118 protein-coding genes and 1 tRNA gene (1 of these 119 only partly in view) are annotated in these 110,215 nt (G+C 53.4%); 50 read left to right on the top strand and 69 right to left on the bottom strand.

The features are described 5' to 3' along the window. Positions 1 to 126: 126 nt before the first annotated feature. Together WNY38_RS06830 and WNY38_RS06825 are read left to right on the top strand one after the other, a co-directional pair. On the top strand, positions 127 to 336 hold the full coding sequence (locus tag WNY38_RS06830) for a hypothetical protein (protein WP_342856582.1): 210 nt from the start codon (positions 127 to 129) through the stop codon (positions 334 to 336). Positions 337 to 521: 185 nt separating this feature from the next. Further along, complete coding sequence (locus WNY38_RS06825) at positions 522 to 1,964, top strand: hypothetical protein (RefSeq protein WP_342856581.1); 1,443 nt, start codon at positions 522 to 524, stop codon at positions 1,962 to 1,964. A 410-nt stretch (positions 1,965 to 2,374) separates the two neighbouring features. Here the strand turns inward: WNY38_RS06825 and WNY38_RS06820 are convergent, their stop codons facing one another. Both WNY38_RS06820 and WNY38_RS06815 read right to left on the bottom strand, forming a co-directional pair. Continuing rightward, a complete protein-coding gene (locus WNY38_RS06820; protein ID WP_342856580.1) occupies positions 2,375 to 4,276 on the bottom strand; it encodes a UvrD-helicase domain-containing protein in 1,902 nt (633 codons plus the stop codon). Then, on the bottom strand, positions 4,269 to 6,545 hold the full coding sequence (locus WNY38_RS06815; RefSeq protein ID WP_342856579.1) for an AAA family ATPase: 2,277 nt from the start codon (positions 6,543 to 6,545) through the stop codon (positions 4,269 to 4,271). Before WNY38_RS06815 ends, WNY38_RS06820 begins: the two co-directional genes overlap by 8 nt. Positions 6,546 to 6,948: 403 nt before the next feature. Between WNY38_RS06815 and WNY38_RS06810 the strand changes: the two genes are divergently transcribed. Continuing rightward, the gene (locus WNY38_RS06810) at positions 6,949 to 7,407 is read left to right on the top strand and encodes a hypothetical protein (RefSeq protein ID WP_342856578.1); all 459 of its coding nucleotides are present in this window, start codon (positions 6,949 to 6,951) and stop codon (positions 7,405 to 7,407) included. On the opposite strand, the gene WNY38_RS06805 is transcribed toward WNY38_RS06810, so the two are convergent. After that, positions 7,408 to 8,043 (bottom strand): hypothetical protein, encoded by a 636-nt coding sequence (locus WNY38_RS06805; RefSeq protein WP_342856577.1) that lies wholly within the window; start codon positions 8,041 to 8,043, stop codon positions 7,408 to 7,410. A gap of 159 nt (positions 8,044 to 8,202) precedes the next feature. Here WNY38_RS06805 and WNY38_RS06800 point away from each other — a divergent pair, with 159 nt between their 5' ends. The 9 genes from WNY38_RS06800 to WNY38_RS06760 all read left to right on the top strand — a co-directional run bounded on the left by WNY38_RS06800 (position 8,203) and on the right by WNY38_RS06760 (position 13,853). Next, entirely contained in the window at positions 8,203 to 8,535 is a 333-nt protein-coding gene (locus WNY38_RS06800; protein WP_342856576.1) for a hypothetical protein, read from the top strand. A gap of 18 nt (positions 8,536 to 8,553) precedes the next feature. After that, positions 8,554 to 8,835: a hypothetical protein gene (locus WNY38_RS06795; RefSeq protein WP_342856575.1), complete on the top strand. Its 282-nt coding sequence runs from the start codon at positions 8,554 to 8,556 to the stop codon at positions 8,833 to 8,835. Between the two features lie 178 nt (positions 8,836 to 9,013). Continuing rightward, positions 9,014 to 9,217 (top strand): hypothetical protein, encoded by a 204-nt coding sequence (locus WNY38_RS06790; RefSeq protein WP_342856574.1) that lies wholly within the window; start codon positions 9,014 to 9,016, stop codon positions 9,215 to 9,217. Positions 9,218 to 9,230: 13 nt separating this feature from the next. After that, complete coding sequence (locus tag WNY38_RS06785; RefSeq protein ID WP_342856573.1) at positions 9,231 to 9,416, top strand: hypothetical protein; 186 nt, start codon at positions 9,231 to 9,233, stop codon at positions 9,414 to 9,416. A 77-nt stretch (positions 9,417 to 9,493) separates the two neighbouring features. After that, the gene (locus tag WNY38_RS06780; RefSeq protein ID WP_342856572.1) at positions 9,494 to 11,125 is read left to right on the top strand and encodes a type IV secretory system conjugative DNA transfer family protein; all 1,632 of its coding nucleotides are present in this window, start codon (positions 9,494 to 9,496) and stop codon (positions 11,123 to 11,125) included. Then, on the top strand, positions 11,122 to 11,463 hold the full coding sequence (locus WNY38_RS06775) for a hypothetical protein (RefSeq protein ID WP_342856571.1): 342 nt from the start codon (positions 11,122 to 11,124) through the stop codon (positions 11,461 to 11,463). Before WNY38_RS06780 ends, WNY38_RS06775 begins: the two co-directional genes overlap by 4 nt. A gap of 17 nt (positions 11,464 to 11,480) precedes the next feature. Further along, complete coding sequence (locus WNY38_RS06770; protein ID WP_342856570.1) at positions 11,481 to 11,795, top strand: hypothetical protein; 315 nt, start codon at positions 11,481 to 11,483, stop codon at positions 11,793 to 11,795. A gap of 166 nt (positions 11,796 to 11,961) precedes the next feature. Continuing rightward, positions 11,962 to 12,300 (top strand): hypothetical protein, encoded by a 339-nt coding sequence (locus tag WNY38_RS06765; protein WP_342856569.1) that lies wholly within the window; start codon positions 11,962 to 11,964, stop codon positions 12,298 to 12,300. Continuing rightward, positions 12,276 to 13,853 (top strand): recombinase family protein, encoded by a 1,578-nt coding sequence (locus tag WNY38_RS06760; protein WP_342856586.1) that lies wholly within the window; start codon positions 12,276 to 12,278, stop codon positions 13,851 to 13,853. The genes WNY38_RS06765 and WNY38_RS06760 overlap by 25 nt, the downstream gene beginning before the upstream one ends. On the opposite strand, the gene WNY38_RS06755 is transcribed toward WNY38_RS06760, so the two are convergent. From WNY38_RS06755 to WNY38_RS06745, 3 genes are all read right to left on the bottom strand, one after another. Next, positions 13,816 to 13,891, bottom strand: a tRNA-Thr gene (locus WNY38_RS06755). The two genes, WNY38_RS06760 and WNY38_RS06755, sit on opposite strands and share 38 nt — an antisense overlap. A 13-nt stretch (positions 13,892 to 13,904) precedes the next feature. Continuing rightward, the gene (locus WNY38_RS06750) at positions 13,905 to 14,456 is read right to left on the bottom strand and encodes a gluconokinase (RefSeq protein WP_342856568.1); all 552 of its coding nucleotides are present in this window, start codon (positions 14,454 to 14,456) and stop codon (positions 13,905 to 13,907) included. Between the two features lie 13 nt (positions 14,457 to 14,469). After that, a complete protein-coding gene (locus tag WNY38_RS06745) occupies positions 14,470 to 16,173 on the bottom strand; it encodes an iron ABC transporter permease (RefSeq protein WP_342856567.1) in 1,704 nt (567 codons plus the stop codon). A 111-nt stretch (positions 16,174 to 16,284) separates the two neighbouring features. Here WNY38_RS06745 and WNY38_RS06740 point away from each other — a divergent pair, with 111 nt between their 5' ends. Beyond that, a complete protein-coding gene (locus WNY38_RS06740; RefSeq protein WP_342856566.1) occupies positions 16,285 to 17,154 on the top strand; it encodes a hypothetical protein in 870 nt (289 codons plus the stop codon). Between the two features lie 38 nt (positions 17,155 to 17,192). On the opposite strand, the gene WNY38_RS06735 is transcribed toward WNY38_RS06740, so the two are convergent. From WNY38_RS06735 to WNY38_RS06725, 3 genes are all read right to left on the bottom strand, one after another. Continuing rightward, positions 17,193 to 17,492 (bottom strand): hypothetical protein, encoded by a 300-nt coding sequence (locus WNY38_RS06735; RefSeq protein ID WP_342856565.1) that lies wholly within the window; start codon positions 17,490 to 17,492, stop codon positions 17,193 to 17,195. Beyond that, entirely contained in the window at positions 17,465 to 17,920 is a 456-nt protein-coding gene (locus WNY38_RS06730; protein WP_342856564.1) for a hypothetical protein, read from the bottom strand. The genes WNY38_RS06735 and WNY38_RS06730 overlap by 28 nt, the downstream gene beginning before the upstream one ends. A gap of 64 nt (positions 17,921 to 17,984) precedes the next feature. Beyond that, complete coding sequence (locus tag WNY38_RS06725) at positions 17,985 to 18,263, bottom strand: DUF2312 domain-containing protein (protein WP_342856563.1); 279 nt, start codon at positions 18,261 to 18,263, stop codon at positions 17,985 to 17,987. Positions 18,264 to 18,496: 233 nt separating this feature from the next. On the opposite strand from WNY38_RS06725, the gene WNY38_RS06720 reads away from it, so the two are divergent. After that, positions 18,497 to 18,712, top strand: coding sequence for a hypothetical protein (locus WNY38_RS06720; RefSeq protein WP_215990705.1), 216 nt, complete (start codon positions 18,497 to 18,499; stop codon positions 18,710 to 18,712). A gap of 326 nt (positions 18,713 to 19,038) precedes the next feature. Further along, a complete protein-coding gene (locus WNY38_RS06715) occupies positions 19,039 to 20,031 on the top strand; it encodes a phosphoadenosine phosphosulfate reductase (RefSeq protein ID WP_342856562.1) in 993 nt (330 codons plus the stop codon). Between the two features lie 4 nt (positions 20,032 to 20,035). Here WNY38_RS06715 and ureG read toward each other — a convergent pair whose 3' ends face one another. From ureG to WNY38_RS06700, 3 genes are read right to left on the bottom strand one after another with little or no spacing between them, the layout of a single operon-like run. Then, on the bottom strand, positions 20,036 to 20,653 hold the full coding sequence (ureG, locus tag WNY38_RS06710) for an urease accessory protein UreG (RefSeq protein WP_342856561.1): 618 nt from the start codon (positions 20,651 to 20,653) through the stop codon (positions 20,036 to 20,038). Positions 20,654 to 20,692: 39 nt separating this feature from the next. Beyond that, positions 20,693 to 21,361 carry an urease accessory UreF family protein gene (locus WNY38_RS06705; protein ID WP_342856560.1) on the bottom strand — a complete coding sequence of 223 codons (669 nt, stop codon included), beginning with the start codon at positions 21,359 to 21,361 and terminating at the stop codon, positions 20,693 to 20,695. Beyond that, positions 21,354 to 21,911: an urease accessory protein UreE gene (locus WNY38_RS06700; protein ID WP_342856559.1), complete on the bottom strand. Its 558-nt coding sequence runs from the start codon at positions 21,909 to 21,911 to the stop codon at positions 21,354 to 21,356. Before WNY38_RS06700 ends, WNY38_RS06705 begins: the two co-directional genes overlap by 8 nt. A gap of 89 nt (positions 21,912 to 22,000) precedes the next feature. Here WNY38_RS06700 and WNY38_RS06695 point away from each other — a divergent pair, with 89 nt between their 5' ends. Further along, complete coding sequence (locus tag WNY38_RS06695; RefSeq protein ID WP_342856558.1) at positions 22,001 to 23,086, top strand: hypothetical protein; 1,086 nt, start codon at positions 22,001 to 22,003, stop codon at positions 23,084 to 23,086. A 69-nt stretch (positions 23,087 to 23,155) separates the two neighbouring features. Continuing rightward, complete coding sequence (locus WNY38_RS06690) at positions 23,156 to 23,491, top strand: hypothetical protein (protein WP_342856557.1); 336 nt, start codon at positions 23,156 to 23,158, stop codon at positions 23,489 to 23,491. A gap of 113 nt (positions 23,492 to 23,604) precedes the next feature. Here WNY38_RS06690 and WNY38_RS06685 read toward each other — a convergent pair whose 3' ends face one another. The 6 genes from WNY38_RS06685 to WNY38_RS06660 are packed head-to-tail and all read right to left on the bottom strand — an operon-like array spanning position 23,605 to position 27,508. Continuing rightward, positions 23,605 to 23,868, bottom strand: coding sequence for a hypothetical protein (locus tag WNY38_RS06685; RefSeq protein ID WP_342856556.1), 264 nt, complete (start codon positions 23,866 to 23,868; stop codon positions 23,605 to 23,607). Between the two features lie 53 nt (positions 23,869 to 23,921). After that, positions 23,922 to 25,634, bottom strand: a complete 1,713-nt coding sequence (ureC, locus tag WNY38_RS06680) for an urease subunit alpha (RefSeq protein ID WP_342856555.1) — start codon at positions 25,632 to 25,634, stop codon at positions 23,922 to 23,924. 15 nt (positions 25,635 to 25,649) lie between these two features. Beyond that, on the bottom strand, positions 25,650 to 26,036 hold the full coding sequence (locus WNY38_RS06675; protein ID WP_342856554.1) for a lysozyme inhibitor LprI family protein: 387 nt from the start codon (positions 26,034 to 26,036) through the stop codon (positions 25,650 to 25,652). Continuing rightward, positions 26,033 to 26,338 (bottom strand): urease subunit beta, encoded by a 306-nt coding sequence (locus tag WNY38_RS06670; protein ID WP_342856553.1) that lies wholly within the window; start codon positions 26,336 to 26,338, stop codon positions 26,033 to 26,035. Before WNY38_RS06670 ends, WNY38_RS06675 begins: the two co-directional genes overlap by 4 nt. A gap of 9 nt (positions 26,339 to 26,347) precedes the next feature. Then, positions 26,348 to 26,650, bottom strand: coding sequence for an urease subunit gamma (locus WNY38_RS06665; protein ID WP_342856552.1), 303 nt, complete (start codon positions 26,648 to 26,650; stop codon positions 26,348 to 26,350). A gap of 9 nt (positions 26,651 to 26,659) precedes the next feature. Then, entirely contained in the window at positions 26,660 to 27,508 is an 849-nt protein-coding gene (locus WNY38_RS06660) for an urease accessory protein UreD (RefSeq protein ID WP_342856551.1), read from the bottom strand. Between the two features lie 171 nt (positions 27,509 to 27,679). Here WNY38_RS06660 and pyrC point away from each other — a divergent pair, with 171 nt between their 5' ends. The 14 genes from pyrC (at position 27,680) to WNY38_RS06590 (ending at position 41,220) form a co-directional block, all read left to right on the top strand. Continuing rightward, entirely contained in the window at positions 27,680 to 28,720 is a 1,041-nt protein-coding gene (gene pyrC, locus WNY38_RS06655; protein WP_342856550.1) for a dihydroorotase, read from the top strand. 43 nt (positions 28,721 to 28,763) lie between these two features. Then, on the top strand, positions 28,764 to 29,444 hold the full coding sequence (locus WNY38_RS06650; RefSeq protein ID WP_342856549.1) for an orotate phosphoribosyltransferase: 681 nt from the start codon (positions 28,764 to 28,766) through the stop codon (positions 29,442 to 29,444). A 256-nt stretch (positions 29,445 to 29,700) separates the two neighbouring features. Then, positions 29,701 to 31,299, top strand: a complete 1,599-nt coding sequence (locus WNY38_RS06645) for a replicative DNA helicase (RefSeq protein WP_342856548.1) — start codon at positions 29,701 to 29,703, stop codon at positions 31,297 to 31,299. Positions 31,300 to 31,377: 78 nt separating this feature from the next. Beyond that, a complete protein-coding gene (gene alr / locus WNY38_RS06640) occupies positions 31,378 to 32,418 on the top strand; it encodes an alanine racemase (RefSeq protein WP_342856547.1) in 1,041 nt (346 codons plus the stop codon). Next, complete coding sequence (locus WNY38_RS06635; protein WP_342856546.1) at positions 32,415 to 33,206, top strand: ABC transporter permease; 792 nt, start codon at positions 32,415 to 32,417, stop codon at positions 33,204 to 33,206. The genes alr and WNY38_RS06635 overlap by 4 nt, the downstream gene beginning before the upstream one ends. Continuing rightward, positions 33,203 to 33,952: an ATP-binding cassette domain-containing protein gene (locus WNY38_RS06630; RefSeq protein ID WP_342856545.1), complete on the top strand. Its 750-nt coding sequence runs from the start codon at positions 33,203 to 33,205 to the stop codon at positions 33,950 to 33,952. The genes WNY38_RS06635 and WNY38_RS06630 overlap by 4 nt, the downstream gene beginning before the upstream one ends. Before the next feature lie 161 nt (positions 33,953 to 34,113). Continuing rightward, the gene (locus WNY38_RS06625) at positions 34,114 to 34,992 is read left to right on the top strand and encodes a DNA repair protein (protein ID WP_342856544.1); all 879 of its coding nucleotides are present in this window, start codon (positions 34,114 to 34,116) and stop codon (positions 34,990 to 34,992) included. A 42-nt stretch (positions 34,993 to 35,034) separates the two neighbouring features. Then, on the top strand, positions 35,035 to 35,493 hold the full coding sequence (locus WNY38_RS06620; protein WP_342856543.1) for a paraquat-inducible protein A: 459 nt from the start codon (positions 35,035 to 35,037) through the stop codon (positions 35,491 to 35,493). 76 nt (positions 35,494 to 35,569) lie between these two features. Beyond that, on the top strand, positions 35,570 to 36,940 hold the full coding sequence (radA, locus tag WNY38_RS06615) for a DNA repair protein RadA (RefSeq protein WP_342856542.1): 1,371 nt from the start codon (positions 35,570 to 35,572) through the stop codon (positions 36,938 to 36,940). 61 nt (positions 36,941 to 37,001) lie between these two features. Continuing rightward, complete coding sequence (locus WNY38_RS06610; protein ID WP_342856541.1) at positions 37,002 to 37,556, top strand: CvpA family protein; 555 nt, start codon at positions 37,002 to 37,004, stop codon at positions 37,554 to 37,556. A gap of 112 nt (positions 37,557 to 37,668) precedes the next feature. Beyond that, the gene (locus tag WNY38_RS06605; protein WP_342856540.1) at positions 37,669 to 38,301 is read left to right on the top strand and encodes a methyltransferase domain-containing protein; all 633 of its coding nucleotides are present in this window, start codon (positions 37,669 to 37,671) and stop codon (positions 38,299 to 38,301) included. A 112-nt stretch (positions 38,302 to 38,413) separates the two neighbouring features. Further along, positions 38,414 to 39,883: an amidophosphoribosyltransferase gene (purF, locus tag WNY38_RS06600; RefSeq protein WP_342856539.1), complete on the top strand. Its 1,470-nt coding sequence runs from the start codon at positions 38,414 to 38,416 to the stop codon at positions 39,881 to 39,883. A 99-nt stretch (positions 39,884 to 39,982) separates the two neighbouring features. Then, positions 39,983 to 40,492 (top strand): DUF2199 domain-containing protein, encoded by a 510-nt coding sequence (locus WNY38_RS06595; protein WP_342856538.1) that lies wholly within the window; start codon positions 39,983 to 39,985, stop codon positions 40,490 to 40,492. 47 nt (positions 40,493 to 40,539) lie between these two features. Continuing rightward, positions 40,540 to 41,220 (top strand): SDR family oxidoreductase, encoded by a 681-nt coding sequence (locus tag WNY38_RS06590; RefSeq protein WP_342856537.1) that lies wholly within the window; start codon positions 40,540 to 40,542, stop codon positions 41,218 to 41,220. A gap of 40 nt (positions 41,221 to 41,260) precedes the next feature. Here the strand turns inward: WNY38_RS06590 and WNY38_RS06585 are convergent, their stop codons facing one another. Beyond that, the gene (locus WNY38_RS06585) at positions 41,261 to 41,650 is read right to left on the bottom strand and encodes a VOC family protein (protein ID WP_342856536.1); all 390 of its coding nucleotides are present in this window, start codon (positions 41,648 to 41,650) and stop codon (positions 41,261 to 41,263) included. Between the two features lie 121 nt (positions 41,651 to 41,771). On the opposite strand from WNY38_RS06585, the gene surE reads away from it, so the two are divergent. The 3 genes from surE to WNY38_RS06570 all read left to right on the top strand — a co-directional run bounded on the left by surE (position 41,772) and on the right by WNY38_RS06570 (position 44,469). Next, complete coding sequence (gene surE, locus WNY38_RS06580) at positions 41,772 to 42,554, top strand: 5'/3'-nucleotidase SurE (RefSeq protein WP_342856535.1); 783 nt, start codon at positions 41,772 to 41,774, stop codon at positions 42,552 to 42,554. Further along, positions 42,551 to 43,192 carry a protein-L-isoaspartate(D-aspartate) O-methyltransferase gene (locus WNY38_RS06575; protein ID WP_342856534.1) on the top strand — a complete coding sequence of 214 codons (642 nt, stop codon included), beginning with the start codon at positions 42,551 to 42,553 and terminating at the stop codon, positions 43,190 to 43,192. The genes surE and WNY38_RS06575 overlap by 4 nt, the downstream gene beginning before the upstream one ends. Before the next feature lie 71 nt (positions 43,193 to 43,263). Beyond that, positions 43,264 to 44,469, top strand: coding sequence for a LysM peptidoglycan-binding domain-containing protein (locus WNY38_RS06570; RefSeq protein ID WP_342856533.1), 1,206 nt, complete (start codon positions 43,264 to 43,266; stop codon positions 44,467 to 44,469). A gap of 89 nt (positions 44,470 to 44,558) precedes the next feature. On the opposite strand, the gene WNY38_RS06565 is transcribed toward WNY38_RS06570, so the two are convergent. The 4 genes from WNY38_RS06565 to WNY38_RS06550 all read right to left on the bottom strand — a co-directional run bounded on the left by WNY38_RS06565 (position 44,559) and on the right by WNY38_RS06550 (position 47,303). Further along, on the bottom strand, positions 44,559 to 45,401 hold the full coding sequence (locus tag WNY38_RS06565; protein ID WP_342856532.1) for an ATP-binding protein: 843 nt from the start codon (positions 45,399 to 45,401) through the stop codon (positions 44,559 to 44,561). Between the two features lie 9 nt (positions 45,402 to 45,410). Beyond that, positions 45,411 to 46,316: a twin-arginine translocase subunit TatC gene (gene tatC, locus WNY38_RS06560; RefSeq protein WP_342856531.1), complete on the bottom strand. Its 906-nt coding sequence runs from the start codon at positions 46,314 to 46,316 to the stop codon at positions 45,411 to 45,413. Then, the gene (gene tatB / locus WNY38_RS06555) at positions 46,313 to 47,005 is read right to left on the bottom strand and encodes a Sec-independent protein translocase protein TatB (protein WP_342856530.1); all 693 of its coding nucleotides are present in this window, start codon (positions 47,003 to 47,005) and stop codon (positions 46,313 to 46,315) included. The genes tatC and tatB overlap by 4 nt, the downstream gene beginning before the upstream one ends. An 82-nt stretch (positions 47,006 to 47,087) precedes the next feature. After that, positions 47,088 to 47,303, bottom strand: coding sequence for a twin-arginine translocase TatA/TatE family subunit (locus tag WNY38_RS06550; protein ID WP_342856529.1), 216 nt, complete (start codon positions 47,301 to 47,303; stop codon positions 47,088 to 47,090). Between the two features lie 215 nt (positions 47,304 to 47,518). Between WNY38_RS06550 and WNY38_RS06545 the strand changes: the two genes are divergently transcribed. Both WNY38_RS06545 and WNY38_RS06540 read left to right on the top strand, forming a co-directional pair. Next, positions 47,519 to 47,755, top strand: a complete 237-nt coding sequence (locus WNY38_RS06545) for a hypothetical protein (RefSeq protein ID WP_342856528.1) — start codon at positions 47,519 to 47,521, stop codon at positions 47,753 to 47,755. Positions 47,756 to 47,758: 3 nt separating this feature from the next. After that, on the top strand, positions 47,759 to 48,496 hold the full coding sequence (locus WNY38_RS06540) for a YafY family protein (protein WP_342856527.1): 738 nt from the start codon (positions 47,759 to 47,761) through the stop codon (positions 48,494 to 48,496). Between the two features lie 10 nt (positions 48,497 to 48,506). Here WNY38_RS06540 and WNY38_RS06535 read toward each other — a convergent pair whose 3' ends face one another. The 3 genes from WNY38_RS06535 to WNY38_RS06525 all read right to left on the bottom strand — a co-directional run bounded on the left by WNY38_RS06535 (position 48,507) and on the right by WNY38_RS06525 (position 51,648). Further along, a complete protein-coding gene (locus WNY38_RS06535) occupies positions 48,507 to 49,613 on the bottom strand; it encodes an ABC transporter ATP-binding protein (protein ID WP_342856526.1) in 1,107 nt (368 codons plus the stop codon). Positions 49,614 to 49,687: 74 nt separating this feature from the next. Beyond that, positions 49,688 to 50,728 carry a methyltransferase domain-containing protein gene (locus WNY38_RS06530; protein ID WP_342856525.1) on the bottom strand — a complete coding sequence of 347 codons (1,041 nt, stop codon included), beginning with the start codon at positions 50,726 to 50,728 and terminating at the stop codon, positions 49,688 to 49,690. Between the two features lie 140 nt (positions 50,729 to 50,868). Beyond that, a complete protein-coding gene (locus WNY38_RS06525) occupies positions 50,869 to 51,648 on the bottom strand; it encodes an SDR family oxidoreductase (RefSeq protein WP_342856524.1) in 780 nt (259 codons plus the stop codon). 485 nt (positions 51,649 to 52,133) lie between these two features. On the opposite strand from WNY38_RS06525, the gene WNY38_RS06520 reads away from it, so the two are divergent. From WNY38_RS06520 to WNY38_RS06505, 4 genes are all read left to right on the top strand, one after another. After that, positions 52,134 to 53,171 carry a Hint domain-containing protein gene (locus tag WNY38_RS06520; protein ID WP_342856523.1) on the top strand — a complete coding sequence of 346 codons (1,038 nt, stop codon included), beginning with the start codon at positions 52,134 to 52,136 and terminating at the stop codon, positions 53,169 to 53,171. 137 nt (positions 53,172 to 53,308) lie between these two features. Beyond that, positions 53,309 to 54,916 carry a peptide chain release factor 3 gene (locus tag WNY38_RS06515; RefSeq protein WP_342856522.1) on the top strand — a complete coding sequence of 536 codons (1,608 nt, stop codon included), beginning with the start codon at positions 53,309 to 53,311 and terminating at the stop codon, positions 54,914 to 54,916. Between the two features lie 153 nt (positions 54,917 to 55,069). Beyond that, positions 55,070 to 55,516 (top strand): hypothetical protein, encoded by a 447-nt coding sequence (locus WNY38_RS06510; protein ID WP_342856521.1) that lies wholly within the window; start codon positions 55,070 to 55,072, stop codon positions 55,514 to 55,516. Between the two features lie 301 nt (positions 55,517 to 55,817). Next, positions 55,818 to 57,527, top strand: a complete 1,710-nt coding sequence (locus tag WNY38_RS06505; RefSeq protein ID WP_342856520.1) for a DEAD/DEAH box helicase — start codon at positions 55,818 to 55,820, stop codon at positions 57,525 to 57,527. A 172-nt stretch (positions 57,528 to 57,699) separates the two neighbouring features. Here the strand turns inward: WNY38_RS06505 and WNY38_RS06500 are convergent, their stop codons facing one another. The 27 genes from WNY38_RS06500 to WNY38_RS06370 all read right to left on the bottom strand — a co-directional run bounded on the left by WNY38_RS06500 (position 57,700) and on the right by WNY38_RS06370 (position 82,156). After that, positions 57,700 to 59,367, bottom strand: a complete 1,668-nt coding sequence (locus WNY38_RS06500) for a ribonuclease J (protein ID WP_342856519.1) — start codon at positions 59,365 to 59,367, stop codon at positions 57,700 to 57,702. Then, positions 59,364 to 60,143 (bottom strand): type III pantothenate kinase, encoded by a 780-nt coding sequence (locus WNY38_RS06495; RefSeq protein ID WP_342856518.1) that lies wholly within the window; start codon positions 60,141 to 60,143, stop codon positions 59,364 to 59,366. Before WNY38_RS06495 ends, WNY38_RS06500 begins: the two co-directional genes overlap by 4 nt. Further along, positions 60,143 to 60,877: a biotin--[acetyl-CoA-carboxylase] ligase gene (locus WNY38_RS06490; RefSeq protein ID WP_342856585.1), complete on the bottom strand. Its 735-nt coding sequence runs from the start codon at positions 60,875 to 60,877 to the stop codon at positions 60,143 to 60,145. The genes WNY38_RS06495 and WNY38_RS06490 overlap by 1 nt, the downstream gene beginning before the upstream one ends. Position 60,878: 1 nt before the next feature. Continuing rightward, positions 60,879 to 62,315 (bottom strand): NADH-quinone oxidoreductase subunit NuoN, encoded by a 1,437-nt coding sequence (gene nuoN / locus WNY38_RS06485; RefSeq protein ID WP_342856517.1) that lies wholly within the window; start codon positions 62,313 to 62,315, stop codon positions 60,879 to 60,881. Positions 62,316 to 62,327: 12 nt separating this feature from the next. Then, a complete protein-coding gene (locus tag WNY38_RS06480) occupies positions 62,328 to 63,866 on the bottom strand; it encodes an NADH-quinone oxidoreductase subunit M (protein WP_342856516.1) in 1,539 nt (512 codons plus the stop codon). After that, positions 63,866 to 66,037: an NADH-quinone oxidoreductase subunit L gene (gene nuoL / locus WNY38_RS06475; protein ID WP_342856515.1), complete on the bottom strand. Its 2,172-nt coding sequence runs from the start codon at positions 66,035 to 66,037 to the stop codon at positions 63,866 to 63,868. The genes WNY38_RS06480 and nuoL overlap by 1 nt, the downstream gene beginning before the upstream one ends. Positions 66,038 to 66,043: 6 nt before the next feature. Further along, on the bottom strand, positions 66,044 to 66,349 hold the full coding sequence (gene nuoK / locus WNY38_RS06470; protein WP_215945089.1) for an NADH-quinone oxidoreductase subunit NuoK: 306 nt from the start codon (positions 66,347 to 66,349) through the stop codon (positions 66,044 to 66,046). Between the two features lie 93 nt (positions 66,350 to 66,442). Further along, positions 66,443 to 67,057, bottom strand: coding sequence for an NADH-quinone oxidoreductase subunit J (locus WNY38_RS06465; RefSeq protein WP_342856514.1), 615 nt, complete (start codon positions 67,055 to 67,057; stop codon positions 66,443 to 66,445). Then, positions 67,054 to 67,461, bottom strand: coding sequence for a carboxymuconolactone decarboxylase family protein (locus tag WNY38_RS06460; protein WP_342856513.1), 408 nt, complete (start codon positions 67,459 to 67,461; stop codon positions 67,054 to 67,056). The genes WNY38_RS06465 and WNY38_RS06460 overlap by 4 nt, the downstream gene beginning before the upstream one ends. Further along, a complete protein-coding gene (locus tag WNY38_RS06455) occupies positions 67,458 to 67,856 on the bottom strand; it encodes a carboxymuconolactone decarboxylase family protein (protein ID WP_342856512.1) in 399 nt (132 codons plus the stop codon). Before WNY38_RS06455 ends, WNY38_RS06460 begins: the two co-directional genes overlap by 4 nt. Further along, positions 67,853 to 68,359 (bottom strand): NADH-quinone oxidoreductase subunit NuoI, encoded by a 507-nt coding sequence (gene nuoI, locus WNY38_RS06450; protein WP_342856511.1) that lies wholly within the window; start codon positions 68,357 to 68,359, stop codon positions 67,853 to 67,855. The genes WNY38_RS06455 and nuoI overlap by 4 nt, the downstream gene beginning before the upstream one ends. A gap of 3 nt (positions 68,360 to 68,362) precedes the next feature. Continuing rightward, on the bottom strand, positions 68,363 to 69,403 hold the full coding sequence (nuoH, locus tag WNY38_RS06445) for an NADH-quinone oxidoreductase subunit NuoH (protein ID WP_342856510.1): 1,041 nt from the start codon (positions 69,401 to 69,403) through the stop codon (positions 68,363 to 68,365). Positions 69,404 to 69,414: 11 nt separating this feature from the next. Then, entirely contained in the window at positions 69,415 to 69,768 is a 354-nt protein-coding gene (locus WNY38_RS06440; protein WP_342856584.1) for a hypothetical protein, read from the bottom strand. 83 nt (positions 69,769 to 69,851) lie between these two features. Further along, positions 69,852 to 71,876 (bottom strand): NADH-quinone oxidoreductase subunit NuoG, encoded by a 2,025-nt coding sequence (gene nuoG / locus WNY38_RS06435; protein ID WP_342856509.1) that lies wholly within the window; start codon positions 71,874 to 71,876, stop codon positions 69,852 to 69,854. A 141-nt stretch (positions 71,877 to 72,017) separates the two neighbouring features. After that, positions 72,018 to 72,425 (bottom strand): DUF5333 domain-containing protein, encoded by a 408-nt coding sequence (locus tag WNY38_RS06430; RefSeq protein WP_342856508.1) that lies wholly within the window; start codon positions 72,423 to 72,425, stop codon positions 72,018 to 72,020. After that, positions 72,412 to 72,930 (bottom strand): DUF3291 domain-containing protein, encoded by a 519-nt coding sequence (locus WNY38_RS06425; protein ID WP_342856507.1) that lies wholly within the window; start codon positions 72,928 to 72,930, stop codon positions 72,412 to 72,414. The genes WNY38_RS06430 and WNY38_RS06425 overlap by 14 nt, the downstream gene beginning before the upstream one ends. Before the next feature lie 9 nt (positions 72,931 to 72,939). Further along, positions 72,940 to 74,238 (bottom strand): NADH-quinone oxidoreductase subunit NuoF, encoded by a 1,299-nt coding sequence (nuoF, locus tag WNY38_RS06420; RefSeq protein ID WP_342856506.1) that lies wholly within the window; start codon positions 74,236 to 74,238, stop codon positions 72,940 to 72,942. 12 nt (positions 74,239 to 74,250) lie between these two features. Then, positions 74,251 to 74,469: a DUF5337 domain-containing protein gene (locus tag WNY38_RS06415; RefSeq protein WP_342856505.1), complete on the bottom strand. Its 219-nt coding sequence runs from the start codon at positions 74,467 to 74,469 to the stop codon at positions 74,251 to 74,253. A 22-nt stretch (positions 74,470 to 74,491) separates the two neighbouring features. Beyond that, a complete protein-coding gene (locus WNY38_RS06410) occupies positions 74,492 to 75,235 on the bottom strand; it encodes an NADH:quinone oxidoreductase (protein ID WP_342856504.1) in 744 nt (247 codons plus the stop codon). A 78-nt stretch (positions 75,236 to 75,313) separates the two neighbouring features. After that, on the bottom strand, positions 75,314 to 76,477 hold the full coding sequence (locus tag WNY38_RS06405) for an NADH-quinone oxidoreductase subunit E (protein ID WP_342856503.1): 1,164 nt from the start codon (positions 76,475 to 76,477) through the stop codon (positions 75,314 to 75,316). After that, a complete protein-coding gene (locus WNY38_RS06400; RefSeq protein ID WP_342856502.1) occupies positions 76,477 to 77,691 on the bottom strand; it encodes an NADH-quinone oxidoreductase subunit D in 1,215 nt (404 codons plus the stop codon). The genes WNY38_RS06405 and WNY38_RS06400 overlap by 1 nt, the downstream gene beginning before the upstream one ends. Next, positions 77,692 to 78,588 carry a sulfotransferase gene (locus WNY38_RS06395; protein WP_342856501.1) on the bottom strand — a complete coding sequence of 299 codons (897 nt, stop codon included), beginning with the start codon at positions 78,586 to 78,588 and terminating at the stop codon, positions 77,692 to 77,694. It abuts the gene before it with no gap. Positions 78,589 to 78,591: 3 nt separating this feature from the next. After that, on the bottom strand, positions 78,592 to 79,194 hold the full coding sequence (locus WNY38_RS06390) for an NADH-quinone oxidoreductase subunit C (protein ID WP_342856500.1): 603 nt from the start codon (positions 79,192 to 79,194) through the stop codon (positions 78,592 to 78,594). 12 nt (positions 79,195 to 79,206) lie between these two features. Next, the gene (locus tag WNY38_RS06385) at positions 79,207 to 79,740 is read right to left on the bottom strand and encodes an NADH-quinone oxidoreductase subunit B (RefSeq protein ID WP_085849297.1); all 534 of its coding nucleotides are present in this window, start codon (positions 79,738 to 79,740) and stop codon (positions 79,207 to 79,209) included. Further along, the gene (locus tag WNY38_RS06380) at positions 79,731 to 80,096 is read right to left on the bottom strand and encodes an NADH-quinone oxidoreductase subunit A (RefSeq protein WP_342856499.1); all 366 of its coding nucleotides are present in this window, start codon (positions 80,094 to 80,096) and stop codon (positions 79,731 to 79,733) included. The genes WNY38_RS06385 and WNY38_RS06380 overlap by 10 nt, the downstream gene beginning before the upstream one ends. Positions 80,097 to 80,306: 210 nt before the next feature. Continuing rightward, a complete protein-coding gene (locus WNY38_RS06375; RefSeq protein ID WP_342856498.1) occupies positions 80,307 to 81,494 on the bottom strand; it encodes a DegT/DnrJ/EryC1/StrS family aminotransferase in 1,188 nt (395 codons plus the stop codon). After that, positions 81,491 to 82,156: an HAD-IA family hydrolase gene (locus WNY38_RS06370; protein ID WP_342856497.1), complete on the bottom strand. Its 666-nt coding sequence runs from the start codon at positions 82,154 to 82,156 to the stop codon at positions 81,491 to 81,493. The genes WNY38_RS06375 and WNY38_RS06370 overlap by 4 nt, the downstream gene beginning before the upstream one ends. A 169-nt stretch (positions 82,157 to 82,325) precedes the next feature. On the opposite strand from WNY38_RS06370, the gene glmU reads away from it, so the two are divergent. Genes glmU through WNY38_RS06350 form a run of 4 tightly spaced genes read left to right on the top strand, consistent with a single transcriptional unit; the run spans position 82,326 to position 86,774 of the window. Next, the gene (gene glmU, locus WNY38_RS06365; RefSeq protein ID WP_342856496.1) at positions 82,326 to 83,681 is read left to right on the top strand and encodes a bifunctional UDP-N-acetylglucosamine diphosphorylase/glucosamine-1-phosphate N-acetyltransferase GlmU; all 1,356 of its coding nucleotides are present in this window, start codon (positions 82,326 to 82,328) and stop codon (positions 83,679 to 83,681) included. A 1-nt stretch (position 83,682) separates the two neighbouring features. Continuing rightward, the gene (gene glmS / locus WNY38_RS06360; protein ID WP_342856495.1) at positions 83,683 to 85,506 is read left to right on the top strand and encodes a glutamine--fructose-6-phosphate transaminase (isomerizing); all 1,824 of its coding nucleotides are present in this window, start codon (positions 83,683 to 83,685) and stop codon (positions 85,504 to 85,506) included. Positions 85,507 to 85,518: 12 nt separating this feature from the next. Next, the gene (locus tag WNY38_RS06355) at positions 85,519 to 86,097 is read left to right on the top strand and encodes a GNAT family protein (RefSeq protein WP_342856494.1); all 579 of its coding nucleotides are present in this window, start codon (positions 85,519 to 85,521) and stop codon (positions 86,095 to 86,097) included. Further along, the gene (locus WNY38_RS06350) at positions 86,094 to 86,774 is read left to right on the top strand and encodes a DNA alkylation repair protein (RefSeq protein ID WP_342856493.1); all 681 of its coding nucleotides are present in this window, start codon (positions 86,094 to 86,096) and stop codon (positions 86,772 to 86,774) included. The genes WNY38_RS06355 and WNY38_RS06350 overlap by 4 nt, the downstream gene beginning before the upstream one ends. Positions 86,775 to 86,810: 36 nt before the next feature. Here the strand turns inward: WNY38_RS06350 and WNY38_RS06345 are convergent, their stop codons facing one another. Next, on the bottom strand, positions 86,811 to 87,992 hold the full coding sequence (locus WNY38_RS06345; RefSeq protein WP_342856492.1) for a benzoate/H(+) symporter BenE family transporter: 1,182 nt from the start codon (positions 87,990 to 87,992) through the stop codon (positions 86,811 to 86,813). A 217-nt stretch (positions 87,993 to 88,209) separates the two neighbouring features. On the opposite strand from WNY38_RS06345, the gene moaA reads away from it, so the two are divergent. Further along, positions 88,210 to 89,244, top strand: a complete 1,035-nt coding sequence (gene moaA / locus WNY38_RS06340) for a GTP 3',8-cyclase MoaA (RefSeq protein WP_342856491.1) — start codon at positions 88,210 to 88,212, stop codon at positions 89,242 to 89,244. Between the two features lie 79 nt (positions 89,245 to 89,323). Next, on the top strand, positions 89,324 to 89,602 hold the full coding sequence (locus WNY38_RS06335) for a hypothetical protein (RefSeq protein WP_342856490.1): 279 nt from the start codon (positions 89,324 to 89,326) through the stop codon (positions 89,600 to 89,602). A gap of 28 nt (positions 89,603 to 89,630) precedes the next feature. On the opposite strand, the gene WNY38_RS06330 is transcribed toward WNY38_RS06335, so the two are convergent. Next, a complete protein-coding gene (locus WNY38_RS06330; RefSeq protein WP_342856489.1) occupies positions 89,631 to 89,984 on the bottom strand; it encodes a DUF1304 domain-containing protein in 354 nt (117 codons plus the stop codon). Positions 89,985 to 90,025: 41 nt separating this feature from the next. Continuing rightward, positions 90,026 to 91,189, bottom strand: coding sequence for a M20 aminoacylase family protein (locus WNY38_RS06325; RefSeq protein WP_342856488.1), 1,164 nt, complete (start codon positions 91,187 to 91,189; stop codon positions 90,026 to 90,028). A 323-nt stretch (positions 91,190 to 91,512) separates the two neighbouring features. Between WNY38_RS06325 and WNY38_RS06320 the strand changes: the two genes are divergently transcribed. Next, entirely contained in the window at positions 91,513 to 92,577 is a 1,065-nt protein-coding gene (locus WNY38_RS06320) for a YeeE/YedE family protein (protein ID WP_342856487.1), read from the top strand. Positions 92,578 to 92,767: 190 nt separating this feature from the next. Here the strand turns inward: WNY38_RS06320 and WNY38_RS06315 are convergent, their stop codons facing one another. From WNY38_RS06315 to WNY38_RS06295, 5 genes are all read right to left on the bottom strand, one after another. After that, a complete protein-coding gene (locus WNY38_RS06315; protein ID WP_342856486.1) occupies positions 92,768 to 93,184 on the bottom strand; it encodes a thioredoxin family protein in 417 nt (138 codons plus the stop codon). Positions 93,185 to 93,202: 18 nt separating this feature from the next. Then, positions 93,203 to 93,916 carry a cytochrome c biogenesis CcdA family protein gene (locus WNY38_RS06310; RefSeq protein WP_342856485.1) on the bottom strand — a complete coding sequence of 238 codons (714 nt, stop codon included), beginning with the start codon at positions 93,914 to 93,916 and terminating at the stop codon, positions 93,203 to 93,205. A 143-nt stretch (positions 93,917 to 94,059) separates the two neighbouring features. Beyond that, on the bottom strand, positions 94,060 to 95,091 hold the full coding sequence (locus WNY38_RS06305; RefSeq protein ID WP_342856484.1) for a YHYH protein: 1,032 nt from the start codon (positions 95,089 to 95,091) through the stop codon (positions 94,060 to 94,062). Positions 95,092 to 95,287: 196 nt separating this feature from the next. After that, entirely contained in the window at positions 95,288 to 96,721 is a 1,434-nt protein-coding gene (locus WNY38_RS06300) for an NAD(P)(+) transhydrogenase (Re/Si-specific) subunit beta (RefSeq protein ID WP_342856483.1), read from the bottom strand. Positions 96,722 to 96,734: 13 nt separating this feature from the next. Further along, a complete protein-coding gene (locus WNY38_RS06295) occupies positions 96,735 to 98,306 on the bottom strand; it encodes a Re/Si-specific NAD(P)(+) transhydrogenase subunit alpha (RefSeq protein ID WP_342856482.1) in 1,572 nt (523 codons plus the stop codon). 437 nt (positions 98,307 to 98,743) lie between these two features. Here WNY38_RS06295 and WNY38_RS06290 point away from each other — a divergent pair, with 437 nt between their 5' ends. Next, entirely contained in the window at positions 98,744 to 99,160 is a 417-nt protein-coding gene (locus WNY38_RS06290; RefSeq protein ID WP_342856481.1) for a GNAT family N-acetyltransferase, read from the top strand. Here the strand turns inward: WNY38_RS06290 and WNY38_RS06285 are convergent. From WNY38_RS06285 to WNY38_RS06275, 3 genes are all read right to left on the bottom strand, one after another. Next, entirely contained in the window at positions 99,157 to 99,930 is a 774-nt protein-coding gene (locus WNY38_RS06285; RefSeq protein WP_342856480.1) for a gamma-glutamyl-gamma-aminobutyrate hydrolase family protein, read from the bottom strand. The two genes, WNY38_RS06290 and WNY38_RS06285, sit on opposite strands and share 4 nt — an antisense overlap. A 156-nt stretch (positions 99,931 to 100,086) precedes the next feature. Beyond that, entirely contained in the window at positions 100,087 to 100,515 is a 429-nt protein-coding gene (locus tag WNY38_RS06280; RefSeq protein WP_342856479.1) for a heme-binding protein, read from the bottom strand. A 14-nt stretch (positions 100,516 to 100,529) separates the two neighbouring features. Continuing rightward, complete coding sequence (locus WNY38_RS06275; protein WP_342856478.1) at positions 100,530 to 102,671, bottom strand: malate synthase G; 2,142 nt, start codon at positions 102,669 to 102,671, stop codon at positions 100,530 to 100,532. 245 nt (positions 102,672 to 102,916) lie between these two features. Here WNY38_RS06275 and pepN point away from each other — a divergent pair, with 245 nt between their 5' ends. Beyond that, a complete protein-coding gene (gene pepN, locus WNY38_RS06270) occupies positions 102,917 to 105,472 on the top strand; it encodes an aminopeptidase N (protein ID WP_342856477.1) in 2,556 nt (851 codons plus the stop codon). Between the two features lie 132 nt (positions 105,473 to 105,604). On the opposite strand, the gene WNY38_RS06265 is transcribed toward pepN, so the two are convergent. Then, positions 105,605 to 106,063: an Lrp/AsnC family transcriptional regulator gene (locus WNY38_RS06265; RefSeq protein WP_342856476.1), complete on the bottom strand. Its 459-nt coding sequence runs from the start codon at positions 106,061 to 106,063 to the stop codon at positions 105,605 to 105,607. Next, complete coding sequence (locus tag WNY38_RS06260; RefSeq protein ID WP_342856475.1) at positions 106,060 to 106,518, bottom strand: Lrp/AsnC family transcriptional regulator; 459 nt, start codon at positions 106,516 to 106,518, stop codon at positions 106,060 to 106,062. Before WNY38_RS06260 ends, WNY38_RS06265 begins: the two co-directional genes overlap by 4 nt. A gap of 147 nt (positions 106,519 to 106,665) precedes the next feature. On the opposite strand from WNY38_RS06260, the gene ilvC reads away from it, so the two are divergent. Beyond that, on the top strand, positions 106,666 to 107,688 hold the full coding sequence (gene ilvC / locus WNY38_RS06255; protein WP_342856474.1) for a ketol-acid reductoisomerase: 1,023 nt from the start codon (positions 106,666 to 106,668) through the stop codon (positions 107,686 to 107,688). A gap of 157 nt (positions 107,689 to 107,845) precedes the next feature. On the opposite strand, the gene WNY38_RS06250 is transcribed toward ilvC, so the two are convergent. The 3 genes from WNY38_RS06250 to WNY38_RS06240 all read right to left on the bottom strand — a co-directional run. Next, the gene (locus tag WNY38_RS06250) at positions 107,846 to 108,577 is read right to left on the bottom strand and encodes a glycerophosphodiester phosphodiesterase family protein (protein ID WP_342856473.1); all 732 of its coding nucleotides are present in this window, start codon (positions 108,575 to 108,577) and stop codon (positions 107,846 to 107,848) included. A gap of 85 nt (positions 108,578 to 108,662) precedes the next feature. After that, positions 108,663 to 109,757 carry an extracellular solute-binding protein gene (locus tag WNY38_RS06245; protein WP_342856472.1) on the bottom strand — a complete coding sequence of 365 codons (1,095 nt, stop codon included), beginning with the start codon at positions 109,755 to 109,757 and terminating at the stop codon, positions 108,663 to 108,665. A gap of 33 nt (positions 109,758 to 109,790) precedes the next feature. Then, positions 109,791 to 110,215, bottom strand: partial view of an ABC transporter permease subunit gene (locus tag WNY38_RS06240; RefSeq protein WP_342856471.1) — the 3' portion only. It continues 406 nt past the right edge of the window; 425 of the gene's 831 nt are visible here — the last part of the coding sequence; the start codon falls outside the window, past its right edge; its stop codon occupies positions 109,791 to 109,793.

The raw sequence follows: 110,215 nt of genomic DNA, 5'->3' as shown, positions 1-110,215 counted from the left end.
CGTTTCGTTCCCATAGTTCGTCTCCTTTGCTGCAATAAATGCTATCAAAGGAGCGGCATCAAACCGTGACAGGTCCATTCACGCAGACTAGACCAACTTAGGGAAGTTCCTAAGAAACTTGAAAATATGTTCAAGATTGCGCAAGAAGATGACTTGGCTGAGCGAGTTTTGGATCGGGCCAAAGCCTGCCAAGAGAAGCTCGAAAAGAATTTCTCAGTGAAAATTGAGTTCGATAGTGAAACGGTTGCAACTTTGAAAGAGATTTCAGGCCTCTATAACGCGGGTCCAATAGAGGTCACGCCCGAACTAATTTCACGCACTGCCCATAAGCGATAATTTTTGGAATGAGCGTTTTCGTTCGATACCCTTCAAGAGCATGTTTGTCCTATTTCATCATTCAAGGCAGCTTGGCATATGCTCGGGTTACCGCCGCCCACCGAGCCACGGAACCGTCTGGTCGAATTCTCTTAAAATTTATGTATACTGGACAGCTAACATGTGACTAGCGAGGAGTTTTCGGCATGATAATTACGGTTTCTTTTGACGTGAATAACTATGTCGAGGTTATGGAGGGTTGGCCACTCAAGCATGATAATATGACCTTCTTTTTGGAGAGGGAAGGCAATATTCTGAAGAGAGTGTGCCTATCATTTTCCGGTGTTGGTATTGAGCATGCGCCAAGCTTCACGCAGCCGCACGAAGCAGGCGGAAGCGCGAATTTAAAGGTAAGTAGCGGCGGCTACGCTGCTTTGGCTAGAAAGAGGATCATGAACTGGCAAGCGGTTGTCAGCGGAATACAAATCGTTGACTTGGACTACGATAGTTTTGATTTGCAGTTTCACGCTGAAAACGTCGAGGAAGAGTCCCGTATCCACTTAAAGTCCTTCAAGTCCAGCTATGATAAAGCCCTCAATTCTGCCTGCGATTTTGAGCAGATCGGTAGGGCTTTTTGTGCTAGTTCGATCCCATATGATCGAATAGAATCGACATCTCACTATCGTGAAGGTCGGCTCGCGTTTGAAGCTGGGCGGTATGTAGATGCATATAACAACATGTTCTTGTTTTTAGAAACGCGATACTGCGACGGAAAGACTAAGACGGCGCAGCAGGTTGAACTTTTATCAAAATACCCTGCTCTGTGCTTGAGCATTGAAGAAGCTGCTACAGAACTTATAAAATCGAACCAGGCTAACAACAATGAGAAGTTTGATTTGTTCGGTTCTTGCACTGGTATTACTGATAAAATTAAGGCCCTCGTCCTTCTTCGAGGAAATCTCCGGCATCATTCTCTCAAGAGTCCTTATCGTTGGGACCCTAATCAGCAAGATAAATACAAAGGCGAGGCGCGATTTTTGATTGCCGTTGTGCATGCTATCGTCATCAAGGAATCTCTGGAAGATATTTATGCCCCTGCTTCGTTGGATAATTTCAGAAAGCAATCGGTTAGCAGTGGAAATGAAATTAAGGTCAAACTCACAACCCACCGCGCTAAAAACGAACGCGCACTTCAACTTGACATGAGCTACCCGACAACCGTTGTCTCTAGTTTGCTGTGTCTCAACACGGTTCGGCATGCAATTGAGGCATGTGAAAAGGACGGCCAGCTTGCTGACACGGTTAAGTTTGAGGCTGTTCACAGTGGGCGAGGTTTAGAGCTTTTTTCCATCGATTTTGATGTTTGGGCATATACAACAACAAGAGAAATCGAGACAAAGCAACCAATTGAATTCATTCGATGCAGTTTTGAACATTTTCGCTCTGATTTGATAAGAAGGCATGAATTCTCAATTCCTTATCAGGGAAATAGGCTCACTGTTTTGGACGTGTGGAAGTTGTTGCAACGTAGCTACGATCATATTGAGCACAGAGACCCAACAACACGAATAATGAGCCTAAAGATCTTCATTAACGATGGCAAAAAAGCGATTGTTTCGTATCGGCTCGGGGCACTAGCTAGGTTTTGACCGTTCCCTAATATGGGCCGGAAGCGGCACTCGATACGAAGAGCAGGAATGCGGGCTGCGACCGCAGCATTGTGATCAGCTGTTGGATGTCTCCTTTGAGCCGATCATGTCGGTCGAGACCAACCAGCGGAAACCGAACATTCGCTGCGCGTGCGAAAATCTTATGTCAGAGATAAATGAGCCGCCATTCGTCGCCCATACCTAGGCCTTCCTTGCGACGCAGAGCAACCTGACGTCCGTAAGGCCTGTGTTGGCATCGATGATAGGGGGTGTCTGTTTTAGTTGCCGAACCATGATCCAAGTCGGTGCGCAAGTATGTCGGTTTGTCTGTTCACCAGCACGTCATTGGCTAATGCCACCTTGTTGAAAATTAATTTACCGCTCAGATGGCATTAGTCATTCTAGGTTTGTCAAATCGCAATTTCAACTTCATGATCGTGAAACCAGCCTTTTCCTAACACACTATCCTTAAGCGCTTTTGGATCATCAGAATAAGCAACCAGAGCGAGGCTCTGTTCGGCTCGCGTACAAGTGACGTAGAACAATCGACGTGTTCGATCTATCCCAGTTTCTGCACCCTTTGATTGATTTTCCAAATCGCCCTTTGTAAGTGGTTTTACATCAAATAGCTTTTCATACGAAAATAGGAAGCCACCAGCAGCACCGTCATCCATTGCAACCAGAACTCGATCAAATTCAAGACCTTTGACCCCCTGATGTGTATCAAACGGACCTAAGCCAGACATATATACATCGTAAGCAGAAATTTGATTAAAAGGGGTCTCTAGAAATGCTTGTAGGGCGTCTAAGGTAGTTACTTTTTCACTTGTTTCATCGGGCGCTTCGGTCGCAGAATCGTCCTCTACCACAACGGCTTTCTCTATGAAGGGTGCAAGACTCTGAGGGATAGAAAACAGACTATGCTCAGCTACACACCTCAAAACCTCCAAAAAACTAACGGATGAATTAGACTCAATTAGCGCTTGGATATCTTGTATTGCGACCTTCAATTTATTTAAGTTTTTTTCGCCGTCAGCTGCCGATCTGAGGGCTTTTTTATCAAGAAGCGGAGATTTAGTCCTGCGGAGATGGTTCATAACTGCGGTACCAGAACTTGATTTTTGAAGCTGGTAAAGCGGCAGGACCTGTTTTGAAAACAGTCTTACGGCGGGGATATCCCCGCTTCTTAACGCAGTGGTTAGTCTCTTGGATGATGACAGCGCAGTGAACATGTCCGAGAAACCCATTCTGGAGGCTGCCATCATGTGCTCAAGCATAAGATGCTTCACTGAAGCTCTATCCTGCCAAAGTAGGTCGCCAGTTAGTTCAAACATTTTTTCCCGAACCGCATCTTCAAAAGCTGGCTTATCAAGCTTGTTGGATGGTGCAATAAACATTCGAACCAAGCCATCTGGCTTTCCCTCTAAAACTTTCTGCTGTTGTCCGTCTGTCTCTGATCTAATATCGTTCGCGAGCGCGATAATTCTACTCGGGCTGCGCCGGTTCATCAGCTTGACCGGTTTGGCCCAGCGTTCAGGTAGCCCTTGACCCAGATCGTTTTTACCATCTCCGTAGATGCGTTGCATCATATCGCCAATGAGGCCGAGAGAAAAAGTGCTATGGTGCGCTTCTTCTAGTTTGAAAAACGCCTCAATAAGCCCTTTGTTTGTGTCCTGACTTTCATCAATGAGGATAAATGGATATCGATTTATGACGATTTGTTGAAATGATGGTTTTGTTCCCACAAAGTCACCGCATATCTTCAAAACCTCCGCATGGGAAAGAGACGCTTTACCAATATTATCGCCATTTGGACTGTAGGTGAACTCACGCTTCTGTTTCAACCAATCTAGACGTTCTTGCTTGCTGACAATACTCCGTTGCCTAGTGATTGATGCTTGCGTTCCCGCCTTGCCTTTTTCTTCGAGACGCTGGAGTTCGGCGATTTCGTCAGGGAGGGACTCACTTAGCCATGCGCGAATATCATCATGAAATGACTGTATCTGAAGCCAGCAAAAACTATGAATTGTGCTGATATGGAAGAGTGGATCACCCTTCACACGTTCAACAATTTCGTCACAAGCCGCGTTAGTATAAGTGATTACTGCAATTTTTCTTCGTGATTTTCGAAATTTGGCACCATGTGAGACCTCAAACGCCTCAAGTGCTTTAACCAAGGAATATGTTTTTCCTGAACCTGCTCCTGCGTATAAGAAAAAGCTTTTTGGTGCTTCTGGAACTAGGCATTGGCTGATAGTTGCATCCACTGAATCGTCAGTGTTTGAATTTGCATAGACAGGTTCACTAACCATTTGCCGGAACCTCCAAATTAAGAGCGCCTAAATCCACATCACTTAACTGACTTTGAAGCCATTCAAGTCCGCTACGTATATATGGGGGGGGAACAAGAGCTGCTCCGTCCTCTATATCCACGAGGCATTCTACGGCAAACACCGCCTTTTCAGCTCGATCAACAATCTCGAATAACGCTGTTTCAAGATCTTCTCCTGAGATGTCGCTCTGAATTAATTCAGAAATTTTGTTAGTGGTGGATGACCCAGACAAATCCGCTAAAACTTCAAAATTCGCGTAAACTAATGCATCTTCAAAGGTACGAGCAATTAATTGCGAACCGTCAGTCTTTGTTGGGTCAGGTACAGATTTTTGATAGGCTACATATAAGTCATATTCACCATCGATACACACTGCATGCTTATCATCGCCTAATGCGACCAATTCATCAATTTTGCTGAGTTCAGGATGCCATTTTGCTAAGGTGGGATTGGTGGTGATCTGACCTGCACCGAGAGCAGCCTTAGCCTTTTTGTTTCGTGTTGTTTTAACGCCTTTTTTGGTCTCAATTTCTGTCGGTATTGCAGCATCCAAGTCAGTTATGATTAAGGAGGTGAGTCCCAACGCCTTAACCAATGGCTTGAAACGAGGTGCATTTGATCCACCAAGATCAATCAGACTTATATATCGACGCCACAGCTCATCGAAGTGATGACGAATAAAGTGCGGCACAAGTATTCTTTCAGCTTGTCCCTCGATAAATATGGCCGCGTCAGCGAAAAACAGATCACAATCAGTCGCCTTAATGTATCGTGTTACAAATCGAAGCGTTTTGTCATCCTCGCCGAAAATATTAGATAAATTTACTACCGATGATGTCGGGGGGTGTCCTTTCCCTTCTGCTGGAAGACGGCGGAAATATCTTAGGTTGGCAAAATCTACCTCATGAGCCACATGGCTTGAATGTGTGCTAACAAATAACTGAGTGTTGAAGCTACTATCAGGCCCAGCGAGGTCTGGGTGGTTTCGTAAAATATCATAAGCTTTCTTTATAAATACCTGCTGGATTTGTGCATGAAGGTGTGCTTCTGGTTCCTCAATTAAGATGAGTTGAAGGGGAGCCACGCTTGTATCTTCAGTTCCATTGGACTTTGGTGCGATCCAGTCCTGTCGGAATCGCATGAGCAAAAAGACCATCGCGATAAGGTTTTGATATCCTAATCCGGCATAAGATTCAGGCAGGAAACGTTCTTCTTGTCCCGCTTCAGGCTCCGATACCTTGTACTGCACAGCTGAGTCATGGTTGAGACCATCTATGGATTTGAAACGCGTGTTGATGGAAATGCTTGGATTATTGACACCGGGAATACCCAAGTGTTTCAATTCATCAAAGACCATAGAAAAGCCAGTTTTCAGTCGTTTGTCGAAGGCCTTCTCCGCGCTTTGCATCGCTCCAAATGCTTTTATATCATCTTCATTGAAATCGTCGGCCTGATCGACATGACTATCGTAGTAGCTGCGCACGTGATCTGAAAGGGTTCGTACTACGCGATCCGATTTTGAATTTCGATCATCTTCTACTGAAGGTGACGAGCTGCCAGTCGAAAAATCTCGCATCGCGGGAATTTCACGAATGAAGATTAACTCTTGAAATGGGTTGCTATCGAGTTCGAGTATATCGTCATCCAAGGACTGTGGGGAAGCGGTTCCTTGACCATTTGGATTAGCCCGTTTGTCAGGGTCGAGGGAAAAAGATCTTAAAACCAAATACTTGGATAAGTTCTTTTCTAGAAATTCGACTAAATTTCGAGGGGTGATGGACAATGGCTGGCCCGCAGGAGCCTGTGCTTCAATCTTTTTAGCTTCCAACCGCTCATCTAAGTAGGAGCTTTTTAAACTATCCAGACCTTCAATGTCGAACTGCAATCGAACCCCTATAATCCCACCAGCCCAATCTACGTCTGGTAGAATATGCACGACATGATGGATTTGCGATAATGGAACGTCTAACCAAACATCTAATGTTGGGAGTAAGTCTCTCAACTTCGCCTCTGGCTCGGTTTGGTCTTCCCAACATTGCCCGATTTGGTCCATCGCGGCCCAATTTCCGATGGATATATCCCTCAAATTCAAGCTTTTTGGAGAGATTAGAAATTTCCTCAGGGCGATCATTGCAGTAGTCTTACCGCTATTGTTCGCACCAACTAACAGGGTCTTTTTTTCGTCAAAATCAATTTGGCAACATTTTAGCTTACGAAAGTTTGTGATTTCTACCAAGTCGATCTTCATAATTTTATATTCCCAAACTCTACAAACGCGCACTGGCTTTGCAACTATAAAGAGAATATCTAGATGGAAGGCTAAATTATCAAGCGGTATTCCCAGTTACCCACAGTGATAAATCGTCAGGTTGTCATTTCGTTGGGAAGTAATCTCGAAATAAGCATCGTGTGACGCCATTTTGCTGCGAGCCTGACCGGAAATTTTAAGCTGCAGCGCAGCGGTAAACTATACGGAGAATGCTGCGGGATGTACGAATGCCCGCAATGCGGGCTGCGGCCGCAGTATCTTTAAGAGACGGTCAATGTCGGCAATAGGCCGTGTGTAACGTTCGCGCAATTGTGCTTGTGTTTCGTTGCGGTTGCATGATGTAAACCTGTGTCTGTCTTGGTTTTACGGGAATAATTTGACGATGGCCAAACCAGGCAGTCTTGCGAACAAGGCAAAGTTCATCCTTGAGCGAACGTCACTATCTATCGATGATGTTCAGCCGATTCCTATATTGGAGATGGCCAATGAACATCTGACAGGTCTTGCCGAGTTTTTCTCGGTAACACTGCCGCGTGACCGCCTTGAGAACGAGACTTGCACCTATCTTGATCGCCTTGCGTCGGCCGCCAGCTATCTGGCCAAAGAGCTGTCTCAAGACCCGCACAGAATGATACCGGTTGAGGACCGCGCCCTCAACAAAGAGCAGAACATGCCAGTCTACCTTGTTGTGGCAGGATTTTTCGACGACATGGCACAGGTCCTGCGCGACCTAGAGCTGTATCCTGAGTGGAATGATTATTATGACGACATGGCCCGCAAGCTGACTGAATACGCGGTGGCGCTGCGCCGTGGAACGGACACTGTGATCCGGTACAACTAATCAAAGCGGCTCTTTTTCGAAGCAGGCCACGATATAGTCCAGATTATACCCTTCGGGGAGCTGGAATTTGTCGTTTTTGATCGACCATGCAGCACGTAACATAATCTCAAAGAAATGCGGTTTGAAATTGTCGCGCGGCACGCCGCCGACGCGTAAATCGTGTTTGCCCCAAACTTCGCGCACCTGCACATCAAACTCAAAATCCAATAAAACGGGGCATGATCTGCATTTTGTGCCGTGTTTGCTGCGCGTAAAACGCGCGACGCGCTGCCTATGGTCCGCGTTCGGGTCGATGTTCCTGAACTCCGTCACATAGTGCGGTGACGTGTAGATTTTATCAGGGATGTATGCCTCGCAGTGGAACATGCAATGATGCAGGGCTGGCCAAACTGGGTCATCGGTGTCGGGCAAATCTGATGCCCTGCAAAACCATCCTGTCAGCTTTTCATCCTCCATGAATCGTCGCCGAAAGCGGCCAAAGAGTGTGCGAATCGACCGCTCTGAGCGCTCCATATCGCGTGCAACCGCTGCTGCGCCAACCCCGCCAGTGAATCCGCTTAAGGCTGTCAGAAACTCCTGTTCTGACAGTTTGGTATTTCGGCAATAACGGTTCTTTGGCGTGTACGTCCGGGGCATTGGCTCTGGGGGGTAATATTCTTCCTGAGGTTGCCGCAATGTTGGTGGTTTAGATCGCGCAATGCAAGGCTGCGTACAGGGAAGACGAGAATGAAGATTAATTTTCCCAATAAAATCAAAATCTAAAGCGAATTAAAATCAAATGTGGAGACCCTCAAAATGAACTCTATCACTCTCGCATACCTACTATCTTCCAGCGCAGGCTTCTCTGTCGGGACAGTGTTCTTGAAGAAATTCGCCGACACGGGGGCATTCACGGCACTGGGAACGGCCTTTGGAATATTTGCAGTGAGCAACTTGATCTACGCAAAACTCCTGCAAGTCGGCCTTGGTCAAGGCGTTGTCTTGTCGAGCATGGCGCAATTGATCCTGATGTCTACCGTCGGAATCGTGCTGTTCGGCGAGCGCATGACGCCTTTCAATCTCACAGGTTTGGTTCTAGCGCTGATGGCTGTTTGGGCCTTTGCGCTGCACAGCCAAGCTTTGGCTTGATCGGTGAGGCGTTGAACCATGCGCAATACCGCACATCAAAAAGGCGCAAAGGGGCCGCTGTCCAGCTTCACAGGATTATTTGCACTTGGTGCTACGGTCTTTGTCGGCCCGCTTGTCTGGCCCCTAATATCCACCCCTGTCACCGCTATCTTGCGTGACCTCTACAGCTATTCGACCGCGCAATATCTGGCGTGGTCAATGGAGATGGCAAGCTACCCAATAACCTACTTCGCCATTCGCGCAGGCGTTGAGACCGTCGTGACGTATCTCAATGTCCTCGTGATCAAACGGCTCATCTGAGCCACACCACCAGCAGAAAGGAAAAGACAATGGCACGCTATAAACATGTCGGAAACGTCTACCGCAAAGAACCAAACCCTTGGCCGGGGATCATCGCCGCCGTGGTCATTCTGATCGTCATTGGCGCGGCCATCGGCTGATCCCTTCCCTCACTGATCACCCTTAGAAAGGAGACACTATGAGTATTCGTGTGAATTGGAAACTAAGCCTGAAAGAACGGGCACAGGCGGCATTTAGCTGTGCCGTGTGCGCCATCATCGGTCTTGTTGGTCTGGCGCATGCCCAGACCGAAACAGGACAGGGCTTTGCCGCAATGTCGCTGGTTTTGGCTTGCGGCTTTGCATTGGTCGCCGTTTGGGGCGCGCAAACCCGCCGTTACTGAGAAAGGACGCAATATGTCTGTTCGTTTTAAGCACCGCCGCAAGGATTACCTGATCGGCACGATCTTTACTGGGCTGACGGGCTGGTTTGGACTTCATGTCCTGTCGGTCACGCCAACGGGAGAAGCCTCGCTCTGGGGCTGGCTGTCGCTCTGCATGGCAGGGCTTAGCCTGTGGAGCCTGCTGCGCGGCTGGTCCTGATCCAAAACTGTTCCGCCCGTGTAAACGCATGGGCGGAACAGACCCGAATTTTTCCAATACAAATTATGAGGCCAGACATGGTTGATCTACAACGGTCCCCTCATGGGAGCGCCGGGTTTGCTAACGCATTGATGCGCAAATCCGCTGGACTGATGAAACGGCACGGTGCCTATATCGGCACCGATGAAGCCGGAAGACACCATTATTCATCGCAACAATCGGCCATTCTTGTCTGCGGCGGAGCACGTTCACTCAAGGGCAGCGTTCTAATCCCGTGGCTGATTGATGGTTGCCTCAACGGAGCCTTTGGCCCGATGAACATCGTATCACTGGATTTTAAGTTCCAGAACGGGCGCATCGCGGCGCTACAGGCGCGGCAAGGTCGCCACGTTGTGAACATCACACCGCGCGAGACGACATCAAGCAGCATCGATGTGCTGTCCTATATCGATCCTAAATCTCCGGAATTAATCCCCTTGGCCAAGCTGTTTGCAGCCAATTGGATTCCGTTCAGTGGCGGCGGCAACGCGGCTTTCTTTGAGGGTTCGGCGCAACGCCTTTTGGAAGGTGTGATTGTTGTTCTGGCACGCAAAAACAATGGCGTTACATTGCCCGAACTTGCCGACGTGATGGCGGGGTTTGGCGATGCGACGGATGACTGGCTGGATTTTGAGTACGATCTGTCCATCGCGCCGGAAGCTGAATATCGCAAGATCGCACAAGAACTGACCCGCCTTCGGGATCAGGGATCAGACTCTGGTGGTTACAGCGGCATCAAAAACGAAATCGCCCGCAGTTTTTCTGTGATGAGCGATCCTCAGTGGCGAAAGGTTTTATCGCCGCCATTTGACTTTTGCCCCTCACAACTGACCAAACCGGATGCTGCCCCTTATTTTGTCACCATCGCCGAAAACAAAGATTATTCAGAAACCGCCGCACCCGTTTTGCGGGCGATATTCACCGCTTTTTTGGTCTATAAACGCCGCGTGCCTGCCGCCGCCTCACGGGAACAATTTTGGCTGCTTGATGAGATTGGCAATGTCGGAAAATGGCCCATGGCGGTTGAGCTGGCGACTTATGGCCCCGGATACGGCATCCGTCCGGCCTATATTGTGCAATCCACTGCACAGCTTGATAACCTCGCTCCACGTGCGTCAACCATTTTGCCCAACTCCTGCGGCACGCAGATTTACACAGGAACGCGGTCGGTCGAGCAAGCCGCACTGATCAACCGCCAGCTTGGGCGGGTCACGCTTGACTATGTCGATCCCCAAAATCTTGAACGTGCGCAGGTGGCCAAGGCCAAAGCGCTGGCCCGCTACGGTGCTGGTCAAGCTGATGCTGCCGTTGTTGCGGCGGAACTTGCTGAACAAGAGCATATGGCACGTCAATATCGCCCTATGGCCCGCGATCTGCGCAATGTGGATGAGATCATCAACGAAGCCAACGGCAAGGCTTTTGTGTTTTTGCCCGGTGTGCTGGAAAAGCCCGCCTACCTGACCATTCGGCCCTATTGGGAGCGGCGCGATCTGGCCGGGGCGGCGATGCCTGACCCCTTCCATGCAAAAGACCTCTCGCAAATCAACGTTCCAACACGATTTGGGATGCGTCGGCGACCCATCGTGACCGAGCGGGTCCGCCCTGAATATGCGCATCTTTATCAATACCAATCCGGCTACTGGTCGTACGTGAAAGGCTATCGCCCATGACACACAAACCCAATAATTTCCCGCGCGAAGGCATGCATCAACCTGTCACCAAAACGGCCCTGCAACAACTTGAACAGAACCGCCCTCAGCATAATGCCGAGCTACATTACACGATTGGCGGCACCATTGAGGCTGAGGTGCATTCCAATCTCAACGCCGAACGCGAAGCCGCGATGATCAACGGGCATCGACGGCTTGCCCAATCGTCAAAAACCCTCAAGCAGACCTTCAAAACCACAAAGCCAAGCCCCCGCACCGAATACATCCGCATGCAACGCGAGGCCGCACGCAACGTACCCTCCAAAACGCAAACCCGAATTCTATCTAAGTCCCGTTAACCTAAAAGGATAACCCCATGACTGACACTCAAAACACACCCAAACGCCCCATCGACAAGCACCGCGACGGAGCACTCGAAGTCGCTATCTGGAAGCAGGAGAGTGACAAAGGCCCATTTTACACATCTGAGCGCACGCGCGCCTATCAGGACAATAATGGCGATTGGCAAAAGAGCCATTCCATCCCCGAACGCGACCTGCTGCGCGCCGCCCGCCTTGACCAGAAAGCCTATGAATCCATCCAAAAAATGCGGGATCAAGATCGGGCGCAGTATATCGAGCATCAGAAACAGCCCAACACACAGCCCCGCGACCAAGACCGCAACCGTTGAGTGCTGTTCGATTGCAGCCTGCTCCTGCGACGGCACATGCAGAAAGCGCGCATTACTCTGGAATATATGAATATATTCCTTGATGGAATTCAAACTATATGAGATGTTCTTTCTTCGTTCTCGTCAAATATTGAAAGGAAGAACACACGAAAGGAAGCCCCACAATATGCCCCAAATCCCATTTGATCCCCCGAAAAACAACCTATCGCGCCGTACATTGACGCTGGATGTCGACCATTACCAACACATGCTGGACGCCCCTGATCTAGAAGAAGAGACACAGCGCGAAATGATCGAAGCCCTTTGGGTTTTGGTCGTCAGTTTTATCGATCTTGGTTACACAGTTGATGCAAAAAAATCCTGTGGAAAAGCTGCGATTGCAGTTTCTGACGCGCCAAGCCCCGCTTCAACTGTGCTACACTCAAGCCATCCCAATGCGACACCCAGCTTTACACGCAGCGCCACCACACTGGCTGTGCCATGTCAGAAAAAGGAGCCTCTATGAAACCAGATACAAAGATCACAAAAGCAGTCATTTATGCACGTGTTTCCGGTGCCAAGCAGGTACGCGAAGGGGACGGCCTTGCCAGTCAAGAAAACCGTTGCCGTGAATACGCGACCTACAAGGATTACGATGTCGTCGAAGTCTTCCAAGACGATATGTCTGGCAAGTTTGAACGTCGTCCTGCCATGGACCGAATGCTGGCATTTTTGCGCCTGCATCCCAAAGATTCGGTTGCTGTTATTATCGACGATATCAGCCGCTTTGCGCGTAACGTACAGGCACATATCGCCTTGCGTGAAACGCTGTCTAATGCGGGCGGCATTCTCGAAAGCCCGTCGATTGAATTTGGTGAAGACAGCGATTCACGTCTCGTTGAACATATGCTCGCTTCCGTTGCACAGCACCAGCGCGAGAAGAACGCAGAACAAACGTCCAACCGCATGAAAGGACGCATGATGAACGGGTACGCTGTTTTTACGGCACCTATTGGTTACACTTATAGAAAGACCGGATCACATGGCAAATTGCTGACCCGCAATGAACCTGTCGCATCCATTCTGCAAGAAGGCTTGGAAGGATATGCCTCAGGTCGGATCACATCCCAAGCCGAACTCAAGCGGTTCTTTGAAGCCCAAGGCGCCTTCCCAAAATGCTTGCCCAATGGTCAAATCCGCCAGCAAAGGGTCTCAGACATTTTGAGCCGCGTGATCTATGCCGGATACATCCAACATGAACCATGGGGCATAAGCCGCCGCAAAGGACATCATGAACCTATAATCTCACTCGAAACCTTTGAGAAGATTCAGGCCCGCAGAAATACACGCGCCGTTGCTCCACGCCGCACGGATATCAGCGAGGATTTTCCGCTGCGCGGTGCTGTTATGTGCGCCTGTTGTGAACAGGCCATGACTTCATGCTGGTCAAAAAGCGGAACGGGTAAGCGCTATCCTTATTTCTTTTGTCAAAACCAAAAGTGCGAAAATCACCGCAAAAACATTCGTGCAGAAAAAATTGACAGCGGCTTCGAGGCCATCTTGCGCGGTATAACGCCAAGCACCCAGTTGTTGACCATTGCCATTGCTATGCTCAAGGATGCTTGGGCGCAGCGCATGAAACACGTCGCACACAACAAAGCCGCGCTCACAAAGCAGCTTGCAAAGTTGGAAAAACAGCAAGACGGGTTGATTGAACGCTTGGTGGAGGCCAACAACCCAAAAGTTGGCGCTGCATTGGAGCGCAAAATCGCCAAGCTGGAAGATGAAAAGCTGTTGGTGCGCGAAAGGCAGACCCCAAATGATCCCCCGCATGAAATCACACCCGAACTTATCGAACTTTTAGAGAAATTCTTATCAAACCCTTGGAAAATATACGAAAAAGGAACGCTCGCCATGAAGAAAACGATCCTCAACATGGCCTTTAGAGCCCCTTTGGCATATGACCACAAAACCGGATATCGAACTCCACAACCATCTGTAATATTTGATTTTTTTGGAAATTTTACATTAAAATGTAAAATGGTGCCCCCACACGGACTCGAACCGCGGACCTATTGATTACAAATCAATTGCTCTACCAGCTGAGCTATAGGGGCATTGAGGGATCGTTTAATGATCTTGGCGGGGGGGTGCAAGAGGATTTTTGAGAGTTTTTTGCACTAATTGAAAAACTTTTTCTGGGGTGCTCTCAGCGAGGACTGGGAACACCTTTTTTTCTTGGGGTTCGGGCATTTCGAGCGTCGCGAGTTGGCTGTCGAGTAAAGTGGTCGGCATGTAATGATTTTCGCGCGCGGCCATGCGGGTGAGAATCGCGTCACGCGATCCATGCAGCAAAATGATTCTCGCGCCGCCTGATTCCAACTGCAAAAGATCGCGGTAACTGCGTTTAAGGGCGGAGCAGCTGACCACAACGCCACCGTGCTGAGCTGCGCCATCCCGCGCGGCATGGGCCAAGGTCGTCAACCAAGGCATACGCATATCATCGGTCAAAGGGTGCCCTGCGGACATATGGGCGACGTTTTCTGGCGGATGATACTCATCGCCCTCAAAAAACGGATAGCCGGCCTCCTTGGCCAGTGCAGCAGCAATCGTGGATTTGCCGCAGCCAGAGACGCCACCAACAATAATGATGTCTAGAGTTTGAGAATAAGTATCAGACACGATATGCGCCCCCCTATGTGAGATCAGACGCGTTTTCAGACCGCGCCATAAGCAAAACGGCCACAAGACCCACAGCGATCACCAAAAGCGCTGCAGGCGAAGCCTGTTCCAATTGTTCGAGAGAGGCCTTTTCGTGGACCCGCGTGGCCAAGGTGTTGTAATTGAACGGGCGCAGCAACAGCGTGGCGGGCAGTTCTTTGACGCAGTCGACGAAGACGAGCAACAAAGCGGTGCCAACAGAGCCACGGATCAATGGAATATAGACGCGACGCAGGGTGCCACCAAGGGTTTGCCCCAAAGAGCGCGCAGCCATCGGCAAAGATGGCGCCACACGCCCCATCGCTGCATCAGCAGCACCTTGGGCGATGGCAAAGAAGCGCACGCAATAGGCAAAGATGATCGCGAAAGCAGAGCCTGTGAACAAAAGCCCGATTTCATGCCCTGTGATCTTTAGGATCAGATCGGCCAGAGCGTTATCAAAAGCGGCGAGTGGGAACAAAATGCCGATCCCCAAGACAGCGCCGGGGGCAGCATAGCCAAGCGTTGTCAAAGGCAAGACCATACGCGGCAAGGACCGCCCCGTCAGGCGCACGCCGTAAACCATGAACAAAGCGGCTGTGACTGTTACAATCGCGGCAAGCCCAGCCACGGTGAGAGTGTTTTTGAAGGCTGAGATCAATCCAGGGGCCAGCCACTGATCAGGCTCGCCCAGCGCATGGCTTGAGATCACATAGACAGGCAGCACGAAGCCGATCACAAAGGGCACGGCGCATAGGCCCAGCGCCACCCAAGCTTGCCAACCTGTGAGGCGGATCGCAGAAATGGGGCGCGGGTGGCGTGCGCCGCTGTGATAACGGGCCTTGCCGCGCGAAGATTTCTCGAACGCGAGCATCAACAATACAACAAGAAGCACCACAGAGGCAATTTGCGCCGCCCCGCCTGCGTTGCCCGCCTGAAGCCATGTCGAGAAAATGCCAGTGGTCAGGGTTTGCACTGCGAAATAGGACACTGTGCCAAAATCTGACACGGTTTCCATCATCACGATGGCAGTGCCAGCTGCGATAGCTGGACGCGCCATGGGCAGGCCCACGCGCCAAAAGCGTGCAAAAGGCCCTGCCCCCAAAGCACGGGAGACTTCGTAGATCGAGCCTGAGTGTTCGCGAAAGGCCGAGCGCGCCATCAAGAAAATGTAAGGGGTCAAAGCGGCTGACAGCACGATGATCGCGGAACCAAGCGAACGGATTTCAGGAAAGGCGTAATCGCGTGCAGAGCTCCAGCCAAACAAGGATCTGAGCGCAGTTTGCACGGGGCCAGCGTATTCAAGGAAATCGACCAAAGCATAGGCACCAACATAGGCAGGAATCGCCAGAGGCAGCAAAAGCAGCCATTCAAGCGATTTCGACAAGGGAAACCTATACATCGTGACCAGCCAAGCCGCACCAGTGCCCACACAGGCAGACAGAAGCGCCACCCCAAAGGTCAAAAGCCCAGTGGTGATGGCGTAACGGGGCAAAGTGGTGGCCATAAGATGCGGCCAGATGTTTTCTGTGGGATGCAAGGCGATCCAAAGCACGCTGAGGATCGGCATCAACACCAAAACAGCAATCACCACAGAGCCGACGGACCACAGACTGGCACGTTTGACAGATCGCAACCCAGCAGAGGGGCGGCGTTTTTGGACCAGTTCGGTCTGTGGTTGAGTGATTTCGTGGGTCATTATGGGGACCGCATACGCGAAACCGGTTTCGCTGTCCAGAAAAGCGCATATACTAACGACAACACATTCTAAATCGCCGCACAAATGCGCAACACAGGGCCCCAACCTTTTATGAACATCTCCTTCCATATCGGCGCGCATTGTACTTACGGCTCTAAGCTTATGCGCGGACTGCTGAAAAACAGGCCTATATTGGAACATCATGGTGTGATCGTGCCGCCCCCCTCAAGGTATCGCGAGGTTTTGCCGCAGGTGATGAAACGGGTCAAAACCAGCCGCGCCACCCCTGAGGCGGAACAGATGGTGCTGGACGAGATTGTCGACACCCAAGACTGCGACCGCATTGTGATGAGCTATGAGGATGTGATTTGCCAACCTCAGGCGATTTTCCATGGTGATCGTCTGTATGGCAAAGCTGAATTCAAACTGCGCTGGCTGCGCAACGTGTTTCCCCATAGCCCCATGGAATTTCACATCGGCGTGCGCAATCCTGCGACGTTTATTCCTGAGGCCTGTCCCGATCCGCGCAACTATGCGGCTTTTATCGGCAAAACGGATTTGGACGCGATACGCTGGTCTGATTTCATCAACTCGATCCGCAAAGCCTGCCCTGATGTGCCGATCACTGTGTTCGCCTATGAGGATACGCCGCTGACATGGTCGCAGATCATGCGCGAAATTTCTGGACTTAATCCTATGGTGCCCATTGAGGGTGGTTTGGATATCTTGGCGCAGATCATGCAACGCGAGGGTATGAAGCGCCTGCGCACCTATTTACACACCCACAAGCCGCAAAACGAAATCCAGCGTCGCCGTATTTTGTCAGCCTTTTTGGATAAATATGTGGATGAGGATGCGAACGAGGAAGAAATCGATTTACCGGGCTGGGATGACGCCTTGGTGGATCGCCTGTCTGAGCGGTATGAAGACGATCTGCACGAAATAGAGCGTATCCCTGGCGTGTCGTTCATACAGCCCTAGTCTGTCACCCGCTTTGCACGCCTTCTCTATGTGCGCACCTATTGGGCTTGGTACGCCTCTATCAAGTCAGTCACCCCTGAAACAGGATGCGCCTTAAGCCACTTGGCAACTTTACAACCTGCGGATCCATAATACAGATCACTGTATTTGCCCGCCTCAACCCCAGCAAAGCGTCGCCAATCTTTTGCTTTGACGGGCAGATCAACTTGCGCTGAATCACAGGTTTCTGGATCAAGGTCAAACCGCCCATCGCGTGACACATAGGTGGCCAGACCTTCATCCACCCATGCTGGAAACTGGCTTTGCCCCCTCAGCCCGAGCCGCGCATGCAAGACCACATGGGCCAGCTCATGCGCGATGATGGCGGTGTCGTGACCGTAAGGCCAAGATAGAACAGCTTATCCCCGTAAGTGAGCGCCAACGTTTGATGCCCGCCCATCAGGGCATTACAGGTATCAGTGAAACACACCAGGACGCGCGGGTGCGCTTCAATCGAACCAAAGGCCGTTTCCACGCGGTCTGAGGCAATCTCATAGCGGCGCAAAATGTCACTGCCATCAGCGCCTGCACCCGGTTCAATATAAATATTATCCGCCACCTTGGAAAAGCCAAAGCAACTGGGGCAAAGCCCTGCCAAAACTGGCGTCAGCCCCAAAACAACCAAACCGATGCCAAACCCAAGCCCGAGCGCCAAAACAGACAACACGACGCGGCGCCAAATGCGCGCGCGCCGTGTTGCCATTTCGGTGAGATCGATACGCGACATACCGTGTCACCTCGTAATGCGAACAGGCTTAGGCTTAGGCTTAGGCTTAGGCTTAGGCTTAGGCTTAGGCCATGCCCAGCGCTTCTTTGTACATTTCCAGTACGGCTTCTTCTTCGGCGATTTCATCGGTGGACTTCTTGCGCAGCGCGATCACTTTGCGCAAAACTTTGGTGTCGTAGCCGCGACCTTTGGCTTCGGCCATCACTTCTTTTTGCTGATCCGCAATGTCTTTCTTTTCCATCTCGAGGCGCTCAAAGCGCTCTACGAATTGACGCAGCTCATCTGCAGTCACACGGTAGGTTGCATCTGGACCTGAGGGTGTGTTGTCGTCGATATCGATCATGATAGGGCCTTTTGTTTGTATGCGTTGGGCGAGATCGCATGACCTCTGTTTGATCTGATCCCTAGCGTCCCAGCCCCCCTATGGCAAGAGACCGCACATCCATGGGCGCAGGCTTTGGCGGGATGTTGCACCTGCGCTCATCGTCTGTGTGCGACGTCTCAGCCTTGCGTAAAACTTGCACCCTTTGATCAGACGCAGTAAGCGACCCGCAACCTATAGAAAAAGGACATACCATGGATATGCTCATCTACTTTGGCGTCGCCTTGACGTTGGCTGGCGTTGCTTTGCTGGTGTACTGCATTGTTCAAGCGCTCAAAGCGAAAAAGCTTGGCGGATCAGACGACGAGGTCCGCGCGCGTTTGCAAAAAGTGGTCACGCTGAACTTGGTGGCTTTGATGATTTCCGCCATAGGTCTGGGCGCTGTCACTATCGGTGCCATTCTGTCTTAAGCACCGCCCAAAGTGTTTAAATATTCATGCGAATCTATGTGTGGTCCCTGTTCAGAACAGGGGCCGGTGCGCCTCTTACTTCTGCCATAGTTCCTATCAAGCTGTGCTCAAAAGTCCCAAAAACGCGTTACAGTTTCCGCATAAGAAACAGTTAACCAAGTAGGCGCAGAAAACCTTTTTATCCTCGTCAAAACGCCCTAATCAATTGGCACATCGTTAACTAAGTTCGTGACAACCTAAAAGCGTGGGAAAAACTTTCCAACGCTCCGTGGCAGTGTCACAATTGCCTTGAGTGCTAAGACACGAATAGATTGGACACCACCGTAATGGATCACACGCCCGACACAAATGGACCACGCCCTCCATTCGGCGACATTTCGGACCTCCCACGTCATGAGTGGCTTGAGGCCATCGAAGACATCGGCGAAGAAGCCGGTTATTTCGAACCTTTAGGCGCAGATCATTGCGTTATATTCTTAGACGACTCCCCGCGCTTGCTGGTGACCTTCGAATCTTATGAAAGCATTACAGAACGCAGCGATGATGGCCTACCACTGGGCCTAAGTTTCGCCCAAAAAAACGGCTGGTCCCATTTGGCCATCATCGCCCATGCCAGCGATCCCGCATCCCATTGGTTCCGCGCCCCCAATATCTACGGCTATTTTGATCGCCTTGTGGATGACGGTTTTTTTGAGGACTTCGACCAAGTGACCTTTTACGGGGCCGGCGCTAGCGGATACGCGGCCTGCGCCTATTCCGTGGCCGCCCCAAGTGCCACCGTGATCGCCATCGCCCCCCAAGCCACATTAGACGCGCGCCTTGCCTCTTGGGACACCCGCTTTGCCAACACCCGCCGCATGGATTTCTCTACGCGCTATGGCTTTGCCCCTGACATGGTGGATGCCGCCGATACTGCGCTTGTGCTCTATGACCCCCATATCGACGTTGATGCCATGCACGCGGCCCTGTTCAACCGGACCCACACCCGCTTGCGCCCCCTGCGCAACTTCGGTGCGGACCCCGAATTTGAGATGCTCGAAATGAACGCGATCGAGCCAATTCTGGTCGCAGCGATGGATGGTGCGTTGACCGAACAGGCCATAACGCGGGCTTTGCGCAAACGCCGCGACCATGCGGGTCATCAGCGCCGTCTTTTGGCAGAGGTTACCGCCAAAGATCGCCCCGTTTTGACAGCCCGTTTGTGTGAATATGTTCTGCGCACCCGCGACGGTTGGCGGTTCAAGAAAGCGCTCAAAGCTGCTCAAACCGCGATAGCAAGCCGTCAAGCTGACAAGGAACCCGAAAACTCTGCAGGCTAAGTCTCTAACCGGCCAAGCCACCGTCTTCTTCTACAAAAGCACAAATTTGGTCCACACCCTGCCCTGCACGCAAAGATGCCATCACATAAGGCAACGCCCTGCGCGCGGCCTGCGTGTCTTGTTCCAACTGCGCCAGATCAACACCAACATAGGGCGCCAAATCAACCTTATTAACCACCAGTAAATCCGAGCGCGTCAGACCAGGGCCTTTCTTACGCGGAATATCTTGCCCAGCGGCCGTGTCGATCACATAGATCGTCAAATCCGCAAGCTCTGGCGAAAAGGTCGCAGCTAGATTGTCGCCACCGCTTTCGATCAAAATCACATCAAGATCAGGAATTTTATCGTTCAAATCTGCAATCGCGGCCAAATTGATCGAAGCATCTTCGCGGATCGCCGTATGCGGACATCCCCCTGTTTCCACACCACGAATTCGCTCAAGCGGCAAGATTTGTTGCCGCATCAGGGCTTCGGCATCCTCGCGGGTGAAAATGTCATTGGTGATCACAGCCACGGAATAGCGTTTGGACAGCTCCTTGGCCAAAGCCCCCGTCAAAGTGGTTTTCCCCGCCCCAACCGGTCCGCCGATGCCGACCCGTAGAGGTCCATTTTTTGACGCCATTTTCTTGTCCTTCAACTCTGTAATTCGTTTTTAAATGCTTCAGCTTTTGAACAGCCGCACATCCATATCTTCATGCTGGGCAGCGCCAAGATCGGCTGCAAAAGCGCTTGATGCCAGGCCTTCGATTGTCGCATCCAAAGCGGCCCGCGCTTGTGTCGCGATCTGATCATGCAGCCCAGCCAAAACGCTTTGCCCCGCACTTTGCCCTAAGGGCACAAACCTTACAGCGGCACTGACAAGGTTCGCTGTAAAGCTATGTAAATACAGCGCAATCACAGTTTCAGCATCAACATTCAAAACCCGCGCCGCTTGCCCCACAGCCACAGGCAAAGCGCAAGGCGCAATCTTAGGCCCACCCATCTGCGCCACAGTACGCACAAATGCTGTGCCCTGATCTGAGGTCTCCATCCAGCGTTCGCGGGTGGCAGCCAACGCCTCGGCCAAATCCGCCAAAGCACGCGGATCGCCGCCCGTCAAAGTCATCGCCAAAAGCCAAGCATCCACTTTGCCACCGCCATAAGTCAAAGTGTCAGACAGCCAAGATTTCAAAGTCTCGGCGTCCGTCACCTTTCCCTCAGACATCGCCAATTCCAGCGCGTGCGAATAGGCGAAGGCCCCTAAAGGAAAAGAGGGCGACAACCATTGCGTCAAGCTGAGCAGCCCCAGATTGGCGTCAAGTGTTGTGGGGGGGGGATTTATATCAGTCATGTGAATGCCCGTGAGGAGCATGGCTTTGATCTAACCTGTGGTCCTTGTCGTAATTATGATCGTGCCCGTCGTGATTATGGTCGTGGCTATGATCATGACTGTGAGCTGGCCCATGATCATGCCCCATGGTGCGCCCATGCCCGTAGGCCCCGCCCTCAGGCGTGAATGCCGTGCATATGTCACGCACCTCTGCGCCCAATTGCGTCAACATCGCTTTGATCACCGGATCGCGCTGGATCACCAGCTGATCCGCTGCCAATTCGCACGGCGAATGGCGATTGCCGATGTGCCATGCATAACGCAGCATATCAGGCCCCGTGATCGCCAATAGATCCTCATCAGCGGCCTCAATGCGCACAACGCGACCATCCTCCAACAAGAACCCTTGCCCCGCCATCACCGAAATCGTCTGGGGCAGATCGACGTAAAACGCCTCGCCGCTGACCATCGTCAATTTCTTGCGCCGCAGCAGCCGTTGATCATAGCTCAAGGCCACGCTTTCGCCGCGTTGCGCATGTTGCACGACCTCAAATGATTTCTGTAGGCTCATGCCACTCTCCTTTGTTGAAAATTGACCTGTTGAAATTTGGGTTTTCTTAACCGACTCGCCCCCAAATAGAGATCAAGGAGAAACCACCCATGTCCCAACCAATGTTGCCCGCTGTAGACGAACTGGCAGACCTGCGCCGCACCCTTGCTGGCTTGCGTCAACGCGAACTTGAATTGTGCGACGAAATTCGCGCCAACGCGACTGAAATCGGCGCGACGCGGATCGATGGCACCACAGGCATGGCTATGATCGAGACGCGCCAGCCGATGCGATTGGATATGTCCAAACTGCCCAGCGAGATTTTGAACAATCCAGATATGTTTAGTGCAGTTCCCCAAACCCATGTGTTGCTTTGGCCAAAGGCTGGCGCAGCAATCCGCAACACAGCGCAAGAGACCTCGTTTAAGGACACTGCCCTCCCTGAATCCATGGATGAGCTGCAACAGATGAACACGACTTACATCGACAGCTCTGGTGAAGATCAGCTCATGGTTGCCACTGCACATGCCAGTGTTAAAAGTGACGCGCTGACTTTGTCTGACACTAAAATGACAGATCTTAACCTGTCGATGGACATGAATGCAGACACCAGTGAGCCGGTTCACGATGTCAGTTTTGATGATAGGGATAGCACCGAAGAAAGCGAAGAAAGTATTGAGCCAAGCGACGGCCTGATACCTGATATGGCAGAATCTAATGGCGCGCAGGAGCCCCCAATGTCTGTCGACACGGACCTGTGCTTGAACATCTCTAGCGCGACCTTGATCCATGAAAAATTTGAAACGGGCAACGAAATAAAGGGAACTGAGACTGCCGAAATCACACTCCCTATCTTTGACACAGCAAGCACGGATGCGCGTCTTCCATCGCTGAATATGCCGCCGCTGGACGCCCATGATATTGCCAATGCCGCCGAAGAAGTCGCCCCACCTGCCGATCTGCTGGCCACGCGGCACACGGACCTGCAGCCCTTGGGTGACTTGACTGAAGAAGACCTTGACGCCGCGATTTATGCCGCCGAGCAGGACTTGCCATCTGTCGTTGATCCCGATGCTGTACTCGGGACTGAAGTCCTGCAAGCGGAGTTCGACACGCGGGTCGAAAACCTTGACACCATCAATACCGATGAGCCCGCACCGTTCGTGACTCGCCGCATCATTGGCATGCCGAGCTAAGAGCGCTGCAACCTTACAACGTCCAAACATAAAAGCACTGACAAACGTAGATCCAGAAGGAAACACAGAATGTATCAGACCAATTCCCCCGTCGACGAGCTTGTAACTCTGCGCGCGAAAATCGCTGAACTGCGCGCCCGTGAAACCACGCTTGAAACTCGGTTCATAGAACTGAGGAACCAAGGTCCCTTCACTGGGTTTTCGGGCAGGGTCATGGTGAGCCACGCCGCCCATAAAGTCTTTGATATTTCCAAACTGCCGGAGGCTATTTTGAACGACCCCGCATTTTATGCGCTGCGCCATGTCACCTCGGTGCGTATCGAGCCCCATGAGGATATCAATCAACAGGTTTGGCTTTCTGGGGGGGGCGCAGCTTGCGCGCCCAATTTGATCGAACATAGATAACGCGCGATTGCAATTTGCTGGCCGCAGATGACCAGAATTCAAAAATCGGTCTGTGGGGGCCGCATTTTCATGCTCAGCCCCCTGCATAGCGTTCACAGCGTAAGAGCGTAACATCAAAAAACAAGCCGCTGTCGCGGAGCCACCCCACGATAGGCCGCGCCTATATAATCGGCCAAAAGGGCGGTATCGATTTTGTTCAAATCCACTTGAGACCAGTCGTCTTGTTGCGCCTCAACAACTCCAGCGCGGCAAAACTCCAACAACGCTGCATGTTGCGGTACACCGAGTTTTAGCAGACCAATGCCTTTGCCTCGCAGAATGGCAAAGGCATTGTCCTCATGCGCAAAAGTTTGAACGCCCTCGGCATTAGATTGCATGACGTCTTTATGGGACGCTGCTAAGGCTACAAATATTTTGTCTGGAACGCCCATTAAAACATAAAGTATCGTTGCGCCATCGGAAGTTCAGAGGCAGGTTCACAGGTCAACAGTTCCCCATTGGCGCGCACTTCATAAGTCTCTGGATTGACCTCGATATGCGGTTTTGCGGTGTTCATCACCATGTCGGATTTGCCAATATTGCGGGTATTTTTCACCGCCAATGTCGATTTGGCCAAGCCGTATTTGGACGCAACGTCAGCGGCTTGCGCAGATTCTGAGACAAAAATCACAGCAGAACGTTCCACCGCCCGCCCCATCGCGCCAAACATCGGACGGGTATAGACAGGTTGCGGCGTCGGGATCGAGGCATTCGGATCGCCCATCTGCGCGACAGCAATGGAACCGCCCAGCAAGACCATATCCGGCTTCACCCCAAAGAATGCGGGCGTCCACATCACCAAATCGGCGCGTTTGCCAACGGCGATTGATCCGATTTCAGCGCTCATACCGTGGGCAATGGCGGGGTTGATGGTGTATTTCGAAATATAGCGTTTGACCCGAACGTTATCGTTCTCGCCGGTCTCATCCGACAAACGCCCGCGCTGTTTCTTCATCTTATCAGCGGTTTGCCATGTGCGGATCAGCACTTCGCCAACGCGCCCCATAGCTTGACTGTCCGAGGCAATGATTGAGAACGCGCCCATGTCGTGCAAGATGTCTTCGGCGGCAATCGTTTCCTTGCGGATACGGCTTTCGGCAAAAGCCACGTCTTCGGGTATAGATTTGTCGAGATGGTGACAGACCATCAACATATCGAGATGTTCTTCGAGCGTGTTCACCGTATAGGGCCGCGTCGGGTTTGTGGAGCTTGGGATCACATGCTCTTCGCCCACGACTTTAATGATGTCTGGCGCGTGTCCGCCGCCTGCGCCCTCGGTGTGAAAGGCGTGGATGGTGCGGCCTTTCATAGCCGCCACTGTGTTTTCCACGAAACCGGATTCGTTCAAAGTGTCGGTGTGGATCATCACTTGGACGTCCATATCGTCGGCCACCGACAGGCAGCAATCAATCGCGCCCGGCGTTGTCCCCCAATCCTCGTGCAGTTTCATCGCACAAGCGCCCGCGTCGATCATCTCGACCAAAGCTTGCGGTTGCGACGCGTTGCCTTTGCCCGCCAAACCGATGTTCATCGGCACGCCGTCCAGCGCTTGCATCATGCGCTCGATATGCCACGGACCCGGCGTACAAGTGGTCGCCAAGGTGCCATGGGCAGGACCAGTGCCGCCGCCGAGCATGGTGGTGACGCCAGAATGCAATGCATCGTCAATCTGTTGCGGGCAGATAAAATGGATGTGACTGTCAAAGCCGCCAGCAGTGATGATGCACCCTTCACCTGCCAAAATTTCAGTCCCTGGCCCGATGATGATGTCAACATTGGGCTGGGTGTCGGGGTTTCCGGCTTTGCCGATCCCTGCGATGTGCCCGCCTTTGAGACCGATGTCGGCTTTATAAATACCGGTGGAATCCACGATCAAAGCATTGGTGATCACGGTATCAACGGCACCTTGTGCGCGCGACAATTGCGATTGCCCCATGCCATCGCGGATCACTTTGCCGCCGCCAAACTTGACCTCTTCGCCATAAGGCCCTGTGAGATCGCGCTCGACTTCGATGATCAGATCGGTGTCAGCAAGCCGCAATTTGTCGCCCGTGGTGGGACCAAACATATCGGCGTAAGTGGCGCGGGAAATTTTTGCAGGCATGTGAGAAGTCCCTCTTTAATATTCTTGGTAGGCGAGGCGCATATCTTGGGTGCGTCGCTCGGTGAGCGTGGCCATGCACGCATATTCAATCAACGGACGGATTGAGCCGCCATTATAAAGCTGGCCTTCAGCGATGCAGGCGGCATCACGGTAAGGTATCCACGCACGCTGGGCATCGCGAAGGGCCACATCTGCGCCATTTTCATAATTCTTGGCACGCGCCATAGCCACAGCATAGGCTTCGTTTAAAACCAAATCTGCGGCCTGAAAATCATAATAGGCGCAAGCATTCATATCGAGTTGCGTCATCGCATTGTCGCAATCAAGATCGGTATCTTGTGCGGCAGCGGCACTGACCCACAACAGACCACCAAGCAGCGTTATGGACCAAAGGCCCTTCAAAGCGCGCCTGAAATTTTGGAATTGAATCCGTAAACTTCGCGTTTGCCCGACAGAGGCACAAGGCTCACTTCGCGGGTTTGACCGGGTTCAAATCGCACAGCTGTGCCTGCGGCGATATCCAAACGCTGGCCACGGGCGACCTCGCGATCAAACGACAAAGCCGCGTTGGTTTCAAAGAAATGGTAATGCGAGCCAACTTGGACAGGGCGATCGCCTGTGTTTGACACTTCGAGCGTTGTGACGGGCGCGCCTGCGTTCAGCTCGATCTCGCCTTCTGCGATGAAATATTCTCCGGGGATCATAGCGCGCTCCTATCGAATGGGATGATGGACGGTGACCAATTTGGTGCCGTCTGGGAAAGTGGCTTCGACTTGGACGTCGTGGATCATCTCAGAGATGCCCTCCATGCACATGTCTTTGGTGACGACATGCGCTGCGGTTTCCATCAATTCGGACACCATTTTGCCGTCGCGCGCGCCTTCGACCACGAAATCAGTTATCAAAGCGATGGCTTCGGGGTGGTTGAGTTTAACACCACGTTCCAGCCGTCCGCGCGCCACCATAGCAGCGACTGAAATCAGCAGTTTGTCTTTTTCCCGAGGCGTTAAATTCATGGTCGGTCCTTATACTTGCCACACCCGCGGCAGCGTTGTGCCACGGATTTTTGTCAAAACTTGCGCCACATAGCGACGCAGCGGATAGCCATCTTGGGCCATCGCACGAATGATGAGTTTGCCGTTCCAGCCAGAGACACCTGCGCTCACACCCTGTTGCGACAGTGGTTTTATAACATCGGCCAAAGCTTCGGCACCTTGGTCGAACAGTCCGATGGTCGCAAAAGCGCGCATACCGCCAAGTGTCACGGCACTGTCGCGCCCCGCCAGAATATCCGCATTAATTTCAAAAGGGTCAAGGAATTCAAGACGCCCTGCACGGGTGATTTTGCGCGTGTCTTTTAGGTGCAGCGTTTGAATGGTCTCGCCCATAGCGGCACGGCCCAACACTAAGGATTCCACAAATAGGAACCGCGCGTCACTGGCAATGGTGGCATGGGTCGTGCGCGCCAGACGGGATTTTTCAAACAGGATCGTTTCTTGCGGCAACCATTCCAATGAGGCGCCCTGCCCTGCAATCAGATCGACTTTAACCTCGGCGGCTTTGGACGTCGCAGTTGACGCATAGGCGCGCTCAGCGGTTTGCGAGGTGCCAATCAATGTGGTGTGGTCAAGAGCTTCAAGATGATAATCAAGCCGATCACCGCCAGTGAGCCCGCCAGAAGTGTTCAAAAAGACAACCTCAGGCGTGCCAGTGTGAATTTTCGGCATCATCGCTTTGGCAGAGCCCGATTGATGTAAATCGCGCAAGCCTTGCGGGCCAAAGATCACACGCCCACGCCCACGCACACGCTGCATCACAGGAGCCATTTGTGTCAGCTCTGGTGTGGGCATTTTTTGGGCGGGCGCATCAAGCATCAAAGTCTCCGTTCTGTGCGACGGTAACGCTGTGCGGGGGTCTGCTTCAATGCTTGGCGTGGTGGAATGGCGACACAACGCATCATTTTATGACCATCCGCTCAAAAAATAGGCGGCCTATGTGCGCAGCCGCCACTAGCGCTTTTGCAGGATAAGCGTTATGCGATTTGCATGACCGATACACTCACACTCCGCCGCCCCGATGATTGGCATTTGCACCTGCGCGATGGCGCGATGATGCAAGCCGTCTTGCCCGAAACCGCACGCCACTTTGCGCGCGCCATCATTATGCCGAACCTGATGCCCCCTGTTGTGCGGGGTGCCGATGCTGTCGCTTACCGTGATCGCATCTTGGCCGCCTTACCAGAAGGATCAGATTTCGAGCCGCTGATGACGCTGTATCTGACCGAAGATACAGACGCGGAGGATGTGGCAGCAGCTTATGCCAGCGGATTGGTGAAATCGGTAAAGTTGTACCCTGCGGGAGCGACAACCAATTCCAATTCTGGTGTGCGCAATTTTGACAATGTGCGCCCTGTGCTTGAAAAGATGGCCGAAATTGGCCTGCCGTTGTGTTTGCACGGCGAAGTGACCACGGCCGATGTCGATATTTTTGACCGCGAAGCTGTGTTCATCGACACGGTGCTTGACCCCATTCGGCGCAGCAATCCCGGTCTGAAAGTTGTAATGGAACATATCACCACCAAAGATGGTGTGGATTACGCGCGTTCTGCTGACACAGGGCTGGCCGCGACCATCACCACGCATCACTTGGTGATCAACCGCAACCATATTTTGGTCGGCGGGATCAAACCCCATTACTACTGTCTGCCTGTGGCCAAACGCGAAGAACATCGCCTTGCGCTGGTCGAGGCTGCGACCTCTGGCGATGCGCAATTCTTTCTTGGGACTGATTCCGCGCCGCATCTGGACCACCTCAAAGAAAACGCCTGCGGCTGTGCGGGCTGTTTCACTGCCACCAACACGCTGTCGATTTTGGCCGAAGTGTTTGAGGCAGAGGGCAAGCTGGACAACCTTGAAGGTTTTACCTCGCTCAATGGTCCACGCCACTACGGGCTGCCGGTGAATGAGGGGACGATTACGCTGCGCAAAGGCGCTGCAGTTGAGTACCCCAAACACATTGCCACGCCGGAAGGCCCAGTCACCGTATTTGACCCATTGATGCCGCTGCATTGGTCGGTTGAGGCCTAACAGTTCAAGGCCCACTCGTTTTTAAGATACAAAGGACACTGCCATGATCCCTTCTTCCTTTCCTGACTCGACAGAAATCGCCCGCCTGACGGCCCGCATGTTACTTGAAATCAAAGCAGTCGATTTCAATGCGGCGGAGCCCTTCACATTAGCTTCAGGCCTGCCAAGCCCGACATATGTGGATTGCCGCAAGCTGATTTCATACCCGCGCATTCGCTCGACTTTGATGGATTTTCTATCTGTCACAGTGATGCGGGATGCGGGATTTGAAGCTTTTGACAACATTGCGGGCGGCGAAACTGCGGGCATTCCTTTTGCGGCGATGGTGGCAGAACGTCTTGCTTTGCCAATGACTTACGTGCGCAAAAAACCAAAAGGTTACGGCCGCAATGCACGCATTGAAGGCAAAATGACCGAAGGCGAGCGGGTGTTGTTAGTCGAAGATTTGACCACGGATGGCGGATCGAAACTGTCCTTTGTCGACGCGATCCGCGAAACTGGCGCCACCTGTGGCCACACGGCGGTGATTTTCTACTACGGTATTTTCTCAGAGACAGAAAAAACCTTGGGCGATCACGGCATCCAGTTGCATTCTTTGTGCACATGGTGGGATGTTTTGGCCGAAGCCAAATTGCAAAAATCCTTTGACGCAGAGACCTTGGCCGAGGTTGAGAAATTCCTCAATGCGCCACGCGAATGGCAAGAGGCCAATAAGAAGGCCTAAGGCCCGCGGCTTTTGCAAGCAGACCCAAGTACGATAATTTTTAAACGCTGCCTCAAATCGGGGCGGCGTTTATTTTTTATTGAGCATTAGATCAAGATATAGCGCGAAATGAACGCCGCCCCCTACATTCTGTGGCACGCAAAGTTATCCACAAAACATACCATTTGAACCTGCCCCCCAAGTCTCGTTACAACAGGTGAACCAAGCCCAAATGGGCAGGCCCATGACATAGGGCAAATGACAGGAAGATCACCGGATGAACGACGACATCGCAACGCTCAACGACACGCAAGGCTCTGATGATCCGGGCTATACAGATATGCCTGAAACAGTTGACGCCTTGCCGAGTGTGCCTGAAACAGGCACCGCCGTGGCCGCGCAATCCGGTGCTGTGATTTCATCGTACGACGGCGCACAACCGCACAATACTGAGGCCGAACAGCAATTGCTGGGCGCACTTTTGACCAACAATGATGTCTACGACAAAATCGCCTCGATCATCGCGCCAGAGCATTTTTACGATCCCGTCCACCGCGACATTTACGAGAAAGCCGCCGAACGAATCGCAAAAAATATGCTGGCCTCACCTGTGACGCTTAAAGCCTACATGGAAGACCACAAAGGTCTGCAAGAACTGGGCGGGCCTGCCTATTTGGCGCGTTTGGCGGCTTCTGCGATTTCGACCTACGCTGTGCGCGACTATGCGCAGCTGATCTATGATCTGTTCATTCGTCGCCAGTTGATCGAGCTTGGCAACGAGATCGCAGGATCGGCGGCCAGCGGGCTGGATAGTCGCGAACCGACAGAGCAAATCGTCTCAGCCGAGCAAAAGCTTTATTCCTTGTCCGAACAAGGCAAAGTGGATTCTGGATTTAAATCATTCCTATCCGCCGTGACCCAAGCGGTTCTCAACGCCAACGCAGCCTATGAGCGCGGGGGCGGCATGGCGGGAATTTCGTCAGGTTTGATAGATCTCGACAAAAAGATGGGCGGCTTGCACAAATCCGACCTTATCATTCTGGCGGGACGTCCTTCGATGGGCAAAACCTCACTGGCAACCAACATCGCCTATAACGTGGCCAAAGCCTATAAAAAGGGCATCATGCCCGACGGCAAAGAGGGCGCGATTGAAGGCGGCGTTGTTGGGTTTTACTCGCTCGAGATGAGCGCCGAACAGTTGGCGGCACGTATTTTGGCCGAAGCGGCTGAGATTTCATCGCATAAAATTCGCCAAGGTGACATGGACGAGGACGAGTTTCGCCGCCTGATCGAAGCTGCGAAAACACTTGAGACCTGTCCTTTGTATATCGATGACACGCCAGCCCTGCCAATCTCGCAATTGGCGGCGCGTGCGCGACGTTTGAAACGGACACATGGCTTGGACGTGTTAATCGTCGACTATTTGCAGCTGGTGCGCGGCACGCCGAGCACTCAAGGCAACCGTGTGCAAGAGATAGGCGAGATTTCGATGGGCTTGAAGGCCATCGCCAAGGAACTCAATGTTCCCGTGATCGCCCTGTCCCAGCTGTCGCGGACAGTGGAAAGCCGTGATGACAAACGCCCACAGCTGTCGGATTTGCGCGAATCTGGATCGATCGAGCAAGACGCCGACGTGGTGATGTTTGTGTACCGCGGCGAATATTACAAAGAGCGCGAGAAACCAGACGACCACAACCACGAGGCCATCGCAGCTTGGCAAGAGGAAATGGAACGCCTGCATGCAAAAGCCGAAGTGATTTTGGGCAAACAGCGTCACGGTCCTATCGGGACGATTACGCTGTCATTTACCGCAGAATTCACCCGTTTTGGCAATCTGGCCTATGAGCATCATCTGCCTGGCGCAGAAGAGTACTAAGTTAATCTTGTTTAAGGAGCATTGATCAGCGGTGTTTTTGGGCTTGCGCCCCCCGCCTGAGCTGGTCAAAACACGTTTATGGGCACGTCTACACTACATATCGATCTTGGCGCTTTGGCACGCAACTGGCGGGCATTGGACGCAAAATCTGCAAAAACCGTTGAAACGGCTGCAGTTGTCAAAGCTGACGGCTATGGCATTGGGGCTGGCAAAGCGGCACGTGCTTTGGCCAAAGCGGGTGTGAAAACCTTTTTCGTGGCCGCAACTGAGGAAGGCGTGATCTTGCGCGAAGCCTTGGGGCCGACCCCGCGCATCTGCGTTTTTGGCGGGCACATGTCTGGCGACACGGATATGATTTTGGACATGCAATTGACGCCGATGCTCAATTCTTTGGATCAAATCACACGCCATTTTGAAGCCCTGCCCGATCATGCCTTTGGTGTGCAACTGGACACAGGCATGAACCGTTTGGGCATGGAAGCCAATGAATGGGACGCGGTGCGTGATTTGGTGATGGCCGCCGGTCCGATGTTGATTATGTCGCATTTGGCCTGTGCGGACGCACCAGATCATCCGATGAACGCGCAGCAATTGGCGGAATTTCACAAGATGACCGACGGCTTGAATGCCCCGCGGGCCCTGTCGGCCACGGGCGGTATTTTGCTGGGGCCGGAATATCATTTTGACCTGACCCGTCCGGGCATTGGTCTGTACGGCGGCTTGCCGTTTGAAGACGCAGAACCTGTGGTGCGGGTCGAATGTCCGATCATTCAAATTCGCGATGTCGCCGCGGGCGAAACCGTGGGCTATAGCAATGCGTGGACTGCCGAAGTGCCATCACGGGTGGCGACTGTGTCTGCGGGCTATGCCGATGGGATAACCCGACATATTTCAGGCAAATCCGTGCTGTTTGACGGCGACACCCCCTGCCCGCTTTTGGGGCGTGTGTCGATGGATTTGATCACGGTAGATGTCACCCATTTGGATCACACGCCACGGTCGCTTGATATATTGTGCGCCCATCAAACGGTGGATGATTTGGCTCAGATCGGCGGGACGATTGGCTATGAAGTGCTGACCTCTTTGGGGCGGCGATATAACAGGCGGTATCGCGGATGAGTTTTGGCGTAATCACACGGCCACTCGCTGCCCTTGGGCGCGCAAGCCTTGGGGCTTTGGCGGGACTTGGGCGACTGGTGATCTTTGCGCTGGCCACGTTGCGCCATATGGTAACGCCGCCGTTTTATTCCCGCGAATTCATGTCGGCGCTGTTGAACGTCGGCTATTTGTCTTTGCCCGTCGTAGGCCTGACGGCGTTTTTTACAGGCGGCGCTTTGGCCTTGCAGATTTATTCCGGTGGCGCGCGATTCTCGGCCGAAGCCGTGGTGCCGCAGATCGTGGCCATCGGCATGGTACGCGAGCTTGGGCCTGTTTTGGTGGGATTGATGATCGCGGCGCGCGTGACCGCTTCTGTCGCGGCCGAGATCGCCACGATGAAAGTCACTGAACAGATTGATGCGCTGGTCACCCTGTCGACGCATCCGATGAAATACCTCACCGTGCCACGCGTTTTGGCGGGGCTTTTAACCGTGCCGCTTTTGGTTGGCATTGGCGACATTGTTGGCATATACGGCGGTTGGTTGGTTTCAACCCAATCGCTTGGGTTTAATCCCGCGACCTATATGCAAAACACTGTCAACTTTTTGCAGCCTATTGATGTGGTGTCCTCACTGGCGAAGGGCGCTGTCTTTGGCTTTATCGCAACGCTCATGGGCTGTTATTACGGCATGCAATCGGGCCGCGGCGCGCAAGGCGTTGGTGCTGCGACCAAGTCGTCTGTTGTGGCGGCAGCGGTGTTGATCTTGGCGGCAAACTTCCTTCTGACACAGGCGTTTTTCTCGATATGATAGAGCTTTCAAACGTCCATAAAGCCTTTGGCTCCAAACAGATCCTGCGCGGTGTTGACCTCAAAGTGGCACGCGGCGAAAGCCTTGTGATCATTGGCGGCTCTGGCACCGGTAAATCCGTGACGCTTAAATGCGTATTGGGTCTGATTGTGCCCGATCAAGGTGTGATAAAAGTCGACGGCGAAGACGTGGCACAGACGGGCGACCGTGACGCGTTTTTGTCCAAGTTTGGTATGTTGTTTCAAGGCGGTGCGCTGTTTGATTCCATTCCTGTGTGGCAAAACGTGGCCTTTCGGCTGTTGCGCGGCGCGCTCAAGCGCCCCCGTGCTGAGGCGCGCGAGATCGCGATTGAAAAGCTACGCCGTGTGGGACTGTCCCCTGATGTGGCGGATCAATTCCCAGCAGAACTGTCCGGCGGCATGCAAAAACGTGTAGGGCTTGCCCGCGCGATTGCGGCTGATCCCGAAATTATTTTCTTTGACGAACCAACCACGGGCCTTGATCCGATTATGGCTGGCGTTATCAATGATTTGATCCGTGAAATCGTTGTTGAAATGGGGGCCACTGCTATGACGATCACCCATGATATGACCTCTGTACGCGCGATTTCGGACACTGTGGCGATGCTGCACGGCGGAAAGATTCGCTGGAGCGGGCCTGTGGCCGAAATGGATTCGGGCGATGATCCCTATTTGCAGCAATTTATCACCGGATCGGCACATGGCCCGATTGAGACTTTGCGGTAATCTGGCAACGTTATTTTCAAATGCCGTTTGCACCTTGGGCATTAACGTGACGAACGGGTTAATTTTGCTTCCTGTGGGGACACAATACCCTGATTTCCCCGTAAAATATTGATTTTTGTCGTTATATTGCTTCATCAGTCGGCAACGCATGTGGGGTAACGATGATGACACAAGATCAAACAGCACCAGCTTGGACTGCTGGGCGCAATTTGCGCAACATAGTTCAACTGGCAACTCAGAGCCTTTTGATCGCCCTCACGATGGCGGCCGTCATCGCGACGGCTTTGTCAGTTCTAGAAGTCATCCCATGGCTATCATTGAACTTGATTTCCGCCTCCGGTGCGAGCCTTCATGTTGGGGTATGGGTCCAATCTTTGGGAACGGCTTTTCTGGTCGGACTTTGTGCCTTTTTACCAGGCGTGCATCACATGCAGCGACTGGAACGCTCTCATCGCGATTTCAAACTGTCGATGGATGATGTGGCCAAAGCCTATCAAATCTCGCATGCCGCAGATCGCACTGGCACATTTGCGCTGTCCTCCGAGTTTGAAGACATGCGGGACCGTTTGGACAGAATGCGTCGTCACCCTGACTTGGGCCATTTGGAACCTGAAATTTTGGAATTGGCTGCGCAGATGTCGCACATGACGCGCGACTTGGCCTTGGTCTATTCCGAAACCAAAGTCTCTCGCGCCAAAGAATTCTTACGCCATCGCCAAGAAGAGTTGGACATTTTCAACGAAACCCTTGGCCTTGCATTGACTGTCACGCAGGAATTGCAGCGCTGGCAAAGTGATGTTGAGGCCTCCGAACTTGAGGCCAATCGTCAAATGGATCGTCTTGAGAAAGATCTCAAAGAAATCTTGCCGCAGCTTGGCTATGAGATGGACGAGGATCGCAATGACGAGACTGATCTCGGTGAGGTCAAGTCGGACGACGGAAAAGTAGTGCCCTTATCATCGAGTAGCGCGTCTAAGGCGGCCTCTGCGGCGCTCATTGGGCCTGAAATGCAAAGCAACGGGTTAGAGCGTCCGAACTGAAGCACGCTTGACACAGACGAGCGGCTCCCCCACCTCTAGGCCATGACAATCTTACGCCTTTTGAACCTCTCATTGCTAATTTTATTCCCCATCGCGTGGCTCGCCCCTTTGCTGCGCGCTGGGATTTTACCAATCTTTAGCATGAAAGAAATCTCGGTCCTTTCAGGCATTCAAAGCCTTTGGAGCAGCGACATATTTCTCGCTCTCATTGTCGTGGTTTTTGCCCTGATTGCCCCCATCGCCAAGGTCATAGCGCTTGAGGGGCTATTGTCAGACTGGCTGCCTGCAGGGCTCAAACCCTATTTGTTTCATCTGGCACGCTTGGCCATGGCGGATATTTTCCTGATCGCCATCTATATCACCCTCGCCAAAGGCCTTGGCATCGGACGTGTGGATGTTGGCTGGGGGCTGTATCTGTTCACGGGTTGTGTTTTCGCCTCGCTGGGCTTGAGTCTTTTCGCCCATAGAAAACAAAGCCGCTTGATCGCGGGCGCTGATTAACGCTACAACGGGAAAAAGAGAACATATAGCGAACAAGTCGCGCAATCGACCCGAGCGGAGCATCTAGGAGCATCCAATGGCCAAAGCCCAAACCAATTTCACCTGCAGTGCCTGTGCGGCGGTCACAACCAAATGGTCGGGGCGCTGCGACAACTGCGGCGATTGGAACACGATTGTCGAAGAAAAGCCTTTGTCCAAATCAGGCCCATCCAAGAAAACACTCGGCGGGATGCGCGGCAAAAAAGTGCTTTTGAGCGATCTATCCACCAAAGAAGCGCCCCCCCCGCGCACCCAATGCGGCATGGTCGAATTGGACCGCGTTTTGGGCGGCGGGCTTGTGCCCGCATCAGCGATTTTGGTGGGCGGTGATCCAGGCATCGGCAAGTCCACTTTGATGCTACAAGCCGCAGCCAAATTTGCGCAAGCGGGTCTGAAGACGATTTATGTCTCGGGCGAGGAATCCTCGGCCCAAGTGCGGATGCGTGCCCAAAGGCTTGGTCTTGGCGACGCGCCGGTGAAACTGGCCGCTGAAACCAATCTGCGCGATATTTTGACCACTCTGGAAGCCGAAGAACCTGACTTGGTGGTCATCGATTCCATTCAAACCATGTGGGCGGATAACGTCGAAAGCGCGCCTGGGTCGGTGTCGCAAGTCCGCGCCGCGGCCCATGAAATCGTGACCTTCGCGAAATCGCGCAACGTGGCGGTGATCATCGTTGGCCATGTCACTAAAGACGGGCAGCTCGCAGGCCCGCGCGTCGTCGAACACATGGTCGATACGGTGCTGTATTTTGAAGGCGAGCGCGGTCATCATTTCCGCCTCTTGCGCGCGGTGAAAAACCGCTTTGGGCCTGCGCAAGAAATTGGCGTGTTTGAAATGACCGGCGATGGGTTGTGCGAAGTGACCAATCCGTCGGCGCTGTTTTTGTCAGAGCGCGACAAGCCCACGGCAGGATCTGTGGTCTTTGCAGGCATCGAAGGCACGCGTCCGGTTTTGGTGGAATTTCAAGCGCTGGTCGCGCCCTCGCCCAATGCCCAAGCACGACGGACGGTTGTGGGCTGGGATGGCGGGCGGTTGTCAATGATTTTGGCGGTGCTCGAATCGCGCTGCGGCATTCCTTTTGCGGGGCTTGATGTCTATCTCAATGTGGCAGGTGGCATGAAAGTCACCGAACCCGCCGCAGACTTGGCCGTGGCCGCCGCGTTATTGTCCGCACGCGAAGACACGGCGATTCCCAAAGACTGTGTGGTTTTCGGGGAACTGTCTCTGTCTGGAGGACTACGTCCCGTCAATCAAACAGAAAACAGGTTGAAAGAAGCGCAAAAACTTGGTTTTTCATCGGCAATCGCACCGTCCCGTTCGAAAGCAGGGGATGGAACTGGCATGCAGATTCGTTATATGGACGATCTTGTCGGCTTTGTTGGCGACGTTTTTGGTGCGGGCTAATCAGCGCGTGAGAGATCAACGGGTGATGTACACACCCGACATTTAGAAAGGCAAAGCATCCATGGAAGGCTTCACCATAGTCGACGCAATTGTGGCCCTCGTGATCATCGTATCTGCGCTTTTGGCCTATTCGCGCGGGTTTGTCCGCGAAGGCATGGCCATCGCAGGTTGGGTCGCCGCCGCGATTTTAGGCTATATCTTTGCGCCACAGGCCATGCCATTGGTCAAAGAAATCCCAGTATTGGGTGGCTATATTTCTGACAGCTGCGAACTGGGCGTCATCGGCGGTTTTTTTGCGGTATTCGCACTGGCTTTAATCGTCGTTTCGGTTTTTACCCCGCTTTTGTCTTCGGCCGTACAGCGCTCGGCGCTTGGCGGTATAGATCAGGGCCTTGGCTTTTTCTTTGGCGTCATTCGCGGCATTCTTTTGGTCGCAATCGCTTTGGTGATCGTGGATCGGGTGTCGACTGGGGATCGCATCGCGGTTTTGGAAGATTCGCGCACCGTCAAAGTGTTCGACCGCTCACAAGCGCGCATTGATGAAAGCATCCCAGAGAACGCGCCAAGCTGGATCACGCAGCGCTATGAGGGCTTGGTTGGCGTCTGCACAGAATAATCAACGGCTTTTACCACGTTAAAAGACGTTTAAAGGCGGCTCTTGCTTGTAAAGCGGAGCCGCCTTTCCCATTTCAAAGGTAAGCCTTGATCTTGACCTCAGAAAGCGCAGCATGACACATTCCGCGAAGCCATCAGCCACCTTTTGGAATCTCATCGCCAAAAAATACATTGCTGGAAATGTTGCGGATCAAGCCACGTATGCGCGCAAATTGGCGCAGACCCAAAGCCTGCTCAAATCCGATTGGTCTATTCTAGAGGTTGGCTGCGGTTCTGGAAACACCGCCATGACCCATGCCCCTTTTGTGGCGCAGGTCACGGGGATCGATTTTGCACACAAAATGATCGAGCATGCGCAAGCGGAATCTAAGAAACGCGGCATTGAAAATGTGATATTCGAGCACAAAGGCTTGGACGACCTCAGTGCAGATCAGAGCTTTAACGCTGTGTTGATGTTGTCTGTCTTGCACCTGCAACCCGATTGGAAACGCGCCATTCGCAAGGCTTACGCGCTGACATCTGCGGGCGGCGTTTTCATTTCATCGACGGCTTGCATCAAAGACATGTCGCCTGTGATCGCCAAATTGGCACCGCTGATATCAGCTCTTCCGATTTTACCAAGCTTGGTCAGTTTCACGCAAGACGATTTGTTGACTGAAATGCGATCCGCTGGGTTTGAAATCGAAGATAATTGGCGTGCAAGCCCCAAGGATGCGACCTTTGTTGTGGCCCGCAAGCCTGCTTGACGTCGACTTTGACCAAATGATCTGAAATCTTTTATGATCCTTTCGTGACATGGGCTGCGTTAGCGACTAAACGAAAGACGAAATGCAGCCCTTGGATTCGGAGCCTGATGCCATGCGCCAGATGCCCCCTGCTCACCCGTTTGACGACGACAAACTCAAAGAAGAATGCGGCGTCTTTGGCGTTGTTGGTGTTGCCGACGCAGCCAACTTTATCGCACTCGGATTACACGCGCTTCAGCACCGCGGACAAGAAGCAGGCGGGATTGTAACACATGACGCCGATGCCGGCTTCCAATCGGCGCGTCGCTTTGGATACGTCCGCGACACCTTCACCAGCCAAAAAGTTATGGAAACGCTGCCAGGTCCCATCGGGATTGGCCATGTGCGTTACTCCACAGCTGGCTCGAAAGGCTCCACCGCGATCCGCGATGTGCAGCCTTTCTTTGGTGAGTTCTCAATGGGTGGCGCTGCTATCGCCCATAACGGCAACATCACCAACGCCGATGCGCTCAAGCGTGAGTTGATCGATCGCGGGTCTATTTTCCAATCCTCATCAGATTCAGAATGCATCATTCACTTGATGGCGCGCTCACTGCAGCGCAACATTCCAGAGCGGATGAAAGACGCGTTGCGCCGTGTCGAAGGCGCGTTTTCCGTGGTCGCCATGACCCGCACCAAATTGATCGGTGTACGTGACCCGCGCGGCGTACGTCCGTTGGTTTTGGGCAAAGTCGGCGATGGTGGCTATGCTTTGTCATCTGAGACCTGTGCGCTGGACATCATCGGTGCCGATTTTGTGCGCGAAATTGAACCTGGCGAAATGGTTGTCATCTCAGAAGGCAAAGTGGAAAGCTTCCACCCGTTTGAGCGCACGGCCTCACGTTTTTGTATTTTCGAACATGTCTACTTTTCACGCCCTGACAGCATTTTGGAAGGCCGCTCAGTTTACGAGACGCGCCGTCAAATCGGTGTTGAACTGGCCCGTGAAGCGCCAGTGGACGCAGATCTTGTATGCCCTGTACCAGATTCGGGCACCCCTGCTGCGATTGGGTTTGCTCATGAAAGTGGCATTCCCTACGGCATGGGCATCATCCGCAACCAGTACATGGGTCGCACGTTTATCGAGCCGTCAGAGCAGATTCGCAACATGGGTGTGCGTCTGAAGCTCAATGTGAACCGCGCGCTGATCAAAAACAAACGTATCATCTTGGTCGACGACTCTGTTGTGCGCGGCACCACATCGCAAAAGATCAAAGACATGTTGCTGGATGCGGGTGCTGCCGAAGTGCACTTCCGCATCGCCTCACCGCCCACCATGTGGCCCTGTTTCTACGGTGTGGACACGCCAGATCGTGACAAGCTTTTGGCGGCAAACATGACCGTGGACGAAATGTGCAAGCATTTGGACGTGGACAGTTTGCAGTTCATCTCCATCGATGGCTTATACCGTGCCGCAGGCGTGGCCTCAGGTCGCGACGCCGCCGCACCACGGTATTGCGATGCCTGTTTCACGGGCGATTACCCTGTGAAACCGACAGACATGATCGCCAAAGGATTTGAGCTAAAAACAGTGGCTGAATAAGCGCAGCCTGACATGATCGTTAACGCCGCCGCGCCATTGATTTGGGGCGGCGGTTTCTTTATGAAAACAAACATAATCCCCGTTTTTAAGGCGCTTGCAATGACCTCTATCCTAGACCTCGATCCGCGTTGGCGTGCTTTGCAAGATATGGGCGGAGTTATGGATATTGGCTTTGATCACCCTGCCGCTTGGACCCATGGCCCCAGAGGTGATGCGCCTTTCGTCAAAGAGGGCGATGATCAATTGGCCTCAGAGCTGTGCCGTTTCGGTGATCAGCGCTTCATTTGCGCCACGCTGACCTTGCCCATTCGTGGATCAGACGATCATGTGGTGTTCGCGCTTTGGGTCAAAGTGGCAGACGCAAGCTTTTACGCCTACATTGAAACCTTTGATGGTGCGGCCTTACCTGCGCCCTGTGATGGTCAGCTGTCGTCAGACCTTGGACCAGTTGCCGCCTTGGGCAGTGCTGTGTCACTGAGCTTTTTAGATGCCGATGCGCGCCCGACTGCAACACTGAATGACGGCGCCAAAGACATATCGCTGGACCAGCTGATCGACTTGTACGAGGCCACAGGGACATTAAGCCGCGACGATTTATCAAAGTCCTAAGGCTTTGCCCTCTTGACCACGGGGCGATTTGATCGCACATCTTGCCCATGACAGATCAACCAAAAATTGCACCGAAAATTGCTTTGGTCACCGGCGCCTCACGCGGCCTTGGTTTCCATTTGGCCGAAAGCTTGGCCCCAGAGTATCACGTCGTTGCTGTGGCCAAGACCACCGGCGCGCTTGAAGAGCTTGACGATCGCATCAAAGCCAAAGGCGGCGACGCGACATTGGCACCGATGGATATCACCAATCCCGACGCCATGGCGCACTTGTGTCGCGGCATTTACGACCGTTGGGGCTATTTGGATTTTTGGGCGCATACCGCGATCTATGCGCAGCTGTTGTCCCCTGTCGATCACTTGGACCCCAAAGATTTGGACCGCACCATCGGCACCAATATAACTGCCACAGGCAAACTGATCCCCATGGTCGGTCCCTTGTTGAACATGGGACCACGGCGTTCTGACGTGATGTTCTTTGACGATCCGCACGCGGGTGAGAAATTCTATGGCGGTTACGGCGCATCAAAGGCAGCCCAAATCGCGATGGCGAAAAGCTGGCAGGTCGAGACGCAGAATTCTGACAAAGCGCCCCGCATTCATATCGTTCAGCCAAAGCCGATGCCAACGGGCACGCGCGCACGGTTCCATCCAGGCGAAGGCAAAGACGCGCTGGTGCATCCACGCGACGAGGCCCCGCGTTTGCTGGCCCTTGCCGGTCTGCTGTAATAAGCCGACGTCGCAGAAAATCTTCACCTATCGTGGGATTTTAGAGCGGCGCAAACAGATCGATACGATACCCATCAGCATCGGCCACGGTCGCATAGCGCTGCCCCCAAAAGGCGTCCCAAGGCGCGGTCAGAACCGCAAAACCTGCGGCTTTGATCTGCGCCACGCAAGTATCGACCTCAGCGGGGCTATCGCAAAGCATGGCAAAAATCGAATGGTTCGGCGCGCGCGGGGCCTCGCCGTTGAGCTTTTCCATCAAAGCGGCACTGTCGATCATCAAGCGCGGCTCGCCTGCACGCCGCTTTGGCTCAACATGGTCGTCACTGACGAACCCGCCTTCAAATTCAAACCCAAGCAAGGCGTAAAAAGCTTTGGCGCGTGCCAGATCTGTGGCGCTCACAGCAACGGCATCTAAGATCGGTTTTGGCATAAAAAACTCCATTATTTGCCTAAGAGTGCCCACAAACGCCCAAAGGCTGCAACCCTGCCTTGCCGTGATTCGCGACCTGCTTTATGGAAGAAGGAACAGACGGGCAAAAGGCAGCGAATTTATGCGCATTCTCATCACCAATGACGACGGCATCAATGCGCCGGGACTTGTGACTTTGGAACGCATCGCAGCCGAGCTTGCAGGACCTGACGGCGAAGTTTGGGTCGTGGCCCCTGCGTTTGAGCAATCCGGCGTTGGCCACTGCATTTCTTACGCCCATCCCACAATGATTTCAGAACTTTCCCCACGCCGCTGGGCCGCGGAAGGTTCCCCCGCCGATTGCGTTTTGGCCGCATTGCATGACGTGATGCCCGAGCGCCCTGATTTGGTCTTGTCCGGCGTAAACCGCGGCAACAACGCGGGCGAAAATGTCATGTATTCCGGCACCATCGGTGGCGCGATGGAGGCGGTTTTGCAAGGCGTCAAAGCCATCGCCATGAGCCAGTTTTTTGGCGCCGGCAACAAAGATCTAGATGATCCCTTTGAGAGTGCGGCCATTCATGGTGCCGCCGTTGTGCGCCGCCTTTTGGATAAGGCCCCATGGGGGGGCACGGATTACAATCTGTTTTACAACGTCAATTTCCCGCCTGTCTGTGCTGCGGAAACTGGCAATATCGCGGTCACCCGCCAAGGACGGCGTCAGGGATCGGGTTTTGCCGTTGAGGCGCAGATTTCGCCCTCTGGACGGCGGTTTTTATGGGTCACTGGGTCTACACAAAACGTGGAAACAGGGGCAGGCACGGATGTCTCAGCCAATTTGGCGGGTGAAATTTCTGTCACGCCTATGCGCGCGGATTTGACCGCCCATGATGCCCTTGCTGATATCGAGGCCGCGCTGCAATGACGCCGGCTGATGAACGTAAAATGCAATTTCTCTACACCCTGCGCTCAAAGGGCGTCACAGACAGCCGAACTTTATCTGCGATGGAAAAAATTGATCGCGGCGGTTTCGTGCGTGGGCTGTTTGCTGAACGTGCCTATGAAGACATGCCCTTGCCAATTGCTTGCGGCCAAACCATTTCGCAGCCCTCTGTTGTGGGGTTGATGACGCAGGCTTTGAATGTGCAACCACGTGACAAAGTTTTAGAGGTTGGCACTGGGTCGGGTTATCAAGCCGCCGTGCTCAGCCAGCTCGCGCGGCGTGTCTATACGGTGGATCGATTTTCGCGTTTGGTACGCGAAGCCCAAGAGGTGTTCGACGCGCTTGGCATCGTCAATATCACGGCGTTTTCTGCCGACGGCAGCCATGGATTGCCCGAACAAGCCCCCTTTGATCGCATTATCGTGACCGCAGCAGCCGAAGACCCGCCAGGGCCACTCTTGGCTCAACTGCGTGTTGGGGGTATCATGGTGGTGCCTGTGGGCCAGTCTGATACTGTGCAAAGCCTGATCAAGGTGACACGCCTTGAAAAAGGCTTTGATTACGAAGAACTGCGTGCCGTGCGTTTTGTGCCCTTGCTTGAGGGAATGGGTCAAGAGTAACCGCCCGTGTTGGGCCAATTTTCGGGGCAACACCCCCGCGGGCAACGACCCGAAAATTTGAGGATCGAGCTATGACATTTATCCAATTGGCACCTTCCCGCCCACGCAAACTTCGCCGTTTGGCGCTGTGTGGTTGCGCGGCTTTGGCCCTGAGCGCCTGTGACAAACCGCTAGATTTCGATCTGCGCGGCTTGACCAATGGGTTTTCAACAGCCCCCGCAGCCCTTGAGGCCAAAACAGCCGCTAAACCAAAGGCAGATGACAAAGGCGTCATTTCTTACCCCAATTACCAAGTGGCTGTCGCACGCAAGGGCGACACCATCGACACCTTGGCCAACCGCATCGGCCTGTCGCCCTCTGAACTGGCAAAATACAACGGCATTCCAGACGGTGTAGAGTTGCGCAGCGGCGAAGTGATCGCCTTGCCGCGCCGTATCGACACTTCGTCCGATGTAGCGACCCCAACAGGCACGATTGCCTCAGGTGAGCGCATTGACGTGAGCTCTTTGGCCAATGAGGTTCTGACCGAAGCGCCCTTGGATCAGCCTGCTGCAATAACTTCGATGTCAAAACCAAGCACATCGGATATCTCGACAGAGCCAGTGCGCCACCAAGTGCAACGTGGCGAAACCGCCTATTCCATTGCGCGCCAATACGGTGTCTCCGTGCGCGCGCTGTCGGATTGGAACGGCCTTGGATCTGACCTTGCCGTGCAAGAGGGTCGCTATGTTTTGATCCCTGTGAAAACAGCGCAAAACACCGCCTCCGCCCCTGTCACAAATATACCAACCCCTGGCAGCGGCCAAGCGACGCCAACACCGACACCACCTTCTGCCGCAACGCCACTTCCCGACCCTGCAGAGGCGACAGCAGAGCCTGTCAAACCAAGTACGCCAGCGCCCAATTTAGGATCGACGCAAACGTCTAGCTCTGAGATGACAAAGCCCGTTTCAGGCCCAATCATACGCGATTATGACAAAGCGAAATCAAAATTTGTGCTGTTCTCAGCCCCTGCTGGGTCCAACGTAAAAGCCGCCAAAGCGGGTACGGTGAAGCTGGTATCGACCAATGCGGACGGCGTGCAGATTATGGTGATCGACCACGGCGATGGATTGCAAACAGCCTATAGTTTTATCAACTCATTGTCGGTCAAAAAAGGCGACAATGTTTCAAAAGGTCAAAGCATCGCTAAGGTGGCAGCCAATGAATTCAACGCCTTGCAGTTCATGGTTTTCAAAGGCACGCAAACGGTCGACCCCGCGCCTTACCTGAACTAAGACGCATCACAGTACAGCAAAAAGCCGCTCCAGATTGGGGCGGCTTTTTTATTGTCTTGATATGAATGCTTGAAATGCGGTGCTGATCCCTATTCTAACGCAACGCCTTTGCGCCCTGCCAGATCGACAAAAAACTGCCACGCTACACGGCCCGAACGCGAGCCACGGGTCGCTTGCCATTCAATCGCCTCAGCGCGCAGAGTTTCGTCATCGATCTCGATCCCGTGGGTGTCGCAATAGCCGCGGATCATCGAAAGATACTCGTCTTGGCTGCACGGGTGGAAGCCAAGCCACAGACCAAAGCGATCCGACAGGGACACTTTCTCCTCGACCGCCTCAGAGGGGTTGATCCCGGATGAACGTTCATTTTCGATCATATCGCGCGGCATCAGGTGGCGGCGGTTGGACGTCGCGTAGAACAACACATTCTCAGGACGCCCTTCGATTCCGCCATCCAAAACGGCTTTCAGCGATTTGTAATGCTCATCATCATGACCAAAAGATAGGTCATCACAAAACAACACGAAACGATGCTTTGAGGCCCGCAAGTGATCCAGCAAACGTCCGACTGTGGGCAGGTCTTCGCGTTGCAATTCGACGACTTTCAACGCAAAGCCGTCTGCGCAGACCGCGCCATGCACAGCTTTGACCAGTGACGATTTCCCCATGCCGCGCGCGCCCCAAAGCAGCGCGTTGTTGGCAGGCAGGCCACGGGCAAATTGCAAGGTATTGGCCAGCAAAGTATCACGCGAGCGATTGATGCCGATCAACAGCGACAGATCCACCCGAGACACCTGCATGACCGGCACCAAGCGATCAGGCCCTGTGTGCCACACGAAAGCGTCGGCTGCGTCAAAGTCAGGCGCTGCCTCAGGTGCTGGCGCCATCCGGTCCAAGGCGTCTGCGATGCGTTTCAGTGTCTTGCTGGCCATGTCCTACCCTTACTTATCGTCGTCATCGAAGTGGCTGTAGAGCTCTTCGTCTTCATCCAAAATCCCAGCAGCACGCAATTCGGCAGTGCGTTTTTTCTCGACTTGCGCCACAAGAAAGATCGAAATCTCGTAAAGGCCGTAGACCACAACGAACAAAATCAACTGGGTGGTTACATCTGGCGGCGTCACCAAAGCGGCGACCAGCAAGATGCCCACCACCGCGTATTTGCGGGTAGAGCGCAGCCCATGCGCTGTCGCCAAGCCCGCTTTGCCCATCAAGGTCAAAAGCACAGGCAATTGAAAGCACAACCCGAAGGCCACGATCATTTTTAGGGTGATATCAAGCGTCTCATTGACCTTGCCATTGAACACGATGTCGATGCCACTTTCGCGCGTGGCCACGCCTGCATCCCCGCCAGAGGCGACAAGTGCGGCCATGAAAGAGGGCAGATCGGCAAACCCCAGAAAGAACGCCATGGCCAGCGGCACAACGATGTAATGGGCGAAAGCGGCGCCCAGTAAAAACAGCATGGGCGAGGCAATCAAAAACGGCAAAAATGCATTCTTTTCATTGCGATACAACCCGGGGGCAATGAAACGCCACAACTGATGTCCGATCACGGGGAAAGACAACATAAGGCCGCCCACCATGGAAATACGGATGAGCGTGAAGAAGTATTCTTGTGGCGCTGTGTACTGCATGACGGGGTTTGGATTCCCCAGACTGCGCATGGTTTTCTCAATCGGCATGAGCAAGAAATCCAAGATCGCGCCGCCAAAGGAAAAGCAAATCACCATGGCCACGAAAAAGGCCAAAACGGCCCGAATAAGCCGTGTGCGCAATTCTGCCAGATGTTCGATCAACGGGGCGGAGCTGTCTTCGACCTCGTCTTGGGTTGTGTCTGTCTGGCTCATGCGTCGCCTTCTTTCTTGGTCTTAGCGGTCGTGGTCTGCGCTGGCTTGGCCGCCGTTTTTTTGGCAGCGGGCTTTTTCGCGGCTGTTTTTTTGGCGGTTGTTTTAGCAGCTGTCGTCTTGGCTGCTGTGCTTTGGGTCGCAGTGGCTTTCGTCGCTGCCGTTTTCGCCGCAGTGGTCTTGGCCGTTGCTGTCTGGGCCGCTGCTTTTGCAGGGGCTTTTTTAGCGGCAGGCTTTTTCGCAGGCGCTTTCTTTGCGGGCGCAGTTACGGCTGTTGCCACGTCACTTGCTGCCGCCTCAGCGGCTTTGCGCGCCGTGGCGGAGGCCGCTGTCGCCTCATTGATTTTTTTGGCTGCTGCCGCGCGCTCTTCGGTCATTGCAGGCTTCGGGGGCGTTTTGGTGTCGCCCGATTTCATCGGATCCCAATTTTCGAAATCGCTTGCAGCCTCTTTAAGCTTATCCAATCCAAATTTCTTAGGATTCGTCGCGGCATTCAGGCTGCTTTTAATTTCGTTCACGCCCGCCTCATCGGCGGCATTTTCCATCGCACGCGAAAACTCGCGTCCCATGGCCTTGATCTTGGCAGTGAAGCGTCCCAAAGTGCGAAACATACCCGGAAGATCTTTGGGGCCCACCACAATAAGAGCCACGATCCCGATGATCAGGAGTTCGGACATACCGATGTCAAACATGTGGAGTCGCCTTTCAATGCGTCAAAAACAAGTGGGGCGATCTGGCAAACCAGTCCCGCCCCGAAATCCAACTGAATACAGCTTAGACTTTGTCTTTTTCAGTCTCTTCAGTGACGTCTGTTGACGCTTGGGCAGCTTCGTCTTCGATCTCTTTGGTGCCGTCATTAACGCCCTTTTTGAACGCTGTGATGCCTTTGCCCACTTCGCCCATCAGACCCGACACTTTGCCGCGGCCGAAAAGAACCAAAACCACGACGGCGATCAGCAGAAGGCCCGGAATACCGATATTGTTAAGCATAGTCTTTCTCCTGTTCGCGAACGCTGAGCGTTCGCCTAAAAATTCATCTGCTATAGACTTAACGTGGAAATCGGCGAGGAAAAGCACCAAATTTGCAAAATACGATCGATGCACAACATTGGCGCGATCCAACGGGCTAGATTTTCTCTACTGACAGGTTTATGTCAGTTGGAAAGGCGCAAAACGTAGGTCCGCTTATCGAATCGGAGACCACGATGAAAAACATTCAAATTATTGAAACTGTTACCTTTCGCGCCATCACAGGCACGGACCCGCAAACCATTGCCACAGCATCAGACGGGCTGACACCGTTTGCGGCGCGCCAAAAGGGTTTTGTGTCGCGTCACGTGTCACTGGGCGAAGATGGCGTTTGGCTGGATCATGTGCACTGGGCCGATATGGACAGCGTCACCATGCGCCATGACACCCTTATGAGCGCGCAGGCGGCATAATCTATGGCAGGCGGTCGCAAACAAACCGGAATACGGCGCAGCGACCGTCTGTTTGATATCATTCAAATCATGCGCGATGGCGCATTGCACACCGCGCACGACCTTGCCGAACGGCTGGAAGTGTCCGAGCGTACAATTTGGCGCGATATGGCCACTTTGCGCGCCTCTGGCGTGCCGGTCGAGGGCGAACGCGGCGTCGGTTATATGGTCACAGCGCCAATCACTTTACCGCCGATGAATCTTACCATGGGCGAACTTGAGGCGCTGCATTTGGCTGTGGCGATCTTGGGCGAGGCCACCGATCCTGATCTGTCGAAATCCGCGCAAAGCTTGGCCGCCAAAATCGACGCGGTTCTGCCAGAGAACGCAAGCCCGCCCAGCACAGGTTGGGGCTTTGCCGTCTATCCCTTTGCCGATGCTGCCGCAGGATTCAAGCATATGCCGCTGTTGCGAGATGCTGTGCGTGAGAAAAAATTGATCCGTATGAGTTACTTAGCGCTAGATAATACAGCAAGCACGCGTCTTATTCGTCCGCTGCAGTTGGAATATTGGGGACGCGTTTGGACCATGAGTGCATGGTGCGAGTTACGAAATGATTTTCAGGTGTTTCGCGTGGATCGGATTGAAGCGCTGATCGACACAGGGGCGACGTTCAAAGATGAGGCGGGCAAAAATTTGCAAGATCACTTGGCCAAGATGGATGCCGAGATGAGCAGCCAAGGGCCGAAAACGGCTATCTAAGCCGCAGAATTTAAGTAACAGGGAACACAAAGCACCGCTCGCGGCGCAGCATCAGCCACAAGGGCGTCCCAACTTTGGGCAAGAACACGGACGGCACTGTGGCGCGCAAGATAGACCCGTCGAAATCCATCCGAAACTCAACCAAACTTTCACGGCCCATAAAACGCGCGCGTTCCACAATACCGCGTGCGGGCGTACCGTCTTGCGGCGTTGGATTTGGACCGCGACCGGCGCGATCAAAATCGATGCGCAGATGCTGCGGTCGGATAACAATTTCCACCGGCGTGCCATCGGCGTGACCGGGGCAGAGAAATTCGCCAAAAGCAGTAGAGACCAAAGCGCCCTCAACCTTGCCATCTATCACATTGATATCACTGAAGAACGCAGCGGATTTTTTATCTTTTGGCGCGTTATAAATGTTGTAAGGTGCGCCTTGTTGCACGATTTTTCCATCGCGCATCAAAGCGATTTCATCGGCCATGCGCATGGCCTCGTCAGGTTCATGAGTGACCAAAAGCACCGCAGTGCCTTCGGCTTTAAGAACTTCCAAAGTGCTATCACGGATCTCGTCTTTCAGGCGCTCATCAAGGCCAGAAAACGGCTCGTCCATCAACATCACCGACGGGCGCGGTGCAAGCGCACGCGCCAAAGCCACGCGTTGTTGTTCGCCGCCAGACAGCTCATGCGGGAATTTGTTGGTGGCTGAGATCAAGCCGACTTTGCCCAGCAGCTCTTCAACGCGGGCGCGTTTTTCAGCCTTCGACCCTTTCAGGCCAAAAGCAACATTCGCCGCGACAGACAAATGCGGGAACAGCGCGAAATCTTGGAACATCAAACCGATAGAGCGGCCTTCGGGCGGCACACGGTACAAGGTATCGCAGACCAATTGACCATCGACGTAAATTTCACCGCTGTCTTGCATATCAACGCCAGCGATCATCCGCAGGGTCGTGGATTTGCCGCAGCCTGAAGGCCCGAGCAGACAGGTCACCTGCCCCGGCATCACTTTAAGCGACACATCACTGACGACATCTCTGCCCTGAAATGTTCGACGCAAATTGCGGATTTCCAAGCGCGGATGCGCTGGCGTCGTCTGAGTTGGGGTGTGGGCGTTCACAAGATGTATCCGACAAAAACTCTAAGGCTGGTTAGTCCTAACAGTCCAAACCAGCCTTAGCAACTGTTTGACGCCTAGCAGCAAGGCACCTCGTCGCCTGTCGTTTGGGTGAACGGGCTGGTGCCGCCACAGCCTGCGAAGATGCCGTAATGGGAGTCGAACGATCCGATAAAGTCGAAATGTGCCGCGAAACGCGTGTCTTTGAGCATTTTCCACGTGTTGCCACAGACAGCAAACACCTTGCCAGCCTCAATCGCGTGACCGCCATCCAGCACGAAAACATGCGGTGCATGCGGCACTGTGCCCTTGTAAATGACAGCTTGGCCGTAGTCTTCGCACTCTGGCTCCAAGTCCAATTTGAACAAGCGGTAGGTGGCTGATGTGAACTGAATCGGCGCCACTTTTTCTTCCAAAGCTTTGTTTTCAATCGTTAAAGGGCGATGAGTCACAAGACGCGGATCGGTAAAACCCGCTTTGCGCGACATATATTCAAAGTCGTTCCAATAAAGCGCACCAGACAGACATTCGCCGTAAAGCACGGGGTCCGCGCGCAAGACATCGGGGATACGGCGGTCCGCATACACGTCGGAGAAATACATCTCGCCGCCGTCTTTCAACAACCGGTGCGCTTGGCGCAACACGGCGTCTTTGTCCATCGCGAGGTTCAAAACGCAGTTGGACACGATGATGTCAAACGATCCGTCCTCGAACGGCAGCTTGTCGAGTTCTTCGATATAGCCGTGGTGGAATTCGACGTTGGATTTGGCAAAGCCGAATTCTTTGGCGTGATACTCTTGGTGCGCACGGGCCACATCAAGCTGTTCTTCGGTCATATCAACGCCGACAACCAAACCCGTTTCCCCAACCATTTGCGACAAAGCATAAACATCGCGCCCTGCCCCGCTGCCCAGATCCAAAATGCGCATACCTTCCAGCGACAAAGGCGCGATCAGGCCGCAGCCATAGTAGCGCATCAGCACCTCGTCATGGATGCGCGACAACACGGCTTTCACGTGATCGGGCATCTCGTCAGGTGTGCAACAGGCGTTGGTTTGTAAATCGGCACTGCCTGTCAGGGTCTTGCCGTAATAGTCTTGCACATCTGCGTGGCTCATCGCGCGCTCCTTGGATCAAAGTTGACCAAGACTGTCGCGAGATGTCCGCCAAAGAACAAGGCAACGAGCACCAATTGCCCGTTGCCTCACGCAAGCTTGAACGAATGTATGAAGGCCGTGATGATCGGCTTCCAGCTATTTTACATAGTCGAGACTGTCGCGCCACCGTCGAGCAACACGTTTTGGCCAACCATAAAGCCCGCATGTTGCGAGCACATGAACGCGCATGTCGCGCCAAATTCAGTGGCCGTGCCATAACGGTGTGTCGGAATGCCCGCCTCACGGTTTTGCTTGGCCTCTTCAGGAGAGATACCTTGCTGCGCGGCGGCCCCGGCGTCGAGCGATACGGCACGGTCTGTCGCATGAATGCCAGGCAGAAGATTGTTGATGGTCACGCCTTTGCTGGCCACTTGACGCGATGTGCCTGCCACATAGCCCGTCAACCCAGCGCGCGCTGCATTCGACAGACCAAGCACAGGAATCGGCGACTTCACGGAAACAGAGGTGATGTTGACCACACGCCCCCAGCCACGTTCCATCATCGACGGCACCAAAGCTTTGATCAGGGCAATCGGCGTAAGCATATTAGCATCAAGCGCGCTGATAAAGTCGTCACGGTCCCAGTCGGTCCACATGCCGGGGGGCGGGCCGCCCGCGTTGGTCACAAGAATGTCGACTTGGCCTGCGATTTTTAAAACCTGCGCGCGACCGTCCTCTGATGTGATATCTGCCGCGACCGCCTCTACGTTAACATTATATAGGGACCGGATTTCGGCAGCTGTCGCCTCTAACGCCTCGCTTCCGCGCGCGTTGAGCACCAAGTCCACACCCGCCTCTGCCAAAGCAAAGGCGCACCCACGCCCCAATCCTTTAGATGAGGCACATACCAGCGCACGTTTTCCACTAATTCCAAGGTCCATCACGTATCCTCCTGAAGAATCGATCTTTTTTATCTGATTGGGTTTATTTCTTGTGGCAGGGTGACGCCAATGCTGACCTCGCGCAAGCACATCCTTTGCACGTCTTGTGTTTTGCCTAAGTGTCTTTTTGGCAAAAGCAACAATTGGACCAGTTGTTTTGTGACCGACTCGACATGATTATATGATGTTGAAAACTGCATATAATTGTAATGGCGAGAAAACAATTATGACGCAATTTCTACAAAAAAAACGGCACCATCACCAATCTTGCCAAATTCCCGCCATTGTTCACAACTATACCTAACTCTATTGATAGTAGGTAAAGGTGTTCATATGTATCTCGGTGTAACGGTATACAATCGTGTCATTTTCTGGCATAGTTTAGGTTCTGTGACGGCTGATTTTACAAACCGCTGCGATTCTTTTTGGGGAAAAAGACCTGCGTGCGATCAAAATCAGTGCCAAGACACAGGAGCTGCAAACAAATGATTGAAACCATGTACAACACGCCCTCTCAGATCAGCCTCAGCACGGGTGCCGTGCCAACACAGGTTTTGCCGGCTTACCGCGCGGACGCTTTTCGTGTGACTAATGGGGCCAACTTCGGTGATGCGATTTCTTACGCCGATGAGATCGAGTTGGCCGACATCTATCAACTTGAAAGCGACACACCTCGCGTGCACCTGTCTGTTGCGGTGCATGACAATACGATCACCATCGCCGAAGGCTCTGAAATGGGCACAGTGGGGGCAAATGTGCATCTTGATTGCGTCGTGACATTGATGGCGCCCGATGGATCAACCGTTGAGGTCATGATCATGATCGAACTCGACAATACTGGCATGATCGAGGACACTTATATGCTGCCTCTAGATGCACTATATGAAAAACAAGACTACGCAGCTGTGACGTTGAACCGCGAAAATCCACGGACCCGTTTGGCTGAAGTTGCCTGCGTATCTTTTACCCGTAGCACGTTGATTACGATGGCAAATGGCATGCAAAAGCCCATTGAGCAGCTCAATATCGGTGATCGTGTTTTGACTCGAGACCATGGCCCACGTAAAATCCGTTGGATTGGTCATCAAACCGTGCGTGCCACAGGATCTTTCGCACCGATTATTATCAAAAAAGGCACGTTGAACAACGAGAACGATCTGACTGTTAGCCCCAATCACCGTCTCTTTATCTACCAGCGCAAAGACCGCCTGCATGCAGGGCGCGCGGAAGTTCTGGTCAAGGCAAAGCTGTTGGTAAACGGTGTGAATGTTGTACAATCTGCCGGTGGCTTTGTCGAATATTACCAACTTTTGTTCGACAATCACGAAATCATCTATGCGGAAGGTATCGCGGCCGAAAGCATGTTTGTCGACACGCAGATCAAACCTTATCTTCCTGCCGAAATTCAAGCACGGCTATCAAATGCCACTGAATTTCAACAGCCAACACGGGCGTATGAAATTGCTGATGGCCTTGCGCCAGAAGAGGCGGCGCTTCTATTACGAGCCCCGTCTGTAATCTAGCGCAGCGCATAAGCTCAGCGACCCAGATGATAAAAACGCGTCCTGAGTTGGGGCGTTTTTATCATTTTTCACTTCAGACTTGCGCCACTGCGTCTTCGCAGTTGCCCGCCCCACGCCGCGCAGCTATAGACAGCCCCATGTCAAACGCATCACATACCGCCCTTGATCTGCCCGACGAAATCGCGCGTCGGCGCACTTTTGCGATCATTTCGCACCCTGACGCTGGGAAAACCACACTGACAGAGAAATTCCTTCTCTACGGCGGGGCGATTCAGATGGCGGGTCAGGTGCGTGCCAAAGGCGAAGCGCGGCGCACGCGTTCCGACTTTATGCAGATGGAAAAAGACCGCGGGATTTCCGTGTCGGCTTCTGCCATGTCGTTTGATTTTGGCCATTACCGCTTCAATCTTGTCGACACGCCCGGTCACTCGGATTTCTCGGAAGACACCTACCGCACGCTCACAGCCGTGGACGCCGCGATCATGGTGATTGACGGGGCTAAAGGTGTTGAAAGCCAAACGCAAAAACTGTTCGAAGTCTGCCGGATGCGCGATTTACCGATCTTGACATTTTGTAACAAGATGGACCGTGAAAGCCGTGATACATTTGAAATTATTGACGAAATTCAAGAAAATCTGGCGATTGATGTGACGCCAGCCTCTTGGCCTATTGGCGTTGGTCGCGAGTTTATTGGCTGTTACGACATCTTGAATGACCGCCTAGAATTGATGGACCGCGCCGACCGTAACAAAGTGTCTGAAAGCGTAAAAATCAACGGATTAAATGATCCAAAGCTTGCCGAACACGTGCCCGCCGAATTGCTGGAACAGCTCAAAGAAGAGTTGGAAATGGCACGTGAATTGCTGCCAGAATTTGACCGCGAGGCCTTCCTAGAAGGGTCTATGACGCCGATTTGGTTCGGCTCTGCGATCAATTCCTTTGGGGTGAAAGAATTGATGGACGGCATGGGCGATTACGGCCCTGTGCCCCAAGTGCAAACAGCACAACCACGCTCTATTTCGCCAGACGAGAAAAAGGTCATGGGCTTTGTTTTTAAAGTGCAAGCCAATATGGACCCCAAGCACCGCGACCGTGTGGCGTTTGTGCGCTTGGCCTCAGGGCATTTCAAGCGTGGAATGAAACTCACTCATGTACGCTCGAAAAAGCCTATGGCGATCTCGAACCCCGTGCTGTTCTTGGCCTCAGATCGCGAATTGGCGGAAGAAGCTTGGGCCGGCGACATCATCGGCATTCCCAACCACGGCCAACTGCGCATCGGCGACACATTGACCGAAGGCGAAGACATCCGCGTCACAGGTATTCCTTCGTTTGCGCCAGAGCTGCTTCAGTCCGTGCGTTCAGGCGATCCGATGAAGTCCAAGCACCTTGAGAAAGCGCTGATGCAATTCGCCGAAGAAGGCGCTGCCAAGGTGTTCAAACCTGCTATTGGTTCTGGCTTTATCGTTGGCGTTGTGGGGGCTTTGCAGTTCGAAGTTCTCGCCTCACGCATCGAGTTGGAATACGGCCTGCCGGTAAGCTTTGGCCAGTCGCAGTTCACTTCTGCGCGCTGGGTCACGGGACCTAAGGCCAAGGTCGATGCCTTTGTCAGCGTCAACCAGCAGCATATCTCGCATGACCACAACGGCGACATCGTTTACATGACCCGTCTGCAATGGGACATCGATCGGGTTGAGCGCGACTACCCAGATTTGACACTGTCCTCGACACGCGAGCTCATGGTTTAACGTGCTTTGTTGCGCAGAAACCCTCGTTGCTATCTCTAAATATAGCAAAGACCCGCTCATTTTTGGGGCGAGTCTGATTTCTATCTGGACGCCGACGAAAAATTTCATCAACTTCCCCTCAAATCGGTAAATACAGTCTTGAAAGGCTCTCTCATGCGCATCCTACCTGTTTCGGTTTTCTCTGCTGTTTTTGGCGCCACCACGGCCGTAACGCTGCCTGCGTTTGCGCAGACTGACGTTTGGGCTTTACTGGGTGAAGTTGATATCAACGAGGTTGTTACAGACAACAGCTATGAGGTGAAAAAGTCTTTTCCCAAGCAGCTTGAAGATGGGATTGAGGAGCTCACGATCACCGGATACGCGATGCCTTTGACGCCGGGCAACTTGATCCGCGAGCTCATTTTGGTCTCAGACATGGGCACCTGCCCGCTGTGTGGAAGCCCAGATCATGGCACATCTTTGCAAGTGACACTGGCACAGCCCCTCGCAAACTTTGAAGACGGCGCACGGATCACTTTGCGTGGAAAATTGTCAGCCGTGACAGACACAACCACATGGCAAAGCGCTGTACTGGAAAATGCGGTGCGTATTGATCTTTAAGTGTTTTAAGCCCTAACCGCGTCCTGTTTCACGTTCCCTAGAGCTTTGGTGTTTCGCCTAATATCATTGCAGAAAACCGACACCAAAGACACTATTTCAGCGATACTGATCTGATGACCCGTTCAATTCATGCGATATGGCGGCATGTCACGACCACATCACTAGGGTTTGATTGACCTCTGCCCCATATCGGAGTAGAGAAGGCCACGATTTAGGGGCCTCGATGCGCGAGGTGGCCATCAGGCCGGCGACCCCGCTTGACGCCGCGGGCTTTGATATGTCCGTGAGAACACGGATATACATGATAAAATTCACTGATCTAAACCTTGATAAAAAGGTTCTCAAAGCGATTGAAGATGCCGGCTATACCGAGCCGACACCAATTCAAGCGGGTGCGATTCCTCCTGCGCTTGAGGGCAAAGATGTCTTGGGCATCGCGCAAACGGGGACTGGCAAAACGGCCTCTTTCACTTTGCCGATGATAACACGCCTTGCACGAGGACGCGCGCGCGCCCGTATGCCCCGCTCCTTGGTGTTGTGCCCAACACGCGAATTGGCCGCGCAAGTTGCTGAAAACTTTGACACTTACACCAAATATCACAAGCTGACCAAAGCCTTGTTGATCGGTGGCGTGTCGTTCAAAGAACAAGATCGCCTGATCGACAAAGGCGTCGACGTTTTGATTGCCACACCAGGCCGTCTGCTCGACCATTTTGAACGTGGCAAATTGATTTTGACAGATGTAAAAATCATGGTTGTGGACGAAGCCGATCGTATGCTCGATATGGGGTTCATCCCTGACATCGAACGCATCTTTGGTCTGACACCATTCACGCGTCAAACGTTGTTCTTCTCGGCCACTATGGCACCTGAAATTGAGCGAATCACGAACACATTCCTGTCGGCACCGGCACGGATTGAAATCGCGCGTCAGGCGTCAGCCTCTGAGCAAATCGAACAGCATGTTGTGATGCTCAAGGGCTCTCGCCGTGATCGCACAGCAACCGAAAAGCGTAAACTTTTGCGCGCGTTGATCGAGAATGAAGGCGAAACGCTTGATAACGCGATCATCTTTTGCAACCGAAAAGCCGATGTGGATATCGTGTCCAAGTCGATGCAAAAATACGGTTTTGACACAGCGCCAATCCACGGCGATTTGGATCAATCCCAGCGCAACTCAACCCTTGAGCGGTTCCGCAATGGCGAGATCAAAATCCTTGTGGCCTCTGATGTGGCAGCACGCGGACTTGATGTGCCATCTGTGACCCACGTGTTCAACTTTGACGTGCCTGGCCACCCTGAAGACTATGTGCACCGTATTGGTCGCACCGGTCGTGCAGGTCGTGACGGCAAGGCGATCATGCTGTGCGAACCGCGTGACGAGAAAAACTTTGACGCTGTTGAGAACCTTTTGGGCAATAAAATCCCACGCCTCGACAATCCGTTTGGCAATCCTGTTGATGAAGCGGCAACACCTGCGAAAGCAGATGTGGCCAAGACTGAAACGAAAGCTAACGCACCTGCCGCGGAGGCGTCACAAGACGCCGTTATCGCCACAGGTGACGCACCTGCTGACAAGCCAAAGCGCACACGCACACGGTCACGCCGCAAACCTGCTGCTGACAGAGTGGCAGAAGTCGCAGCCGTTGAGACACCTGTTGCTGTTGAAGCTGTAGCAAAAGCAGCCCCTGCCCAAGTTGAGGCCGCGCCTGTAGCTGAAGATCATGCCGAACAGCACTCGTCAAATCGCAGCCGTGGAGGTCGCTCAAACGAGCACACGACCAACGACCGCACTACTGCAAGCGAACGCGGCTCGAATGATCGCAATAGTACTCAGGAACGATCAAACCACGACCGTGGTCATTATGATCGCAATACCAACGATCGTAACTCAAATGGTGGACGTGGTCGCAGTCGCTATGGCCGTGAAGAGAAAAACACAATTGTAGGCCTGGGCGATCACTTGCCAACCTTTATTGCGTTGAGCTTTGAAGATCGCTTCACCAGCTAGACTGTTGTAAAAAATATAGAATTGAAAAACCCCGAACCTTAGTTGGTACGGGGTTTTCTTTTGGCTTATCGGTCAAAAAGTGCGCCATAGGTCACAAACGATACAAATAAAAAGGACTGACAGATTTCTCTGTCAGCCCTTGTCAAATTGTCATGCGGCGAACCGATTTACATCAGTTGGACAAACGCGAAATCACCACTTGGACTTCGGGCTTTTTGCCGACCTCTTGTTGCGTAGACCGGCGAATGATGCGACGCATTTCTTCTTCGAGTTTGTCATCATCGCTCAACGTTTTCTTATTGGCGCGCATAAGGAACTGGTTGAGGTCTTCTTCCAAAACATCCACAAGCGGCGCTTTGGAACGGCCTGTTTCTGGCAGGCCTTTGATTTCACACCAACATTCTCCCAAAGGCGCGTCGTCTTCGATGATCACGGTTGAGACAACCATGCCGTTGAGCGCCATACGGATACGGTCGCGCACGACACCATCCATAGCGCCGATATGCACTGAGCCGTCCAAGTAGGTGCGGCCTGTTTCTACGAATTCCACGACTTTCACCTGACCGCCAGCAAGGTTCACACCAGTGCCATTCGGCGCGATGATAGACTTGTAGCCGTTTTCTTCAGCGAGTTTCGCGTGAGCGCGCAAGTGACGGTGCTCACCGTGCATTGGGATGACCAAGTTCGGCTTCACAACATTATGCACATGCGCGATGTCAGGGCGATTGGCGTGGCCAGAAACGTGGTAAAGCCCGTCTGCGTCCGTCACAACATCCACACCCATTTCAGAAAATGAGTTGACGATACGGCTGACAGAATTTTCATTGCCCGGAATGGTTTTGGACGAGAAGATAACAGTATCGCCCTCGTTCAATTTCATGCCAAGGTATTTGCCGCGTGACAACTGTGCCGTGGCTGCGCGACGTTCGCCTTGCGACCCAGTGGTCAACAAAAGCAGGTTCTCGCGTGGCACGTCAAAGGCTTTGTCTGGTGACAAAGTGGGCGGAAAATCGGTGATGATGCCTGTCTCGATACCCGCTGTGATCATGCGGCGCATCGCGCGGCCCATCAACACCACAGAGCGCCCCGCTTTGGTGCCCGCATCCGCCAGTGTTTTCACACGTGCGACGTTTGAGGCAAAGGTGGTGGCGGCAACCAGACCAGGTAGATCTTTCATCAACTGCGTCAGGGGCTCGACGACTTCGATCTCGGACCGGCCAGCATTTGGGCTGAACACGTTGGTGGAATCGCACACAAGCGCGATTACACCGTCTTTGGACACATCGGCCCACAGATCGTCGTCAAAGGCTTCGCCCACAAGCGGTGTACGATCCACTTTGAAATCGCCTGTGTGGATGATGCGGCCCTCTGGTGTGTCGATGACCAAAGCAGAGCTTTCAGGGATCGAATGCGACACAGGCAAGAAACCAACGTTGAATGGACCGGTCTGAGTTTGCTCAGGCCAAGCGCCAACAGTTTTGATTTGCAGCTCGTCGTGACCGTGCTCTTCAAACTTGAGGCGTGCCAGATGTGCTGTGAATTTACGTGCATAGATCGGCGCGCCAAGGCGTGGCCAAAGATGGCCAACAGCGCCCACGTGATCTTCGTGCGCGTGGGTGATGTAGATGGCGTCAATACGCTCTTTACGCTCTTCAAGCCATGCGATATCCGCGAAAATCAGATCGACGCCAGGGGTGCCATCCATATCTGGGAATGTCACGCCAAGATCGACAACGATAAAACGCTCTTTGCCAACGGGGCCGTAACCGTAGACATAGCAGTTCATGCCGATTTCGCCAGCGCCGCCAAGCGGCAGGTACAAAAGACGATTGGTGCTCATAATGTGCCTTGGTCCTTATTATAATTGTGGATGACCACGAGGCCATGAATGGTTAGGAATTCATCGAATTCATCAAAGAGCTTGTGGCCCTGATTGAAGAGCGGCGCAAGCCCGCCGGTGGCAATCACCTGCATAGGGTGACCATATTCGTCTTTGATACGGTTACAGGTCTCGCGCACAAGGCCAACATAGCCCCAAAACACGCCAGATTGCATACAAGCAACCGTATTGGTGCCGATCACCCGTTCGGGCATGGTCACGTCAACATGGGGCAAGGCCGCGGCTTTGAGGTGCAGACTTTCCAAGGATGTGTTCACACCAGGCGAAATGACCCCACCGACGTAAGCGCCATCATGGGCGACCACATCAAATGTGGTGGCCGTGCCAAAATCGACCACGATCAGATCACCGCCAAATTTATCAAACGCCGCAGCCGTATTGACCAAGCGATCAGGGCCAACCGTCGTGCCCGCATCAACGCGCGAGTCGATCGGCAAAAGACATTCAGGTTTGCCGACCACCAAGGGCCTGCAATCGAAATAGCGATTGGCAAAGACACGCAGGTTGAACACCACACGTGGCACAGTTGACGAAATAATCACCTCGGTGATATTAGCCTCGATTTTTTGGAAATTCATCAAGGTCGACAGCCAGACGTAATACTGATCTGCCGTGCGCTGGGTTTCCGTAGATGTGCGCCACGTGGCGATAAATTCAGTGCCGTCCCAAATGGAAAACACTGTGTTCGTGTTGCCTGTGTCGATACAAAGAAGCATTAGAAAAAGACCTCAGCTGCGGGAATGGACAGCGCGCCGGACGACTGGCGCAACACAAGATTGCCCTGCGCATCCACATCTTCAAACGTGCCGTGATGTTCGTCTAGGGTCGTGCGCGCTCGGATCGGTTCACCAAGTCTGGCAGCGTGCGAAAGCCATGCCGTGCGGATCGGTTCGAACCCATAGGTGGTGAACTGATGTTCCCAGTTGGCATAGGCTGGGGCCAGAACATCCAAAAATTCTTCAGGCGTGACCAGCGCACTGGTTTCATGCGCCATAGACACTGGCGGGAACGGGCTGGGTTCAACGAGTGCGGTATCCGGCGTGGCGGCCAAGTTGGCGCCTATACCGATAGACAAATGATTGGCACCACGTTCCAAAAGAATGCCCGCAAATTTTCCACCATTGAGCAAGACATCGTTCGGCCATTTGAGCGCCAGCATATCTGGGCGACCTGTCACGGCGGCGACAGCGTCAAACAAGGCCAGTGAGGCCACAAAAGACCGCAAAGCGATCTTGCTTGCTGGTTCATCAGGAAACATCAAAAGCGTGGCGGCAAAGTTGCCAGCGGGCATGGTCCAAGGCCGACCACGACGGCCATGACCTGAGGTTTGATCGAGCGTCAAAATCCATTGCGGAAACGACGAGGAGGCCGCGACGCGCGCGGCCTCCTTCATTGTGCTGTCCGTTTGCGGCAAGACAACGCGCCCTACCCCAGTCGGCCAGATGTTCAAACTAGCGGACAAGGGCCTCGGCCGCTGTCATCGCCATTGTGTCTACGCCGAACAAGTTGATGATACCCACCAACATGACCAAGCCGACGACCAAAACAACCGCGTTGGCGACGCCACCTTTGGTGTTGTCGAGCGGTTCAACTTCGGAGCCGAAGAACATGTAGTAAACCACGCGCAGGTAGTAAAACGCGCCAATAACAGATGCGATCACGCCGGCCGTGGCCAACCATGTCATGTTTGCTTCCACGGCGGCTTGCAACACGGCCAACTTACCAAAGAAGCCAACCATTGGTGGCACGCCAGCCATGGAGAACATCATGAACAAAACAGCCAAGGCCTTTGTCGGGTTGACCTGCCAGTAACGGTTGAGCGCTTTGATTTCGGTGACCGGTTTGCCATCGCGTTCCATGGTCATGATGAAAGCGAACGTGCCGATGTTCATCACGACGTAGATCGCCATGTAGATCAATGCAGCTTGCACACCACCAACGGTGCCGGAAGCGACGCCAATCAAAGCAAAGCCCATGTGAGAGATAGAAGAGTAAGCCATCAAACGTTTGATATCTGTTTGGCCGATACCAGCAATCGCGCCAAGGAACATGGACGCGACAGCGATCAAAGCAACGACTTGTGACCAATCGCTTGAAATCCCACCGAAGGCGTCATGTAAGACACGTGCGAACAAGGCCATAGCCGCCAATTTTGGGGCTGTGGCGAAGAAGGCTGTCACTGGTGTTGGTGCGCCCTCGTAAACGTCAGGCGTCCACATGTGAAAGGGCACGGCAGAGACTTTGAACGCCATGCCTGTGATCATGAACACAAGGCCAAAGAGCACACCCAAAGGAGCGCCGTCTTTCACGACGGACAAGATGCCAGCGAAGTTTGTTGTGCCCGCGAAACCGTAAGTCAAAGAGGCACCGTACAAGAGCAAACCAGAGGACAAAGAGCCAAGCACGAAGTACTTCAAACCAGCCTCGGATGAGCGCACAGAGTCGCGACGGAACGAGGCGATGACGTAAAGCGCCAAGGACATCAATTCCAAGCCCATGTAGAGCGCCATCAAATCGCCAGCTGAGACCATCACCATCATACCGATGGTGGAGAGAGCCACGATGATAGGGTACTCGAACTTAAGCATATCGTGCTTTTTCATGTAGTCTTGCGACATCACCAAGACAGTCGCGCCAGCCAGCAAGATGCCCACTTTCGCAAAGCGCGCGAAAGCATCATCGATAAACATGCCGTTGAAGGCCTCATGCGCGCCCGCAGGGCGTGTGGCTAAGATCACAGCCGCCACAAAAAAGGCACCCGCCGTGGTCCAAGTGATCAGGCCAGCGACCTTATCTTTGCCCGTGTAGACTGCAAACAACAATGCTGCGAGGCTATAGACGGCCAGAAGGAACTCTGGAAGGACGATCGAAAAATCAGCTGAAGTCATGATCGCGGCTCCTTAGTGGGTTACGGCTGCGGCGACAGTTTCTGTCGGCAAAGCAGCGTTATAGTTGTGCAAGAGCACCTCGACTGAGGGCCCAATGATGTCTGTGACCAAAGACGGGTAGATACCCAAGAGCAAGGTCATGGCAACCAGCGGTGCAATGATCCATTTCTCGCGTGGTGTCAGATCTTTGATGGTCTTGAGGCTTTCTTTGATCAGCTCGCCCATCACAACGCGGCGGTAGAGCCACAAAGCGTAAGCAGCTGAGAAAATCACACCCGTTGTGGCGATCATAGCGACCCAAGTGTTGGCTTGGAACATGCCCATCAGCGTCAAGAATTCGCCAACGAAACCAGAGGTGCCCGGCAGACCAACGTTGGCCATGGTGAAGAACATAAACACAAGCGCATAGGCTGGCATCCGGTTCACAAGACCACCATAGGCGTCGATTTCGCGTGTGTGCATACGGTCGTAGATCACGCCAACACTCAAGAAGAGCGCGCCAGAAATGAACCCGTGTGAGATCATTTGGAAGATCGCGCCATCAACACCTTGTTGGTTAAGCGAGAAAATACCAGCGGTCACGTACCCCATGTGCGCGACAGATGAATAAGCGATGAGCTTTTTCATATCGCTTTGCACCAAAGCCACCAAGGATGTGTAGACGATCGCAATCGCAGACATCCATAGAATAACATCAGCCATCATGTGCGAGGCAACAGGGAACATCGGGATCGAGAAGCGCAAGAAACCGTAGCCGCCCATTTTCAACAAGATCGCAGCCAGAACAACCGAGCCCGCTGTCGGCGCTTGAACGTGCGCGTCTGGCAACCAGGTGTGCACCGGCCACATTGGCATTTTCACCGCGAAGGAGGCGAAGAAAGCAAGGAACGCGAGCATCTGCATGCCGCCAACCACTTGCACACCCAAGATTGAGAATGTGTCAGTCGAGAATTCATGCGCCATCAAGGCCACGATATCAGTGGTGCCTGCGTCCATGTACATGGCAATCATCGCGACCAACATGAGAACGGATCCGATGAAGGTGTAGAGGAAGAACTTGAACGACGCATAGATGCGGTTCGCCCCGCCCCAAATGCCGATGATCAAGAACATCGGGATCAGACCAGCTTCAAAGAAGACATAGAATAACATGAGATCAAGCGCACAGAACACGCCGAGCATCAAAGTTTCCAACAGCAAGAAAGCGATCATGTATTCTTTAACACGCACCTTCATGTCCCATGTCGACCAAATCACTAGCGGCATGAGGAAGGTTGTGAGCATCACGAACAGGACCGAAATCCCGTCAACGCCCATTTTGTACTGCAGACCCATGATCCATTCGGCCTGTTCGACCATTTGGAAGCCAGTGTCTGAGGCGTCAAACTGAGCGATCACAAACAGCGAGATCAAAAAGGTGATCACCGTCGCGAACAGCGCAAGCCGTTTTGCGTTTAGCTGCGCAATTTCATCGTCTCCGCGCAAGAACAGCGCGAGAACCAAAGCCGCTACAGCCGGCAGAAAGATGATAAAGGACAGGACGTAATCCATTAGTGAGCCCCTCCGCCGATCGACATCCAGGTGATCAAAACTACGATCCCCAGAACCATCGCGAATGCATAAGTAAAGATAAAGCCAGACTGCATACGACCCGCAAGCCGTGTGAAGAAGGGCACGATGCCAAGAGCAAGACCATTGATCGCGCCGTCGATGGTTTTCACATCGCCACGCTGCCACAAGAAGCGGCCCAAGCCCAAAGCTGGTTTGATAAAGATCGCAGTGTACAGCTCGTCAAAGTACCATTTGTTCAACAAGAACTGATACAAAGGCTGCTGATCTTCGGCCAAACGGCGCGGCAGATCAGGTTTTCTGATGTAGAAAAGCCAAGCTGTCACAAAGCCAATCAGCATCGCGATGAACGGTGACAATTTCACCCAAGCCGGCACATGGTGTGCATCGTCCAAGATGGTGTTGTCCGCCGCGATAAATATCGCGCCCACTGGTGCCTCATGCACCATCATGTCAGCTCCGTGATCCGCGGCCATGCCGTGATCATCTGCTGCCATTTCAGTCGCGTGCGTATCTGCCGGTGTTGCGTGATCGTCGGCTGCGGCGTGATCTGTCGTCGCATGTGTGTCTGCGGCTTCGCCATGAGCAACTTCATCGCCGTGTTCACCTTCGGCTGCCGCGTGATGTGCAGGAATGCCAAAGAACGCGTTATGCTTGTCGTGATCGCCAAAGAACGAACCGTACCAAACCATGCCAGAGAAAATCGCTCCGAGTGCCAGAACACCCAGTGGGATCAACATCACTTTCGGGCTTTCATGCGCGTGGTCGTGCGTATGCTTGTCGCCGCGTGCCTTGCCATAGAAGGTCAAGAAAATCAAACGCCAAGAGTAAAAAGACGTGAACAACGCCGCGATCACCAGCATCCAAAAGGCGTAGCCAATGCCAGACGCATAAGCGCTTTCAATGATGGCATCTTTTGAGAAGAAGCCCGCGAACCCGAGGTGTGTGAACGGAATACCTACGCCAGTGATCGCCAAAGTACCGACCATCATGGCCCAGTAAGTTGCGGGGATTTTTTTGCGCAGACCGCCGTAGTTGCGCATGTCTTGTTCGTGGTGCATCGCGTGGATCACTGAACCCGCGCCCAAGAACAACATCGCCTTAAAGAAAGCGTGCGTCAAAAGGTGGAACATCGCTGGACCGTAGGCGCCCACACCGACAGCCACAAACATGTAACCAAGCTGCGAACAGGTAGAGTATGCGATAACGCGTTTGATGTCGTTTTGGACCAAGCCAACAGTCGCCGCAAAGAACGCCGTTGATGCGCCGATGTAGACGATGAATGTCTGTGCTTGTGGCGCGTATTCGAACAAGGGCGACATACGTGTCACCAAGAAGACACCCGCGGTCACCATGGTCGCCGCGTGGATCAAGGCAGACACAGGTGTCGGTCCTTCCATCGCGTCTGGCAACCATGTGTGCAAGAACAACTGCGCTGATTTACCCATGGCACCCACGAACAACAAGAAGGCCAACAAGTTCGCTGCGTTCCACTCTGTCCACAAGAAATGTAATTGCGTGTTCGCCAGTTCAGGCGCTTTCGCAAACACAACGTCCAGATCAATAGAACCAGTCAAGTAGAACAAGCCAAAGATACCCAGCGCGAAACCAAAGTCGCCAACACGGTTGACGATAAATGCTTTCATCGCCGCCGCACCCGCTGATGGTTTCTTAAAGTAGAAGCCAATCAACAAGTATGAGGCAACGCCGACGCCTTCCCAACCAAAGAACATCTGAACCAAGTTGTCAGAGGTCACCAGCATCAGCATGGAGAAGGTAAAGAACGACAAGTAAGCAAAGAAACGCGCGCGGTAAGGTTCCGCGTCCGAGAAGTTCTCGTCATGCGCCATGTAGCCGAAAGAATAGAGGTGAACCAAAGCCGAAACAGTGTTGATCACAATGAACATAATCGCAGTCAAACGATCAAGGCGGATGCCCCAAGTCGTCGACAATTCGCCACTTTCGATCCAACGGAACAATTCGATGTGCTGCACTTGACCGTCAAACGTCAAGAACACGATCCAAGACAAAAAGGCCGCCAACATCAACAGTCCTGTGGTCAGGTACTGCGCGTTGCGTTCGCCAATAATGCGCCAGCCGAAACCGGCCAAAAGTGCGCCCAACAACGGGGCAAAGAGAATAATCTGAGCCATGTGAGCTTACCCTTTCATCACGTTGATGTCTTCAACATCAATCGTGCCACGGTTGCGGAAGAAGCCGACCAAAATAGCCAAACCAATCGCGGCCTCGGCGGCGGCGACTGTGAGAACCAGCATGGTGAAAATCTGTCCCACCAAATCGCCCGCAAAGGACGAAAAGGCCACGAGATTAATGTTGACTGACAACAGGATCAATTCAACGGACATCAAAATGATGATCACGTTTTTCCGGTTCAAAAAGAGACCGAAAATCCCGATGACAAACAGCGCTCCTGCGACTGCTAGGTAATGTTCAAGTCCGACCATGTCGTCCCTCAGTTCTTTGTCTCGCGCCTTTTTGGCGGCTTTTCAGTTCAGGGCAGAAAACTGCCCATTGGTGTTATGCGTGCGGGAAAAGGCTTAAAGCCCCTGCCCTGATTTGACGTCTTTAAGCTCCATCGCTTTGGCTGGGTCGCGGTGCATTTGGGCGATGACGTTTTGACGTTTGACGTTCGGGTTGTGACGCAGTGTCAAAACAATCGCGCCAATCATGGCGGTCAAAAGGATCAAGCCGGCAAGTTGAAACAGCATCAAGAAATCATCATACATCAACATGCCCAAAGCAGCCGTATTGTGAATCTCGCCTGCGTCCGGAGTAACAGCCATGCGCAGCGCATCTGAACCCTCGGCCACATGCCAATTGCCAAAAGCTGCCCCCATCTGAACCAACACAACAACCCCGATCATCACCGCGAAAGGCATGAACTTGGCCATGCCACCGCGTAATTGCGCAAAGTCGACATCCAGCATCATCACCACAAAGAGGAAAAGCACCATCACAGCGCCCACATAGACAATGATAAGCAGCATCGCGACAAATTCCGCGCCCAAAAGCACGAAAAGACCAGATGCCGACAAAAAGGTCAAAATGAGCCAGAGCACAGAGTGGACGGGGTTGCGTGCCACCACTGTGAACAGACCCGACGCCACCAAAAGAATGGCGAAAAGGTAAAATGCGTAATCCGCGACAGTCATGCACTGTCCTCCTGCTTTTCGGCGAAGACTTGAGTTGCCAAGCCAAGCGCCTTTGACATTGCGGGCAAACCGCCCAGCATCGACATTTGATAGATCGTTTGCGCGATCTGTTGTTGTGTGGCCCCCGCCTCAAGTGCGTGACGGACCGTGACCTTAAAGGGCTCTTCAGCTTGAGCCCCCAAAACTGTTTGACCTGCAAGGATCACCAAAAACCGTGTTTTGGCATCCAAGCCATCTTTGTTGAACCCGTTTCCCCAGAAGATTTCCATCTGCTCTGCGGTCATCGTTGGCATCAGTTTGGAAAAATCAGGCATCTGAAATGTTTCAAGCGCAGGATTGAACGACGCAGCCATTTTGGTGCCCTGCTCCATCATCTGCTCAAGGTATTTCGTGAAATCATTCATGATGTTTCCTCTTCTGCTGCAAAGACTTCCATAGCGGCGTTCAACGCGTTGAACATTGCAGGCATGCCTCCGTAGAGCGACATTTGATAGATAGCTTCAGAAATTTCCTGTTGCGACAGGCCAAGTTTGCGGGCTGCTGCGACGTGGATTTTCAACTGAGGTTTAGTTTGTCCTCCCAGCGCTGTCAGTGCTGAAATTGTCAAAAGTTCCCGTGTCTTGTTATCCAAAACACCACGTGGATAAATACGACCGTTCAATTCCACCAAGTCACGCGCAAGACCCGGCAAGACCGCGCCATAACGATTGGACAAAGCATCTTCCATACCGGGGTTTGTGGCCTCGGTGAACGCTTTGCCTTTGGCGTAGGCATCAGAAACTGGCGACACAGTAGTCATCGGTAAGGGGCGTCCAATTCAAGATTGCGAGCGATTTCAGCTTCCCAACGGGCGCCGTTGTCCAAAAGCTTGTCCTTGTCGTAGAACAACTCTTCACGGGTTTCCGTTGCGAATTCAAAGTTCGGGCCTTCGACGATAGCATCCACAGGGCAGGCTTCTTGGCAGAACCCACAGTAGATGCATTTCGTCATATCGATGTCGTAACGCGTTGTGCGGCGTGAACCGTCATCGCGGGGTTCCGCGTCGATGGTGATCGCTTGTGCGGGACACACGGCCTCACATAATTTACACGCGATGCAGCGTTCTTCGCCATTTGGGTAACGACGCAAAGCGTGCTCACCGCGGAACCGAGGCGACAAAGGCCCCTTTTCATGCGGGTAGTTGATCGTCGCCTTCGGGCTAAAGAAATACCGCAAACCGATCCGGAAACCGGCGATGACATCTGTCATCAAGAAGTATTTGACTGCGCGGGTGTAGTCGAAGTCTGATTTTGCCTGAGCCATGATCTAGCCTCCAATCGCCCAGCGGGCATAGGCCCCGCCAAAAGCGCCAAATTGTGCAAAGAATGCCACCAAAACGACCCAACCGAGTGACAGCGGCAAGAAAACTTTCCAACCGATGCGCATCAATTGGTCATAGCGGTAGCGCGGTGTGATCGCTTTGACCATCGAGAAGATAAAGAAGAAGAAGCCCATCTTGAGGATCATCCAGAAGATGCCGTCAGGAATGCCTGGAACGGGTGACAACCAACCGCCGAAGAACATCAGCGTGATCAGTGCACACATCAACACCACGGCCATCAATTCGCCCATCATGAACAAAAGGAACGGCGTGGAGGAGTATTCCACTTGGTAGCCAGCCACCAATTCAGATTCAGCTTCGGGCAAATCGAATGGGGGGCGGTTTGTTTCAGCCAAGGCAGAGACAAAGAACAACACAACCATCGGGAAATGCGGAACCCAGTACCACGAAAGAAAACCAAAGCGTCCGTCTTGGGCTGCAACGATATCGCCGAAGTTCATGGAACCCGATGAGATAATCACACCGATGATGATCAGGCCGATTGAGACTTCATAAGAAATCATCTGCGCCGCTGAGCGCAAAGCGCCAAGGAATGGGTATTTCGAATTGGAAGCCCAGCCACCCATGATCACGCCGTAAACTTCAAGCGAAGAGATCGCGAAGATGTACAAGATCGCGACGTTGAGATCAGAAATCACCCAACCGTCGTTCCAAGGAATAGCCACCCAAGCAATGGTCGCCATCACAAAGGTGATCATTGGTGCAAGGTAGAAGACAAATTTGTCAGCCCCTGCAGGCACAACCACCTCTTTGACCACATATTTCAACAAGTCTGCAAAAGATTGCAGCAAGCCAAAGACACCAACCACGTTGGGGCCTTTGCGCATCTGGACCGCAGCCCAGATTTTGCGATCGCCATACATTAAGAAGGCAAGAGCAACGAACAAAGGCAAAAGAACCAACAGACATTGTCCGAGGATCAAGAGCGCAATGCCCAGATTTGTTGTCGTGAAAAATTCGACCATTTCGTAGTCCTTCACACCGTCGGTATTCTAAATTCGCGGCAGTTTGAAACGATGACCTCAGCGTCAATCGTTCGCAATCCATCGGGCAGCGCTGACGAGATGGTGTAAACAGCATCCGCGCGCCAAATTCCAGCCTCTTGTGAGACATTTGTTCGTAAGTGACGCGCAAATCCGAAACCACGGATCAACGCGTATTGTGCGGCGGCACATTCTGAATAAGCCGCCACGTCGTTTTCAGTCGTCGTATCTGTCACAGACACGATGAAATTCACCAAATTCCCGTCTAAAAGACGGGTTTCAACGCCCAAATAGGTCGGCGCGCTTGCTGCACGATTGACCTCAGCAGTGGCTTGCACACAGCCCATCACAGTGACCGACAAAACACACCCAAGAGCGAATTTTGCAGTGCGCCATGATGCGCCTTTATATGTGTGCAAAGCGTTCATTCTTATTCGGCTGCCAATGCGTCTTGGCTGCGCGCCTTTGCGGCGGCAGACAGTTCAGCCATCAACGCCGACGCGCGTGCGATCGGGTTGGTCAAGTAGAAGTCTTTCACAGCATAACGCACAGAGGCTGAGGCTGGTTTGCGCAATGGAATACATTTCCACGCGTTTTCAGTCACAACATCCAGATCGGCAAAGTGCGGGGCCACCTCAATCAATTCAGAGCGCAAGCCCGCCAAGGTTGAATAGGCCAATGTGGCATCTAGTTCAGCAGACAAGGCACGCAAAATCGCCCAGTTTTCTTTCGCATCACCTGGAGGGAATGACGCGCGATTCGCAAGTTGCGGGCGCCCTTCTGTATTGACGAACAGACCGGATTCTTCGGTGTAGGCCGCACCTGGCAAAATCACGTCCGCGCGATGTGCGCCACGATCGCCGTGTGACCCTTGGTAGACCACGAACGCATCGCCAGAGATTTCAACTTCGTCAGCGCCCAAGTTGTAGATCGCTTCCGCGCCATCAAGCGCCGCGTCCAAACCGCCCGTCGTCACCGCACCGATGTCCATGGCACCAACGCGTGACGCAGCAGTGTGCAAGATCATCAATTTGGAGCCGGTGTTTTCAGCCAGTTTCATCGCTTGGGACAAAACGGCTTCGCCGTCAGCCTCGATCAATGCGCCTTGGCCGACGATTACGAGGGTGTTTTTCTCGTCGCGGGTCTCAGCAGAGATTTCTTTAGATGCCAGTTCAACAAGTGCTTCACGATCAGTGCCGATATGCGCGTAGTCATATGTCAAATCAACAGCTTCGCCGATCAAACCGATATCAGCACCACGGACCCAAGCGGCGCGCAAGCGTGCGTTGAGCACAGGCGCTTCTTCGCGAGGATTAGTCCCGATCAACTGAATCATATCCGCAGAATCGATGTCTTCGATGGTGGCCGTGCCAACGTAGGCAGAGCGATTGCCCATAGGCAGCTTCGCACCGTCAACGCGGCATTCAACGTTACCATCGAGGCTGGTCACCAATTGCTTGAGCGCGAAAGCCGCCTCAACAGACACAAGATCGCCCACAAGACCGGCAACTTTTTTGCCCTTCATGCCAGCCGCAGCAGCGGCCAAGGCCTCGCCCCAAGTGGCTTTGCGCAGCTTGCCGTTTTCACGGATGTAGGGTGTGTCCAAACGTTGGCGGCGCAGACCGTCCCAAACGAAACGGGTTTTATCGGAAATCCACTCTTCGTTCACGCCGTCATGGTTGCGTGGCAAAATGCGCATCACTTCGCGACCTTTGGTGTCCACGCGGATGTTTGACCCAAGTGCGTCCATAACGTCGATGGTCTCGGTCTTGGTCAATTCCCATGGGCGCGCTGTAAAGGCATAGGGCTTAGAGGTCAAAGCGCCAACAGGGCAAAGATCGATGATGTTACCTTGCAGATTCGAAACCAATGTTTCGTTCAGGTAGCTTGTGATCTCGGAATCTTCGCCGCGCCCTGTTTGACCCATTTGCGTGATGCCCGCGACCTCAGTCGTGAAGCGCACACAGCGGGTGCAAGAGATGCAGCGGGTCATGGTTGTCGCCACGAGCGGGCCGAGATCAAGATCTTCGGTCGCGCGTTTTGGTTCTGTGAAGCGTGAGAAATCTACGCCGTAAGCCATGGCTTGGTCTTGCAGATCGCATTCGCCGCCTTGGTCACAGATTGGGCAATCAAGTGGGTGGTTGATGAGCAAGAATTCCATCACCCCTTCGCGCGCCTTTTTCACCATAGGTGAATTGGTTTTCACGACGGGTGGCGCGCCCTCTGGACCAGGGCGCAAATCTTTAACCTGCATCGCGCAAGAGGCGGCGGGCTTGGGTGGGCCGCCGACGACCTCAACCAAACACATCCGGCAGTTGCCTGCGATTGAAAGACGTTCATGGTAGCAAAAGCGCGGCACTTCGACCCCTGCGACTTCGCAAGCCTGTAGGATCGTCATGGCCGGATCGACCTCGACTTCTTTTCCGTCAATGATAAGTTTGCGCGTATCTGCCATATCACGTCACCTGTGTTTCATGAAGGTGCCGCACGCGACATGCGCCGCACCTTCGGTATTTCAAAACGCCTTTTACAGCGCCAATTTGATCTCACCCACGAAAAACCGTGGGAACCTTAAGTAAGAGGCCTTAGCCCCTCGTTACCTGTTGCGCAACAAAGAGCCAATCAGACTTTTCGCTGCGATTTCTTGTTGTCCAAGGGTGCACAAATCTGCGCCACTGGTTGGGTTTAAACCGGCGTTTCGCACATAGGCTTCGCCCAAAGCGCGCATACGAGATTTTTCAGCATCGCTGTCCACGTAGGCTTTGATGTCATCGTCCGAGTACCCGAGCTCTTTGGCAGCGGTTTTAAGCCCCCACAAAAAGTTCAGGCCCTTGAGCTTGCGCGCATCGATGCTGGAGCATTGATCGGAAATCTCAATCGCGATTGCGACCCCAAGCATTGGCCCATCGATTGAGGGCTCGTCGCGCAGCGCTTTGGCCGAGACTGCACCCGCGAAGGGAACTGTCAGCAGTGTCGCAAGGATAACTGTTTTAAACGTGTACATTTGGGGACTCCGTACCATTGGGCGCGCATGATTTCGTGACATGCAATTGCGCCTCTTTCAGATACGACCAGCCAAAGGCATAATCGCTGTCCCCATGTTTTTCGCGTATGGCAAGACGTTCAAGCGCCTCGTCCAATGTGGGCTTATGCCCTTGCTTTACGTACCACATTACAAAGTGCTGGCCACCCAAGATTTGGAACCATTCCTCGCGGCGGTCGTAGAATTTTTTGTGTACCGTGTTGAAAACAAATTGCTCAAGCGACGAGACGTCTTCCCACACCGTCATATTGGCGACAAATTGTGGATCATCGCCAATGGCATTTTCAGTGTTTCCGGTGCCCGGCTCCCCCGAACCTTCCATCATCCAAACGAAACCTGGCATACGTTTGCCAAGGCCGTTCACCATATCCAGCGCGCCCATAAAATCAGCCACGCGCGGATCATCGGTCGGCGCAATGAGCCGTCCGATGTTGAGTTCCGCGATATATGTGCCTGTGGGCTGCATTGCTGTGATTTACTCCGCTGCCATCGCGCCCATACGGCCCGATTTTTGCGCTTTAATACGGTCTTCGATTTCTTCGCGGAAGTTGCGAATCAGGCCTTGAATTGGCCAAGCCGCAGCATCGCCGAGCGCACAGATTGTGTGGCCCTCAACCTGTTTGGTCACGTCCCAAAGCATGTCGATTTCTTCTAGCTCTGCTTCGCCTTTCACAAGACGATCCATCACGCGCATCATCCAGCCAGTGCCTTCACGACATGGGGTACACTGACCACATGACTCGTGTTTGTAGAACATAGACAGGCGGTGGATGGCTTTGATGATGTCAGTGGATTTGTCCATGACAATGACCGCTGCCGTGCCAAGGCCAGAGCCAAGTTCACCGCGCAGGTAGTCAAAGTCCATGATCGCATCTTTCATGTTCTCACCGCGCACCAAAGGTACAGAGGAACCGCCGGGGATCACAGCTTGCAGATTGTCCCAGCCGCCGCGAATGCCACCACAATGCTTTTCAATCAGCTCTTCGAAAGTGATCGACATGGCCTCTTCGACCACACAAGGGTTGTTGACGTGGCCAGAGATCGCGAACAATTTTGTGCCCGCGTTGTTTGGGCGACCAAAGCCTGCAAACCACTCAGGGCCGCGACGCAAAATGGTCGGAACCACGGCGATAGATTCCACGTTGTTCACAGTGGTCGGGCAGCCGTAAAGACCTGCGCCCGCTGGGAACGGTGGTTTCATCCGCGGCATGCCTTTTTTGCCTTCAAGCGATTCAAGCAATGCGGTTTCTTCACCACAGATGTAAGCCCCTGCCCCGTGGTGCAGATAGATGTCGAAATCCCAACCGGATTTGGACGCGTTTTTGCCTACGAGACCAGCATCGTAGCATTCGTCGATTGCCATCTGCAGTGCTTCGCGTTCGCGAATGTACTCGCCGCGCAGGTAGATGTAGCAGGCATTGGCTTGCATCGCGAAAGAGGCGATCAACGCGCCCTCAATCAGCGTGTGCGGATCGTGACGCATGATCTCGCGGTCTTTACAGGTGCCTGGCTCAGATTCATCCGCGTTGATGACCAAGTAAGACGGGCGACCATCAGATTCTTTGGGCATGAAAGACCATTTCAAGCCAGTCGGGAAACCAGCGCCCCCACGACCACGCAGGCCAGAGGCTTTCATCTGATCGATAATCCAGTCACGGCCTTTTTTGATGATGCCGGCGGTGCCGTCCCAATGTCCACGCGCCAAAGCGCCTTTGAGGCTGCGATCATGCATCCCGTAGATATTGGTAAAGATCCGATCTTGATCTTTGAGCATAGCTTTATTCCTTCAGCCTTTCTGACGCGCGCGCCAGATCTGATACACCACGATAAGCGCCCACACAAAGGCAGCGAGCGCCAAGAGGTCCAACAACAATGCGTATCGTGTAGAGATACCCACTTTGCTGCCGATCCATTGAGCCCCGATCCAAAGAACCATTGTTCCAGCAATCACCAGCGAGACCACGCGCGCTTTCTTTGCCTGCAATGCATCCTTGTCAGGAGCCATATTTATATCCCTTCAACACGCTCTATTTTTTAGACCGCTTTGAAAATTCAGTCTCGCCACCTTTGGCAAGAATTTTTGCTTGCGCCACCCAGCCGTCACGTTCGATACGGCCTTTGAATTTTAGGTTATCATCGACCCATTCGATTTCTTTTTTGCGCCAGCCAGCGACCTGATCAAAATGGTAAAAGCCCAAGGCGTTGAGCGCTTGCTCTAGCTTTGGTCCCACGCCTTTGAGCAGTTTCAAATTGTCAGCACCGCCGTCGCGCGCTTGCGTCAGCACAGGCGGTTTTCCGTCAACAGCAACTGGCGCTTTGGCAGGAGCTTTCGTTTTTATCGGCACTTCTGGCGTTTCATCACTTGACGCTGCAACACTAGATGAAGACGCCACCGAAGCCATATCAAGCACTGCGCTTGGAGCTGCAACAGGAGCGGCCACAACGACTTCGGCAGGACCTTCTGCGTCGTCTGGAGCATCGCTCGCGACCTCAGTCGTCGACACGATACCTGCAGCTGTCGCATCAGAAGCCGCTGTGACAGCTGCCTTTTGCGCCGCTTCGCGTTCGTCCATTTGTGTCTGCGCCTCAGGAGCCTCAAACCAACCGATCCAAAGCAAAATACCAATCAAAAGTGCCACAAGAACGCCAACAATAAGGGAGGCAACTGTCGAATAGTCAGCCGCATAGAGCAGCGCCAAAAACGCTACACTTCCGGCGATGGCAGACATCAACCATATCTTTTGGGTCTTCCCCGATGTTGTCTCACTCATTGCCGTACTCCTTAACTATCCCTGTTGAACTTAGGCGTGGCTTTTATGGCCTTATGTGCCTGTAGCAGTCGTAGAAAGTTAGTATTTCGCGCGTTTAGAGAACTCTGTAGTGCCGCCAGCGGCAAGGGTTGTGGCCTGATCGATCCAACCTTCGCGTTCAACGCGACCTTTGAAATTCAGATTCTCATCGACCCAAGCGATTTCTTCGGGCGTCCATTTGGCCACCTGATCGTAGTGCCAGAATCCCATAGCGTTGAGCGTTTGTTCAAGTTTTGGTCCCACACCTTTGATCATTTTCAGATCGTCAGCACCGGCCTTGCGCGGCGCTTTCATGGTGCGTGGTTTTTTCTGTGCGCTTGCTGGAATTTCAGCTGCGGCAGCAGGTGTCTCAGCTGGCGCTTTCGCTGCGACCGGTTTGGTCTCTGCTGTTTTAGACGCAGCTTTTTTCGCAGGTGCCTTTGCTTCAGCGGCTTGTTGTACAGCGGATTTCGCAGGGGCTGCAGGCTTTGGTGGTTTTGCACTCGTGCGCTTGCCGCCGTTGAGCCAAGGCGTCAACAAAGGCACTTCGGTGCCATCGATGCGCTTAAGCGTATCGCCGATGTCTGCGGCTAAAGCCACGGAGGCATTGTATTGGTTTTTCTCGGTGTCGCCATCCGACAAGGATGTCAGACCAGACAAAGGCTCAGCAGCAAAACGACCGTTTTGTGGACCAGGCAAAGGCACGTTACCTGCCGCCATATCGTCGATCAGTTTGCCGAAGTTTTCAGCGGAAAGATCTTCGTAATAGTCTTTGCCGATCTGCGCCATTGGAGCGTTGGAACAGGCCCCAAGACATTCGACTTCTTCCCATGAAAACTTCCCATCTGCCGACACAGTGTGTGGCGTTGGCGAAATCTTTTCGCGCGCCACAGCCATCAGATCTTCGGCACCACAAATCATGCACGACAAAGTCCCACAGATTTGGATATGGGCCACTTTGCCCACAGGCTGCAGCTGGAACATAAAGTAAAACGTCGCGACTTCGAGCACGCGAATGTAGGGCATGCCCAGCATGTCGCCAATGTGTTCAATCGCAGGCTTGGTCAGCCAGCTTTCCTGTTCTTGCGCGCGCCACAACAGTGGGATCACTGCAGATTGTTGACGCCCCTCAGGGTATTTCGTGATCTGAGCTTCGGCCCAAGCCTGATTGGCTGGGGTGAATTCAAAAGATGCGGGTTGATCGCTGTGTAAACGGCGTAGCATTAGCGGTCCACCTCCCCAAAAACGATATCCATGGTGCCGATGAGCGCCGCAACGTCAGCCAACTGGTGGCCTTTGGCGACGTGATCCATCGATTGAAGATGCAAGAACCCCGGAGCCCGGAGTTTTGCGCGGTAAGGCTTGTTGGTCCCGTCAGAGACCATGTAGACGCCGAATTCCCCTTTGGGCGCTTCCACAGCGGCGTAAACTTCGCCTTCCGGCAATTTGAAGCCTTCTGTGTAGAGCTTAAAGTGGTGAATCAAGGCTTCCATCGAGGTTTTCATATCACCGCGTTTTGGCGGTGTGAGTTTGCCGCGTGCGAGGATATCGCCTTGGCCCTCAGGGGCGCGCAGTTTCTGGATCGCTTGCAAGATGATCTTGGTGGACTCTTCCATTTCCGCCATGCGGCACAAGTAACGATCATAGCAATCGCCATTCTTGCCCACGGGGATTTTGAAATCGAATTCATCGTAAAGCTCGTAAGGCTGCGAGCGACGCAAATCCCACGCCAAACCAGAGCCACGCACCATCACGCCAGAGTAACCCCAATCAAGGATTTCTTGTTCGGAAATGATGCCGATATCCGCGTTACGCTGTTTGAAAATCCGGTTTTCGGTCAAAAGCGTGTGAATGTCTTCGATCATTTTGGGGAACTCGATGGCCCATTTTTCGATGTCATCGATCAGTTTAGGCGTCAGATCTTGGTGTACACCGCCGGGACGGAAATACGCCGCGTGAAGACGCGCGCCAGAGGCCCGTTCATAGAAAATCATCAGTTTTTCACGCTCTTCAAAACCCCAAAGCGGCGGCGTGAGTGCGCCCACGTCCATCGCTTGTGTGGTGACGTTCAAGAGGTGGTTCAAAACACGACCAATTTCAGAAAACAGCACGCGGATCAGCGACGCGCGACGCGGCACTTCGACACCAGCGAGACGTTCAATCGCCATACACCATGCGTGTTCTTGGTTCATCGGCGCCACGTAATCGAGGCGGTCGAGATACGGCAAGTTTTGCAGATAGGTGCGGCTTTCCATCAGCTTTTCAGTGCCACGATGCAACAGACCGATATGCGGGTCAGCCCGTTCCACGATCTCGCCATCGAGTTCCAACACCATGCGCAAAACGCCGTGCGCCGCAGGGTGTTGTGGCCCAAAGTTGATGTTAAAGTTGCGGATCTTTTGTTCGCCCGTCAGTACGTCGCTCACGTTGCCATCCATCTAGTTGACCCTCGCCATATTGGATTGCCACCGATCAGGCAGCGCACCGAAGGTTTCTTTCACAAAGGCATAGTGCGGCGCGGTAAAGTCGGCCGCCCAGCCTCGCATTTCATCGTCCATCTTCAGGCTTTTGCCCTCATGAACTTTCTTATCAGTGTTCGCAGGCACATAAGAGATGCCAAGGAAGTCACATAGGTCGCGAATGCCGTTTTCTGTCAAAAGGCGTTCGAAAAATTCGAAATGCAATTTGTCTTTGGGCACTGCGTTTTTAAGTTTTGCAACAATCGCAGGATAGTCCCCGCGCGTTGTCAGGTGGTCTTGGCCGCCTTCCAGTGTCACGGATTTGAGCACAGCGCGAGACTTGGTCGCAAACCCGTCTGGTGTATCCGTGGTCCGTTTGGCGACCATGCGCACATGGGACCACAACCGATCAACTGGATCGCGCATCAAGAACACGAATTTCGTATCCTCAGACAACGCTAGCATCTGTTCCAAACGCTCGAGGTCCAACAAAGCGTAAGCGGGCGTGATATCGGCCACCAAGGCCGCATCATCGGAACCCGCATAGATGTATTCAAGATAGGCAGGGATGCCCTCGTCCCGTTTGCGCACAGCTTTTATCAAAGACGATATATCATCGATCTGCGTTTGCAAACGCTGGGCACGCGAAGTTTCGCCCGCGGTTTTTGCATTATCCCGACGCTTGCGCAGCACATCGCGTTGCGCTTTCCATTGGTCGATCTGTGGCTTCATCCGAGGTTTAGAAATCGTATCGAAAAAGTGGGACTCTTTCACGCTTTGCAGCACACAATCGTCACGCTCATGCAAATAGCTGTACAGCCAAGACGTTCCCGCCTTGGTTGCTCCAACACAAAACATGAGGGTCGGCTGCGTCAAACGTTAAGCCTCCTGCTTCTCGTCGCCAGGAAGGATATACTTGGCCCCTTCCCAAGGAGAGAGATTGTCGAACTGGCGGTATTCTTGCGTCAAGGACACAGGTTCATAGACAACGCGCTTGAGCTCTTCGTCGTAGCGCACTTCTGTATAGCCTGTGGTCGGGAAATCTTTGCGCAGCGGGAAGCCACGGAAACCGTAATCCGTCAGCAGGCGACGCAGATCAGGGTGACCTGAAAAAATGATCCCGAACATGTCAAAGACTTCACGCTCGAACCAGTTGGCCGATGGGTGAATATCGACAATAGAGGCGATCATTTCGTCTTCGCGCACAGCCGTTTTGATGCGGATGCGGTGATTTTGGTACATGGACAAGAAATGATACACCACGTCAAAGCGCGCTGAGCGCGCAGGGTGATCAATCGCAGTGATGTCCACCAAGCTTGAGAACCTGCAGGTCGCGTCAGATTTCAAGAAATCGACGAAATCCACGATGCCAGCCGGGGTGACAGTGACCGTCAATTCGCCAAAAGTGATCTCGCTTGAGACAACATCATCAGGGCGCTTGAGCTCAAGGTGAGCTGCCAGAATTTCAAGAGCTTCGCTCATAGGTCCATCTCCTTAGCGGGCAATCGTGCCAGTGCGGCGCATTTTGCGTTGCAATTGCATGATGCCGTATAGCAAGGCTTCTGCTGTTGGGGGGCACCCAGGCACATAGATATCGACAGGAACGATCCGGTCACATCCACGCACGACAGAGTAAGAATAGTGGTAATATCCGCCGCCGTTCGCACATGATCCCATTGAGATCACATAGCGTGGCTCTGGCATCTGGTCGTAAACCTTGCGCAGCGCTGGCGCCATTTTATTGGTCAGCGTGCCAGCCACGATCATCAAATCAGATTGACGTGGGGAGGCGCGCGGCGCTGTGCCAAACCGCTCAAGGTCGTAGCGCGGCATAGAAGTATGCATCATTTCAACCGCGCAACAGGCCAGACCAAAGGTCATCCAGTGCAACGACCCTGTGCGGGCCCAGTTGATGATGTCTTCTGTAGACGTGAGCAAAAAGCCCTTGTCTTGCAATTCTGAGTTCAAAGCCTGTGTCGCAACTTCTTTGTCTGCGCCAGCTGTGTTGGCTGAAGTGATCACGCCCATTCCAAGGCTCCTTTTTTCCACTCATAGGCAAAGCCCACGGTGAGTACGCCCAAGAACACCATCATCGACCAAAAACCCACGATCCCCACATCCTTGAACGCGACGGCCCAAGGGAAGAGGAAAGCGATTTCCAAATCGAAGATGATAAAGAGGATCGACACCAAGTAGAACCGAACATCGAATTTCATCCGCGCGTCGTCGAAGGCGTTAAAGCCACATTCATACGCTGACAGTTTTTCAGGGTCTGGATTGCGAACGGCAATGATCAGTGCTGCGAAGATGAAAACAAGACCAAGCGCGATGGCGAGGCCGAGGAAAATGATGACTGGGAGAAATTCCCGAAGCAGGTCTTCCACGTGCGGCTCCTTGATGATGGGCCCACGGAAAGCGGGCGCGCGTGTGCTAAAGCTACTTGGTGGTTTAGCCCTCTGTGACAGCATGGTCAACAAGCGCAGAGGCATCAAAAGCCTTTGTTTCAAGGGAAGTACAAAGTTTTTTTCTGCACATGCGTGCAGATGATTAACCCTTAATCAACAAACTTGATTCGAACCCATTACCTGATTTTTTTAGTCTGATTTAACCTCTGCTTTCACAATCCGCGCCAGTAGTGCACAGTCCTCGGTCGCAAACGTCAGCGGTAGACGCATATCTATAATCGCACTCAACACGCGGTCACTGTCGGGAAGCGGTTGCGGATCAGCATAGTGCCAACTGTCATAGCGTGATGTAAACGCGACAGGTTCAGGCGCGCCGAACCACTTCAACTCGACTCCGCGTTTTAAACAACGCGCAAGAAAGCCTTCGATCGCTGCGTTGTCCCAATCCAACAGCAAAAACTGAAACGATGAGCCAACATAGCCTTCGGCCTGCGGGCGATGGATCACGGTCAAACCTTCGATGTCACGCAGCCCCGCTTCAAAAGTCCGGTAGCGCGCGTTCCATTTCTCGACCTGTTCTGGCAGATGTTTGAGCTGTACCCGCAAGATAGCCGCCCGCAAATGGTCCATACGCCCAGAAACATTCGGCGTGTCATATTTAATATTTTCGAACATTTCAGCGGGCGGACCTGCAATGTGCTTGCCATATAACATGTAAGACCCCGACAACATGATCGCTTTGGCGGCGATCTCGGCATCGTCAGTGACAATCAAACCGCCCTCGCCCGAATTGATGTGCTTATAGGTCTGGGTCGAATAACACCCCACCGCGCCATGCCGCCCCGACGGCACCCCGTCCCAAGTGGCGCCCATGGTATGCGCGCAATCTTCAACAACGATCACGCCCGCGCCGTTACAGATATACATCAGCGCATCCATATCGACGATATGCCCACGCATATGCGACAGCATCAAAACCTTCGCGCCGCTTTCCGATATTTTCACCTGCAAATCATCAAGATCGATCACCAAGCCATCGGTGACCCCCACAAACACAGGGCGCGCGCCGACAGAGGCAATCGCGCCGGGCACAGGGGCCAGCGTAAAGGCATTGGTCATAACCGCATCGCCCGCAGCAACCCCAACAGCGCGCAAAGCACAGCCCAAAGCATAGCCGCCAGAGGCCACAGCCAGACAGTATTTCGCACCCGTAAAGGCTGCAAATTCCTGTTCCAGCAAAGCCACCTCGCCCGCTTCATCGGGCAGCGTATTATAGCGGTGCAGCCGGCCAGAGCGCATCACCGCCACAGCTGCTTCAATCGCCTCTTCGGGTATGGGTTCTTGTTGGGTAAAATTGCCTTTGAAGACTTCGGTCATCCGATCAAATCCTTGGTTACAGCCATCAAATCACCATAAGAATGTAACAAAGCTTCAGGCTTCAATGCTTTTACCGCCTGCCCGTCTGGCCCAAAGGTCACGAGCGCACAAGGCACGTTTGCCGCCTGAGCCGTTTTGCGGTCCGTAATCGTATCGCCAATCAAATAGCTCTGCGCCACAAACCCGCCAGCTTGCTCAACCGCTGCCACATAGGGGGCCGGATCTGGTTTGCGCACAGGCAGCGTGTCAGCCCCTATCATCGAGTCAAACAAATCCCGCACGCCCAGCTTTTGCAGCAGACTTTCAGCCAAGCCAGCAGGCTTGTTGGTACAGATCCCGACCGCATAGCCCGACGATTTCAGCGCCTCAACGCCCTCGACTGCGCCATCGTAAAGTTTTGTGTGCACATCTATCGCATCAGCGTAGGCTTGCAGCAACACTGGGTACTGCGCATCAACGTCCGTCTGATCGTAGTCGGGCTTGACCCGTGCAAAGCCCAAATCCAGCATCGCCCGTCCACCGCGCAAAGCGGTTCCGGCGTCAGATATCGCATCCAAGACATCACCGTATCCCAATGACTTAAAACAATAATTGGCCGAAGCGATCAGATCGCCCGACGTGTCTGCCAATGTCCCATCAAGATCAAATATAACGCAGCGCATAAGAAGTCCTTTCTCAGCCTCCGCTTAGATCAAGCGGATGACAATCGGCGAAGTGGTGCCGATATATGTAACCAATGGCAAAAATATGTGAAGCCCCGCCCCTTGCGGCGCTTTGTGACATGGGTAAAACGGCGTAAAGATAAAGAAAAGAGCAGATTGGGACGAACACATGGCCACAGCCCTTATATTACTTGCCGCAGGGCAAGGGTCTCGAATGAATTCAGAACTGCCAAAAGTACTGCATCAAATCGGCAATGCGCCTTTGTTTGCCCATGGGCTGCATGCAGGCAGCGTCCTTGATCCTGAGCACACAGTGGTTGTTGTCGGCCACGGTGGCGATTCTGTTGCTGCGCAAGCTCTCAAAATCGATGAAGATATTATAATTGTGCGCCAAGCCGAGCAGCTTGGCACCGCGCATGCCGTGCTTCAAGCCAGAGAGGCCTTGCGCGATTTCGATGGCGATGCCTTTGTGCTATACGGCGACACACCTTTTATCTCGCCAGAGACGTTGGAAAAAATGCAAGCCGCGCGCGCCAAACACGATGTTGTGGTTTTGGGGTTCGAGGCGGTTGATCCGGGGCGCTACGGTCGTCTTGTCATGGATGGAGATACGCTAACGCGCATTGTTGAATTCAAAGATGCATCCGAGGCTGAGCGCGCCATCACCCTGTGCAATTCCGGTGTGCTGTGTGCCGATACTAAGACCCTCTTCGATCTTTTGTCCTCTGTCGGCAATGAAAATGCCGCTGGCGAATACTACCTGCCCGATGTGGTTGAAATTGCTGGGTCCAAAGGCCTGACCGCGACCTCTGTTGCCTGTGACGAGGCCGAGACCTTGGGCGTAAACACGCGCACAGAGTTGGCCCATGCCGAAGCAGTGTTCCAAAATGCCAAGCGCGCTGAGATGCTTGAAAACGGTGTGACGCTTGTGGCCCCTGAGACCGTGTTTTTCTCGCTCGACACTTATATTGGCCGTGACGCCATCATTGACCCGAACGTAATCTTTGGCCCGAACGTGACGATTGAAAGCGGCGCACGCATCAAATCGTTCAGTCATCTTGAGGGGTGTCACGTCTCAACTGGGGCTGACGCTGGACCCTTTGCCCGTCTGCGCCCTGGTGCCGAGCTTGGCAATGACGCTCATGTTGGCAATTTCGTAGAAATCAAAAACGCGCAAATTGGCGAAGGCACCAAGGTGGGCCACCTGTCGTACATTGGCGATGCGGACATCGGCGATGGCACCAATATCGGTGCGGGCACAATCACCTGCAACTATGACGGCGTGTTCAAACATCGCACCACCGTGGGCCGCGACGCCTTTATCGGGTCCAACACCATGTTGGTTGCGCCTGTAAATGTCGGTATCGAGGCTATGACGGCCAGCGGGTCTGTGATCACCAAGGATGTGCCCAATGGCGCTTTGGCAATTGCCCGCGCCAAGCAGGACAACAAACCGATGTTGGCGGTCAAGCTGTTCCAAAAGCTGCGCGCCCTCAAGGCGAAAAAAGCCGAGAAAGGTCAGTAATATGTGCGGTATTGTAGGGGTTTTGGGCACGCATGAAGTCGCGCCCATTCTGGTTGAAGCACTCAAACGTCTTGAATATCGCGGCTATGACAGCGCGGGTATCGCGACCGTGAACAACGGCGTTTTGGATCGTCGCCGCGCGGTCGGAAAACTGGTCAACCTGTCGGATGAGTTGGTCCACAATCCGCTGGCTGGAAAATCCGGCATTGGCCACACACGCTGGGCCACGCACGGTGCGCCAAGTGTGACCAACGCGCATCCACACAAAGCGGGTCCTGTAGCAGTCGTGCACAACGGGATCGTCGAAAATTTCCGCGAGCTGCGCGACATGTTGGGCTCCAAAGGCTATAAATTCGTCACCGAAACCGACACCGAAACCGTGGCCCTGTTGGCACAAAGCTTTATCGATGCGGGCAAATCGCCGGTCGAGGCTGCGAATGCTACGATTGATGCGCTCACGGGGGCGTTTGCGCTGTGTTTCTTGTTTGACGGCGAAGACGATCTGCTGATTGCTGCGCGCAAAGGATCTCCGCTCGCAATCGGCCACGGGGACGGCGAGATGTACGTGGGCTCAGATGCCATCGCTTTGGCGCCGATGACAGACCAAGTGACATATTTGGAAGAAGGTGATCGCGCGATCATCACCCGCAACAGCCTTGATATTTTTGCCCAAGACGGCACGCAGGTGCAGCGCACCCGTCGCGAGATCAAGATCGACGCAACGCGAATCGAAAAAGCTGGGCACAAACACTTCATGTCCAAAGAGATCTTTGAGCAGCCCACCGTGATTTCCGAAGCCGTAAATTACTATATGTCTGCGGATGGCGCATCGATTGTACTGCCTGAGCCGGATATCGATTTTACCCAGTTTGACCGCATCGTTATGGTCGCTTGTGGTACGGCCTTTTACGCCTGTTTCACTGCAAAATACTGGTTCGAACAAATCGCGAAACTGCCTGTTGAGGTCGATATCGCGTCAGAATTCCGCTACCGCGAAGCGCCGATCAGCCCGCGCACTTTAGCGATTTACGTCAGCCAATCTGGCGAAACAGCAGATACTTTGGCCGCTTTGCGATACACCGTCGGCAAAGCGACAAGCATCGTCACCGTGACCAATTCATCCGAAAGCTCGATGGCCCGCGAGAGCGACATGTCCTTGCCAATTTTGGCAGGCGTCGAAGTGGGCGTGGCCTCGACCAAGGCGTTTTCTTGCCAGCTCACAGTGTTGCATATGCTGGCGCTGAAAGCCGCGCAGGATCGTGGTGTTTTGAATGGTAACGAGATCAAAACACACCTGTCGGATTTACGCAGTTTGCCGGGTCTTTTGAACCTCGCGCTTGATCAATCAGATGCCATTTCCGAGGTATCTGCGCTGTTGGCTGAGGCCAGTGATGTGCTGTTCTTGGGACGTGGCGCGATGTATCCACTTGCGCTTGAAGGGGCTTTAAAGCTTAAAGAAATCAGCTACATCCACGCCGAAGGCTACGCTTCGGGCGAATTGAAACATGGGCCGATTGCGCTTGTGGATCAACACACGCCAATCATCGTTTTGGCACCGCGAGACAAGCTGTTTGAAAAAACAGTGTCCAACATGCAAGAGGTCATGGCGCGTGGCGGCAAGGTCTTGTTGATCTCAGACGAACGAGGTTTGCGTGAAGCTGGTGACGGCGTTTGGCAGAGCATTCAAATGCCCACCGTGCCCGATGCTTTGGCCCCGATTTTATACGCCGTTCCAGCCCAACTACTGGCCTATCACACGGCTGTCGCCAAAGGCACAGATGTGGATCAGCCGCGCAATTTGGCGAAATCTGTGACTGTTGAATAGAATGGATTGCTCATGACTTGGCCTGCCCCTGTGTCTCTAAAAGGCACGCATGTTCATCTGGTGCCGCTTGCGATCACCCATTCCAATGATCTGTCTGCCGCCGTGGGCGATCTGCATCAGCTTTGGTACACAACAGTGCCGTCGCCCGAAAACATGCGCTCAGAGATCGAGCGGCGTTTGGCGTTGCAAAAAGATGGTCAAATGACGCCCTTTGCCATTTGCACCCCCGATGGGCGCGCTGTGGGCATGACCACCTATATGAATGTCGACCCGATCAACAAGCGCGTTGAAATCGGCTCAACTTGGATTTCAAAAGACGTGCAGCGGTCCAGTTTGAACTCTGAGACCAAACTCCTGCTGCTCGCCCACGCCTTTGAGGTTTTGGACTGTATCGCAGTCGAGCTGCGCACCCACAGGCTGAACGCGCAAAGCAGACGCGCGATCGAACGCCTTGGCGCGCAACTTGATGGTATATTGCGATCACATATGGTGGTGGCAAATGGTACGATCCGTGATACAGCCGTGTATTCGATCACGGCAGCTGAATGGCCCGCGATCAAAGCGGGACTGTTAGGAAAGATAAGCACATGACCCCTGAAAACGCGCTACCTGCGCTCCACGCCGAGGCTGATGAAGCCCGCGTCACGAAACTCAAAGCTCATTTTGGCGCTTCAGGGGATTACATCGGTATTGCACCTGGTCGTCTTGAAGAGATGGCCCGCGCTTGGCGCAAAGAGGTGGCTTTCCCCGAACGCCTTGAATTGGCTGCAACTTTATGGGCCTCTGGCATTCACGATGCACGCCTTATGGCGGCAAAATTGCTGACCCAAGCGCGCATTTCTGACGACCAAGAAGTCTGGGCACATTTGACCGATTGGCTGGCACAAGCTGGCAATTGGGCCGAAATCGACGCGCTGTGTGCCGCCTGTCAGCGCCGTTTGGCGGCAGACACATCGCGCATGAACAAAGTCTACAAATTGATGCGCCACGAGTCGTCGCTTCAACGTCGTGCAGCTTTAGGAATCACTGAATTCTTGGCCAAATCATCGCATCCATCCGAGCGCGAACAAATCGCGCTGGACCGCATTTGCGATTGGTTACCCGAAGCTTTGGCTGACGAAAGCAAAGATGTGCACCGCACGGCGCAATCATGGCTGCGGTCTTTGTCCAAGCACGACTACAAACGTGCTCGCGCGATCCACCGCGGTGACAGTGCCTCTGAAGACAGCTCAGAAGAAGATGATGACGACGAAACATTCGAAGGCTAAAGCATCTCGCTTTAAGACCTTGTAAGACATGAAAAATCAGGAGCGCCGTTTGAGGGAAATTCCCTTGGCGCTCCAGACCACACCGCCCACAAGCACCCCCCAAAATGCACCGCTGACACCAAACAGCGCCATGCCGCTGGCCGCGATCAAAAAGGTCAGTGCAGGCGCTTCCATTTGGTCTTTGTGGCTGAACGCCCCTGACAACGATCCGACCAAAGCGGGGATCAGGGCCAGCCCTGCCACCCCCGTGATCAGCTCAGCCGGTGCAAGGCTCGCGAAACCCGCCACGGCGGTGGTGGCAAAGGCCAGCGTAACATAGACCAACCCGCTGATGATCGCTGCCCAATAGCGTTTGGATGGATCACGCCCCGCATCGTCGCCAGCCATCATCGCCGCTGTGATCGCGGACATGTTCACGGGGATCGCTCCAAAGGGCGCAATCAAAAGGCTGGCAAGACCGGTGCCACGAATAAGGCCCGCGCGGTTCACAGGGTAGTCGTTGAGTTCCATCACCGCAAAACCAGGAATATTTTGCCCCGCCATGGTGACCAGATACATCGGCAACGCGACAGAGATCATCGCATGCAGACTAAAGACAGGGTGCAGCGCGGTGAATTCGGGCAGCAAAGCCACCGAACTTGTCGCGGCGCCGCCATGTAGGTCCACACCAAAGATAAGCACCGCAACAAAAGCAATCACGGCAAAAGGCATCGCCGCCAATTTATTCCACATCACCCCGATCAGCCAAGCCGCCAAAACAGGCAGCATCATCAGCGGGATCACCCCAAGGCCAATCGCGGGCGCAAAACATAGCTTCAAAAGCACCCCCGCCAGCAATGCATTAGCGATGGGTTTGGGGATCGCAGCCACTGCGCGGGCCAAAGCGGGCAAAAGCCCCGTGATCAAAATCAGCACAGCGCAGATGATCAGCGCGCCGGCAGCTTCCGCAAAACCACCGGGCAACACAACGGAGGAAGCCAGAAAAGCCGCCCCCGGCGTGGACCAAGCTATGGCCGCAGGGGTGCGGGTTAAAAAGGGAATCACTATACTGCAAATCCCCATGCCCAGCGTGGCAAAGAACAACCCCGTGGTGGCTTGATCTGGGCTTGCGCCCATGGCAAGCATCCCAGTCAAAACGATGGTGAAAGACGCGGCATAGCCCACAAAAGCGGCCAAAAGCCCCATCAATGCAGCCGAAAGAGTGAAATCACGAAACATAGCAACTCGCAGAGAAAAAGGTTTCAAAATAAGGGCCTCTTGCAAGGCCTATTCCCACAAGAGCAGGATGCCATGCGGATATAAACATCCATGCAACACGGGGGCAACACGGGGCAACACAAGCGCCTTTGCAAAACCTAAGACCATAGTCTGCACAATTGCGTCAACTGCGCACGCCCCTCTTGGCCTTTACCCGTATCCTAAGTAGGGTCGCCCCATGAACACTCAGCCAACTACGCCTCAGCCCGCCCCACGCTTGATTGACCCTTTCGCAAGAGAGATCAATTACTTACGCGTTTCCGTAACAGATCGTTGCGATTTTCGCTGTGTCTATTGCATGTCTGAAAACATGACGTTCTTGCCTAAGAAAGAACTTTTGACCCTCGAAGAATTAGACCGCATGTGTTCGACCTTCATCGGACTTGGCGTCAACAAACTGCGCATTACAGGCGGCGAGCCGCTTGTGCGTCGTGGAATTATGAATTTTTTCAATGGCATGTCACGGCATTTGGACAGTGGCGCGTTGCAAGAGCTGACCCTGACCACCAACGGGTCACAACTGGAACGCTTTGCCGATGATTTATATGCGGCAGGCGTGCGTCGGATCAATGTGTCGCTGGACACGCTGGACAGTGATAAATTCGCCCGCGTCACCCGTTGGGGCAAGTTGGATCAAGTGCTGCGCGGTATCGAAGCTGCGCGCAAAGCGGGGCTGCGGGTCAAGATCAACACCGTGGCTTTGAAGGGATTTAATGAAGACGAGATCTTCGATCTGGCCGCTTGGTGCGCGCGCGAAGATATGGATCTGACCTTTATCGAAGTCATGCCTATGGGTGATTTGGGTGGTGAAGATCGCGTCGGGCAATATTGGTCGCTTGAAGAGCTGCGCGGGCATTTGGCAACACAATATACCTTGACCGAATTGACCGAACGCACTGGCGGCCCTGCCCGCTATGTGCGGCTTGAGGAAACCAATCAAAAGATCGGCTTTATCACGCCGCTGACGCATAATTTTTGCGAAAGCTGCAACCGCGTGCGCATGACCTGTACAGGAGAGCTGTATATGTGTCTTGGTCAAGAGGACAACGCGTCTTTACGTGACATCATGCGCGCCACGCCTGAAGACGATGCGCCGCTGATCCGCGCAATTGAAGAGGCCATTTCGCGCAAGCCTAAGGGCCATGACTTTGACTATTCACGTCAACAAGAAGACGGCAAGATGACCCGCCATATGTCGCATACTGGCGGATAAAACGCATCTTAATGAAAATGCTTGCAATCGGTTAAATATGTTCCTATTTTGTTCCCATAGGTAATTTAGGAACATAGCCATGGCTCGATCAGAAGAAGCCTCTTCAAAAACGCATTACATTTGCCAGACATATCTCGGCGCGCAGTCTGCCAGCGCGCAAGGCGGGCTGAAAGTCGACAAGCTGATCGAATACTCAACCGCCTCAGCTGCCGAAGAGCGTGCAGAACGCGAATGCAGGCTGCAAAACTGCATCGGCGCGGATGCTTATATGTTAATCGAAGACACAGATTCAGGCGAGGTCAGCTTGCCAGTATTCTTGGCGCGTCACGGCACCGTACCAGAAGTGGATGCATTTTGAGGGCGACGCCGTTAAACCAGCGCGCGCCTCAGTTCAAGAACACAACCGCAAAAAGCGCGATGGCCGCTGGCAGGCCTTGCGTGAAAAGGATTTTCTTGGACACGGTGCGCGCGCCGTAAGCTGCGGCCACACAGATGCAAAGCAAGAAAAATACCGCAACATCTGTCTTGCCGCCAAAGGCGCCCCAAAGCAGCCCAGCAGATAGAAAACCGTTATAAAGGCCTTGATTGGCGGCCAACGCTTTGGTCGATTTGGCGAAGTCTTCTGTGGTGCCAAAGATTTTGCGGGTGCGCGTGTCTTCCCATGCGAACATTTCAAGATACAGAATATAGGCATGCAGCAAGGCAACTAGGATTGTCGAGAGAGTGGCTATAACGGACATGACAGCCCCTTCAATATGACGTTGGTTTAAATGCGACCGAACTATGCCACAGGCAAGCGGCTCTCGACCATTTCAGCATACCACGACGCGCCAACAGGCAGGATCTCGTCGTTGATATTGAATTTCGGGTGATGCACAGGGGCGCTGTCGCCATTGCCCACAAGAATATAAGCGCCGGGGCGTTCTTCGAGCATATAGGCGAAATCTTCGCCGCCCATCACCAGCGGAGCAACATCGCAGCTGCCAGCAACTTTGGTCGCAGCCTCAATGGCGTATTGCGTTTCGCGCTCATGATTAACCATTACAGGATAGCCAAGCATGTAGCGCACATCGACATCAGCGCCAAAGGTGGCGCCGACCCCTTGCGCAATGGCTTTCACGCGGTCCTCTGCCTGCGCGCGCACCTCTTTGTTGAGCGAGCGCACCGTGCCGCGCAACTCAACTGAAGCTGGCAAAACATTGTGGGCCTTTGATGAGGTCTCAAACGATGTGACAGAGACCACAACCTGTTCGGTCGGGTCCACATTGCGCGCGGCAATGGTCTGCAAAGCAATCACCACATGCGATGCCACAAGCGTGCTGTCGATGGCTTCATGGGGTTTGGCCGCATGTCCGCCCTTGCCCGTCACCGTGATATTAAACTCATCCGTGGCGGCAAAAAACGGCCCCGTGCGAATGGCGAATTGCGACAAAGGTAGCCCCGGCCAGTTGTGCATGCCGTAGACTTCATCGATGTGCCACCGCGCCATCATGCCCTCAGCGCACATCTCGCGACCGCCGCCTCCGCCCTCTTCGGCAGGTTGGAAGATCACCACGCAGGTGCCATCGAAATTGCGGGTCTCGCACAAATATTGCGCAGCCCCCAGCAACATTGAGGTGTGTCCGTCATGCCCGCAAGCGTGCATGATACCAGGATTTGTCGAGGCGTATTCAGCACCAGTTTCTTCCAAAATCGGCAAAGCGTCCATGTCAGCGCGCAGCCCAACTGTGCGCCCTGACGCGGACTGCCGTCCTTTGATCACGCCAACGACGCCTGTGCGCCCGATGCCTTCGACCACCTCATCGCAGCCAAACTCACGCAACAAATCCGCAACCTTTTTAGCGGTGCGATGAACCTCGAACATCAGTTCTGGGTGTGCGTGAATGTCTTGGCGCCACGCGGCAATCTGAGGCTGCATATCGGCAAGACGGTTTTTAACAGGCATGACGGGCTCCAAGCAATTGTGTTTGATTAAGCAATACGTTTTTGGCCCCAAAGCGCAAGAGTGACACGACGCTCTTTCGAAGTGTTGAACAATATATAAACAGAAGTAAATAAAGGACGGCACAGACAGTGGCATGACCGCATTCCTTTGTGCTGTCCGCACCATCCCCCCTTTCGAAGAACAAATGCACCTTTCACGCACGCATGGGCAAACAAAGTCCGCCCTGCTCCATATTCACAAAACTTAATCTATCTGCCAAAGAGGCATAGACCCACAGAAGACCGATTCCAAAACGCACAGATCAACAGACCAAAGGACGCCCCATGTACGAACAGCTCGGACTAGACGTTGACCCGCGCCAAGCGGCGATTGTTTTTGGCCTCTTAGTAGGTCTTTTGTTTGGCGGGCTAGCCGAAGTGTCCCGTTTTTGTTTTCGCCGTATGGTGGCGGGACCAAGTGGCGAGCGTCGCGCGGCCTCGGGTGTTTGGATGACAGGCCTTGCGGTGGCTGTGATCGGCACTCAAATCGCGATTGCACAGGGCTTCATTACTTTCGAAGAACACCGCTTCTTTGCAGCGGATCTACCCTGGCTGGCCATCGTGATCGGCGGACTGGCCTTTGGGGCTGGCATGGTGTTGACGCGGGGCTGTGTGTCACGTTTGACCGTTTTGGCGGGCACGGGCAATCTGCGGGCTTTGATCGTTTTGCTGGCTTTTGCTTTTGTCGCGCACGCAACCCTTAAAGGCGTCCTTGCCCCAGTGCGTACCACCCTTGGCGCTGTCACCCTACCTTTGAACAGCGCGAGCCTGCCCGGTAGTTCTGTAATTTGGAGCGCGCTGATTGTGATCGCCGCACTGGCGATTGCGTTGCGCTCGGGCGCCAGCAAACGCGATATGGTGCTTGGCGCTTTGATCGGCGTTCTGGTGCCGCTGGCTTGGGTTGGCACGGGCTATGTGTTGTTCGACGAATTTGATCCCATCGCGATGGAAAGCCTGTCATTCACGTCACCCGCCGCTGAAACCCTGTTTTGGGGCGTGGCGTCATCTGCGATCCCTGCGGGCTTTGGCGTTGGTCTGTTGGGCGGTGTTGTGGCTGGCGCATTGGCGCTTTCTGTACTTTTTGGCCGCTTTCAGTGGCAAAGTTTCGAGACCCCACGCCAAACGGGGCGCTATTTTGCGGGCGCGGCCTTGATGGGCGTCGGCGGCGTATTGGCTGGCGGCTGCACCATGGGTGCGGGCCTATCGGGCATTCCAACATTGTCGATTGCCGCTATTTTGGCCATTGCCGCGATCGCGATCGGTGGCAAGATCACGGCGCAGCTTTTGCGTGATGGACTGCCTTCAAGCGACGCAAGCCAAGCCACACAAACCCAAGCACCAGCGTCGTAATCATCGCCAAGGCAACCCCTTGCTGATGCACAGGTTGCCGCCACGGCGCTTCATTCGTGCGCCTTACGCGCTGACTTCAGGCCGCGCGAATGATTGATGTAAAGACAGTGTTTGGGATTTCATGCCCGCAGGCTTTGGTCAGACGAGCCTTTACGCCGAAACTGATATTTCAATTTATACCAAAATCGACTTAGGCTAGTGCCGCATGCAGCGCCGTGTCCATCAAAGCTTTGATATCCGCCTCTCGTGTGCCAGCAACGATACGGCCAAGCTCTGCATCGCCTTTGAGCGCCACCAAAGTCGAGCGGCGTGGAATTTTGAGACGTTTGGCCAGCTCAGAGCGGCCATATTTGTCCCAGTCAACGGCGATAAAGCTGACTGATTTTTCATAGTCAGGGTTTGCGGCTTTGAGCCGGTCCATAACGCGCTCTTGCGCCGCGCAAGTGGTGCACCACGATGCTTTGAAATCGAGGAACACGGTTTTGCCCGCTGCCAGTTCTTGATCCACAAGACCCGGCGTATAATCGGCTGCGGCAAAGGCAGCCCCGCCCATAACAGATGCGGCACTGAAGGCTGCGGCAGAAAAAATAAAAGCACGGCGTTTCATTGGTATCTCCTTGATAAATTAAAGGGAAACGGAAAGGTCAATCAGCCAATCTGGCAGGTTTTGCACGGCCCAAGCTTCAATCATGTGATGTACTTTGAACAAAAGACCCAAGCCCACCAAGGCAAAGACAGCGCCCAAAAGTGGACGAGATTTCTCAGCAATTGATTGCATCAGGCCTTGGCGCTTTAAAAACCATGACCGTGCGCCATAGCCCAAGACAAGGATGATTGTGGAAACGCCAAAGGCGAAAAATACCATGATCATGGCCGCCCGCATCAGGCTTTCGCCTTGGCTGGCCAAAGCAATAGCACCGCCCAAAGTGGGACCGATGCAAGGGCTCCAGACAGCGCCCAGAAGCGCGCCGGTGCCCAGCTGGCCTAGGGCGGTTTTGCGCTGCATCGTATCTATCCGCGCGTCAGCGGAATTGGCGAAACCAGATGTCAGGCTCGAAAACTTGGCAGACAAAGGTGGCACCAGTAAAATTATGCCAAAGACCAGCATCATCCACGCGCCGATTTGGCTCAGACGCTGTTCATCCAAGCCGATGGAATAGCCAACGGTGGTGACAAACATGCCAAAGCCGACAAAAGACAGGCTCATGCCTGCGGCCATGTAAAGCGGGCCGCCTTTACCGGCTTGCAAGGCACTTGCCAAAACAATCGGCAAGATCGGCAGTACACAAGGGTTGATGAGCGTCAAAAGGCCCGCAGCATATGCAAAGATAAATTCCATGCATCAACAATGCCCAAATGGTGCAGATCTGTCAGCCAACAATGCACTGACGGGCCGTCACGTCCCTGTCAGAGGCTTGAAATAAAACGTGGCGGCAAGGAATTATCCCGCCGCCACGCATAATGACATATTTTTTAAAAGTGTTAGCCCGCACGTGGTGGGCGTGCACCGTCCTGTGGAGGCGGACGGCGTACAACGGACGCGTCGCACTGAGCACCACTGTCCTCAGACGCGCAGCCTGTTTCGGCCTTGAAGCAGCTGACGATAGCGTTCGTCGCGGCCGCACCTGCGTGGTAATGATAACCAATGCCTTCATCCCAACGGCCGCCGCAGTTATCAAGCCCGCCGATCACCTTGCCTGCGCTGTTAAAGCGGCTGTAAATGTCATAGCCATCCATAGCGATACCAACTTTGACAGCACCCTCTGGTCCTGCATCCGCACCATTTACACCGGGCAAACAATCGCGCACGGAATGATAGTGATACCCCACATGGGTGTTCACATGGCCGCCACAGTCATCAAAAGCCGCAATCGTGTGGGCACTCAGGATGTCTTCGACAGGGGCAGGCCCATCAAGACGCACACCATTGTAAGCCAAGCCAGAACCGGATTCACGGGTGTCTTGATCGCTGGTGGCCGAATGGGGTTCCAAAGGGATCACATAGGTCATAGACGCGTCCTCTGCCATGTATTCTGGCAGGCACTGCACGCAGTAGTTTTGATACTCTTCGGCCACATCGGGGCGCGCTGCGGCTTCGCAGGCTTCTTGGGTGTCGGTCACGCGAATTTCGCCCGTCGCAGGATCGTAAAGCTGCCATTCGCCATCGTTATAAAGTGTGTCAAGCGTGGCGATGAAATCACCATCGACATCCAATACTTTGCCGTCAGCGAACCAAATCCCGCCTTTGCTGGCGTCATCTTCGATGTTTGTCGGGCACCATGGACCAGGTGTGTAATCTTGGGGTTCGGGTTTGACGGTGATCGAGAAGCACTTGGTTTGTGTGCCTTGCGAAAGGGTGCAATCGACAATCTCTGGGCCGTTCAAAACCACGGCTGTTGAAAAGAAGGCCTCCAATTCGCTGATGCGATCCGTTGAAGCGGCGTCATTATTTGCAAAGGCTGCGACGGGAGCGATCGCCAAGACGATGCACTGGCTCAATAAGGAAATTCTCATACTCTATCCATTCTGTCACTTACATAGCATGATCGCGCGATAGCTTTATCGCTGGCGATTACTCTGTTCACTCTTATGTTACGCTATGGAGAGAGATTTCCGTTGAAAAAGTTTACCTAAGAACCAAAATACTTAGAACCAAACAAAAAGGGCGGCCCATCTCGGCCGCCCTTTTCCAAAACTATCACGCTGTGCCTTAGTCGATTTTAGGCAGCAACGCGTTTACAGAGTCTTTGGCATCGCCGTAGAACATCCGCGTGTTTTCTTTGTAGAACAATGGGTTCTCGATACCGGAGTAGCCAGTACCTTGTCCGCGCTTGGACACGAACACTTGCTTGGCTTTCCAAACTTCCAGAACAGGCATGCCCGCGATAGGTGAGTTTGGATCTTCTTGCGCCGCAGGGTTCACGATGTCGTTAGATCCGATCACGATGACAACATCCGTCTCAGGGAAGTCTTCGTTGATTTCGTCCATTTCCATCACGATGTCATACGGCACGCGTGCTTCAGCCAGCAAAACGTTCATGTGACCCGGCAAACGCCCCGCGACGGGGTGAATGGCGAAGCGCACGTTTTTACCTTTAGCACGCAGCTTGGTGGTCAGCTCAGACACAGCTGCTTGAGCTTGCGCCACCGCCATGCCGTACCCTGGCACGATGATCACAGAGTCAGCCTCGTTCAATGCTGTGGCCACACCATCTGCATCGATTGCGATTTGCTCGCCTTCAACTTCCATCTGTGGACCTGTTGTGCCGCCGAAGCCGCCCAAGATCACAGACACGAAAGAGCGGTTCATCGCCTTACACATGATGTAGGACAAGATCGCCCCAGACGAGCCCACAAGCGCGCCCACAACGATCAACAGGTCGTTCCCGAGAGAGAAACCAATCGCCGCAGCAGCCCAGCCTGAGTAGGAATTGAGCATAGACACAACCACTGGCATATCGGCGCCGCCGATGCCCATGATCAAATGATAGCCAATGAACAAAGCCGCCAAAGTCATGATGAACAGGGGCAAGAACCCACCGGTGTTGAAGTACCAGATTAAGGTGATCGCAGAGATCGCTGCAGCCCCTGCATTGAGCATATGCCCGCCTGGAAGCTTGGAGGCCGACGAGGACAATTTGCCCGCGAGCTTGCCGTAAGCCACAACAGAACCGGTGAAGGTCACAGCACCGATAAAGACGCCCAAGAACAATTCGACGCGCAGAATGTTGATTTCAACACCTGTTTTATGCGCAAGCAAGCCCGCAAAACCGTCCAGAGTGGCACGGGTTGCATGATCCATGCCCAAAACGCGACCCAGTTCGATATGCGCGATCAAGCCCACGAAAACAGCGGCCAAACCGACCAATGAGTGCATCGCCGCCACAAGCTGTGGCATCTCAGTCATTTGCACGCGTGTTGCGACCAAATAACCAATCGCGCCACCGCCTGCGATCAAGACAAGGGACCAGAACCAAAGGCCTGCGCCCGGCCCTACGATTGTTGCTGCCACGGCCAAAGCCATGCCAACGATGCCGTACCATACAGCGCGCTTTGCGCTTTCTTGTCCTGACAAACCACCCAAAGAGAGAATGAAGAGGACTGCCGCGACCACATAGGCCGCTGTCGTAAATCCGAATTCCATAATCCTATACTCCTTAAGATTTCTGGAACATGGCAAGCATGCGCCGTGTGACGAGGAAGCCGCCAAAGATGTTTATGCCCGCCATAAAGACCGACAAGGAGGCCAATAGGATCACAAGGAAAGACCCAGACCCGATTTGCATCAAAGCACCCAAGATGATGATCGATGAGATCGCGTTGGTGACCGCCATAAGCGGTGTGTGCAATGAGTGCGCCACGCCCCAGATGACTTGGAACCCAATGAAGACAGACAGAACAAACACGATAAAGTGCTGCATAAAGCTGGCTGGGGCCACAAGACCGACACCCAACAACAAAGCAGCCCCAACAGACAACAAGATCACCTGATTTTTGGTTTGTGCTTTGAACGCTGCCACTTCGGCGGCGCGTTTTTCTTCAGCTGTCAGCTCAGGAACGACTTCTTTGGGCTTGGCTGCGATCGCTTTGATTTTTGGTGGGGGCGGTGGGAAAGTGATTTCGCCTGCGTAAGTCACAGTCGCCCCACGGATCACGTCATCTTCCATATTGTGATTGATCTGACCGTCTTTGTCTGGGGTCAAATCTGTCAACATGTGACGGATATTTGTGGAATACAAAGTGGAGGCTTGGGCTGCCATGCGCGATGGGAAATCGGTGTAGCCAACGATTGTGACACCGTTGTCTGTCACGATTTTCTCATCCATCACCGTCAACTTACAGTTGCCGCCTTTTTCCGCCGCCAAATCCACGATGACAGAGCCGGGCTTCATGGCTGCAACCATTTCAGCTGTCCAAAGCTCAGGCGCTTCGCGGTTTGGAATAAGCGCTGTGGTGATAACGATATCAACCTCAGGGGCCAGTTCTAGGAACTTGGCCAGTTGTGCTTCGCGGAATTCAGGGCTGGACACAGCGGCGTAACCACCAGTGGCCGCACCGTCTTGTTGTTCTTCCTCAAAATCTAAGTAGACAAATTGCGCGCCCATGGATTCAACTTGTTCGGCCACTTCTGGACGCACGTCGAAGGCATATGTGATCGCGCCCAAAGACGTGGACGTGCCGATGGCGGCCAAACCGGCCACACCAGCGCCGACAACCAAAACCTTCGCTGGCGGCACTTTGCCTGCAGCGGTGATTTGGCCGGTAAAGAATCGACCAAAGTTGTTGGACGCTTCGATAACAGCACGGTAACCGGCGATATTGGCCATGGATGACAGGGCATCCATTTTTTGTGCGCGGCTGATGCGTGGCACCATTTCCATCGCGATGACATTGGCGCCTTTGACTTTCGCGGCTTCCATGCCTGCTTCGTTTGCCGCAGGGTTGAAGAAGGAAATCAAAGTTTGACCTTTGGTCAAACGTTTGAGCTCAACAGCTTCAGGTTGGCGAACTTTGGCAACGATTTCAGCGGCTTTCCACAATGCCGCAGCGGTTTTCACCACCTCAACACCAGCCTCTTTATAATCCTTGTCAGCAAAACCAGCCAGCGCGCCAGCGCCCGTTTCAATAACACAGTCATAGCCAAGCTTTTGCAGCTGTTTGGCACTGTCAGGCGTCAACGCAACGCGCGCTTCGCCTTCATATAATTCCTTAGGAACACCGATCTTCACGAATTTTTCCTCTTTTCCCCAGTCAAAGTTTTTGACATCTCACAAGTCCTACCAGAACAAAAAACAAGCGCAACATTGTTGCGCTAACATTCCAATTTTGGAACACTGTTGTCCATCCGTCGAACACGCACAGCCCATAGAACCCTAGTGGCGCGAAAAAGCGTTTCTAGCACCAAAAAATTCATTGGCCGTCAGACGCCTCCTCCAATGCCTTCGCCTGACCCAAACGAAAGACAGTCGAGCCTCAGCTCTGAGCGCATTCTAATGCAAATGGTTCAGAAGGGAAGCACAAGCTGGCATACCAGTTGGAAATTTAAATGCGAATGCTTACGTGAAGATCAGATGGATTAAAATCATATCCAATTCAAAAATGATGTAGACTAGAGGTTATGAGGATTAGCCCCATTACCTTCAGTGACGCAAATGCTTGCTACGACGTGTTTTTTCGCGCCGTGCATGAAGGCACAGGGGCCTTTTATACGAAAACACAACAGGCCGCATGGGCCCCACCTCGCGTGTCGGCCCCCAACGACTGGCCTAAACGCTTGACACAAGGCTATGCAATTGGGGCAAAACGCTGGGGTAAAATGTGCGGATTTATGACGATGGGCACGGACGGCCACATCGATTTCGCCTATGTGCTGCCAAATGAAATGGGCAAAGGCACCGCCGTGAAACTTTATAAAGCCTGCGCAGCTGAAGCGCGCAAACGAGGGCTTACAGTGATGGACACAGAAGCCTCGCATCTGGCCAAGCGATTTTTTGAAAAGCACGGCTGGCATGTCACCGCGCGGCAGATGGTGATCCGCAATGGTGTCGGGATCGAAAACTTCCGAATGGAGAAAAGCCTTTAAGCGTCAGTCATAGATTTATGTCTGCACGCCGCATAGGCACGCACCGCATCACCAAATGCGCTGAACAGCGTTTTGGACACAGGGTCAAGCCCAGCTTGCCATTCAGGGTGCCATTGTACCGAAAGCGTAAACCCTGGCGCATCTTTGATATAGATAGCCTCGGGCGTGCCATCGGGCGCATGGCCATCGATCACAACGCGTGGGCCAGCTTGTTTAATGCCTTGGCCATGCAGGGTGTTGGTTTTGACCTTAGAAGCCTTCAAAACTTTGTGAAACACACCGTCTTGCGAAAATGTCACGTCGTGGCGTAGCTCGAATTTTTCTTCCAAGGTGCCATCAGGGGGCATCCGGTGATTGTCACGTCCTTCAAGATCACGAATTTCAGGGTACAAAGACCCGCCCATTGCCACGTTGACCTCTTGAAACCCACGACAAATTCCAAAAAACGGCTGACCCCGTTCCACACAGGCGCGCACCAGTGGCAAGGTAATTTGGTCACGCAAGCGATCAAAGGTGCCATGAGCGTCGGTTTCAACCTCGCCGTATTCACAGGGGTGCACATTGGGCCGACCGCCTGTCAGCACGAACCCATCACAGGTCGCCAAAAGTTCATCAACCGAAAGCATATTTGGATCAACAGGGATAATAAGCGGCACGCAGCCCGACACATTGGACACGGCATCCACATTCATCTTGCCACTGGTGAACACGGGGTAATCCTCGTGCAAAACGTCGCTATTTCCGATGATACCAACGATGGGGCGTGCCATGTGAAATCCTTAACTTACGTTGTGATGAGTTTAACATAGGCATCGCAGACGAGATGAAAAGTGAGAACGACGCGCAAGGCATATACAATAGGCGCACAGAATGATCTGCGCGCCCAAGTTGACTAGATATTAATCTATAGCTTGACCTAAATCGATTTAGATTTCAGCAGTAAAACCAGCAGCTGTAACACCTGCCTGCCCCGCAGCTGCGTCATTGTCGGACGTGTCCCCAGTGACACCAACAGAGCCGATAATTTTGCCATCAGTGGATTTGACCAAAACGCCGCCCTGCACAGGCACAACAGTGCCGCCCAGCGCGGTGTTAAGCGAGGTCATGAACTCAGGTCGCGCTTTCGCGATGCCGTTCAAGGTGGTGCCTGACATGCCAAGCATCACAGCGCCATAAGCCTTGCCATGAGCAATCGCGTAACGGCCAGGGGCTGCATCATTGGCACGGGAAAACGCGATGGGGTGGCCGCCTGCATCCAAAACGATCACAGACAAAGGGGCAAAGCCTTCGGTCGCGCCGTAGGCTACTGCACCTGTGATCATCTGTTGCGCCGCTTCCAAAGAGATATGTGTCATGTCTGTGCTTTCTATCATTGTGCTTTAAGTTCTAAGCGGCGCGCATGCAGCACAGGTTCGGTGTAGCCAGAGGGCTGAACGCGCCCCTTGAACACCAAATCACAGGCGGCTTGAAACGCGATGCCATCAAAATTTGGAGCCATTGGTGTGTAAAGCGCATCGCCCTCATTCTGACGGTCCACAACGGCGGCCATTTTCTGCATCGCGGCCATCACTTGCCCCTCCGACACAACACCGTGGTGCAACCAGTTGGCCAAGGCTTGCGACGAAATTCGGCATGTCGCGCGGTCTTCCATCAGGCCCACATCGTGAATATCAGGCACTTTGGAACAGCCGACACCCTGATCGACCCAACGCACAACATAACCCAAAATCCCTTGGGCGTTGTTTTCAATCTCTGACGCGATGTCAGCGTCTGACCAATTCACGCCTTGCGCAACAGGGATGGTGATCAAATCGGCCAGCGTGCCACGGGCCCCGCCCGCTTTGATTTGATCTTGGACTGCCATCACATCAACCTTGTGGTAATGCGTGGCATGCAGTGTTGCCGCTGTTGGCGATGGGACCCACGCGCAGGTCGCGCCAGATTTCGGATGACCAATTTTGGCTTTGAGCATATCCGCCATCAAATCCGGCATGGCCCACATGCCCTTGCCGATCTGAGCTTTGCCTTTCAGGCCGCAAGCCAAACCGATATCGACATTGCGATCCTCGTAAGAGGCTATCCAAGGCTCGGCTTTCATCTCGCCCTTGCGGATCATTGGCCCTGCTTCCATCGAGGTGTGAATTTCATCCCCAGTGCGATCCAAAAAGCCTGTGTTGATAAAGGCCACACGCGATTTCGCGGCACGGATACATTCTTTCAAGTTCACAGACGTGCGGCGTTCTTCGTCCATGATGCCCAGTTTGACGGTGTCTTGTGGCAGACCCAAAATAGCTTCTACGCGGGTGAAAATCTCATCGGCAAAGGCCACCTCTTCTGGCCCGTGCATTTTGGGTTTCACCACATAGACAGACCCCGTCACAGAATTGCGCGCGCCATCTGTTTTGTTCAAATCGTGCATGGCGATCAAGGTTGTGAACATCGCGTCCATCAAGCCCTCGCCCACTTCACGGCCCTCATTATCGGTCACCGCAGGGTTAGTCATCAAGTGGCCCACATTGCGCACCAACATCAAAGCGCGGGTTTTCACTGGCAGGTCTGATCCATCGGGGGCTGTAAAACTGTCATCGGCGTGCAATGCGCGGGTGATCACCTTGTCGCCCTTGCGGACTTGTTCAGTCAAATCGCCCTTCATTAGGCCCAACCAGTTGCGGTAAGCGCCGACTTTTTCTTCCGCGTCCACAGCAGCCACAGAATCTTCGCAATCCATAATCGCAGACATCGCGCTTTCCAAACGAATGTCGGAAATGCCAGCGGGGTCTTGTGCGCCCACGGGCGTACTTGCGTCGATCACGATGTCGATCAACAATCCGTTGATGCGCAGCAAAACATGGCCATCTTTGGACCCAGCCAATTGATCTGGATTGGACAAGCCAGTGTCACCCATTGGGCCACCAGCAATCATCATGCCATCTTTGACCGACAAAGCCGTGACATCAGCCCAAGATCCACCCGCGAGAGGCGCCACATCATCCAAATGCGCCTTGGCCCACGCAATCACACGACCGCCGCGCTCAGCGTCATAGCCTTTGCCCGTCGCCACATCGCCCAGCGCATCGGTGCCGTAAAGCGCATCATAAAGCGAGCCCCAGCGCGCATTTGCAGCGTTCAAAGCATAGCGCGCGTTGGTGATCGGCACCACAAGCTGTGCGCCTGGAATAAGCGCCATCTCAGGATCAGTCTTCGTGGTTTCAATCTCGAAATCTGATCCTTCAGCCACGATGTAATTGATCTCACGCAAAAACGCTTCATAGGCTACGGCGTCATGCGGCTGGCTTTTGTTTGCGATATGCCACTCATCGATTTGCGCTTGAATGCTTTCGCGTTTTTCCAAAAGCGCTCGATTTTTGGGACCAAGATCGTTCACAATCGCAGCAAACCCCGACCACAAAGCCTCGGGCGTGACGTCCAAACCGACAAGAGCTTCATCTTCAATGAACCGCACAAGATCAGTTGCGATGTTTAAGCCGGAAATTTTGGTTGTATTGCTCACGGAATCATCCTCTCAAATTGGGCGCACTTTGGAGCGAACCGTAGGCAGGAAACGAAGGCTGGACAAGGGCGGTCATATTTTTTGACCAAAGTGCTCAAATATAAATCGACTGCCTGAAATCTCATCACATTTACGACCCTCTGACTTATGCAGCAGAACGCCCACAAACCATCAGTGACTTGCAGCCCCCTTGCCTGCGCACTAACGTCTGCCTTGATCACGCATTTCAAAGTGAAAGCCCTTATATGACAGCCCTCTCCCCCCAGACTATTTTCCTCAAAGACTATGCCGAGCCTCACCACTGGGTCGAGACCGTGCATCTGACGTTCGCCTTGGCCCCACGCGCCACGCGGGTGACATCGAAAATCGTCTTTAAGCCGAATACAAACAACCTTGGCGATCTGATCCTCAATGGCGAACAGCTGTCTTTGAAATCTGTGACGGTGAACGGGGCGACTGTATCCTATGAGGTGACGGACACTCATCTGACGGTGAAGCAGGCCGACTTGCCAAGTGAGCCTTTCACGTTTGAGGCCGAAGTCGAGATTTCACCCGAAACCAACACAGCGCTTGAGGGGCTTTATATGTCCTCTGGCATGTATTGCACCCAATGCGAGGCCGAGGGTTTTCGCAAAATCACCTATTACCCCGACCGCCCCGACGTAATGGCCGTCTTTACTGTGCGCGTTGAATCCGAGTTGCCCGTGATGCTGTCCAACGGCAATCCGCAAGCTTCAGGCACTGGTTGGACGGAATGGCATGACCCTTGGCCCAAGCCTGCCTATCTGTTTGCTTTGGTCGCTGGCGAATTACTTGCGCATTCTGGCACCTTCACCACGATGTCTGGCAAAAACGTCGATCTGAATATCTACGTGCGTAAAGGCGACGAAGACAAATGTGCCTTCGGGATGCAGGCCTTGATCGATTCCATGGTCTGGGATGAACGCGTTTATGGCCGTGAATACGACTTGGACATTTTCAACATTGTTGCCGTAGATGATTTCAACATGGGGGCTATGGAAAACAAGGGATTGAACATTTTTAATTCCTCTTGCGTCCTTGCCTCGCCTGAGACCTCAACAGATGCCACTTTCGAGCGGGTCGAAGGCATCATCGCCCATGAGTACTTCCACAACTGGACCGGCAACCGCATCACCTGTCGTGACTGGTTTCAACTGTGCCTCAAAGAGGGCTTGACCGTTTACCGAGATCAAATGTTCTCGGGCGATATACGCAGCCACGCAGTCAAACGCATTGAAGAAGTTCTACAATTGCGCGCGCGCCAGTTCCGCGAAGACAACGGTCCTTTGGCCCATAACGTGCGTCCTGAAAGCTTTGTCGAAATCAACAATTTCTACACCGCCACAGTCTACGAGAAAGGCGCAGAAATCATTGGCATGCTGCGTCGCCTCATAGGCGATGAGTCCTATTATGCTGGCTGCTCCCTCTACTTTGATCGCCATGACGGACAAGCCGTGACCATCGAGGATTGGATTAAAGTCTTTGAAGAGGTCACTGGCCGCGATCTTGCACATTTCGCACAATGGTATTCCCAAGCAGGCACGCCGCGCCTGACAGTTGATGAGGCATGGAACACCGGCACACTGACGCTGAACTTTGCGCAAAGCACCCCTGCTACACCCGGCCAAGATGTGAAAAAACCACAAGTTCTGCCGATCATGGTCGGGCTCATCGCGCCCGATGGCACCGAAGTTGTGCCAAGTACCGTTTTGGAAATGACAGAAAGCGAACAGAGCTTTAGCTTTGACGGCCTATCCGAGCGCCCTGTCGCGTCTATCTTACGCGATTTTTCCGCGCCGGTGATTTTGCAACGCGACATGGATGCCAAAACCCGTGCCTTTTTACTGGCCCATGACACCGACCCTTTCAATACATGGGAAATGGGGCGGATGTTGGCGAAAGACACGCTTGTGGAGATGATCGTCAATGACATCGAGCCTGCACGCGATTATTTGGATGCGCTGAAATCTATGGTCACGGACGAGACCAAAGACCCTGCCTTCCGTGCCTTGTGCTTGGCGCTGCCCTCACAAGACGACATGGCGCAGACCCTGTTTGATGCGGGCGTCGCTCCTGACCCCATGGCCATTTATGAGGCGCGCGAAAACCTGCGTCATATTTTGGCAGCTGAGCTGAAAGATGATCTGCCCGCGCTTTATGCTGCCAATGATGCGGGCGCGTTCAAACCGGACGCCGATGGATCTGGCAAACGATCCTTGCGCATGGCGGTTCTGTCTTTGCTCACGCTAAACGACCAAGGCGCAGCCGCGCAAAGCCTGTTCGAGACGGCAGACAACATGACCGAACAAGCCGGCGCATTGACGGCTTTGTTGTCGGCAGGCATCGGCCAAGAAGAACTGGCAAGTTTCTATGCGCAGTGGTTCCATGATCGTTTAGTGATGGACAAATGGTTCATGATGCAAGTGGCCGCCGCCGCACCTTTGGACGCCGCGCGCATCGCCAAGACATTGACGGAGCACGCCGATTTCAGCATGAAAAACCCCAACCGCTTCCGCGCTGTCTTTGGCGCACTTGCGGGCAATCATGGCGGATTTCATGCCCCCGATGGGGCGGCGTATAAATTGCTGGCAGATTGGTTGATCAAATTGGACCCACTCAATCCACAAACAACAGCACGCATGTGTGGCGCTTTCGAGACGTGGAAGCGCTATGACGCAGACCGTCAAGACATGATCAAAAGTCAATTGAAACGCATTTTGGCAACAGAGGGCCTTAGCGGCGACACGACGGAAATGGTCAGCCGCATTCTGAACGCTTGAGCGTTTGAGCGTTTGCCGCCATAAAATGAGATACAGTCTAAGGCCTGCGTTCACGCGGGCCTTAAACCGTTTTACGACCTATAGAACGAAGCATACATTGCAGACACGGCCCGCGCTGTATGCCCCGCAAAGCTAAATCGGCCCAGCCAACCGCTCTTCAGACAGCAACACATTGGCCTCGACATTGCCGACACCAGGCAAGGTCATGATGCGGCGCCTCAGCACCCGTTCAAAGTCAGGCAGATCTTGCGCCACCACGCGCAAACGATAGTCGTATAACCCCAAAACGTGCTGCACGGTCTGCACCTCAGGGATCGCAGAGACAGCGCGTTCAAAATCCTCCAAGGACACAAGGCCCTTGGTGGCCAGCTTGATGCCCAAGAACACAGTCACACCAAACCCCAACTGGTCCAAATTCAAATCCACGCGGCGCGGGCCAAAAACGCCAGCCTCGCGCAATCGTTTGATCCGTCGCCATGTGGCCGGTTGGCTTAATCCATGGTCGCGCCCCAAAGCCCCTGCGGATTGGGTGGCGTCGTCACAAAGTGCGCGTACCAAAGCGCGATCTATATCGTCCAATTCAACCGTCATAGCGGCACCTCTTGGCGTTCTTTCACTTGTGCCACATGCATCAACGCCTCGATGTCTGAAATATGCGGCAGCGTCAGAATGTGATCGCGATACAACCGCTGATAATCGGGCAAATCGCGCGCAATCACCAGTAAACGCACATCCACGCGCCCCAGAAAGGTGCCGATTGAAATCACCTCAGGCACCTCGCGGGCAGCTTTGATGAATTCGTCAAAGGCGCGGGGTTCGGTCTTATCCAGCGTAAAGCGCAGCGAGACTTCGACCGCATAGCCAAGGGCCTGCCAATTGATCTGATCGCGAATGGCAAGGATCACCCCCGTGTCGCACATTTTATCGACGCGCCGCGCGAAAGTGGCCCCTGTAACCCCAGCGCGTGCGGCCAAAACCGCGACAGATTCCTCTGGGTCGGCTTGCAGCTGTCGTAAAATCCTACGGTCCGTGTTATCAATTGGCATGATTTACTCACATAAACAAATTATCACGAATGAATTTAGCACAAATTCAGATAATGCGTCAAATTTTGAACTCGCATTCAGCATAATTTTCACTATTGTGCCCTCAGACGATTCAAGACGACCTAAATCAATATAAGGAGCGCCGATATGCGCGTTTATTACGATCGCGATTGCGATGTAAATCTCATCAAAGAAGCAAAAGTTGCCATCTTGGGCTACGGGTCTCAAGGCCACGCACACGCGTTGAACTTGCGCGACTCTGGCGCGAAAAACGTTGTTGTTGCTCTGCGCGAAGGCTCTTCTTCTGCAAAGAAATGTGAAGCTGAAGGCCTGAAAGTTATGGGCATCGCTGAAGCTGCGGCTTGGTGTGATGTGATCATGTTCACCATGCCCGACGAGCTTCAAGCTGAGACATACAAAAAATACGTGCACGACAACATCAAACCAGGTGCAGCTATCGCGTTCGCACACGGCTTGAACGTACACTTCGGCCTGATCGAGCCTAAAGAAGGCATCGACGTGATCATGATGGCGCCGAAAGGCCCAGGTCACACAGTGCGCGGCGAATACCAAAAAGGCGGCGGCGTGCCTTGTCTTGTGGCTGTAAACACAAACGCATCAGGCAAAGCGCTTGAAGTTGGTTTGTCTTACTGTTCCGCAATCGGCGGCGGTCGTTCCGGCATCATCGAGACCAACTTCCGCGAAGAGTGTGAAACTGACCTGTTCGGTGAGCAAGCAGTTTTGTGTGGCGGTGTTGTTGATCTTATCCGTTGTGGTTTCGAGACACTTGTCGAAGCTGGCTACGCGCCTGAGATGGCATACTTTGAGTGTCTGCACGAAGTGAAACTTATCGTAGACCTGATCTACGAAGGTGGCATCGCGAACATGGATTACTCCATCTCTAACACAGCTGAATACGGTCAGTACGTCACTGGCCCGCGCATCATTCCATATGACCGCACAAAAGCTGAAATGAAACGCGTTCTTGAAGACATCCAGTCCGGTAAGTTCGTACGTGACTTCATGTTAGAGAACGCAGTTGGCCAGCCAACTTTGAAAGCGGCCCGTCGTGCAAACGACGAGCACCTTTTGGAAGAAACTGGCGCGAAACTCCGCGGCATGATGCCTTGGATTTCAGCAGGCAAAATGGTCGACAAAGAGCGCAACTAAGTTTTTTAGATCTAAGACATTTGAAAGGCCTCGCAGTTTGCGGGGCCTTTTTTTGTTTTGTCCAATGTCTGCTTCGAGCCCAAAGAGCAGGAGTTCGGCGGGATGGCGAAGGTCCGCTGCTCGGATAAAACCTGTGGATCCCACAAAACGGCTTTCTCTATGATGGGCCGTTTGCGAGAAGATCGACGTGATCCGAAAGAACTGACGTTACGCCTGCCTTCAAGAACCGGTCGGCCGTTTCAGCGTCATTGATCGTCGCCACGGCGATTTCAATATCGGCATATGGTTTCAAATCTTCGGGGGATGTGACGTCCGCCTGAACGTGTAGAATTTGGCACTGAGCCTCACTTAGGCGCGTCTTTGGATCTTTGGGCAGGAATTCCGTGGCAAGCGCGCGCGGCACCTCAGGCAAGGCGGCAGCGCAGGTGCGCGTGATGCGTTCGGAGAAACCAGACAGAAACAAACCCCTGTCGCCTAAAGGCCATGTGGTTTGAATCTCTGCGATGACGGCGGCGACAAGGTCTTCTTCGCGGCCTACATTTTCTTTCAATTCAAGCTGAAGTGACAAGCCACAATCGAGGACGCATTGCAGATAGGATCGCAAATCAGGCACGCGCTCGCTGGCGAAGTCCGGTGAAAACCACGAGCCCGCATCGAGACCGCAAATCGCTTCGGTCGAAGTCGAGATGACGCGCCCGCTGCCCGATGTCGTGCGATCCAGCATTGCATCATGGATTATCACAAGACCTCCATCGGCCGTCAAACGCACATCCGTTTCGATCCAGCGCGCGCCCATTTTGGCCGCCAGTTCCACGGATACAAGTGTATTTTCAGGCGATACGGCGGATGCACCACGATGGGCAATGAGGGGGCTGTCTACGATTTTCATGTTACGGGGCTTTCATTACAAAAAGATAAGATGCAGGCCCCCGCGAAAAGTGGAGGGCCTGCAGTGTGACGTTTATTGGAGCGCCTTAGCGTTCGAGGATGACGTCTTCGATAAAGCGATCAAGCACTGCGTCGCGGAACGGGTTTTGCGCCCACGGCATTTGGCGATCACGCATACTGTTGGGCACCAAGGCTGCGCTGTCATCAGATCCAGCGTTCATTGGCATGCTGCCAAAGATTGCGTTGAACTGGGTTTGCACTTCAGGCGAGGTGAGCCATGCGATAAAGAGCTGCGCGGCAGCAGGGTGCGGTGCGTTCTTTGGGATAGCAATGAAGTTACCACCACCGAACATCCCCATTTCCGGGATGTAGAACGCCAGATCAGAGCGGATTTCGCCGCTGTTTTGCAGACCTGCCATATGATCTTCCCAAGCTGGGACAAGCGTAAATTCACCGTCTGACAGACGTGTCAGGCTGTCCGCGTTAGAGGCAGTGATCTCATAATCTGCAGCATATTCGTTGAAGAACGCGATGCCGTCATCGGTCTTTGCGATCTTGTCGTCGTTCAATGCCCCGTCGTCATAGGCGCCGTCTGACATCACGCGCAGAATGTTGTGCAGGAACGATGGGCCAGAGCCGCCGTTTTCATAGTTGAAACCCATTTTGCCGGGGTTGGCCGCCCAGAAGGCCGCGAAGTCTTCAACGGATTGCGGCAAGTCTGCTTGCGAAATTTTGGCCGGATCATATGCGATGCCTGTCTGGTTGCCCCAGTAACCAAGCGCTGTGTTGCCACCATCCACGCCTACAATCTCTGTCACGCGGCCTGCATCTTCGGGCAGGTTGTCGAGCGTCATCAACATGTCTGTCGGAATGGATCCCGCGCGGTCCACGCCGAAAGCAAGGACGTCGATATCACCTGCGTCACGGTTGGCTTCTGCAAGGAACTTGTCGATATTAGAGGCATGGTCGCCATCAGGGATGGTGACTTTGATGCCGGTTTCATCTGTGAACTGCTGGGTAAATTCGCGGAAGCGGTCCTCGAAGTACCAGACGAACCAAGTCACTTCGCCTTCTTCTTTGGCCTGGGCTTCGATGTCCGTCCAAGCGGTTGCATGGCCGTCGGCCAAGAGCGGGGTTGCGCAAAGCGCGAGAACGCTTGCGATCAATAGCTTCTTAATCATGTTTTTTTCCTCAAGGTTTGTAGACACATCTCGTCAGCCCTTGCCTGATGCCATCGCTGGATTGGCAGACTTCAGCAGCCTTTCCAGAAACAGCATCAGGACCACGTTCGGGACAGCGAGAATTAGGGACAGCACAGCCGCATTGGGCCGGTTGAAATCTTGGCCGAGTGAGCTGTAGACCAATGTCGGCACGGTCACGAAACCGGGCTGGCCGACGATATAGGCAATGGCGAATTCCTCGACGGATTTAATGAAAACGATCAGCAATGCAGCCAGAACGCCGGGCTTTAGAGCAGGCCAATAGGCCGCTCGAAACACGGCCCAAGGGGCCGCGCCCAGATCGCGGGCCGCATTGATATGATCGATCCTGACCTGCTCAAAGCTGACTGACATGATGCGGATCGCGTAGGGCAGAAACAGCACGATATGGGCAAACAGGATGGCCGCGAACCGGTATT

It is taken from the genome of Pacificibacter sp. AS14 (genome assembly GCF_038899935.1).
Classification (GTDB): domain Bacteria; phylum Pseudomonadota; class Alphaproteobacteria; order Rhodobacterales; family Rhodobacteraceae; genus Celeribacter.
The sequence above is the reverse complement of the archived record's forward strand: the minus strand, read 5'-3'. Positions and strand labels throughout refer to the sequence as shown.

Coding starts and splice junctions, on each gene's coding strand:
- WNY38_RS06830 (WP_342856582.1), top strand. CDS start 127: ATGTTCAAGATTGCGCAAGAAGATGACTTGGCTGAGCGAGTTTTGGAT.
- WNY38_RS06825 (WP_342856581.1), top strand. CDS start 522: ATGATAATTACGGTTTCTTTTGACGTGAATAACTATGTCGAGGTTATG.
- WNY38_RS06820 (WP_342856580.1), bottom strand. CDS start 4,276: ATGGTTAGTGAACCTGTCTATGCAAATTCAAACACTGACGATTCAGTG.
- WNY38_RS06815 (WP_342856579.1), bottom strand. CDS start 6,545: ATGAAGATCGACTTGGTAGAAATCACAAACTTTCGTAAGCTAAAATGT.
- WNY38_RS06810 (WP_342856578.1), top strand. CDS start 6,949: ATGGCCAAACCAGGCAGTCTTGCGAACAAGGCAAAGTTCATCCTTGAG.
- WNY38_RS06805 (WP_342856577.1), bottom strand. CDS start 8,043: ATGCCCCGGACGTACACGCCAAAGAACCGTTATTGCCGAAATACCAAA.
- WNY38_RS06800 (WP_342856576.1), top strand. CDS start 8,203: ATGAACTCTATCACTCTCGCATACCTACTATCTTCCAGCGCAGGCTTC.
- WNY38_RS06795 (WP_342856575.1), top strand. CDS start 8,554: ATGCGCAATACCGCACATCAAAAAGGCGCAAAGGGGCCGCTGTCCAGC.
- WNY38_RS06790 (WP_342856574.1), top strand. CDS start 9,014: ATGAGTATTCGTGTGAATTGGAAACTAAGCCTGAAAGAACGGGCACAG.
- WNY38_RS06785 (WP_342856573.1), top strand. CDS start 9,231: ATGTCTGTTCGTTTTAAGCACCGCCGCAAGGATTACCTGATCGGCACG.
- WNY38_RS06780 (WP_342856572.1), top strand. CDS start 9,494: ATGGTTGATCTACAACGGTCCCCTCATGGGAGCGCCGGGTTTGCTAAC.
- WNY38_RS06775 (WP_342856571.1), top strand. CDS start 11,122: ATGACACACAAACCCAATAATTTCCCGCGCGAAGGCATGCATCAACCT.
- WNY38_RS06770 (WP_342856570.1), top strand. CDS start 11,481: ATGACTGACACTCAAAACACACCCAAACGCCCCATCGACAAGCACCGC.
- WNY38_RS06765 (WP_342856569.1), top strand. CDS start 11,962: ATGCCCCAAATCCCATTTGATCCCCCGAAAAACAACCTATCGCGCCGT.
- WNY38_RS06760 (WP_342856586.1), top strand. CDS start 12,276: ATGTCAGAAAAAGGAGCCTCTATGAAACCAGATACAAAGATCACAAAA.
- WNY38_RS06745 (WP_342856567.1), bottom strand. CDS start 16,173: ATGACCCACGAAATCACTCAACCACAGACCGAACTGGTCCAAAAACGC.
- WNY38_RS06740 (WP_342856566.1), top strand. CDS start 16,285: ATGAACATCTCCTTCCATATCGGCGCGCATTGTACTTACGGCTCTAAG.
- WNY38_RS06730 (WP_342856564.1), bottom strand. CDS start 17,920: ATGTCGCGTATCGATCTCACCGAAATGGCAACACGGCGCGCGCGCATT.
- WNY38_RS06725 (WP_342856563.1), bottom strand. CDS start 18,263: ATGATCGATATCGACGACAACACACCCTCAGGTCCAGATGCAACCTAC.
- WNY38_RS06720 (WP_215990705.1), top strand. CDS start 18,497: ATGGATATGCTCATCTACTTTGGCGTCGCCTTGACGTTGGCTGGCGTT.
- WNY38_RS06715 (WP_342856562.1), top strand. CDS start 19,039: ATGGATCACACGCCCGACACAAATGGACCACGCCCTCCATTCGGCGAC.
- ureG (WP_342856561.1), bottom strand. CDS start 20,653: ATGGCGTCAAAAAATGGACCTCTACGGGTCGGCATCGGCGGACCGGTT.
- WNY38_RS06705 (WP_342856560.1), bottom strand. CDS start 21,361: ATGACTGATATAAATCCCCCCCCCACAACACTTGACGCCAATCTGGGG.
- WNY38_RS06700 (WP_342856559.1), bottom strand. CDS start 21,911: ATGAGCCTACAGAAATCATTTGAGGTCGTGCAACATGCGCAACGCGGC.
- WNY38_RS06695 (WP_342856558.1), top strand. CDS start 22,001: ATGTCCCAACCAATGTTGCCCGCTGTAGACGAACTGGCAGACCTGCGC.
- WNY38_RS06690 (WP_342856557.1), top strand. CDS start 23,156: ATGTATCAGACCAATTCCCCCGTCGACGAGCTTGTAACTCTGCGCGCG.
- WNY38_RS06685 (WP_342856556.1), bottom strand. CDS start 23,868: ATGCAATCTAATGCCGAGGGCGTTCAAACTTTTGCGCATGAGGACAAT.
- ureC (WP_342856555.1), bottom strand. CDS start 25,634: ATGCCTGCAAAAATTTCCCGCGCCACTTACGCCGATATGTTTGGTCCC.
- WNY38_RS06670 (WP_342856553.1), bottom strand. CDS start 26,338: ATGATCCCCGGAGAATATTTCATCGCAGAAGGCGAGATCGAGCTGAAC.
- WNY38_RS06665 (WP_342856552.1), bottom strand. CDS start 26,650: ATGAATTTAACGCCTCGGGAAAAAGACAAACTGCTGATTTCAGTCGCT.
- WNY38_RS06660 (WP_342856551.1), bottom strand. CDS start 27,508: ATGCTTGATGCGCCCGCCCAAAAAATGCCCACACCAGAGCTGACACAA.
- pyrC (WP_342856550.1), top strand. CDS start 27,680: ATGACCGATACACTCACACTCCGCCGCCCCGATGATTGGCATTTGCAC.
- WNY38_RS06650 (WP_342856549.1), top strand. CDS start 28,764: ATGATCCCTTCTTCCTTTCCTGACTCGACAGAAATCGCCCGCCTGACG.
- WNY38_RS06645 (WP_342856548.1), top strand. CDS start 29,701: ATGAACGACGACATCGCAACGCTCAACGACACGCAAGGCTCTGATGAT.
- alr (WP_342856547.1), top strand. CDS start 31,378: ATGGGCACGTCTACACTACATATCGATCTTGGCGCTTTGGCACGCAAC.
- WNY38_RS06635 (WP_342856546.1), top strand. CDS start 32,415: ATGAGTTTTGGCGTAATCACACGGCCACTCGCTGCCCTTGGGCGCGCA.
- WNY38_RS06630 (WP_342856545.1), top strand. CDS start 33,203: ATGATAGAGCTTTCAAACGTCCATAAAGCCTTTGGCTCCAAACAGATC.
- WNY38_RS06625 (WP_342856544.1), top strand. CDS start 34,114: ATGATGACACAAGATCAAACAGCACCAGCTTGGACTGCTGGGCGCAAT.
- WNY38_RS06620 (WP_342856543.1), top strand. CDS start 35,035: ATGACAATCTTACGCCTTTTGAACCTCTCATTGCTAATTTTATTCCCC.
- radA (WP_342856542.1), top strand. CDS start 35,570: ATGGCCAAAGCCCAAACCAATTTCACCTGCAGTGCCTGTGCGGCGGTC.
- WNY38_RS06610 (WP_342856541.1), top strand. CDS start 37,002: ATGGAAGGCTTCACCATAGTCGACGCAATTGTGGCCCTCGTGATCATC.
- WNY38_RS06605 (WP_342856540.1), top strand. CDS start 37,669: ATGACACATTCCGCGAAGCCATCAGCCACCTTTTGGAATCTCATCGCC.
- purF (WP_342856539.1), top strand. CDS start 38,414: ATGCGCCAGATGCCCCCTGCTCACCCGTTTGACGACGACAAACTCAAA.
- WNY38_RS06595 (WP_342856538.1), top strand. CDS start 39,983: ATGACCTCTATCCTAGACCTCGATCCGCGTTGGCGTGCTTTGCAAGAT.
- WNY38_RS06590 (WP_342856537.1), top strand. CDS start 40,540: ATGACAGATCAACCAAAAATTGCACCGAAAATTGCTTTGGTCACCGGC.
- WNY38_RS06585 (WP_342856536.1), bottom strand. CDS start 41,650: ATGCCAAAACCGATCTTAGATGCCGTTGCTGTGAGCGCCACAGATCTG.
- surE (WP_342856535.1), top strand. CDS start 41,772: ATGCGCATTCTCATCACCAATGACGACGGCATCAATGCGCCGGGACTT.
- WNY38_RS06575 (WP_342856534.1), top strand. CDS start 42,551: ATGACGCCGGCTGATGAACGTAAAATGCAATTTCTCTACACCCTGCGC.
- WNY38_RS06570 (WP_342856533.1), top strand. CDS start 43,264: ATGACATTTATCCAATTGGCACCTTCCCGCCCACGCAAACTTCGCCGT.
- WNY38_RS06565 (WP_342856532.1), bottom strand. CDS start 45,401: ATGGCCAGCAAGACACTGAAACGCATCGCAGACGCCTTGGACCGGATG.
- tatC (WP_342856531.1), bottom strand. CDS start 46,316: ATGAGCCAGACAGACACAACCCAAGACGAGGTCGAAGACAGCTCCGCC.
- tatB (WP_342856530.1), bottom strand. CDS start 47,005: ATGTTTGACATCGGTATGTCCGAACTCCTGATCATCGGGATCGTGGCT.
- WNY38_RS06550 (WP_342856529.1), bottom strand. CDS start 47,303: ATGCTTAACAATATCGGTATTCCGGGCCTTCTGCTGATCGCCGTCGTG.
- WNY38_RS06545 (WP_342856528.1), top strand. CDS start 47,519: ATGAAAAACATTCAAATTATTGAAACTGTTACCTTTCGCGCCATCACA.
- WNY38_RS06540 (WP_342856527.1), top strand. CDS start 47,759: ATGGCAGGCGGTCGCAAACAAACCGGAATACGGCGCAGCGACCGTCTG.
- WNY38_RS06530 (WP_342856525.1), bottom strand. CDS start 50,728: ATGAGCCACGCAGATGTGCAAGACTATTACGGCAAGACCCTGACAGGC.
- WNY38_RS06525 (WP_342856524.1), bottom strand. CDS start 51,648: ATGGACCTTGGAATTAGTGGAAAACGTGCGCTGGTATGTGCCTCATCT.
- WNY38_RS06520 (WP_342856523.1), top strand. CDS start 52,134: ATGATTGAAACCATGTACAACACGCCCTCTCAGATCAGCCTCAGCACG.
- WNY38_RS06515 (WP_342856522.1), top strand. CDS start 53,309: ATGTCAAACGCATCACATACCGCCCTTGATCTGCCCGACGAAATCGCG.
- WNY38_RS06510 (WP_342856521.1), top strand. CDS start 55,070: ATGCGCATCCTACCTGTTTCGGTTTTCTCTGCTGTTTTTGGCGCCACC.
- WNY38_RS06505 (WP_342856520.1), top strand. CDS start 55,818: ATGATAAAATTCACTGATCTAAACCTTGATAAAAAGGTTCTCAAAGCG.
- WNY38_RS06500 (WP_342856519.1), bottom strand. CDS start 59,367: ATGAGCACCAATCGTCTTTTGTACCTGCCGCTTGGCGGCGCTGGCGAA.
- WNY38_RS06495 (WP_342856518.1), bottom strand. CDS start 60,143: ATGCTTCTTTGTATCGACACAGGCAACACGAACACAGTGTTTTCCATT.
- nuoN (WP_342856517.1), bottom strand. CDS start 62,315: ATGACTTCAGCTGATTTTTCGATCGTCCTTCCAGAGTTCCTTCTGGCC.
- WNY38_RS06480 (WP_342856516.1), bottom strand. CDS start 63,866: ATGGATTACGTCCTGTCCTTTATCATCTTTCTGCCGGCTGTAGCGGCT.
- nuoL (WP_342856515.1), bottom strand. CDS start 66,037: ATGGCTCAGATTATTCTCTTTGCCCCGTTGTTGGGCGCACTTTTGGCC.
- nuoK (WP_215945089.1), bottom strand. CDS start 66,349: ATGGTCGGACTTGAACATTACCTAGCAGTCGCAGGAGCGCTGTTTGTC.
- WNY38_RS06465 (WP_342856514.1), bottom strand. CDS start 67,057: ATGACTGTCGCGGATTACGCATTTTACCTTTTCGCCATTCTTTTGGTG.
- WNY38_RS06460 (WP_342856513.1), bottom strand. CDS start 67,461: ATGAATGATTTCACGAAATACCTTGAGCAGATGATGGAGCAGGGCACC.
- WNY38_RS06455 (WP_342856512.1), bottom strand. CDS start 67,856: ATGACTACTGTGTCGCCAGTTTCTGATGCCTACGCCAAAGGCAAAGCG.
- nuoI (WP_342856511.1), bottom strand. CDS start 68,359: ATGGCTCAGGCAAAATCAGACTTCGACTACACCCGCGCAGTCAAATAC.
- nuoH (WP_342856510.1), bottom strand. CDS start 69,403: ATGGTCGAATTTTTCACGACAACAAATCTGGGCATTGCGCTCTTGATC.
- WNY38_RS06440 (WP_342856584.1), bottom strand. CDS start 69,768: ATGGGCTGTGTGCAAGCCACTGCTGAGGTCAATCGTGCAGCAAGCGCG.
- nuoG (WP_342856509.1), bottom strand. CDS start 71,876: ATGGCAGATACGCGCAAACTTATCATTGACGGAAAAGAAGTCGAGGTC.
- WNY38_RS06430 (WP_342856508.1), bottom strand. CDS start 72,425: ATGTACACGTTTAAAACAGTTATCCTTGCGACACTGCTGACAGTTCCC.
- WNY38_RS06425 (WP_342856507.1), bottom strand. CDS start 72,930: ATGCAGCCCACAGGCACATATATCGCGGAACTCAACATCGGACGGCTC.
- nuoF (WP_342856506.1), bottom strand. CDS start 74,238: ATGCTCAAAGATCAAGATCGGATCTTTACCAATATCTACGGGATGCAT.
- WNY38_RS06415 (WP_342856505.1), bottom strand. CDS start 74,469: ATGGCTCCTGACAAGGATGCATTGCAGGCAAAGAAAGCGCGCGTGGTC.
- WNY38_RS06410 (WP_342856504.1), bottom strand. CDS start 75,235: ATGAGTGAGACAACATCGGGGAAGACCCAAAAGATATGGTTGATGTCT.
- WNY38_RS06405 (WP_342856503.1), bottom strand. CDS start 76,477: ATGCTACGCCGTTTACACAGCGATCAACCCGCATCTTTTGAATTCACC.
- WNY38_RS06400 (WP_342856502.1), bottom strand. CDS start 77,691: ATGGATGGCAACGTGAGCGACGTACTGACGGGCGAACAAAAGATCCGC.
- WNY38_RS06390 (WP_342856500.1), bottom strand. CDS start 79,194: ATGAGCGAAGCTCTTGAAATTCTGGCAGCTCACCTTGAGCTCAAGCGC.
- WNY38_RS06385 (WP_085849297.1), bottom strand. CDS start 79,740: ATGGGCGTGATCACTTCAGCCAACACAGCTGGCGCAGACAAAGAAGTT.
- WNY38_RS06375 (WP_342856498.1), bottom strand. CDS start 81,494: ATGACCGAAGTCTTCAAAGGCAATTTTACCCAACAAGAACCCATACCC.
- WNY38_RS06370 (WP_342856497.1), bottom strand. CDS start 82,156: ATGCGCTGCGTTATATTTGATCTTGATGGGACATTGGCAGACACGTCG.
- glmU (WP_342856496.1), top strand. CDS start 82,326: ATGGCCACAGCCCTTATATTACTTGCCGCAGGGCAAGGGTCTCGAATG.
- glmS (WP_342856495.1), top strand. CDS start 83,683: ATGTGCGGTATTGTAGGGGTTTTGGGCACGCATGAAGTCGCGCCCATT.
- WNY38_RS06355 (WP_342856494.1), top strand. CDS start 85,519: ATGACTTGGCCTGCCCCTGTGTCTCTAAAAGGCACGCATGTTCATCTG.
- WNY38_RS06350 (WP_342856493.1), top strand. CDS start 86,094: ATGACCCCTGAAAACGCGCTACCTGCGCTCCACGCCGAGGCTGATGAA.
- WNY38_RS06345 (WP_342856492.1), bottom strand. CDS start 87,992: ATGTTTCGTGATTTCACTCTTTCGGCTGCATTGATGGGGCTTTTGGCC.
- moaA (WP_342856491.1), top strand. CDS start 88,210: ATGAACACTCAGCCAACTACGCCTCAGCCCGCCCCACGCTTGATTGAC.
- WNY38_RS06335 (WP_342856490.1), top strand. CDS start 89,324: ATGGCTCGATCAGAAGAAGCCTCTTCAAAAACGCATTACATTTGCCAG.
- WNY38_RS06330 (WP_342856489.1), bottom strand. CDS start 89,984: ATGTCCGTTATAGCCACTCTCTCGACAATCCTAGTTGCCTTGCTGCAT.
- WNY38_RS06325 (WP_342856488.1), bottom strand. CDS start 91,189: ATGCCTGTTAAAAACCGTCTTGCCGATATGCAGCCTCAGATTGCCGCG.
- WNY38_RS06320 (WP_342856487.1), top strand. CDS start 91,513: ATGTACGAACAGCTCGGACTAGACGTTGACCCGCGCCAAGCGGCGATT.
- WNY38_RS06315 (WP_342856486.1), bottom strand. CDS start 93,184: ATGAAACGCCGTGCTTTTATTTTTTCTGCCGCAGCCTTCAGTGCCGCA.
- WNY38_RS06310 (WP_342856485.1), bottom strand. CDS start 93,916: ATGGAATTTATCTTTGCATATGCTGCGGGCCTTTTGACGCTCATCAAC.
- WNY38_RS06305 (WP_342856484.1), bottom strand. CDS start 95,091: ATGAGAATTTCCTTATTGAGCCAGTGCATCGTCTTGGCGATCGCTCCC.
- WNY38_RS06300 (WP_342856483.1), bottom strand. CDS start 96,721: ATGGAATTCGGATTTACGACAGCGGCCTATGTGGTCGCGGCAGTCCTC.
- WNY38_RS06285 (WP_342856480.1), bottom strand. CDS start 99,930: ATGGCACGCCCCATCGTTGGTATCATCGGAAATAGCGACGTTTTGCAC.
- WNY38_RS06280 (WP_342856479.1), bottom strand. CDS start 100,515: ATGACACATATCTCTTTGGAAGCGGCGCAACAGATGATCACAGGTGCA.
- pepN (WP_342856477.1), top strand. CDS start 102,917: ATGACAGCCCTCTCCCCCCAGACTATTTTCCTCAAAGACTATGCCGAG.
- WNY38_RS06265 (WP_342856476.1), bottom strand. CDS start 106,063: ATGACGGTTGAATTGGACGATATAGATCGCGCTTTGGTACGCGCACTT.
- WNY38_RS06260 (WP_342856475.1), bottom strand. CDS start 106,518: ATGCCAATTGATAACACGGACCGTAGGATTTTACGACAGCTGCAAGCC.
- ilvC (WP_342856474.1), top strand. CDS start 106,666: ATGCGCGTTTATTACGATCGCGATTGCGATGTAAATCTCATCAAAGAA.
- WNY38_RS06250 (WP_342856473.1), bottom strand. CDS start 108,577: ATGAAAATCGTAGACAGCCCCCTCATTGCCCATCGTGGTGCATCCGCC.
- WNY38_RS06245 (WP_342856472.1), bottom strand. CDS start 109,757: ATGATTAAGAAGCTATTGATCGCAAGCGTTCTCGCGCTTTGCGCAACC.